A 114,325-nucleotide genomic window follows, 5' to 3' on the forward strand; every position below is an offset into this window, starting at 1 on the left:
GTGCACGGCGCCGACCGGAACTTCTGCACCGCGCTGATCGCCCTCGACGAGATCGCGATCACCGAGTGGGCCAAGGAGAACGGCCTGGAGGGCAAGCCGTACGCCGAGATCGTCGCGGCGCCCGCGACCGTCGAGATGGTCGACGGCTACGTCAAGCAGCTCAACGAGGGTCTCCAGCGCTGGCAGACCATCAAGAAGTTCCGCCTGCTGCCCCGCGACCTCGACGTCGAGCACGGCGAGATCACCCCGAGCCTGAAGCTGAAGCGGCCGGTGGTGGAGCGGGAGTACAAGAACCTGATCGAGGAGATGTACGAGGGCTCGCGCGAGGCGTAGAGGCGAGGGCTCGCGCGAGGCCTGGTTCGGGGGCTCGCCCGTGGCGGTCATCGCCACGACGGCGAGGTGTGGGCCCGTACCGCCCGAGCCGCGGGTGTTCGAGGACGTCCGGTTTCCGACCGGCTTCCGGCCGTCTTCGAACGTTCGCCTAGCACGGTTCTCACCCGTGGCGGCCCACTTCGGTAACTCCGTGCTTATGGACGGGGTCGGTCTGTCACTCTGTCGGCATCGACTGCGAGGAATTCGCACGAACTGCCCGGGGAGACGTCCATGGGGGCCATTCCGACGCAGCGGGAGACCGCCTCCCGCGCCAGCGCGGTGCCCGCACACACCGCCGAGGCATCAGCCGAGGGCTTCGAGGAGTGCGCGCGGGCGCGCGTGACCCTGCTCGGCAGTTCCCTCGCGCCGGGCGCCGCCCGCGCGATGGTGCGGGCCGCGCTCGCCGACTGGTCCGCGCTCGGTCTGCCCGGCACGGAGCAGCTGACCGAGCACCTCACCGCCGACGCCCTGGTCGTCGTCAGCGAGCTGGTCACCAATGCCGTGGTGCACGCCGGCACCGATGTCGAGGTGGGCTTCCAGGTGGAGGGGACCGGCGCGCTCGTCGTCGAGGCCACGGACCAGCACCCGTCCCGCGCGCCCAGGAGCGCCGACCCCGAGACGCCGCACGATTCCGCCGAGTACGGGCGCGGCCTGCGGCTGGTCGCCGCGCTCGCGGAGGCCTGGGGGATCACCTACCGCCCGGGCACCAAGACGGTGTGGGCGCGGTTGTCGCCCGTGGGCACGGACGACGCCGGGCCGACCGAGGCGTACGCCGGAGGGCGCGGGGCGCGACGCACCGACTCGCCGGGTGCGTGGCCGCCGGGGGAGGAGCGGGAGGGCCAGGACGGAGGCTCCGGCAGCCAGTACGACGGTCGGGACGGACACGACGACCGGCGGTTCCGGGGCGGCCCGTCGGCGCTGGACGCCCCGACGCCCGACCCGGACCCCTGTGCGGCGGCCCCCGGCCTCGGAGCGAGCCCCGGCCCCGAAACGGACCCCGGCCCCGAAGCGAAGTCACGCTCCGAAACGGGTCCGGGTGCCGACGTGGACCCGGACGCCGACGTGGCCTCGGGCCCCGGTGCGGTTGCGGACCCGGGCCCCGGCGTGGACGCGAGCCCCGGCCGACGCGAGGCCCCCGGCCGCCGGTCGGAGCCGCCGCGGTGGCCGGACCTGCCGGACGGCGTGACCGGCCCCGCCCGGCGCGGCATCCGCGACCGGGAGTGGCTGGGCCGCGGTGCCCTGTCCTTCCTCGCCGAGGCCTCCGACCTGCTGGCCGGACAGCTCGACGAGGATCTGGTCGCCTCCCTCACCGGCCAGCTGATCGTGCCCCGGCTCGCCGACTGGTGCGGGGTGTGGCTGGAGGACGAGTCCCTGGGCCGCGGCGCCTGGACCGACGACACCGGCGCGGCCGTCGGCGCCCGGCTGGCCCGCGTGTGGCACTCGGGCGAGGGCCACCTCGACGAGCTGCGCGCCGCCCTGGAGAAGGACCCGCCCCGCCCGCGCGACCCGTGGCGCTCCGGCCCCGTCGGCCACCCGTGGCCCGGCGACGCGCTCGGCCCGCAGGGCACGCACGGCACCGCGCTCGCCTACCGTCTGGTGGCCGGCGGCAGGCCGCTGGGCACCCTGGTCATCGGACGGGCCGACACGCCGGGCGTCCCCGGCACCACCGGTTTCCCGGACGAGATCACCGGCCTGGTCGAGGACCTCAGCCGCCGGGTGGCGCTCGCCATCGGCGCCGCCCGCCAGTACGCCCGGCAGGCCACCATCAGCGCCGTACTCCAGCGCGGCCTGCTGCCCGGCGCCGTCGCGGAGATCCCCGGTGTGCGCAGCGCCCTCGTCTACGAACCGCGGGACAAGGGCGGCCCCAGCGGCGACTTCTACGACCTCTTCCCGGCCGGCGACGGCCGCTGGTGCTTCGCCGTGGGCGACGTCCAGGGCAAGGGCCCCGAGGCCGCAGTCGTCATCGGCCTCGCCCGGCCCTGGCTGCGGCTGCTCGCCCGCGAGCAGTACGGCGTCCCCGACGTCCTCGACCGCCTCAACCAGCTCCTCCTCGACGACGCCACCGAGGCCGCCGACGCCGCCGCCCGCGCGCTGGTCGCCGCCGGAGGCCCACCGGTTGCCCCGGGCGACGGACCGCAGACCCGCTTCCTCTCCCTGCTCTACGGCGAGCTGGTCCCCTTCGACGGCGGCGTCCGCTGCACCCTCGCGTCCGCCGGACACCCGCTGCCGCTGCTCCTCGGGCCCGACGGCACGGTGTCCGCCGTCGCGTGCCCGCAGACCCTGCTCGGCGTGGTCGAGGACGCGACGTACGTCAGCGAGACCTTCGAGCTGCGGTCCGGCGACACCCTGCTGTGCGTCACCGACGGGATCACGGAGCGGCGCAGCGGCTCCCGCCAGTTCGACGACGGCGACGGGCTCGCCGCGGCGCTGGCCGGGTGCGCGGGCCTGGACGCCGAGCTGGTCGCCGAGCGCATCAGGCGTCTGGTGCACGAGTTCGGGCCGCGGCCCCCGGAGGACGACCTGGCGCTGCTGGTGCTCCAGGCGGAATGAACGGGACGAACGGGGCGGGCAGGGGTTCCGGCCGGGTGCGGGACAATGGAACGCATGCCCTCCGCACTTCCCGACGGCGAGCCCGTCCCCGCCGACGGCGCCCTGCCCGCGTCCGCGCTCGCCGGGGCCGCCGACCGCCCCCTCGGCTTCTACCTGCACGTGCCGTACTGCGCGACCCGCTGCGGCTACTGCGACTTCAACACCTACACCGCCACCGAGCTGCGCGGCACCGGCGGCGTCCTCGCCTCCCGCGACAACTACGCCGACACCCTCGTCGACGAGGTCCGCCTGGCCCGCAAGGTGCTCGGCGACGACCCCCGCGAGGTCCGCACGGTCTTCGTCGGCGGCGGCACGCCCACCCTGCTGGCCGCCGGTGACCTGGTGCGGATGCTGGGCGCGATCCGCGACGAGTTCGGCCTGGCGCCGGACGCGGAGATCACCACGGAGGCCAACCCGGAGTCCGTCGACCCGGCGTATCTCGCCGCCCTCCGCGAGGGCGGCTTCAACCGGATCTCCTTCGGCATGCAGAGCGCGAAGCAGCACGTCCTGAAGATCCTGGACCGCACCCACACCCCGGGGCGCCCCGAGGCCTGTGTCGCCGAGGCCCGCGCGGCCGGCTTCGACCACGTCAACCTCGACCTGATCTACGGCACCCCCGGCGAGTCCGACGACGACTGGCGGGCCTCGCTGGACGCCGCGCTCGGTGCCGGACCCGACCACGTCTCGGCGTACGCCCTGATCGTCGAGGAGGGCACCCAGCTCGCCCGGCGGATCCGGCGCGGCGAGGTCCCGATGACCGACGACGACGTGCACGCCGACCGGTACCTGATCGCCGAGGAGGCATTGTCCGCGGCCGGTTACGACTGGTACGAGGTGTCCAACTGGGCCACTTCCGACGCGGGGCGCTGCCTGCACAACGAGCTGTACTGGCGGGGCGCCGACTGGTGGGGCGCGGGGCCGGGCGCGCACTCCCACGTGGGGGGCGTGCGGTGGTGGAACGTGAAGCACCCGGGGGCGTACGCGGGGGCGCTGGCGGCGGGCAAGTCGCCGGGCGCGGGGCGCGAGATCCTCACGGACGAGGACCGGCGCGTGGAGCGCATCCTGCTGGAGCTGCGCCTGCGGGAGGGCGTCCCGCTGTCGCTGCTGCGGGAGGCGGGGCTCGCGGCGTCGCGGCGGGCGGTGTCCGAGGGGCTGCTCCAGGAGGGGCCGTATGAGGCCGGGAGCGCGGTGCTGACGCTGCGCGGGCGGCTGCTGGCGGACGCGGTGGTGCGGGACCTGGTGGACTGATCACTCGGGGGAGTGAATCGGTGCGGAACGCGGGTTCGGCCCCTAACCTGATCCATAGGCTGCCGCCGACAGCACGCGGCGAATGTGGAGGGCCACGGAGATGACAGCTGTGGACGAACGTGGAGTCGCGGAGTTCTTCGCGGGGTTCGAGCCACCCGAGGGGCTCAAGGTGGAGCTTCTCCGGGGAGAAATCGTGATGATGGCCAGCCCCGATCTGGTGCACAACCGGATCGTGACTTCGCTGATGGATCAGATTCCGCGCCGGCGGTGGGAACGGCTCCAGACCCAGGACGTCGACGTTGTCGACGAGGCCAGTGAGCCTGTACCCGACCTGGTGGTCATGGAAGTCGGCGTTGGCCCGGACTCAGGGCGTCTTCTGCCATCACAGATGATCACGATGGTCGTGGAAGTGGTCTCGAAGACCAGCGTCGACCGAGACTATGGCGTCAAACGCTTGATCTATGCTGCGGGTGAAGTGCCCACCTATCTGATCATCGACCCCGTCATGGCCCAGTGTGTTCTGTACTCGGAGCCGGTCGGGCGAGGTGAGGGGGCTGACTATCAGGTGCAGCGGATCACTCAGTTCGGGACACCGCTGCCGCTGGAACAGTTGGGCGTGGAGCTGGACACCACCATGTTCGGCACCTACAAGGGCGTCAAGCCTCATCACCGTCCGTAACGAAATCGATCAGCTCCTCCACCCGCCCCAGCAACTCCGGCTCCAGGTCCCTGTACGAGTTCACCCGGGCCAGGATCGCCTGCCACACCGCCCCCGTGTTCTCTGACGGCCACCCCAGCGCCCGGCACACTCCCGTCTTCCAGTCCTGACCGCGAGGCACCCGGGGCCAGGCGTCGATGCCGACCGATGCCGGCTTCACCGCCTCCCAGATGTCGATGTACGGGTGGCCCACGACCAGCGCGTGCTCGCTCGTCACCGCCTCCGCGATGCGCCACTCCTTCGAACCCGGCACCAGGTGGTCCACCAGGACACCCAGCCGTGCGTCGGGGCCGGGAGCGAAGTCGGCGACGATCGACGGAAGGTCGTCCACGCCGCCCAGGTACTCCACCACCACCCCCTCGATGCGCAGGTCGTCGCCCCAGACCTTCTCGACCAGCTCGGCGTCGTGCCGCCCCTCGACGTAGATGCGCCCGGCGCGCGCCACCCGTGCGCGGGCGCCGGGGACGGCGACCGAACCGGACGCCGTACGGGAAGGGGCGGACCGCGCGGGACCGGAGGGGGAGGCCGGGCGGACCAGCGTCACCACGCGGCCCTCCAGGAGGAAGCCGCGCGGTTCCAGCGGGAAGACGCGGTGCTTGCCGAAGCGGTCCTCCAGGGTCACCGTGCCCGCCTCGCAGCGGATCACCGCGCCGCAGAACCCGGTGCCGGGCTCCTCGACCACCAGGCCGGGATCGGCGGGCACCTCGGGAACCGGCTGCGGCTTCTTCCACGGAGGGGTCAGGTCGGCGGAGTACTGGCGCATTCTGCCGACGATACGAGGAACCCCCGCGCGGTGATCAACGCGACACGCCGAACCGGGCGGCCAGCGCGTCCCGTTGGGCCCGGACGAACGCCGCGTCCACCACCGCTCCGTGACCGGGGACGTACAGTGCGTCGTCGCCGCCCAGCTCCAGCAGCCGGTCCAGGGCGGCCGGCCAGCGCGACGGTACGGCGTCGGGGCCCGCCTGCGGCTCGCCGGACTCCTCGACCAGGTCGCCGCAGAACAGGACGTCCGGGGAGCCCGGCACCAGTACCGCCAGGTCGTGCCCGGTGTGCCCCGGGCCCACGTCGGCCAGCAGGACCTGCCGTCCGCCGCCCAGGTCGAGCGGCTGCTCGCCCCGGACCTCGTGCCGGACGGGAGAGAGCGCCTCGGCCGCCTCCAGGGCCGCCCGGGCGTCCAGCCCCTCCGCCACCGCGTCCGCGCGCAGTGCCCGGCGCCCCTGTCCGCCCGGCGCGAACAGCGCGCCCGTGCCCGCCGCGCCGTACGCGCCGTACACCTCCGCGCCCGTGAACGACGCCGCGCCGAAGACGTGGTCGAAATGCGGGTGGGTCAGCGCGAGATGTGTCACACGGTGGCCGGCGAGCCGCCGCGCCCCCTCGCGCAACCGGGCGCCCTCGTCCAGGCTCGACCCCGCGTCCACCATCAGCGCCGCGTCCGAGCCGAGTACCAGCCCCGCCGTGCAGTCCCAGTCCGGCAGCCGGCACCGCCCCACCCCGTCCGCCAGCCGCTCCCAGCCCAGCTCTTCCCAAGTCACCGTCACGGCGACGACGCTAACGGCTTGGTCCCGGCCTTGCCGGGGGCGTACCCCACGGCCGTACACTGGGCCGGGGAAGTCTGGCACTCGCGAGCCATGAGTGCCAGGACAGACAGGCCGGAATCGGACGGACGACAGCTGGAGGTGCGCGCCGATGCTCAGTGAACGCAGGCTGAAGGTGCTGCGCGCCATCGTCCAGGACTACGTCGGCACCGAGGAACCGGTCGGTTCCAAGGCCCTCACCGAGCGGCACAACCTCGGCGTCTCCCCGGCCACCGTGCGCAACGACATGGCGGCCCTGGAGGACGAGGGGTTCATCGCGCAGCCGCACACCAGCGCGGGGCGCATCCCGACCGACAAGGGCTACCGGCTCTTCGTCGACAAGCTGGCGGGCGTCAAGCCGATGACCGCGCCCGAGCGGCGTGCCATCCAGAACTTCCTGGAGGGCGCCGTCGACCTCGACGACGTCGTGGCCCGTACGGTGCGGCTGCTGGCGCAGCTCACCCGGCAGGTCGCCGTCGTGCAGTATCCGTCGCTGACGCGCTCGACCGTGCGGCACGTGGAGCTGCTCTCGCTCGCGCCCGCGCGCCTGATGCTCGTGCTGATCACGGACACCGGGCGGGTCGAGCAGCGGATGGTCGACTGCCCGGCGCCGTTCGGCGAGGCGTCGCTGGCCGATCTGCGGGCGCGGCTCAACAGCCGGGTCGCGGGGCGCCGTTTCGCCGACGTGCCGGCTCTGGTGGAAGATCTGGCGGAGCCCTTCGAGGCCGAGGATCGCGGTACGGTCTCCACCGTGCTCTCCACTCTCCTGGAGACGCTGGTGGAGGAGAACGAGGAGCGGCTGATGATCGGCGGCACCGCCAATCTGACCCGCTTCGGGCACGACTTCCCCTTGGTGATCCGGCCGGTGCTGGAAGCCCTTGAGGAGCAGGTCGTGCTCCTCAAGCTGCTCGGCGAGGCGAAGGATCCGGGCGTGACCGTACGGATCGGTCACGAGAACGCCCACGAGGGACTCAACTCAACGTCCGTCGTGTCGGTCGGCTACGGTTCGGGCGGCGAGGCGGTTGCCAAGCTCGGCGTGGTCGGACCGACCCGCATGGACTACCCGGGAACGATGGGAGCGGTACGCGCAGTGGCACGGTACGTCGGACAGATCCTGGCGGAGTCGTAGGTGGCCACGGACTACTACGCCGTACTCGGCGTGCGCCGCGACGCCTCCCAGGACGAGATCAAGAAGGCGTTCCGGAGGCTCGCGCGCGAGCTGCATCCGGACGTCAACCCCGATCCGAAGACCCAGGAGCGGTTCAAGGAGATCAACGCCGCCTACGAGGTGTTGTCGGACCCGCAGAAGAAGCAGGTCTACGACCTCGGGGGCGACCCCCTCTCGCAGGCCGCCGGCGGTGGCGCGGGCGGCTTCGGCGCGGGTGGCTTCGGGAACTTCTCGGACATCATGGACGCGTTCTTCGGCACGGCGTCGCAGCGCGGGCCGCGCTCGCGCACCCGCCGCGGCCAGGACGCGATGATCCGCATCGAGGTCGAGCTGGACGAGGCCGCCTTCGGTACGACCAAGGACATCCAGGTCGACACCGCGGTCGTCTGCAACACCTGCAACGGCGAGGGCGCGGCCCCGGGCACCAGTGCCCAGACCTGTGACATGTGCCGCGGCCGCGGCGAGGTCTCGCAGGTCACCCGGTCCTTCCTGGGCCAGGTCATGACCTCGCGTCCCTGCCCCCAGTGCCAGGGCTTCGGCACCGTGGTCCCGACCCCGTGCCCCGAGTGCGCGGGCGACGGCCGGGTCCGCTCCCGGCGCACCCTGACGGTGAAGATCCCGGCCGGTGTCGACAACGGCACCCGGATCCAGCTCGCGGGCGAGGGCGAGGTCGGCCCCGGCGGCGGCCCCGCCGGCGACCTGTACGTCGAGATCCACGAGCTGCCGCACTCCACCTTCCAGCGGCGCGGCGACGACCTGCACTGCACGGTCACCATCCCGATGACGGCGGCGGCCCTCGGCACCAAGGTGCCGCTGGAGACCCTCGACGGCATGGAGGAGGTCGACATCCGCCCGGGCACCCAGTCCGGCCAGTCGATCCCGAAGCACGGCCGGGGCGTCACCCACCTGCGCGGCGGCGGCCGCGGCGACCTCATCGTGCACGTCGAGGTCACCACCCCGGGCAAGCTCGACCCCGAACAGGAACGCCTCCTGCGCGAGCTGGCCAAGCTCCGCGGCGAGGAACGCCCGACGGGGCAGTTCCAGCCCGGGCAGCAAGGGCTGTTCTCGCGGTTGAAGGACGCGTTCAACGGGCGCTGACGCGCTGACGTAGGGCTTCGGCGGGCGTCGGGTTGCTGCGCGGGTGTGGTCGGTGGCCGGGGTCTGCCGGGGGTCCGGGGGTTGCCCCGGGCAGGCACAGTCAGCCGGGGCAGCAAGGGCTGTTCTCGCGGCTGAAGGACGCGTTCAACGGGCGCTGACGCGCTGACGTAGGGCTTCGGCGGGCGTCGGGTTGCTGCGCGGGTGTGGTCGGCGGCCGGGGTCTGCCGGGGGTCCGGGGGTTGCCCCCGGGCAGGCACAGTCAGCCCGGGCAGCAAGGGCTGTTCTCGCGGTTGAAGGACGCGTTCAACGGGCGTTGACGTCGTAGCCGCGATGCGGATGCTCCTGGCGTATGCCGACGGAAGCCCGGATTCGGACTTGTGTGGAGGACGTGACAACATGCCGTCATGTCCTCCGCACTGACCGATCTCTTCCCCTACCCGATCGTGCAGGCGCCCATGGCGGGCGGCGTCTCCGTGCCGCGGCTCGCGGCCGCGGTGTCCGAGGCGGGCGGGCTGGGCTTCCTGGCCGCCGGGTACAAGACCGCGGACGGGATGTACCAGGAGATCAAACAGCTGAGGGGGCTCACGAGCCGTCCCTTCGGCGTCAACCTCTTCCTCCCGCAGCCGGAGACGGCCGATCCCGCCGCCGTCGACGTCTACGCCCACCAGCTGGCCGGCGAGGCCGCCTGGTACGAGACCGAGCTGGGCGACCCCGACTGCGGACGGGACGACGGCTACGACACCAAGGTCGCCGTCCTGCTGGACAACCCCGTGCCGGTGGTGTCGTTCCACTTCGGCGTGCCCAGCCGCGAGGTCGTCGACTCCCTGCACCGCGTGGGCACCTTCGCCCTGGTCGGCGCGACCACCGCGGACGAGGCCCGGGCCGTCGAGCAGTCCGGCGCCGACGCGGTGATCGCCCAGGGCATGGAGGCGGGCGGCCACCAGGGCACCCACCGGGACAACCCGGAGACCGGCGGCGCGGGGACCGGACTGCTGTCGCTGGTCGCCCAGGTCCGGGAGGCGGTGAGCCTGCCGATCGTGGCCGCCGGCGGCATCATGCGCGGCGGCCAGATCGCCGCGGTCCTCGCGGCCGGCGCGAGCGCGGCCCAGCTGGGCACCGCCTTCCTCGCCACCCCCGAGTCCGGCGCGCACGACCTGCACAAGCAGGCGCTGACCAACCCGCTCTTCGTCCGCACCGAACTCACCCGCGCCTTCTCCGGCCGCCCGGCCCGCGCCCTGGTCAACCGCTTCCTGCGCGAGCACGGCCGCTACGCCCCCGCCGCCTACCCCGACGTGCACCACCTCACCTCGCCGGTGCGCAGGGCGGCGGCGAAGACGGGCGACGCGCAGGGCATGGCGCTCTGGGCGGGACAGGGCCACCGGATGGCCCGGGAGCTGCCCGCGGGACAGCTGGTGGAGGTGCTGGCGGCCGAACTCGCCGACGCCGGGACAGCGTTGTCGGGGTTTTCGGGCTATGGGACGGGGGGCGGCGCCCGATGACGGCACCGGTGTTCGTGGTCGACTCCCTGCGGCCGCAGGACCTGCCGGCGGGGGAGTACGTCCTCGACGGCCCCGAGGGACGCCACGCCGTCTCCGTGAAGCGGCTGCGGGCGGGTGAGGACGTCGTCCTCACCGACGGGCGCGGCCACTGGGCCGAGGGCTCGGTGAAGGCCGCCGAGGGCAAGGACCGCCTGGTCGTCACCGTCCCGGGCGGCGTGCGCGAGGAGCCCGCCGAGCAGCCCCGCGTCACCGTCGTCCAGGCCCTGCCCAAGGGCGACCGCGGTGAGCTGGCCGTCGAGACGATGACCGAGGTCGGGGTCGACGCGATCGTGCCCTGGGCGGCGTCCCGGTGCATCACGCAGTGGAAGGGCGAGCGCGGTCTGAAGGCGCTCGGCAAGTGGCGGGCGACGGCCCGGGAGGCGGGCAAGCAGTCCCGCCGGGTCCGCTTCCCCGACGTCGCGGACGCCGCGAGCAGCAAGCAGGTTGCCTCACTTCTGGCCGCGGCCGACTTCGCCGCCGTCCTACACGAGAGCGGTGACGTCCCCCTGTCCGACGCCGAACTCCCCTCCTCCGGCGACATCGTGCTGGTGGTCGGCCCCGAAGGCGGGGTGTCCCCGGACGAGTTGGCGCTCTTCGCCGAGGCCGGCGCGTACCCCTACCGCCTGGGCCGCAGCGTCCTGCGCACCTCCACCGCGGGCACCGCCGCGACCGCCGTACTCCTGGCCCGCACCGGCCGCTGGTCCTGACCGCGCCCGGTGCCGGGTCCGGTCCCGTGACGGCCCCGGTCAGCCGTCGGCGGCGGCGACCACGGCGGGGAACAGCTCCCAGCCGTCCAGCTCCACCGGCCGGCCCCCGGGCCCGGGCAGCAGCGCCCGCCGCCCGGCCTCCTCGACCAGCGCCCGTACGACACCGGGTTCGCGCAGGTTGAGCAGGTTGCCGCGGCCGTCGCCCACGCAGCCCTCGTACCAGTAGTCGCCCTCCGAGGTGTACCGGCCGGAGTCGGGCGCGCCCGCGAGAAAGACGAACCGGACCCGGAGCCCGTCCCGGTACAGCGTCAGCGCGTCCCGCCAGACGCCGTCGCGGCCCCGTTTCCGCCGGTGACTCCACAGCCAGGTGGTGCGTTCGTCCACGACGAGCCTGCGCTGCCTGCGGTCGTCCCCCATGGCGCCCACGGTAGTGAGGAGTGGCCGTATGCGCCCTACCGCCGGTCCCCGGGCGGTGGGAGGCTGCCCTTCATGGGGGCAATGAGGCGGATTTGGCGCACGGCTCCGGTGGTCGTCGGTTCGGCCGTCGCCGTCGGTGGTCTCGTCGCGTGCGAGCCGGGCGGACTCAGCTCGGCGACGGTCGCCTACACGACCGACCAGACCGTGACCCGCGAACTGCAGCGGCAGAAGGCGGAGGTGCGCTGGCTCACCTGCACCGCCTCCTACGGCGACAAGGGCACCACGGCCTCGGCGAGCGAGAACGCGGTCGCCTCCGTGCACTGCGAGGGCAGGACCGACGACGACAAGGACATCACCGTCGACGGCGAGGTCACCCGGGTCGTCAACGGCGCCTGCGTGCGCGGCAACCTGACCGCGAAGGTGGACGGCAAGGAGTGGTTCCGGGTGAAGGGGCTGGGCAACTGCGACGCCACCGGCGCCCCGCCCGCCAACCGGCCCTCCCAGAACGGGCCGGGGCCCACCGTGACCGTCACCCGGACCATCTGGTGCCCGGACGACCCGCACTGCCGGCCGGTCGAGGGCAAGTAGCCGGACGGGGTCCTAGGGGGTGTCGTTTGGATCTTGCCGGGGTCGCGAGGTCTGGTCGGCCACAAGGCACCGCAGGCCGCGGCCGGCCTGATCCAAACGACACCCCCTAGGCCGGGAAGTGATCCAAACCTCTGTCGGCGGGCCGCGCCCCTGCATAGGGTATGGGGGTGACTCAGCCCGCAGCGCCTGCCTACCTCCGCTTTCCGCACCCGCACGGCGAGTTGGTCGCCTTCACCGCCGAGGACGACGTGTGGCTCGCCCCGCTCGACGGCGGCCGTGCCTGGCGGGTCAGCGCCGACAACGTGCCGGTGAACCACCCGCGGATCTCGCCCGACGGCACCACGGTCGCCTGGACCTCCACCCGCGACGGCGCCCCCGAGGTGCACGTCGCCCCCGTCGACGGCGGCCCCGCCAAGCGCCTCACCCACTGGGGCAGCATCAGGACCCAGGTACGCGGCTGGACCGCCGACGGCCGCGTCCTCGCCCTGAGCACCTACGGCCAGGCCAGCCTGCGCCGCAGCTGGGCCCGCGCCCTCCCGCTGGACGGCGGCCCGGCGACCACCCTGCCGTACGGACCCGTCGGCGACGTCGCCCAGGGCCCGCACACCGTGCTGCTGTCCGCGCCGATGGGCCGCGAGGCCGCCTGGTGGAAGCGCTACCGGGGCGGCACCGCGGGCAAGCTGTGGATCGACCGCGAGGACGACGGCGAGTTCGTCCGCCTGCACGACGGCCTCGACGGCAACATCGAGTACCCCTTCTGGGTCGGCGACCGGATCGCCTTCCTCTCCGACCACGAGGGCACCGGCGCCCTCTACTCCTCCCTCGCCGACGGCTCCGACCTGCGCCGGCACACACCAGTCGACGGCTTCTACGCCCGGCACGCAGCGACCGACGGCAGCCGCGTCGTCTACTCCTGTGCCGGTGAGCTGTGGACCCTGGACGACCTCGACGGCGCCGAACCGCGCCGCCTGGACGTCCGGCTCGGCGGCGCCCGCGTCGACCTCCAGTCGTACCCGGTCAACGCCGCCCGCTGGTTCGGCTCCGCGTCCCCCGACCACACCGCGCGCGGCAGCGCCGTCGCCGTCCGCGGCGGCGTGCACTGGGTCACCCACCGCTCCGGACCCGCCCGCGCCCTCGCGGCCACCCCGGGCGTGCGCACCCGGCTGCCGCGTACCTTCCGCGTCGACGGCGAGGAGTGGGTGGTGTGGGTGACGGACGCCGAGGGCGACGACGCCCTGGAGTTCGCGCCCGCCACCGGACTCGCCCCCGGTGCCACCGCACGGCGCCTGGCCGCCGGGCAGCTCGGCCGGGTGCTGCACCTCGCCGTGGCCCCCGACGGCAGCCGCGTCGCCGTCGCCTCGCACGACGGGCGGGTCCTGCTCGTCGAGCGCGAGAGCGGCGAGGTCCGCGAGGTCGACCGCAGCGAGGACGGCGACGCCTCCGGCCTGGTCTTCTCGCCCGACTCCTCCTGGCTCGCCTGGTCCCACCCCGGCCCGGAGCCGCTGCGCCAGCTCAAGCTCGCCAACACCACCGACCTGTCGGTGAGCGAGGCGACGCCGCTGCGCTTCAAGGACTACTCGCCGGCCTTCACCCTGGACGGCAAGCACCTCGCCTTCCTCTCCACCCGCTCCTTCGACCCGGTCTACGACGAGCACGTCTTCGACCTGGCCTTCGTCGAGGGCGCCCGGCCCTACCTGATCACCCTCGCCGCGACCACGCCCTCGCCCTTCGGTCCGCAGCGCCACGGCCGCCCCTTCGAGACGCCGGACCGCGAGGAGACCCCCGACAGCGAGGGCACCCCCACCACCCGGATCGACATCGAGGGCCTCGCCGACCGGATCGTGCCCTTCCCGGTCGAGGCCGCCCGCTACTCCCGGCTGCGCGCCGCCAAGGACGGCGTCCTGTGGCTGCGCCACCCGCTCACCGGCGTCCTCGGCGCCTCCCGCGCCAATCCGGAGGACCCCGACCCGAACACCGAACTGGAGCGGTACGACCTCGCCCAGCAGCGCGTCGAGCACCTCGGCGGCGACGCCGACCACTTCGAGGTAAGCGGCGACGGCAAGCGGGTGCTGCTGTGGACCGACGGCCGGCTCAAGGTCGTCCCCAGCGACCGGCGGGCCTCCGGCGACGAGGACAGCGACACCAACATCACCGTCGACCTGGGCCGGGTCCGGCAGACCGTCGAACCGGCCGCCGAGTGGCGGCAGATGTTCGACGAGACCGGCCGCATCATGCGCGACCACTACTGGCGGGCCGACATGAACGGCGTCGACTGGGACGGCGTCCTGGACCGCTACCGGCCCGTCCTGGACCGCGTCGCCACCCACGACGACCTGGTCGACCTGCTGTGGGAGGTGCACGGCGAACTGGGCACCTCGCACGCCTACGTCACCCCGCGCGGCGGCCACGGCTCCGGCGCCCGGCAGGGCCTGCTCGGCGCGGACCTCTCCCGCCACGAGGACGGCGCCTGGCGCATCGACCGTGTCCTGCCGTCCGAGACCTCCGACCCCGACGCCCGCTCCCCGCTCGCCGCACCCGGGGTCGCGGTGCGCGCCGGGGACGCGATCGTCGCGGTGGCGGGACAGGCCGTGGACCCGGTCACCGGTCCCGGACCACTGCTCGTCGGTACGGCGGGCAAGCCCGTCGAGCTGACCATCTCCCCCTCCGGCGGCGGAGAGGTGCGGCACGCCGTCGTCGTCCCGCTCGCCGACGAGGAGCCGCTGCGCTACCACGCCTGGGTCGCCGACCGCCGCGCCTACGTCCACGACAAGTCCGGCGGCCGGCTCGGCTACCTGCACGTCCCGGACATGCAGGCGCCCGGCTGGGCCCAGATCCACCGCGACCTGCGCGTCGAGGTGGCCCGGGAGGGCCTGGTCGTCGACGTCCGCGAGAACCGCGGCGGCCACACCTCCCAGCTGGTGGTGGAGAAGCTGGCCCGGCGCATCGTCGGCTGGGACCTGCCGCGCGGGATGCGGCCGACCAGCTACCCGCAGGACGCGCCCCGCGGGCCGGTCGTCGCGGTCGCCAACGAGTTCTCCGGCTCCGACGGCGACATCGTCAACGCGGCGATCAAGGCGCTGGGCATCGGCCCGGTCGTCGGGGTCCGCACCTGGGGCGGCGTCATCGGCATCGACAGCCGCTACCGGCTGGTCGACGGCACGCTGATCACGCAGCCCAAGTACGCGTTCTGGCTGGAGGGATACGGCTGGGGCGTGGAGAACCACGGCGTCGACCCCGACGTCGAGGTCCCCCAGCGCCCGCAGGACCACGCGGCGGGCCGCGACCCTCAACTGGACGAGGCGATCGCGCTCGCGCTGGCGGCCCTGGAGGAAACCCCGGCGAAGACACCGCCCACGCTGCCGTAGCTGCGGGCAGTCGTGCCTCCCCCAGTGCCTGAACGGCCTGGTAGGTGCGTAGGTGCCCCCAGGGCGGCACGGGTGGGCGCAGGCGGCACCCCGTTCCGCCGGGCTGCGTTCCCGACCCCCACGCCGGCACGGGCGCCGCGCGTCGTGGTGGACGCCGGGTGGGGGCGCTTGCCGGCGCGTGCCGGGTGCCGCTGCGCCCACCCGTGCCGCCCCAGCGGCACGACTGCCCGCAGCTACACGGCGGCGCGGCTGCCCGCAGCTACGGCGGCGGCGGTGGCGGATACGATGCCCATCAGAAGATCACCGGCGTGAGGAGAGCCAAGTGGCTGGCGAACCCCAGGACGACTGTCTGTTCTGCAAGATCGTCGCAGGGCAGATCCCCGCGACCATCGTCCGCGAGACGGACACCACCGTCGCCTTCCGGGACATCAACCCCCAGGCCCCCACCCACGTCCTGGTGATCCCCAAGGCGCACCACAAGGACGCCGCCGCCCTCGCCGCCGAGGCCCCGCAGCTCGCCGCCGACGTGCTGCGCGAGACCCAGGCCGTCGCCGACGACGAGAAGCTGGACAGTTACCGCACCGTCTTCAACACCGGCAGCGGCGCCGGCCAGACCGTCTGGCACGCGCACGCCCACGTGCTCGGCGGCCGCGGCCTCGAATGGCCCCCCGGATAACCCGGACAGAACCGGACCACCACCCGCCATGTCCGTACGTGAACTCGTCGTCCTCGGCACCGCCAGCCAGGTCCCGACCCGGCACCGCAACCACAACGGCTACCTGCTGCGCTGGGACGGCGAGGGCATCCTGTTCGACCCCGGCGAGGGCACCCAGCGCCAGATGCTGCGCGCCGGGGTCGCCGCCCACGACCTGAACCGGATCTGCGTCACGCACTTCCACGGCGACCACAGCCTGGGCCTCGCCGGGGTGATCCAGCGCATCAACCTCGACCGGGTCCCGCACGAGATCAGCGCCCACTACCCGCGCTCCGGGCAGCGTTTCTTCGAGCGCCTGCGGTACGCCACCGCCTACCGCGAGACCGTCGCCCTCACCGAGGCCCCGGTCGCCGCCGACGGCCCCCTCGCGGTCACCCCCGCCTACACCCTGGACGCCCGCAGGCTGTCGCACCCCGTCGAGTCGTACGGCTACCGGCTCACCGAGCCCGACGGCCGCCGCATGCTGCCCGACCGCCTCGCCGCGCACGGCATCAAGGGCCCCGACGTCGGCCGCATCCAGCGCGACGGCTCGCTGCACGGCGTCCCGCTCGACGAGGTCAGCGAGGTCCGCCGCGGCCAGCGGTTCGCGTTCGTCATGGACACCCGGCTCTGCGAGGGCGTGCACGCGCTCGCCGAGGGGTGCGACCTGCTCGTCATCGAGTCGACCTTCCTCGACGAGGACGAGAACCTCGCCACCGACCACGGCCACCTCACCGCCGGGCAGGCCGCGCGGGTGGCCCGGGACGCGGGGGTACGGCACCTGGTGCTCACCCACTTCAGCCAGCGCTACTCGGATCCCGAGGAGTTCGAACGGCAGGCCCGCGCGGCCGGTTACGCGGGCGAGCTGACCGTGGCCCGCGACCTCACCCGCGTACCGGTTCCGAAACGTCGGTGAAACCGCCGTACGATGCTCTGATGCCCCTGCCCAAAGCTGAACTGCACCTCCACATCGAAGGCACCCTGGAGCCCGAGCTGGCCTTCGCGCTGGCCGCCCGCAACGGCGTGTCCCTGCCGTACGCGGACGAGGACGCCCTGCGTGAGGCGTACCGCTTCGCCGACCTCCAGTCCTTCCTGAACCTGTACTACGAGCTGATGGCCGTCCTGCGCACCGAGCGGGACTTCGAGGACCTCGCGAACGCCTACCTCGCCCGCGCCGCCGCCCAGGGCGTCCGGCACGCCGAGATCTTCTTCGACCCGCAGGCCCACCTCGCCCGGGGCGTGGAGATGGGCACGGTCATGGAGGGGCTGTGGCGGGCACTGGGGGCCAGTCGTGAGAACCACGGCGTCTCCACCCGGCTGATCCTCTGCTTCCTGCGCGACGAGTCCGCCGAGTCGGCGATGGCGACGCTGGACGCGGCCAAGCCGTACCTCGACCGCATCACCGGCGTCGGCCTGGACTCCGCCGAGGTCGGCCACCCGCCCGTCAAGTTCCGCGAGGTGTACGAGGCCGCCGCCGCCCTCGGCCTGCGCCGGGTCGCGCACGCGGGCGAGGAGGGGCCGCCCGCGTACGTCGTCGAGGCCCTCGACGTCCTCGGCGTCGAGCGGGTCGACCACGGGCTGCGCTCGGTGGAGGACCCGGCACTGGTCGAGCGGCTGGTGCGCGAGCGCGTCCCGCTCACCCTGTGCCCGCTGTCCAACGTGCGGCTGCGCACGGTCGACACCCTCGCCGACCACCCGCTGCCCGCGATGCTCGACGCGGGCCTGATGTGCACGGTGAACTCCGACGACCCGGCCTACTTCGGCGGCTACGCGGGCGACAACTTCGACGCCGTGCGCCAGGCCCTCGGCCTGACCGGGGAGCGGCTGCGGGAGCTGGCCCGCAACTCGTTCCTCGCCTCCTTCCTCGAGGACGACGAGGAACTGCGCGCGCGGTACCTCGCGGAGGTCGAGGCGTACCAGTTCCCCGCCGCGTAGCGGTTCCTCCGCGCAGGGCTCAGCCCGGCCCGGACCCCGGTGCGGCCGCCGCCTGCCGGGGTCCCGCCGTGTCGTAGGCGGCCCGGACGGCCACCGCCGGGGCCTCCACGTCGATCTCCACGACCGGCTGCTCCACGGCACCGACCTCGGGCACCGCACCGCTCGGCGTTCCGGTGGCGGCGGCGACCAGCGCGGCCGGGGTGCCGCCGCGGCGGCGGATCGCGCCGGGCAGCAGCGGGCGGCCCGCGGTGTGCAGGGCGACGGCGGTCAGCGGTGCGGCGACCAGCAGCAGCCCGGCGGCCAGGACCATCCCCATGCCCGCGTAACCGGCCTGCGCCGACAGGACGCTGCCGGCCAGCGGACCGGCCGCGGTGCCCAGCGAGGACGCCGAGCCGACGAGCACCGCCCACCGGCCGCGCGCGTCGAGCGAGGCGGCGAGGCCGATCAGGTACGACAGCACGACCGGGTAGACGGTGTTCCAGGCGATCTCGCCGGTCGCGAAGGCCGTCGGTGTCGTCGCCGACGCGCTCACCGCGATACAGCCCGCGATGAGCACCGTGCCGGCGCCGACGGGCATCGCCCGCCCCAGCCGCGGCCCGAGCGCACCCGCCACCAGCACGCCCACCAGGCCCGCGCCCAGCGCGACGGCGAACACGGCACCGAGGGCGGCGTTGCCCAGTCCGGCCTGCGTCAGCCCGATCCGGCCGCTGACGCCCCACAGGGAGTTCTGGGCCAGGGACCAGCACAGCACCGTGACGGCCAGGACGAGTCCCGAACGGCGGTGGGGGAGCGGGGCGGTGGCGTCGGTGCCGACTGCGGCCGGGGAGGCGGCCGCCGGGCCCGGCAGCCGGCCGGTCAGCGGCCACACCGCCAGCGCCGTCAGGGCGATCGCGGCCAGCGGCAGCCCGTGTGCCCGGCCGAGCTGCGGCACCGTCAGATACACCGCACCGGCCAGCGCCGACACGCTCAGCAGGCCCACCGTGGAGGCGCGGTGGGGATCCTTCTCGGCGGCGATCCGGGTGGCGGCGACCGTCATGGCCGTGCCCGATCCGAAACCGCCCACGACCGCGCCGACGACGACGGCCGGGACGGCCGTGGTGAGCGCGGCGGCGCCGTAGCCGAGGACGGCCAGCGCGAGGCCGAGCCGGGCCAGTGTCCGGGCGCCGACGCGCTGCACCCGGGAGGCCAGCAGGAAGCCCGCGGTCGCCGAACTCAGCAGCAGCGCACTGCCGACGGCGCCCGCCTGCGTGGTGGACAGCGGAAGGCTGGTGTCGAGCCTGCCGACGGTGGTGGGCAGCAGGTACGGAGGCAGGTACCCGGCCGTGAAAAGGGCGACGAGGGGCCAGGGGGTGGTGCGGGGGGCGAACACGGGCGTTCCCAGGGCATGCGAAAGGACGGTGGGAAGGGAGGGGGCGACGACCGTCGACCGACGAGGACGCGCGGGCAATTTGTATCAAGCGGAAGGAGCCCCGAAACAGGCGGGTCGATGTGATCTAGGTCACATATCCGTTTGGGGGTTTGGAAGCGGGGTAGCAGCGAGCGCTAACGCCAGTGGATCGAGCCGCCTCCGGCCGGAACCGTCGCCTCCAGTTTTGCCCTGATCTCCCGCATCACCGCCACGATCCGTGCCTCGTGATCCGGCGTCAGCCGGGCCACCGGCACCGAGCAGCTGACCGCGTCCAGCGCCGGGGCGTCGTAGCGCAGCGCGAAGCCGAAACCGACGATGCCGGCCACACCCTCCTCGCGGTCGACGGAGTATCCGCGCTCCCTGGTCCGGGCGAGGTCGGCCATCAGGGCCTCCCTGCTGGTGTGCGTGTTCGGGGTGAACACCTCGTACGGCCCCTCGGGCAGGTCCGCGTCCGGCCGCTCCGCCAGCAGCGCCTTGCCGAGCGCGCCCACGTGGGCGGGCAGCCGGCGTCCCACCCGGCTGATCGTGCGCAGGTATTCGTGCGACTCCCGGGTGGCCAGGTACGCCACGTCGTGCCCGTCCAGCCGCCCCAGGTGGATGGTCTCGCCCAGCGCCTCGGACGCCTCGTCGAGGTACGGCCGCACCGCCCGCACCCGGGGGTCGGAGTCCAGGTAGCTGGTGCCGGTGAGCAGGGCGTGGATGCCGATGCCGTAGAGCGAGCCGGTGACGTCGGTGCGGACCCAGCCGCGCGAGATCAGGGTCTGCAGCAGCGCGTACATCGAACTGCGCGGCACCCCCAGTCCGTCCGCCAGTTCCTGGAGGCGGGCCGGACGGTCGCCGCGCGCGGCCAGCACCTCCAGCAGCTCCACCGTGCGCGCCGCGGACTTCACCTCGCGGACGCCGCCCGGCGTCGCGTCCCCAGTCTCCGACATGGGCCGATCGTAAACGGATGCCCCCGACCCATTGACGCCCAACGGCCACCTCTCTAATCTCCATCTCCATACGTAGACGCCATCTACATACGGAGACAGCGAGAAGTGATGCAGACGACGAGTGTGGGCCCCGTCCCCGATCCCGACCCCGACACCGGGCGGGCGGCCGTCGTCCGGCGGCTGCGCGAAGGCATGGCGGCGAGCGTGCTGTCCTTCCCGCTGACCAGCTTCCACGAGGACGGCTCCTTCGACGCCGACGGATACCGGGCCTACGTCGCCGAACGGCTCGCCGCCGGTCCCGGAGCCCTCTTCCCCGCCTGCGGCACCGGCGAGTTCTTCTCCCTGGACGAGGACGAGTACCGGCAGGCGGTCGCCATCGCCGTCGAGGAGACGGCCGGGAGCGTGCCGGTCGTCGCCGGGACCGGCTACGGCTGGGCGCAGGCCCTGCGGTTCGCGCGCATCGCCGAGGAGGCCGGGGCCGACGCCCTCCTCGTCATGCCGCACTACCTCACCGCCGCCCCGCAGGACGGCCTGGTCGCCCAGGTGGAGCGGATCGCCGCGGGCACCCGGCTCCCGCTCATCGCCTACCAGCGCGGCCAGGTCGCCTACACCGCCGAGTCCGTCCGGCGCCTGGCCCGCGTCCCCGGCGTGATCGGCCTCAAGGACGGCCACAGCGACCTCGACCGCCTCCAGCGCACGGTCCTCGCCGCGCCCGACGACTTCCTGTTCTTCAACGGCGCCGCCACCGCCGAGGTCCAGGCCCGTGCCTACGCCGCCGTCGGCGTCCCCGCCTACTCCTCCGCCGTGCACGCCTTCGCGCCCGAGATCGCGAACGCCTTCCTCGCCGCCCTGCGCGGCGGCGACACCGGCACGGTCGACAAGCTGCTGCGCGACTTCTACGTCCCGCTCGTCGAACTGCGCGACCGCGTCCCCGGATACGCCGTGTCCCTGGTGAAGGCGGCGGCCCGGCTGCGCGGCTGCCCCGTCGGCCCCGTCCGCGCCCCCCTCACCGATCCGTCGCCCGCCGACCTCGCCGCCCTCAAGACCCTGCTCACCACCGGACTCGACCTCGTAGGAGCCGCCCTGTGACCCGCGACCTCACCATCACGGCCGTCCACCTGACGCCGATCCTGGTCGCCGACCCGCCCCTGCTGAACACCCAGGGCGTGCACCAGCCCTACACCCCCCGCCTGATCGTCGAGGTGGAGACCGCCGACGGCGTCACCGGCGTCGGCGAGACCTACGGCGACGCCAAGTACCTGGAGCTGGCCCGTCCGTTCGCGGACAAGCTGGTCAGCCGTCAGGTGTCCGACCTGAACGGCCTGTTCACCCTCGCCGACGAGGTCGCCGTCGACTCCTCCCGGGTTTCCGGGCAGGTGGACGTCGGCGGGCTGCGCGGCGTCCAGACCGCCGACAAGCTGCGCCTGTCCGTCGTCTCCGGCTTCGAGGTCGCCTGCCTCGACGCCCTCGGCAAGGCGCTCGGCCTGCCCGTGCACGCCCTGCTCGGCGGCAAGGTCCGCGACGCCGTCGAGTACAGCGCCTACCTCTTCTACAAGTGGGCCGACCACCCCGAGGGCGTGGCCGGAGAGAAGGACGACTGGGGAGCGGCCGTCGACCCGGCCGGCATCGTCGCCCAGGCCCGCGCCTTCACCGAGCGGTACGGCTTCACCTCCTTCAAGCTCAAGGGCGGCGTCTTCCCGCCGGAGGAGGAGATCGCCGCGGTCAAGGCGCTCGCCGAGGCGTTCCCCGGGCACCCCCTGCGCCTGGACCCCAACGGCGCCTGGTCCGTGGAGACCTCCCTCGAGGTCGCGGCGGAACTCGGCGACGTCCTGGAGTACCTGGAGGACCCCGCGCTCGGCACCCCGGCGATGGCCGAGGTCGCCGCGAAGACCGGGGTGCCGCTCGCCACCAACATGTGCGTGACGACGTTCGCCGAGATCCAGGAGGCGTTCACCAAGGGCGCCGTGCAGGTCGTGCTCTCCGACCACCACTACTGGGGCGGACTGCGCAACACCCAGCAACTGGCCGCCGTCTGCCGCACCTTCGGCGTCGGCGTCTCCATGCACTCCAACACCCACCTGGGCATCAGCCTCGCCGCGATGACCCACGTCGCGGCCACCGTGCCCAACCTCCACCACGCCTGCGACTCCCACTACCCCTGGCAGTCCGAGGACGTGCTCACCGAACGGCTGACCTTCGACGGCGGCAAGGTCGCCGTCTCCGACGCTCCCGGCCTCGGCGTCGAACTCGACCGCGAGCGCCTGGCGTTCCTGCACCGGCGCTGGCTCGAGGACGACGGCACGCTGCGCGACCGCGACGACGCGGCGGCGATGCGGGTCGCCGACCCGGAGTGGGTCACCCCGTCCGTCCCGCGTTGGTGAAGCCGTTCCCCTCCCCCCTCCCTGCCACGACCGGAGCCGCTCGTGTCCGCTGAAGCCCCCGAGGTGCATTCCCCCGCCGTACAGTCCGCCGTCCGCAAGATCTTCCGCCGCGTGGTCCCCCTCTTCTTCGTCATGTTCGTGGCGAACTACATGGACCGCGTCAACCTGGGCTTCGCCCAGGACGAACTCCGCGCCGACGTCGGCCTGTCGGCCGCCGCGTTCGGCCTCGGCGCCGGCATTTTCTTCATCGCGTACGCCATCTTCGAAGTCCCCTCCAACATGCTGATGGAGCGGTTCGGGGCCAAGGTGTGGCTCACCCGCATCATGATCAGCTGGGGTGTGGTCGCCACCGCGATGGCCTTCGTCGACAGCGTGGAGATGTTCTACGCCCTGCGCTTCCTGCTCGGCGTCGCCGAGGCGGGCTTCTTCCCGGCCGTCATCTACTACTTCAGCCGCTGGCTCCCCGACTCCCACCGGGGCCGGGCCACGTCGATCTTCCTGATGGGTTCCGGCACCGCCACCGTCATCGTCGGCCCCGTCTCGGGTGCGTTGATGGAGATGCACGGGATCTGGGGCCACGCGGGCTGGCAGTGGATGTTCTTCATCGAGGGTGTCTTCTCCGTCGTCCTCGGCTTCGTCGTCTACCGCTTCCTCGACTCGGGCGTCGAGCAGGCGACGTGGCTGACCGACGAGGAGAAGTCCGGCCTCGTCGCGGCCATCGACGCCGAGCAGGACGAACGCGACGCGCGGCGCGGCGAGAAGGCGGCCAGGGTCTCCCGCTGGAAGCTGCTCGCCGACCCCCAGATGCTGCTCTTCCTCTGGATCTACTTCGCCATCAACGTCGCCCTGTACGCGGTGACCTTCTGGCTGCCGTCGATCGTGGACGACATCGGCGGGGTGAGCGACTTCCAGGTGGGGCTGCTGACCGCCGTGCCGTGGCTGTGCGCGCTGGTCGCCCTGTTCGTCAGCGGCCGGGTCTCCGACCGCATCGGCAAGCGCAGGCCCGTGCTGGTCGTCCTGCTCCTGCTCGGCGGCTGCGGCACCCTGCTGGCCGTGTTCGTCTCGCCCTGGGTCGGGCTCGGCGCGCTGTGCCTGGCCGCGATGGGTTTCAAACCGGCCTCCCCGGTCTTCTGGACCATCCCGCAGAGCTATCTCGACGCCCGCGCCGCGGCCCCCGGCATCGCGCTGATCAACTCCATCGGCAACCTCGGCGGGTTCGTCGCCCCCACCGCCTTCGGCATCATCGAGGACACGACCGGCTCGACCAAGGGCGGCCTGGTCGGGCTGACCGTCGTCGGCTTCCTGGCCGCGCTGAGCGTGCTGCTGGTGCGCGGTGGCGGACGCAACGACCGGGTCCGCACCCGGCCGGACAGGGCGGCGGCGGCCCCCGCGCCGGAGACCACCCCGGGCGCCGCCCGGACCGCGCAGCCGGGTCCTGCCACCGCCTGACGCCACGCGGCCGGCACCGCCGCACTGTCGGTGGCGTGGTGCACACTGGCGGGGTCCGCACCATGCCAGGGAGCGCACCGTGACAGCGTCCACCGTGTCCACCGACGTGCCCGACTCGACCGACGTTCCGGTCATGCCGGCCGACGAGAGAACGCACCGCCACGTCCCGCCCGAGGGATCGCACCGCCACCCCCAGGTCGATCCCCTGGCCGCCCTGCGCACCCCGCAGGACCCGCCCTGGGACGTGTACCTGACGGGCACCGTCTTCCTCGACGTGGTCTTCACCGGCCTCGACTCCGCCCCGGTGCGCGGGACCGAGTCCTGGGCCCGGGGGATGGGGTCGAGCCCGGGCGGCATCGCCAACATGGCGACCGCGCTGGCCCGCCTCGGTCTGCGCACCTCGCTGGCCGCCGCGTTCGGTGACGACCACTACGGCGACTACTGCTGGGACGCCCTGTCCCAGGGCGAGGGCATCGACCTGTCCCCGTCCCGCACCGTGCCCGGCTGGCACTCGCCGGTGACGGTCTCGATGGCGTACGAGGGGGAGCGCACGATGGTCTCCCACGGCCACGAACCGCCGCCGGAGGAGCCGTCCCCCGACTGCCCGCCCCGCGCGCGTGCCGCCGTCGCCTCCCTCACGCCCGGTGTCCGCGCCCCCTGGATCGCCCAGGCCGCCGCGCGCGGCACCCGCGTCTTCGCCGACGTCGGCTGGGACGACACCGGTGCCTGGGACCTGGCGGCCCTGCCCGACCTCGCGCACTGCGAGGCCTTCCTGCCGAACGCGGAGGAGGCCATGCGCTACACCGGCGCCACCTGCCCCCGGGCCGCCGCGCACGCCCTGACCGAGCACGTGCCGCTCGCCGTGGTCACCCTCGGCGCGGACGGCGCCTACGCGGTGGACCGGCGCACGGGGGAGAGCGCCGAGGTCCCGGCCATCGAGGTGGAGGCCCTGGACCCGACCGGCGCCGGGGACGTGTTCGTGGCCGGCTTCGTCACCGGCACCCTGGCCGGCTGGCCGCTCGCCGACCGGCTCGCCTTCGCGGGCCTGACCGCGGCCCTGTCCGTCCAGGAGTTCGGCGGCTCGCTGGCGGCACCCGGGTGGTGCGAGATCGCCACCTGGTGGCGCAAGGTCCAGTCGGTCGAGAGCCAGGACCCGACGGCCCTGCGCCGCTACGCCTTCCTGGCCGGACTGGTCCCCGACGCCCAGCCCGGCTCCTGGCCCCTGCGCCGCGCGGTCCCGACCATCGGCTTCCGCCGCCCGACACCCTGACGGCCCCGCCCCTCGGAGGCTTCAGAACCCGAGGCGCCGCAGCTGCTTCGGGTCGCGTTGCCAGTCCTTGGCGACCTTCACGTGCAGGTCCAGGAAGACCGGGGTCCCGAGGAGGGCCTCGATCTGGGTGCGGGACTTGATACCGACGTCCTTCAGGCGCTTGCCCTTGGGGCCGATGATGATGCCCTTCTGGCTCGGGCGCTCGATGTAGACGTTGGCGTGGATGTCCAGGAGGGGCTTGTCCGCGGGGCGGTCCTCGCGCGGGAGCATCTCCTCGACGACCACCGCGATGGAGTGCGGCAGCTCGTCCCGGACGCCCTCCAGCGCGGCCTCGCGGATCAGCTCCGCGACCATGACCTGCTCGGGCTCGTCCGTCAGGTCGCCCTCGGGGTAGAGCGCCGGGCCCTCGGGCAGCAGCGGGGTGAGCAGGTCGGCGAGCAGGTCCACCTGCTGGTTCGCCGTGGCGGACACCGGGACGATCTCCGCCCAGGTGATCCCCAGCTCCTTGCCCAGCTGGTCGATCGCGATCAGCTGCTCGGCCAGCGTCTTGGAGTCCACCAGGTCGGTCTTGGTGACGATCGCGACCTTCGGGGTCTTCCTGATCCCCGCCAGCTCCTTGGCGATGAAGCGGTCACCGGGGCCCAGCTTCTCGTTCGCCGGCAGGCAGAAGCCGATGACGTCCACCTCGGCCCACGTGGTGCGCACCACGTCGTTGAGCCGCTCGCCCAGCAGGGTGCGCGGCTTGTGCAGCCCCGGGGTGTCCACCAGGATCAGCTGCGCGTCCTCGCGGTGCACGATGCCCCGCACGGTGTGCCGGGTGGTCTGCGGGCGGTTGGAGGTGATCGCCACCTTCTGCCCGACCAGAGCGTTCGTCAGGGTGGACTTGCCCGCGTTGGGACGGCCCACGAAGCAGGCGAAGCCGGCCCGGTGAACAGTCTCGGCCGGTTCTTCGGATGACTGGGTACGAACGCTCATGGCGCCCATTGTCCCTGATCCCCGAAGCCCCGCCGTACCACGGTCGTCCGCCGGGCCCCGAAGCGTCAGCCCGCGCTCACCGTGGCCCGTACCGTGCCGTCGGGCGAAGCCACCAGCACCGGTGTCCCGGCCCCGCCCAGGTCGCGCACCGCCGCCCGGTCCTCCTCCGACGCCGACTCCGCAGCGGTCACCACCGCCGCCGCCTCCAGGGACTTCGCGCCGGACGCCACCGCCATCGCCACCGCCGTGCGCAGCGCGCTGAGCTTCAGGGAGTCCAGGGCGACGGTCCCGGCGACGTACGTGCGGCCGGTCTCGTCGCGAACGGCCGCGCCCTCGGGCACGCCGTTGCGCGCGCGGGCCGAGCGGGCCAGGGTGACGATCTTGCGGTCCTCGGGGTCGAGGCCGGGAGTCTCGGTGGTCATGGGGTGAGCATACGGAGCCCCGCCGGGCGCCGGGCCGCTCACCCCGCCACCGGGTACATCGCCCCGCGCCGGCCCTCCGGCGAGGCCAGCCACTCCAGCTTCGCCGCCGTGTTCGCCTCCTCCAGCGGCGTGTGCAGCACGATCGTCAGGTCGGGGCGGGCGGGGACCTGGAGCGCCGTCGACTCCAGGCTGAGGAGGCCGACCAGCGGGTGGTCCAGCTCCTTGCGGATCTGCCCCGCGTCCTCGATGTCCCGCTCCTCCCACAGCGCGGCGAACTCGGCGCTGGCCTCCTTCAGGTCCGCCAGCACCTGCTGGAAGCCCTCGTCGTCCGGGTTGGCCGCACAGGTGGCGCGGAACTGGGCGACGACCGTGCGCGCGTTGTGCTCCCAGTTGCGGGCCCGGGAGCGGTAGAGGGGGTCGGTGAAGAAGTCGAGGATGCAGTTCCACGTCGTCTCGGGCCGCATGCCCAGCACCATCGCCGCCGCGTCGTTGTACAGCACGCAGTTGTAGTAGCGGTCCATGATGTGCGCCGGATACGGCATCCACGTGTCGATCAGGCGCCGCAGCCCCTCGCACATGTCCCGCTTCGACGGCTCCACCTCGGCCGCGGGCGGGTTCAGCCCCGCCAGCACGTACAGATGGCGGCGCTCGGTGTTGCTGAGCCGCAGCACCCGGCCGACCGCGTCCAGCACCTGCGGGGAGACGGAGATGTCGCGGCCCTGCTCCAGCCACTGGTACCAGGACGCGCCGACCCCGGCGAGCACGGCCACCTCCTCGCGGCGCAGCCCCGGCGTGCGGCGCCGCGCCCCGCCGTCCGGCAGGCCGACCTCGGCCGGGGACACCCGCGCCCGGCGGCTCATCAGGAACTCCCGCAGCTCACTGCGGCGCCGGTCCCGGCCCGCGGTCCCGGTCCTCGTGATCACGTCCGGCACGTACGCACTCCCCCCGTAGCCAACCCGCCGGTGCCTGGTGGTGGCACCACCAGAACAATCGGCGTCTCCCCACAACTATTCCGGGGGCCCGAGGCTCATGTCCATGGCGATCGACACCACCCCGACTTCCACCCCGGCCCCCGTGGCGGCGGAACCGTCCGCTGCACGGCTCTCCGCCCGCGACCGGCTGGTCCTGTTCGTGCTCTGCGCGGCCCAGTTCATGGTCGCGCTCGACTTCTCCGTCCTGAACGTCGCCCTGCCCGTGCTCGGCGCGGACCTCGGCATGAGTACCTCCGCCCTCCAGTGGGCGGTCACCGCGTTCGCGCTGCCGTCCGGCGGGTTCCTGCTGCTCTTCGGGCGCATGGGCGACCTCTACGGCCGGCGGCGGCTCTTCCTGGCCGGGCTCGCGCTCTTCGGTGCCGCCTCCCTGCTGGCCACCCTCGCCTGGGACCCGGCCTCCTTCCTCGCCGGTCGCGCCCTCCAGGGCCTCGGCGCGGCGGCCATCGTCCCGACCGGCATGTCGCTGCTGACCACGACGTTCCCGGAGGGCCCCGCCCGCGACCGCGCCCTCGGCATCTCCGGCACCCTGCTCTCGCTCGGCTTCACCGTCGGCATGGTGGCCGGCGGCGTCCTGACCGACCTGCTGGGCTGGCGCTCCACCATGGGCCTGCTCGCCCTGTTCGCACTCGTCGTGCTGCCCCTCGCGCCCCGCCTGCTGCCCGAGTCCCGAACTCCCGAGCGGCCCCGCCTCGACGTCCCCGGCGCGGTCACCGTCACCGCCGGCCTGCTCTCCCTGATCTACGCCCTCACCACGGCCGCCGAGCACGGCTTCGGCCGCACCGACGTTCTCGTCACCCTCGTCGCGGGCCTGCTGCTCCTGGCCGCCTTCGTGGCCGTCGAGTCGCGCAGCGCGGCGCCGCTGGTCTCGCTGCCGATGCTGCGCCGCCGCACGGTGGCGTGGGGCAACCTGGGCGGTCTCGTCACCTTCTCGATGATGTCGACGGTCGTCTTCGTGCTCACCCTGTACCTCCAGGAGATCCTGCACCTGAGCGCCTTCGAGACCGGTCTCGTCTTCGGGGTGCAGGGCGTGCTGTCGGTGGTGGCCGGTTCGTACGCCCCGCGCGTCATCGGCCGCTTCGGCGCCCGCCGCACCCTGGTGGGCTCGCTCGCCGGGCAGGGCCTGCTGGGGCTGCCGCTGCTGGTGATGGGGGAGGGAAGCTGGTCGGTGGTGCTCGCCACGGCCGCCGTGTCCCTGGCCAGCATGTGCCACCTTGGCGCGATCATCTCCTACGGCCTGACCGTCACCTCCGGCGTCCCCGACGAGGAGCAGGGCCTGGCGACCGGCCTGGTCACCTCCACCCAGCAGGTCGGCATCACCGTCGGCATCCCGCTGCTCGGCGTGCTGGCCACGACCGCCACCGACCTCGGGTCCGGCGTCCACACGGTGCTGGTCCTGGACGCGGTGATCGTGCTGGCGGCGGCCGTACTGGTCGCGGTGGGGCTGCGCGCCGGCCGGACGGCGGGCTCAGGGGCGGTCGAGGCGGAGCCGCTCCGCGCGCGGTAGACCGGCGACGACGAGGTCGTACGAGTCCTCCACGAGCTCCCGGACGACACGGTCCGGGAGTCCGCCGCCAGAGCCGCCGGGTCCGCCGTCGCGTCCGCCGCCCACCGTCACCGTGTTCCAGTGCCGCTTGTTCATGTGCCACCCGGGGACGATCAGCCCCGGGTGGTCGTCGCGCAGCCGGACCGCGTCGTCCGGGTCGCACTTGAGGTTGACCGTGAGCGGCCGCCCGTCCAGGGAGGTGAGCGCGAACATCTTCCCCAGCACCTTGAAGACCGAGATCTCGGGGCTGAAGGGGAAGTCCTCCACCGCGGCGTTGAAGGACAGACAGAAGTCGCGCAGTTCCCCGGGGGTCATTCGGACACGGCCTCCTCGGCCGGCTTCGCCGCGCCCACCGGCTCCACCAGCACCGTCACGATCTTGTTCCGGCGGCCGGCCGCGGCCTCCGCCGTCAGCCGCAGCTCACGGCCGTCGGGCAGCTCCACGATCGAGGACGCCCCGGCGATCGGGACCCGGCCCAGCGCCTTCGCCAGCAGCCCGCCGACCGTCTCCACGTCCTCGTCGTCGTACTCGTCCAGGCCGTACAGCTCGCCCAGGTCGCCGATGTCCAGGCGGGCGGTGACCCGGAAGCGGTCCCCGCCCAGCTCCTCCACCGGCGGCAGCTCCCGGTCGTACTCGTCGGTGATCTCGCCGACGATCTCCTCCAGGATGTCCTCGATGGTGACGATGCCCGCCGTGCCGCCGTACTCGTCGATGACGACGGCGACGTGGTTGCGCTCCTTCTGCATCTCGCGCAGCAGGTCACCGGCGTTCTTGGTGTCCGGCACGAAGGACGCCGGGCGCATCGCGGTGGAGACCAGGTCGCTCTCCGCGTCCCGGCTGATGTGCGTCCTGCGGACCAGGTCCTTCAGGTAGACGATGCCGACGATGTCGTCCTCGCTGTCGCCGGTCACCGGTATCCGGGAGAAACCGGAGCGCAGGGCGAGGGTGAGGGCCTGCCGGATGGTCTTGTAGCGCTCGATGACGACGAGGTCGGTGCGCGGCACCATGACCTCCCGCACGAGGGTGTCGCCCAGCTCGAACACCGAGTGCACCATGCGGCGCTCCTCGGCCTCGATCAGCGACTCCGCCTCCGCGTAGTCCACCAGCGCCCGCAGCTCCGCCTCCGAGGCGAAGGGACCCCGGCGGAAGCCCTTGCCGGGAGTGAGCGCGTTGCCGATGAGGATGAGCAGCGAGGGGATCGGGCCCATGATCCGGGCCAGCGGCAGCAGCACGTACGCCGCCGCGGTCGCCGTGTTCAGCGGGTGCTGGCGCCCGATGGTGCGCGGCGAGACCCCGACGGCGACGTAGGAGAGCAGCACCATCACCGCGATGGCGATGATCAGCGCCTCGCCGGTGCCGTCGAACTCCCTCAGACAGCCGTACGTGACCAGCGCGGCGGCCGCCATCTCGCAGGCGACCCGCACCAGCAGCGCCACGTTCAGGTAGCGCGTCGGGTCCGCGGCGACCTGGGCGAGCTTCTCGCCGCCCCGGCGCCCGGACCGTACCGCCTCCTCGGCGCGGAAGCTGGAGACCCTCGCGAGCCCCGCCTCCGCGCACGCGGCCAGCCAGGCGACCACCACCAGGGCGACGGCACCGGCGACGAGCGGGAGGCTCATGAGACCGTCGGGGCCGGGGACGGGCCGGTCAGGCCCCGCTCCGCACGCCAGCCGTCCACGATCGCGGCCTGCAGACCGAACATCTCGGCCTTCTCGTCGGGCTCCTCGTGGTCGTACCCGAGCAGGTGCAGCACCCCGTGGACGGTCAGGAGCTGGAGCTCCTCGTCCATGGAGTGCTCCGTCGGCGCCTCGGTGCCCTGCTTGGCGGCGACCTCGGGGCAGAGCACGATGTCGCCGAGCAGCCCCTGCGGCGCCTCCTCCTCGTCCTTGGACGGCGGACGCAGCTCGTCCATCGGGAAGGACATCACGTCGGTGGGACCCGGCAGGTCCATCCACTGGATGTGCAGCTGCTCCATGGCACCGGCGTCCACGACGATCACCGAGAGCTCGGAGAGCGGGTGGATGCGCATCCGCGCGAGCGCGTAGCGGGCGATGTCGAGGATCGCCTGCTCGTCGACCTCGGTTCCGGACTCGTTGTTGACGTCGATCGACATGGTCGTGCTGGTCTACTTCCCCTTGGCCTTGGCACCGTGTCTCGGTGTCCGGCCGCCGTTGTGGCCGCCGTTCTCGGTGCCGTTCCTGCTGTCGTACTGCTCGTAGGCGTCGACGATACGGCCCACCAGCTTGTGCCGGACGACGTCGTGGGACGTGAGCCGGGAGAAGTGGACGTCCTCGACGCCCTCCAGGATCTCCTGCACCTGCCGCAGACCCGACTTGGTGCCGCCCGGCAGGTCGACCTGCGTCACGTCACCCGTGATCACGATCTTCGACTCGAAGCCGAGCCGGGTGAGGAACATCTTCATCTGCTCGGGGCTGGTGTTCTGGGCCTCGTCCAGGATGATGAACGCGTCGTTCAGCGTACGGCCGCGCATGTACGCCAGCGGCGCGACCTCGATCGTGCCCGCCGCCATCAGCCGCGGGATCGAGTCCGGGTCGAGCATGTCGTGCAGCGCGTCGTACAGCGGGCGCAGATACGGGTCGATCTTCTCGTACAGCGTGCCCGGCAGGAAGCCGAGCCGCTCACCGGCCTCGACCGCCGGGCGGGTCAGGATGATGCGGTTGACCTGCTTGGACTGCAGGGCCTGCACCGCCTTGGCCATCGCCAGGTAGGTCTTGCCGGTGCCCGCGGGGCCGATGCCGAAGACGATCGTGTGCTTGTCGATCGCGTCGACGTACCGCTTCTGGTTCAGCGTCTTGGGGCGGATCGTGCGGCCGCGCGAGGACAGGATGTTCTGCGTGAGCACCTCGGCCGGGGTCTCCCGGCCGTCGCTCTCCCCGTTCTCGCTCGCCTTGAGCATGGCGATCGAGCGTTCCACTGCGTCCTCCGTCATCGGCTGCCCGGTGCGCAGCACCAGCATCATCTCGTCGAACACGCGCTGTACGAGAGCGACCTCATGGGTGTCGCCGACGGCGCTGATCTCATTGCCCCGGACATGGATGTCGGCCGCCGGGAAGGCCTTCTCGATCACGCGCAGGAGGGAGTCTCCGGAGCCCAGTACGGTCACCATGGGGTGCTGGGCGGGGACGGTGATCCGTGCGCTCGCCTGCCCCTGCGCGGGGGTGTGGGCTGAGGGTGTCTGAGTCATGGGCCGGCGCTCTAGGCCTGCTCGTCCTCCTCTGCGGCGTCCGCCGCGTGACGGGTGTGTCTGCTGACTCCAGCGTACGACTCCCCGCCGACAGCACCGAGGGGTTTATCCGACCGGTACCCGCCGCTGCCCGGCGAGCAGATCCCGGAACCAGCCGTACGACGCCTTGGGCGTGCGCCGGAGCGTCTCGAAGTCCACGTGGACCAGTCCGAAGCGGCGGGCGTACCCCTCGGCCCACTCGAAGTTGTCCAGGAGCGACCACACGAAGTAGCCGCGCACGTCCACACCCGCCTCGACCGCCCGGTGCAGGGCGCGCACGTGCCCGTCGAGGTAGGCGATGCGGTCGTGGTCGTCGAGGCCCTCGTAGGAGCAGCCGTTCTCGGTGATCACGACCGGCGGGAGCCGGTCGCCGTAGCGGTCGCGGAAGCCGGTGAGCAGCTCCGTCAGCCCCTCGGGGACCACGGGCCAGCCGAAGTCCGTCACCGGCCGCCCCTCGATCCGGCGCACCGAGAAGGGCAGTTCGGCCGGGAGGGTCACCCCGCCGAACTCGATCTCCGCGCCCTGCGGGGCGCCCACCCGCGTCGGCGCGTAGTAGTTCACGCCGTACCAGTCCAGCGGCTCGGCGATGACCTCCAGGTCGGCCTCGACTCCTTCGGCGGAACCCGGCATGAGCTCGCCGACGCCCTCCGGGTACCGCCCGGTCAGCAGCGGGTCGGCGAACATCCGGTTCAGCAGGAGGTCGTAGAAGTCCGCCGCCTCCCGGTCCGCCGGGTCGTCGGAGGCGGGCCACGTCGGACCGTGCGAGTTGGCGATCCCGACGTCCGTCGCGCCCGCCGCGCGCAGCGCCCGCACCGCCAGGCCGTGCGCCAGGAGCTGGTGGTGGGCGGCCGGGAGGGCGTCGAAGAGCAGCTCCCGGCCGGGGGCGTGGACGCCCAGGGCGTGGCCGAGCAGGGTGTGCTCGGCGGGTTCGTTGAGGGTGATCCACTTGCCGACCCGGTCGCCGAGGCGCTCCGCGACGACCGACACGTACTCGGCGAACCGGGCCGCCGTGTCCCGCTCCAGCCAGTCGAGGCCGACCGGCAGGTCCCAGTGGAAGAGGGTCGGCACCGGCCGCACCCCCGCCGCGCACAGCTCGTCGACCAGGCGGTCGTAGAAGTCCAGGCCGCCGGGCGAGTCCACCCGTGGCCAGGAGACCGAGAAGCGGTAGGCGTCCACGCCGAGGCCGGCGAGGAGCGCCACGTCCTCGCGGTAGCGGTGGTAGTGGTCGCACGCCACCGCCGCCGTCGAACCGTCCCTCACCCGGCCGGGCTCCGCCGTGAACGCGTCCCACACGGACGGCCCCCGCAGCCCGGCCGCGCCCTCGATCTGGTGCGCGGACGTGGACACGCCCCACAGGAAGCCGTCCGGGAACCGCGGCACGGGGGTCGTCGGCCTCGCGTCAGTCGCCATGCGCGGATCATCCTTACCCCCGGTAAGGGAAGTCAACGCCCGTGCGCCCGCCCGGTGTTACGCACCCTCCTTCAGCACCCGCGAGATCAGCGCGCGCTGCTCGTCCGTCAGCCGGGGATCGGCGGCGTACACCGTGTTCCCGTCCACGGTGAGCTGGTAGCTGAACCCGTCCGGCACCCCGACCGGCGGGGTGCTCCGGCCGTCGGCGACCGCCCGCTCGGCCAGGGCGTGCCACTCGTCCGCGTCGGGGCGTCCCTCGGTCTCGACCTCCGCGTGGCGTTCGATGCCCGCGAAGCCTCCTGTGCGCCTCACCTGAATCCGCATGGACCCGTGTCTAGTACGGAACTACCGCGTCCGCACCCCGACCTGCTCCCAGGCCTTGCCGACCGCCTCCAGCTCGTCCCCGTCGCCGTAGCGCTCCCGGGCGGCCTTCACCGTCAGCGTCGCGAAGTCCGCGAACAGCGCGTCCTCGGCCAGCTCGCCGCCGGTCAGCACGTCGTACCAGAGCTGCCCTGCCCGCTCCCAGGCGTGCCCGCCGAGCTCGGTGGCGAGCAGGTAGAAGGCGTGGTTGGGGATGCCGGAGTTGATGTGCACGCCGCCGTTGTCGCGGCCGGTGCGCACGAAGTCGTCCATCGTCGCGGGCTGCGGGTCCTTGCCGAGCACGTCGTCGTCGTAGGCCGTGCCTGGCGCCTTCATGGAGCGCAGCGCCTCGCCCGTCACCCGTGGGGCGAGCAGCCCGGCGCCGATCAGCCAGTCGGCCTCGGCGGCGGTCTGGCCCTGCGCGTACTGCTTGATGAGGGAGCCGAAGACGTCGGAGACCGACTCGTTGAGGGCGCCGGGCTGGCCGTAGTAGGTCAGGTTGGCGGTGTGCTGGGTGACGCCGTGGGTCAGCTCGTGGCCGATCACGTCCAGGGCGATGGTGAAGTCGAGGAAGATCTCGCCGTCCCCGTCGCCGAACACCATCTGCTCGCCGTTCCAGAAGGCGTTGTTGTACTCGCGGTCGTAGTGCACGGTCGCGTCCAGCGGCAGGCCCGCGCCGTCGATGGAGTCCCGCCGGTAGACCTCGAGGTAGTGCTCGAAGGTGGCGCCCAGGCCCGCGTAGGCGCGGTTCACGGTGGCGTCCTGGCCGGGCTCGTCGCCCTCGCCGCGCACCTGGTCGCCCGGCAGGTCGGTGCCGTGGCGGGCGTCGTAGATCGTGCGCTGCGGCTTCCCGGGCTCGGCGTCCGCGCGCGGGGCCACGGAGGGGGCGCCGACGACCGCGGTCAGGCCGCGGCGGGTGCGTTCGACGGCGTCGCGCTGGATGGTGCGGCGGGCGGGCCCGGCGAGCACGGGGTCCGTGTTGCGGGCGAGCCGGTCGAGGACGTGGGGCGGGACGATCGTGCAGAAGACGGGCTGGAAGCCCCCGTGTGACGTCATGTCCGGCACTCTCGCACTGGGTGACCGTGCTGTCACTACCCGCAACCACGATCGGTGCACGGAGACGGAAAGAGGCCCCCGCGGGCAGGGCGGGAGTGGTATACCGCACTTTTTGTCCCCTTTCTCACCCCGGTCCCGCATACTGATACGGACCCGCGTGACCCGCGTGACTCGGCTAGGGTGCTGGGCATCATGCGATTCGGGCTGCTTCTCCTTAGCTGCCGCGGCGAGGGCCTGTAGAGGCCGACTCCCTCCCCGCGGAGCTTGGTGGTGCCGTCGGCCGTCCTTCCGGACACGCGGACGACGCGGACACCGCCGAGATCCGCGGACATCACGAGGAGCCCACGCCATCATGGCCAACCGCCAGCAGCCCAGCCCCATGCCGACCGCCAAGTACCGCGGCTACGACCAGGTCGACATCGCCGACCGCACCTGGCCGGACCAGCGGATCACCACCGCTCCCCGCTGGCTCTCCACCGACCTGCGCGACGGCAACCAGGCTCTGATCGACCCCATGTCGCCGGTCCGCAAGCGCGCCATGTTCGACCTGCTGGTCAAGATGGGCTACAAGGAGATCGAGGTCGGCTTCCCGGCCTCCGGCCAGACCGACTTCGACTTCGTACGGTCCATCATCGAGGACCCGGACGCCATTCCTGACGACGTCACCATCTCCGTACTGACCCAGGCCCGCGAGGACCTGATCGAGCGCACGGTGGAGTCCCTGAAGGGCGCCCGGCGGGCCACCGTCCACCTGTACAACGCCACCGCCCCGGTCTTCCGCCGGGTCGTCTTCCGCGGCTCGCGCGACGACATCAAGCAGATCGCGGTCGACGGCACCCGCCTGGTCATGGAGTACGCCGAGAAACTGCTGGGCCCGGAGACGGAGTTCGGCTACCAGTACTCGCCGGAGATCTTCACCGACACCGAGCTGGACTTCGCCCTGGAGGTCTGCGAGGCGGTGATGGACACCTACCAGCCCGGTCCCGGCCGCGAGATCATCCTCAACCTGCCCGCCACGGTGGAGCGTTCCACGCCGTCCACGCACGCCGACCGCTTCGAGTGGATGGGCCGCAACCTGTCCCGCCGCGAGCACGTCTGCCTGTCCGTCCACCCGCACAACGACCGCGGTACGGCGGTGGCGGCGGCCGAGCTGGCGCTGATGGCCGGCGCCGACCGCATCGAGGGCTGCCTGTTCGGACAGGGCGAGCGCACCGGCAACGTCGACCTGGTCACCCTGGGCATGAACCTGTTCTCCCAGGGCGTCGACCCGCAGATCGACTTCTCCGACATCGACGAGATCCGTCGCACGTGGGAGTACTGCAACCAGATGGAGGTCCACCCGCGCCACCCGTACGTGGGCGACCTGGTCTACACGTCCTTCTCCGGCTCCCACCAGGACGCCATCAAGAAGGGCTTCGACGCCATGGAGGCCGACGCGGCCGCCAAGGGCGTCACCGTCGACGACATCGAGTGGGCCGTCCCGTACCTGCCCATCGACCCCAAGGACGTCGGCCGCTCCTACGAGGCCGTCATCCGCGTCAACTCGCAGTCCGGCAAGGGCGGCATCGCCTACGTCCTGAAGAACGACCACAGCCTGGACCTGCCGCGCCGGATGCAGATCGAGTTCTCGAAGCTGATCCAGGCCAAGACCGACGCCGAGGGCGGCGAGATCACGCCGACCGCGATCTGGGACGTCTTCCAGGACGAGTACCTGCCCAACCCGGACAACCCCTGGGGCCGCATCCAGGTGGCCAACGGGCAGACCACGACCGACCGCGACGGCGTCGACACCCTCACCGTGGACGCCACGGTCGACGGTGCGGAGACCACCCTGGTCGGCAGCGGCAACGGCCCGATCTCGGCGTTCTTCCACGCACTGCAGGGCGTCGGCATCGACGTACGGCTGCTGGACTACCAGGAGCACACGATGAGCGAGGGCGCCTCCGCGCAGGCCGCCTCCTACATCGAGTGCGCGATCGGCGACAAGGTGCTGTGGGGCATCGGAATCGACGCGAACACCACGCGCGCCTCGCTGAAGGCCGTCGTCTCCGCCGTCAACCGCGCGACCCGCTGACCAGCCGAATCAGCGGTTTGAGGTCCCGCCCGCCGGAAACCGGTGGGCGGGACCCCGTCATATACCGGCCATATATCTGTGATGGTCACGGAAAGGTCTCGTCCTGGGTACTGACTCCACGTCGGTGATGTGGCTAACATCACGCCAGCGCGACGATGCTGTCGCGCCGTTATGGAGGTGCGACGTGCTGCCTGGACGGGGACCGAACGGCCGAGCTGCCCGGCTGCCACGCATCCTGGGCACCCGCACCGCGTGGACGCCCGTCGGCGACGGTGAGTTCTTCTGCCCCGGCTGCGGCGGCGACCGCAACTACACGCGGCTCACCGGCCGCCGCCGCTTCACCCTGCTCGGCGTGCCCGTGCTGCCCCGCGGCGAGTCCGCGCCGACCGTCGAGTGCGCCGCCTGCCGCCGCCACTACGGCACCGACGTCCTCGACCACCCGACCACCACCCGCTTCTCCGCGATGCTCCGCGACGCCGTGCACACCGTCGCCCTCGCGGTCCTCACCGCGGGCGGCACCTGCTCCCGCACCTCGCTGGAGACCGCGACCGTCGCGGTGCGCGCGGCCGGCTTCGAGGACTGCACCGAGGAGCAGCTGAACGCGCTCGTCGAGGCGCTGGAGGCGGACACCGGCCGGGTCCGCGGCGAACCCTGCGTGCCGGGCCTGGCGATAGAACTGCACGAGGCCCTCGACCCGCTGGCACCGCACCTCGCCGCCGTCGGCCGCGAGTCGATCCTGCTGCAAGGTGCCCGCATCGCCCTGGCGGACGGCCCCTACACCCCCGCCGAACGGGACGCCCTGGCCACCGTCGGCGCGGCCCTGACCATCTGCTCCGACGACGTGACCCGCCTCCTGGAGTCGGCGGGCACGCCCTCCTAGGGCAGGCCCCGGTCCGGCGCGAGGTCCAGCCGCATGATCTGGCGGTGCACGCCCGGACCGAAGTAGTCCGGACGCAGGCCGCCGTCGGGCTCCTCGGGGCGGAAGCCCAGCGAACGGTAGAGGAAGATGGCGGCGAGGTTGGCGGGCTCCACCGTGAGGCGGACGACCTGTATGCCGTCCCGGCGCAACCGGCTCAGGACCTCCCGCATCAGCTCCCGGCCCAGCCCGTGGCGGCGCCGGTCCGGGGTCACGCACAGCCCGAGGATCCAGCTGTCCCTGCCGAGCGTCCGGGTGGCGGCCAGCACGTAACCGCGCAGCCTGCCCGTGCCGTCGTCGAGGACCAGGAAGTGCTCCTCGTACATGTCGAAGAGCTGGCGCAGCAGGAACCCGGGATAGGCGAAGTCCTGGAAGACCTCCTCGTCCAGCCGCCGCAGCTCCGGCAGGTCGGACTCCCGTGCCGTGCGCAGGTCCAGTGGCAGGTCGTCCGGTGGCAGTCCGGGCCGGGTGAGCGGGTCGTGGTCGAGGGAACGTTCCAGCGGTTCGGCGGTCATGCAACCCCCTGGTCTGCGTCAACTCTCGGGCATACGTGCCCCACACGGTCGAGTGAAGGACTCATGTGGCGGCCAGTGTCTGCTTCTGGCTAGAGTGAGCGTCCAACTTCCCTCATGCAAGGGCGAGTTCGGGTGTGCGACCATGCGCCCGACGTGCGCCGGGCGGATGAGGATGGCGTATTCCCGTACTGGTCCGTAGTGGCCGTGTCACTTACCGTGAACAGTACTGGGGATTTGTCCAAATTCGAATGGAACGTGGCAGGGTGACTATGGATCGCAACGCCGACGCGCCTTGGTCGAAGTTCGATCCAGAGGTGTACGTGGACAACAACTACCGGACACCGCTCGAAGTCGACCTGCTGATCGTCCGGTTGCTGCGCGACTACTTCACCCGCTGCTTCGAGGGAGCCCCTCCGCGCTCCGCGCGCGGCATCGACGTCGGCGCCGGCGCGAACCTGTATCCCGCCCTGTCCATGCTGCCCTGGTGCGAGAAGCTGCTCCTGCTGGAGTACGCCCGCCCGAACGTCGAATACCTGGAGAAGCAGGTCGCCCCGGCCGGGTACGACATCGCCTGGGACCCCTTCTGGGACGTGCTGCGCGAGGCCCCCGCCTACGCCGCCGTCGAACCGAGACCGCTGGTCGCCGACATCGTCCGGGTCGAGCGCGGCAACCTGTTCGACCTGGAGGGCGGGGACCGGCGCTGGTCGCTGGGGACCATGTTCTTCGTCGCCGACTCCATGTCCGAGGCGCCCGAGGAGTTCCACCGGGGCGTGCGCTGCTTTATGAACGCGCTCGGCGAGGGAGCGCCGTTCGCCGCCGCCTTCATGAAGGAGTCCGTCGGCTACCGCGTCGGCGCCCACGACTACCCGGCCTACCGGGTGAACGAGGAAACGGTCGGCCAGAGCCTGGAGCCGTTCACCGAGGAGCTGGAGATCCACGATCTGCACCACTCGGTGCGGCCGGGGCACGAGGGAATGCTCCTCGCCCTGGGACGGCGCAATAAGGCGATTGCAGCCCCGTAGGAACGGGGACATGCTCAACGGGGACCATCGCAACGGGGACATGCCGAACACAGGGCAACGAGGTCTGTACGAGGGGTGCGGGGATGCAGATCAAGCCACGCCAGCACCTGCTGGACATCTGGCAGGCCATGGCCCGTCATTCGTTCGACGACGGGAAGCTGGTCCGGGGGGACACCGACGGACTGAGCAGCGTCGCGGACGCCGAGCGTCTGCTCTGCCTGCTGTATCCGGCCACCGAGGTCCCCGCCTTCCGGCTCGACCAGCCGGACACCACCGAACGTGACGTCCTGCGCGCCCTCGACCGGGTCGGCAGCCGGCTGGAGATCCCGCCCAACTTGATCGCCGCGCTGACCCAGTTCATGCGCACCCACACCGGCACGGACGACAGCCCCACCTTCTCCGGCGGACACTACTTCCGCCCCTCCGAGCCCGGCGGCACGGTCAGCCACGAACAGCGCCAGCTGGGCGTGGTCGACTCCTACTCCATGTCCGTCACGCTCTGCCTGGCCACCCTCGGCTTCCTCAAGGTCTACGAGGGCACCACCACCCGGCCCGAGGTCCTCAAGGCCATCGCCGAACTGCGGGAGGCCACCAACGCCCGGCTGACCTCCGCGATGGTCAGCCTGCTGCGGTCCTTCTCCGTGAACGTCTTCGACGCCGAGTCGGAGCAGGGCAAACGGCTCATCCAGGTCATCGGCCAGGGCGGGCAGTCCGACCGGATCGTGCTCCAGCAGTTCTCCCGCCGGTTACGCCCGCTGCGCGCCACCATCATCGAGAGCCTCTCCCGAGGCATCCAGGTCGACGAGGGCATCCGCGACGAGAGCCAGCTCTTCGAGTGCGGCTGGGCCTGGGGCATCGTCAAGGACGCACCGCGGATCACCGACCTGAACGTCGACGTACCCGGTCAGCCCGACGGCATCGCCGACCGGCTGCCCTACGTGTACTTCACCGTCGTCGCCCTCGACGGCATCCAGGACCTCTTCTCCGACCGCACCCTCACCCTCGGCCTGCTCGACGAGGACCAGCAGAAACTCGCCGAGATGCTGCGCCTGCGCTGGGAGCTGAGCCAGCAGTACTGGTCCGCGATCGCCCGCTTCGGCGGCGAGCGGTGGCCCCTGGAGGACCTGCCCTGGCAGACCACCGGCCTGCGCCTGGAGTCCGAGTACTTCTCCCTGACCGTCGCGGCCATCCTCGTCCACGACCTGGTCCGCCGGAAGGCGACCGACGACGACCTCACCCGCACCGTCGCCATCATGGAGCGCCTCGCCGACCGCGGCCGGGTCACCAGCCGCATGACCAAGAACGACCCGACCCTCCTGCTGCACACCCCCGGCGTCACCATGCCGCTCGCCGGCTCCGAGCGGGCCGGCGGCCAACTGCTGTGGCGGATGACCGACTTCTCCGCCCAGCTCCTGAAGCGGATCATCCAGCTCGCCGAGCTCTCCCGGAACATCGGCGCCCAGGACCGCCTGCTCCGGCTCGCCGAGCAGTCCTTCGAGCACCTGTGGAAGCGGCGCATCGACGAGGAGGAGGGCGCCGGTCTCTGGGACAACATCCAGGCCGTCTACCCCGACGCCCAGGACGCCGGACTGCGCATGTCCTGGAGCATCACCGAGCGCGTCACCGAATGCCTCGTCGCCGCCCGCATCCTGTACGAGCAGGAGCCCATCCGCAGCCCCGAACTGGCCGAGTTCGCCCGGGAACTGCTCAGCGAGGCCACCCATCTGTTCGGCAGGGAGCAGCTGGAGGCGTCCGCCGCCGCCGACGGGGCGAGAGCCAGGGCCATGCGGAGCATCGAGAGCCGCCTCGACCACGCCCGCAGCCTGGTCGACGAACGGCCCGCGACCGCCTTCGCCCTGGCCCTGCCCGTGCTCCAGGAACTCGACACCCTGGCCCAGGCCAGGGGTGCCGCCGCCCAGGAGGTGTGAGCGTGCTGGTCTTCGCCGCCTCCGACAAGGGGGGCACGGGACGCTCGGTGACCAGCGCCAACCTGGCCTACCAGCGCGCCCTCACCGGTGACCACGTGGCCTACGTCGACTTCGACTTCGGCTCACCCACCGCCGCCGCCGTCTTCGACGTGCCCAGCGCCATGCGCGGCACCCAGGAGCACGGCCTGCACTCCTACCTGGAGGGCGAGACCGCGGAACCGGTCCGCATCGACGTCTGGCGGGAGACCGAGCACCCCCTGCTGCGCGCCCGCCCCAACCAGTCCGGCCGCCTGGTGCTGTTCCCCGGCGACGCGGGCGGCGGCGAGTTCGCCACCGGCGAGGAGGCCCTGGAGCGCTGCGTCGACCTGCTGCTCAAGCTCAACGCCGAGTTCGACGTCACCTTCGTCGACCTCAGCGCCGGCCGCAGCTACGCCGTCGACATGGTCCTCGACGCCACCGCCCACCCCCGGATGCGCAACACGCCCTTCCGCTGGCTGGTCTTCCACCGCTGGACCCGCCAGCACGTGATCGCCGCCTCCGGGCTCGTCCACGCCGAGCACGGCATCATCGGCGGCGGCGTCGAGCGCGGCCACGACGAGGACGACCTGCGCGCCGCGATCCGCTTCGTGCGGGCCGCCGTGCCCGACCCCGAGTCGCCCCTGTGGTCGCAGGGCTCCACCGCCCAGGCCACCTGGATGCAGGCGTGCGACGAGGCGCTGCGCCGGCTCGCCGCCGAGCACCGCATCGGCGACAGCGTCGTCCTCGGCATCGTGCCCCTGGAACCCATCCTCCAGTGGCAGGAGCAGCTCATCACCGAGGAAGACGTCCTCTCCACCCAGATAGCGAACAAGGAGACCCTGGAGGCGCTGGAGGAGATCGCCCGGCGCCTGACGGACGACACCCACTGGGGGCGGCTGTGACGGAGCCCGTGTTCCGCGAGACCGCCGCCGAGCCGCGCACCCAGTCCGTGCCGCTGGCCCACCTCTCCGTGGAGCTGGGCCACCTCTACATGGAGGACTTCGAGGCCGGACCCGAACGGCTGCGCGCGCACTTCGCCGAAGTACGGCCCTGGGTGGAGGCGGCCCGCACCGCCGCCACCGCCCGGGCCGGCGGCAAACGGCCCCGGATCAGCACCTGCTTCCTCATCGACGACTACTTCACCCGCTTCTCCACCCCCGCCGAGGTGGTCCCCATGCTCCTCGCGGAGGCCGAGCGGGCCGGACTGAGCGTCGACTACCTGGCCCGCGAGTCCGGCTGCGCCGTCACCGGCAAGGTGCCCGTCGCCGAGGCGGTCGCCGCCCGCATCGTCGAGTCCCCGCCGCCCGGCAGCTACGGCCTGCGCCCGCCCGCCGCGCAGACCGGCTGGCTCGCCAACGGCGAACGCAGCCCCGTCGCCCGAGCCCCGCAGGCCATGAAGCGCGCCGTGACCTGGCAGCCCCCGCACGAGACCGCCGCCCGCCGCCACTCCGTCTTCCTCGACGTCGAGCTGTGGAGCGACGACGCCGACGGACAGCGCCTGTGGTCCTGCCCCTTCCTCGCCGCCGTGTGGCAGCTCGCCCGCCTCGGACTCCTGCGCAACGAGGGCGAGGCCGTCCTCGCCCCCCAGCCGCACACCGCCACCGGCTTCCCCGACAAGTGGGACGAGCTGCCCACCCTGCTGAAGCTCAACGAGCGTGCGGACCCCTTCGCCGCCTACCGCACCTGCTCCGTCCTGCCCACTCGCTTCCTCCCCGTCGAGCACGCCGTCCGCGTGATCCTCGACCAGATCGAGGTCGACCCGGGCGCACTGGCACAGGTCGCCGACCGCTCCGGGAAGGAACGCATGCCCGTCCCCGACTCGGTCGCCGACCGCCTCTCCTACGTGTACTACTCGGGGCCCTGACATGGCGCCGCGGCAGAGCACCCCGCCCGCCGTCCTCGCCTGCGGCGAGATCCGCACCTGCCTGCTGCCCGCCCGGCAGGCCCTCGACATCCGGTCCGCCGCCCAGCTCCTCGGCCTGCGCGCCGACGAACGCGTGCTGCTCTCCGAACGCCCCGGCCTCTACGCGCGTTCCCCCGAGACCCTCACCGGCGTCGACTGCCCGCTGCCCAGCGCCAACGGCGCCCGCATCCGCGCCGTCGGCACCGTCACCGCGCACGCCGCGCTCACCGAGGGCCGCGTCCTGCAGACCTCCGCCCACTGCCGCCTGCCCGGCACCGGACCCGACCAGCGGCGACCCTGGGGGGAGTACCTGGTGCGGCCCGGCGTCGTCGAACCGCTCGGCAAGCTCCCGCACGAGGCGGTCGCCCAGGGCGTCCTCGGCGGCCCGCGCCACGGCGACCTCGACGTCGGACTCATCGCCGACGGCCTGCTCACCCGGGTGCTGCGCCACCCCCTGCTCGACCAGCGCCCGCCCTTCCGCTCCCGCCCCACCCGGCTGCGCTGGGCGGCGCTGCCTGCGGCACCGGGCGAGGGCCCCTCGCTGGAACGGTTCACCCTCGCCGAGGACGAGCTGCGCACCGTACGCCTGCGGGTGCCCGAGGGCACCAGCGGCGCCGAACTGGCCGCGCTCTGCGACGACCTGGCCCTGCACGACTGGCTGCTCACCACCGTCGTCCGCATGCTCGACGGCCTCCGCCTCGGCGCCGGGGCCGCCCACGACGCCGGAGCCGTCGTACGGACCCTGCGTCCGGCCGTCGACCACCTCCTGCACCTGTGGATGCCGGGCGCCCGGGCCGGCCGCGAACTGGCCGCGCTGTGGGACCCGCTGGAGGAGCGCCCCGGCTTCACCCGCCAGTGGCAGGCCCTGGTGCAGCGCATCCGCGACCAGCTCACCCTGCACGCCATCCCCGCAGCCCACCGGGAGGTGGAACCGGCCCCCTGACCGATCCCGCCGTCCGGCACGCGCAGCCCCGCACGCCCGTCACCGCACACACATCCCCGCACGATCCGACGCGTATCCCAACGGGGGGAGAGAGCGAGATGAGCACGGCACAGTCACCCCGACCCGACGACACGCCCCGCACGACCAACCCGATCGACCCGAGGGGCGAGTCCCCCTGGACCCGCATGCTGCTGGTCGCCCTGGTCGTCGGCGGCCTCTTCTGGAGCGTCGCGGCCCTCCTCGACCCGGACGACGGCACCGTGCGGCAGTTCGTGGCCGCCGTGCTCTGCGCCGCCGCCGCGCTGGCCGTCCAGTACGTCCTCGGCCTGGCCCCGCGCCCGGCACCGGACCGGCCGGAGGAGCACACCCGGCTGGAGGAGCACACCCGGCGGGTGGAGGACGCCCTCGCCGAGAACACCGCCGCCGTACGCGACGGTCTCAGCCGGTACGACACCGAGCTGAAGTCGGGCCTCACCCGGCACACCGAGGACGTCAAGCAACTGGTCGAGACCCACGTCACCCAGGTCGACCACGGGCCGGCCGAGGCCGCCCGCACGCTGGACCCGGTCCGCATCGACAGCGTGCCCGACCTGGCCAAGGGCTTCGCCGACGTCCTGCTGCCCAGCCCCTCCATCCTGCACACCTTCGTGCACCTGGAGATGTCCCGGGTGGTCGGCCACATGGCGGACCTCACCAACCTGAGCGCCGAGTGCCCCGGCGAGAACCACGACTGGATGCTCACCCTCACCAAGGCCGCCGAGCAGTCCATCCTCGCCACCAGCACCTCCGTCGACCGGCAGTTCTGGAACAGCGAGCCCGCCGGACGCTACCTCGACGCCCAGCAGGCGGCCATCGACGAACAGGGCGTCACGGTGCGCCGCCTGTTCCTGCTGGAGAGCGCCCGCGAACTCGACGACCGGCTGCTGCGGCTGTGCGAGGAGCAGGAGCTGCGCCGCATCGACGTCCGTGTGGCGGTCCTGCCGGAACTGCCCCCGCACCTCCAGCGCGGCACCACCAACGACTTCATCCTCTACGACGAGGAGGTGTCGTTCGAGATCGAGCAGGACCTGCGGGACGTCAACGTCCGCACCCGGCTCACCGCGCGCCAGGACTACGTACGGGACCGGCTCAAGCGCTTCAGGGAACTCTGGGACGCGGGCATGGGCCTGCGCGAACTGGAGGTGCGGGTCGACGACGAGGAGGACGGGAAATGGGTGGTCGACCAGGCGTGAGGGCCGCCGTACTCCCCGGGGAGTAATGACGGCCCCGCGTCTCCCCGGGCAGTAGCCGCAGGCTCGCCCTCACGCCCGACGCGTCGGCACCCCGCCGGCGGAAGTCTGGAGACCCACCCAGACATCCACCGGAGGGAGGCCCGTCAGATGGGGGCCACAAAGACAGGCGCGGCGCGGCGGCGGGCCGTGCCCTGGCTGGTGCTCGCACTGTGGATCGCCGTGCTGGCGATCGCCTCGCCGTTCGCGGCGAAACTCGGCGACGTGCAGCGCGACCGGGCCGTCGACTACCTGCCGGCGAGCGCCGACTCGACGCAGGTCGCCAAGATCCAGGAGCGGCTGCCCGGCGGCGAGGCCACCGAGATGGTCCTCGTCTACCACCGCGACGCCGGACTGACCGCCGCCGACCGGGCCACCGCCGCCGAGCAGGTCGCCGAGATCGCCGACGCGCACGAACTCACCGGCCGTCCGGCGGGCATCCCGTCCAAGGACGGCACCACCCTCATGTACCCGGTCGCCTCCACCGAGCCCGGCACGGACGAGAAGGCCCGCGACGCACTCGTCAACGATGTACGGGACATCGCCCGGGGCGGCGACGGGCTCGGCGTCGAGGTCGGCGGCTCCGGCGCGCTCGCCACCGACGCCTCCGAGGTCTACAACTCCCTCGACGGCCCGCTGCTCTACACCACCGCGGCGGTGGTCGCCCTCCTCCTGATCCTCATCTACCGCAGCCCCTTCCTGTGGCTCGTCCCGCTCGCCGTCGCCGGACTCGCCGACTACCTCTCCATGGGTGTCGCCTACGGCCTCAACCAGACCTTCGGCACCGCCGTCTCGGGCCAGAGCAGCGGCATCATGACCATCCTCGTCTTCGGCGTGGGCACCGACTACGCGCTGCTGCTGGTCTCCCGCTACCGCGAGGAACTGCGCCGCATCGAGCGGCCGTACGACGCCATGCTCGCCGCCCTGCGCGGCTGCGGACCCGCCGTACTGGCCTCCTCCGGCACCGTCGCCGCCGGACTCCTGTGCCTGCTGGCCGCCGACCTCAACTCCAGCCGGGGCATGGGCCCGCTCGGCACCGTCGGTGTGCTGTGCGCGCTGGCCGCCATGCTGACCCTGCTGCCCGCGCTCCTCGTCCTGCTCGGCCGCCGCGTCTTCTGGCCGCTGGTGCCCCGCCACGGCAGCACCCCCAAGGCCCGCCGGTCGCTGTTCGCCGCGATGGGCGGCTCCGCCGAACGCCGGCCCCGCACCGTCCTGGTGGGCGGCGCCGTCCTGCTCGGCGCGCTCGCGCTGGGCGCCTTCGCCCTGCCCGGCAACCTCAAGCAGGAGGACTCCTTCACCACCCGCCCCGAGGCGATCGCCGCGATGGAGACCCTCGCCGACGCCTATCCGGAGTCCGGCACCCAGCCGATCAGTGTCATCAGCCCCACCGACCGCGCCGAGGCCGCCCTCGCCGAGATCCGCGACACCGAGGGCGTCAAGAGCGCCGAGGCCGGGCGCAGCGGCGACGGCTGGACGGAGCTGACGGTCCTGGCCTCCACCCCGCCCCAGTCGGCCGCCGAGACCGCCACCATCGAGGAGCTGCGCGACAAGCTCGACGGCTCGTACGTCGGCGGCCCCAGCGCCCAGCAGATCGACCTGGAGGACACCAACGCCCGGGACACCGCCATCGTCGTACCGCTCGTGCTGCTCTCGGTCCTGCTGATCCTCACCGTGCTGCTGCGCTCGCTGGTCGCGCCGCTGATCCTGGTCGCCGCCGTCGTCGCCGTGTGGGGCGCGGCCCTCGGCATCGGCGGCCTCGCCTTCGGTCCCCTCTTCGGCTTCGAGGGCACCGACCCCGGGCTCGGCCTGCTCTCCTTCGTCTTCCTGGTCGCCCTCGGCGTCGACTACGGCATCTTCCTGATGCACCGGATGCGCGAGGAGTCCCTGAACGGCGCCGAACCCACCCGGGCGGCCCTGTCCGCGCTGCGCACCACCGGCGGCGTCATCGCCTCGGCCGGGCTGGTCCTCGCGGCCACCTTCGCCGTGCTCACCAGCATGCCGATGGTGCAACTCGTCGAGCTGGGCTTCGTCATCGCGGTCGGCGTCCTGCTCGACACCTTCCTCGTCCGCACCTACCTGGTCACCAGCGCCAGCGTCGCCCTGCGCCGCCGGGTGTGGTGGCCGGGCCGGCTGTCCCGGGAGCCGGGCCGGCCCGCGCCGGACGACGTACGGAAGCCCGTCGGTGTCTGAGGTGCCCGGCGTCCCGAGCGTGCCCCTCCCCTCCCGGAGGGGCGCGTCCGTCGCGGAGTATGGACGCGTGCACCCCACCACCGAGGCAGCGTCCCGCCCCCGCGTCGGCGAGCGGGTCATCGCCGCCATCAACCGCGACCCGCGCACCGCCCCGCACGGAACCCGCAACGACGCCGTGCTCGCCGCGGTCCTCCTCGTCGGCGCCGTCGGTCTGGCGCTCCTCACCCACGAGGCACAGCGCCCGGACGTCGTCGGCTGGACGCTGCTGGTCGCCGCGCACGTCCCGATCGTGTGGCGGCGGCGCCACCCGCTGCTGGCGCTCGCGGCGCTGGTCGCCGTGGTCGCGCCGTACCACGCGATGGACAACAACCACACCGCCGTGGGCCCCGCCTCCTACGTGGCCCTCTACACGCTGGCCGTCACCGGCCGCCCCCTGCGCACCATCGTGACCGGCGTCGCGGTCCTCACCGTGTCGGTCAGCATCATGCTCACCGTCAACACCCACCAGGCACTCGAACTGCTCCGCATCTCCGGCTGGGTGGTCGCCATCCTTTTCTGCGGCATCGACATCCGCTACTACCGTCAGTACGTGGCCGCCATAGTGGAGCGCGCCGAACGCGCCGAGCGCACCCGCGAGGAGGAGGCCCGGCGGCGCGTGGCCGAGGAACGCCTGCGGGTCGCCCGGGACCTGCACGACCTGCTCGCGCACAGCATCACCCTCATCGGGGTGCAGACCTCGGTCGCCGCCCACGTGCTGACCGCCGACCCCGAGCGCCTGGACCGCGCGGCCGTCGCCAAGGCCCTCGACGACATCGCCGAGACCTGCCGCTCGGCGCGCGGCGAACTGCGCACCACCCTCGAGGTGCTCAGGACGCAGGACGCCGCCGCCGTGCCCGACGCCCGCGGCCCGTTGCCCGGCCTGAGCGGGCTGCCCGACCTGGCGGTCAGCGCCCGGCTCGCCGGAGCGGACGTCGACCTGTCGGTGCGCGCCGACGACGTCCCGCCCGCGGTCGGAGCCGCCGTCTACCGCATCACGCAGGAGGCGCTGACCAACGCCGTGCGCCACGCGGGGCCCAAGCCGTCCGTCCGCGTCGCGGTGCACGCCGAGCGGGGCGCCCTGCGGCTGTCCGTCACCGACGACGGCACCGGACCCGACCCGGCGGGCACCCCGGGCTTCGGCCTCGTCGGCATGCGCGAGCGGGCCCGCAGCGTGGGTGGCACACTCGACGCCGGACCGCGCGAGGACGCCGACGGCTTCGAGGTGACGGCCGTACTGCCGACTCCCGCCCCGACCGGCACCGCCCCCCTGAACCCGGAGAGAACCGCATGACGATACGCGTGCTGCTGGCGGACGACCAGAACCTCGTCCGGGCGGCGTTCGCCCTGCTGGTGGCGTCGGCCCCCGACATGGAGGTGGTCGGCGAGGCGGGCACCGGCCGCGAGGCCGTGGAGCTGGCCCGCGCCCAACGCGCCGACCTGGTCGTCATGGACGTACGCATGCCCGACCTGGACGGCATCGAGGCGACCCGGCTGATCGCCGCCGACGAGGACCTGGCGGGGGTGAAGGTGCTGGTCCTCACCACCTACGACACCGACGAGAACATCGTGGACGCGCTGCGCGCCGGTGCCTCCGGATTCCTGGTCAAGGACACCAGGCCCGCCGAACTCCTGGACGCCATCCGCACGGTGACGGCGGGCGACGCCCTCCTCTCGCCCGGCCCCACGGCCCGCCTGATCGAGCGCTTCCTGCGCAGCCCGTCGGCCCTGCACACGCCCGGATCGGGCCCCGACTGCCTCTCGGACCGGGAACGCCAGGTCCTCACCCTGGTGGCCCGGGGCCTCACCAACACGGAGATCGCCGAAACCCTGGGCCTGAGCCCGCTCACCGCGAAGACCCACGTCAGCCGCATCATGGGCAAGCTGGGAGCACGGGACCGGGCCCAACTCGTGATCGTGGCCTACGAGTCGGGCCTGGTGACGCCGGGCGCGGGGCAGTCGCAGCAGGCGTCTCAGCCGCAGTAGGCGTCCGAGCCCGGCCGCTGTCCGGTCGCCAGGAAGCGGGAGACCGCGGCGTCCCCGCAGGCGTTGCCGTTGGCCAGGTAGGCGTCGTGACCGGTGGAGTCCACGGTCACCATGACGGCGCGCCGGCCGAGGGCCTCGCGCAGCCTGCGCGCGCCGGTGAGCGGGGTCGCGACGTCCCGCTCGTTCTGGACGAGCAGCACGTTGGACGGTCCCCGGTCGGTGATCCGCACCGGCGCCTCGCGGGGCGGGTACGGCCACGCGGCGCACAGCATCGCGTTGCGCGGCATGCCCGCGGTGAGCGGGTACTTGGCCCGGCTGTCGGCGACGTCCTTCTCGTACGAGGCCGCCGAGCCGGGCCAGGCGACGTCGTTGCACAGCACACCGGCCCCGACGGCGGCGACGTTCTGGAGCACGGCCTCGGGCGGCGCCTGCGGGGCGGGCGGCACGGTGCCCCGCTGGGCGGCCAGCATCAGCTTGGCGAGCGTCGGGAACCTGCTGGGGGAGTAGAGGCTGTCCAGCATGGTCTGCCGCAGCACGTTGCCGTTCAGCTCCGCCGGATTGGCGCCGGGCCACGGGATCGGCTCCCGGTCCAGCCGAGCGGCCAGCCGGAGGAACAGCGGCCGTACGTCGGCGGCCCGCTGCGCAACCCGGTCGGGGTTGCCGGGCCGGGAGGCCCAGGCGGCGAACTCCGGGAAGGTGTCCTCGACGCCCTGCTCGTGCCCGGCCAGCCAGCCGCGTGCCACGCGGGTGGGATCGGGGTCGTCGTTGCTGTCCAGCACGATCCGGTCGGTGCGGTGCGGGAACAGCTGGGCGTACACCGCCCCGACGTACGTCCCGTACGACACGCCCCACGCGGAGATCCTCCGCTCGCCCAGCGCGGCCCGGAGACGGTCGATGTCGCGGGCCTCGTTGGCGGTGGTCAGGTGCTTGATCAGCTCGCCGCCGTTGTGCGCGCAGGCGTCGGCCATGCGGCGGGCGGTGTCGAGGTTCGCGTCGATCGAGCCGTCCGGGGCCGGCCAGGGCCGGAGCTTGGAGGTGGCGAGGTCGCCGTACTCCAGCCCGCAGTCGACGGACGTGGACGGAGCGAGTCCGCGCGGCGCGAACCCGATGAGGTCGTGGCGGTCCCGGACGTCCTGGGGAAGCTTCTGCCCTTTCCCCGAGGGGTCGTTGAGGCTGGACCCGCCCGGCCCACCGGGGATCAGGAGCAGAGCCCCGCGCCGGGACCCCGGCTTCTCGGCGGGGATGCGGGAGACGGCCATCTCGATGCGGGGGCCGTCGGGATCGGCGTAGTCCATCGGCACGTCGAGGGTGGCGCACTCCTGCCGGGGGTCGAGACCGGCGCCCTCGCAGGCGGACCAGGTGAGGACTTCGGCTGTGCTCCCGCCCGCGGCGGAGGCGGTCACCGGCGCGGTGACGCCGAGGAGGGCGGTGGACACGCCGACGATGGCGGCGTTGCGGATGCTTCTGCTTCGCTTGCGCTGCGTCATGCGACGAGCCTCGCGGAAGGCCGGGGGCCGCCCCATCCGGGCAACAACCTGAAAGACCCTGGGGTTTACCCCACCAGACCCCTGACGAAGTCCACCCAGGCCGCCGCCCCGACGACGACCACGGGGCCGCCGGTCACCTTGCTGTCCCGGACGGGTATGACACCGGGGACTGCGTCGGTGACTTCGAGGCAGTCCTCGCCGCCGCTTCCTCCGCTGTAGCTGCTCTTGCGCCAGCGGGCGGCGCCGGGGAAGTCTTGCGCGACCTCAAGGCAGTCGCCGCCTTGGCCATTGCTGTAGGTGCTCTTTGTCCAGCGGGCGTCCGTCAGGTCGTACTCGCGCATCGTCTGAAGTCCTCCGCCGCCGAGTCGATCAGGGCCAGGGACGCCTCCGGCGACAGCGCGGCGACCCTGAGCAGATCGTATGTGCGCTGGGCGTGCACCACCACGGCTGGAGCATCGATGAGCGCCCCCGCATACTCCGTCTCTGTATAGGCGACCGGAGGGGCGTCCTCGAAGCTCATGAGCTTCAGCATCCCGCCCATCGCCGCATGAGCCCCCGCCCCGAACGACAGCACCGTCACGACCGCCGTGCGCTCCCGCATCAGCCGCGCCACGTGCTCCAGTTGTGCCGCCATCGCCTGCGGGCCGCCCACCGGGATTCGCAGCACGTTCTCGTGCAACGTCACCCAATACTCGGGCCTTGTAGCGTCGGCCAGGATCAGCGACCGCTCCAAACGCGCGGCGACGATCTCGTCGACGTACGAGTCCGGCTTGAAGGGGTTCGCGGCGATGGTGACCGCGCGGGCGTAGTCCGCTGTCTGGAGCAGGCCCGGCACGACAGTCGGTGCGAACTCGCAGATCTTCGTGGCCAGCCGCTCCAGCTCGACCACCCCCGCGAAATAATCCGCATACCGCGGATCATCAATCAGCTTCCGGCACAGTCGCTCGAAAATACCGTCGGTTTGCAGCGCCTCGTCGATCCGCTGGGCCACGTCCAACTGCGGTTTCCGAATTGCCTGTTCGAACTGGCCGATGTAACCGCCGGAGACGAATACCCGTGCGCCCAGCTCTACTTGGGTGATTCCGGCGTCCTCCCGCCGCCGTTTCAGTTCCGTTCCGAAGAACTCCCACGCGGCCTGCCGTGAACCATTGGCCATAACCAACCCCCAGGTGCTGACCCGCACTTGTAGTGCACGTACTCCTGCCGAGTGTAGACACGTAGCGGCATTCTGGGGACACGAAGAGTGAAACCGTAAAGGGAAGGGAAAGCGGTGGAAGCACGACACTCGGCGCTCTGCGTCGAAGGAGCGGAGGACACGGTGAAAGAATTGCGCGCGGCGCTCGCGGAGGCAGGAATTACTCTGCCCTCACTCGGTCTCGACCCGGTGAGTCTTGCGCGGGAGGCACCCTGCCCGCTCGTCGAATTGGGCCGGTGTTCCGTGGAGACCGCGCAGCGCCTCGCCGCGGTGCTGCGATGACGACGATGCCGCCCGTCGGGGTCTACGCCGTGGACACCCGCAGCGGACGGGTCGGGATCGTCATGGGGCACGAGGGGCCGTACGTGCAGATGCGGCCGTACGGCGGGGGACGGGAGTGGGACGCCGAGCCGGGTGACGTGCGCCACGCCACCGCGTCGGAGCGGCTCAGCGCGGCGACGGCGTACACCAACGCCCGAAGCCGTGGCGAGGTGCCTTGAAGGATGCGCGAGAATGGGCGGCATGAGTCTGTTCCGCGACGACGGCATCGTGCTGCGCACCCAGAAGCTGGGTGAGGCGGACCGGATCATCACCATGCTCACGCGCGGTCACGGGCGGGTACGCGCCGTGGCGCGCGGGGTGCGGCGCACGAAGTCGAAGTTCGGCGCGCGGCTGGAGCCGTTCTCGCACGTGGACGTGCAGTTCTTCTCGAAGGGCAGCGAGCTGGTCGGGCGCGGGCTGCCGCTGTGCACGCAGAGCGAGACGATCGCGCCGTACGGTGGCGGGATCGTCACGGACTACGGGCGGTACACCGCGGGGACCGCCATGCTGGAGACGGCCGAGCGGTTCACCGACCACGAGGGCGAGCCGGCGGTGCAGCAGTACCTGCTGCTGGTCGGCGCGCTCAGGACCCTCGCCCGGGGCGAGCACGCGCCGACGCTGGTGCTGGACGCGTTCCTGCTGCGCTCGCTGGCCGTGAACGGGTATGCCCCGACCTTCGGGGACTGCGCGAAGTGCGGCCTGCCCGGTCCCAACCGGTTCTTCTCGGTCGGCTCGGGCGGCTCCGTCTGCGTCGACTGCCGGGTGCCCGGCAGCGTCGTACCCTCGCCGCAGGCCCTGGAACTGCTCGGGGCGCTGCTTGCGGGAGACTGGGGCACGGCGGACGCGGCCGAGCCGCGGTACGTGCGGGAGGGGAGCGGACTGGTCTCCGCCTACCTGCACTGGCACCTTGAGCGGGGACTGCGCTCCCTGCGGTACGTCGAGAAGTAGGAGAGAACCGATATGGCCGTACGCGGGATTCTGGGGCGGCAGCGCCGGGAGTACAGGACGCCGGAGCCGCACCCCTCCGGCGCGCGGCCGCCGAAGCTCGGCGACCTGGTCCCGGAGCACGTGGCGATCGTCATGGACGGCAACGGGCGCTGGGCCAAGGAGCGCGGGCTGCCGCGCACCGAGGGGCACAAGGTGGGCGCCGAGCAGGTCATGGACGTGCTCCAGGGCGCGATCGAGATGGGCGTCGGGAACATCTCCCTGTACGCCTTCTCCACCGAGAACTGGAAGCGCTCGCCCGAAGAGGTGCGCTTCCTGATGAACTTCAACCGCGACTTCATCCGCAAGTCCCGCGACACCCTCGACGGTCTGGGCGTGCGGGTGCGCTGGGCGGGCCGGATGCCCCGGCTGTGGAAGTCGGTGGCCAAGGAGCTCCAGGTCGCGCAGGAGCAGACCAAGGACAACGACCGGCTGACGCTGTACTTCTGCATGAACTACGGCGGCCGGGCCGAGATCGCCGACGCGGCGCAGGCCCTCGCCGAGGACGTGCGGGCCGGGAAGCTCGACCCGTCGAAGGTGAACGAGAAGACGCTCGCGAAGTACCTGTACTACCCGGACATGCCGGACGTGGACCTGTTCCTGCGGCCGAGCGGTGAGCAGCGGACGTCGAACTACCTGCTCTGGCAGAGCGCGTACGCGGAGATGGTCTTCCAGGACGTCCTGTGGCCCGACTTCGACCGGCGCGACCTGTGGCGGGCCTGCCTGGAGTTCGCCTCCCGCGACCGCCGCTTCGGCGGCGCCATCCCCAACGAGGAGCTCCTGGCCATGGAGGGCAAATTCAGCCCGTCTGGGGGTACCCCTTCTGGGGGAGCTTGAGGACGAGGCCGTTCAGGCCGATACAGGGGCCCGGGGCGCAGCCCCGGCCCCACCCCGCTCAACCGCCGGAGGCCCCCGCACAGTCGGCGCAGGTGCCGAAGATCTCCACCGTGTGCGCCACGTTGACGTAGCCGTGCTCCGCGGCGATGGCCTCGGCCCACTTCTCGACGGCGGGGCCCTCCACCTCGACGGCCTTGCCGCAGGCGCGGCAGACCAGGTGGTGGTGATGGTCGCCGGTGGAGCAGCGCCGGTAGACCGACTCGCCCTCGGCGGTGCGCAGGACGTCGACCTCGCCGGCGTCGGCGAGGGACTGAAGGGTGCGGTAGACCGTGGTGAGCCCGACCGCGTCGCCCTTGTGCTTGAGCATGTCGTGGAGCTCCTGCGCGCTGCGGAACTCCTCGACCTCCTGAAGGGCGGCCGACACGGCAGCCCGCTGCCGGGTGGCGCGGCCCTTCACGGGCGGTCCAGCGGTGGTCACTGGATTCCTCCTCACGTCTTCGCGGCTTGCCGGGCCATTGTGCCAGCCCGGCAGTCCCGCGGTCAGACGCCGACCTCGTCGGCGGCCCCCCTGGTGGCCGGAATCGTGCACTCCGCCGGATCCGCGGCGGGCTGCGCGGCGGCGAGTGCCCGCGCGCGTCGCCTGGCCAGCGGGGCGGCCAGCACGCTCAGCAGGATGAACGCGCCGATGGTGAGCAGCACGATCGTCGCGCCGGGCGGCACGTCCTGGTAGTACGACGTGACCGTGCCGCCGATCGTCACGCTCACGCCGAGCGCGACGGCGATCGCGAAGGTGGCGGCGAAGCTGCGGGTGAGCTGCTGCGCGGCGGCCACCGGGACCACCATCAGCGCGGAGACCAGCAGCAGGCCGACGACGCGCATCGCGACGGTCACCGTGACCGCCGCCGTGACGGCCGTCAGCAGGTTCAGCGCGCGCACCGGCAGGCCGGTGACCCGGGCGAACTCCTCGTCCTGGCTGACGGCGAACAACTGGCGGCGCAGGCCGACGGTGACCAGGACCACGAAGGCGGCGAGCAGGCAGATCGCGGTCACGTCGGACTCGGAGACCGTCGACAGGGAGCCGAAGAGGTACGAGGTGAGGTTGGCGTTGGAGCCGCCCGGCGCGAGGTTGATGAACATCACGCCGCCCGCCATGCCGCCGTAGAAGAGCATGGCGAGGGCGATGTCGCCGCGGGTCTTGCCGTACCAGCGGATCAGCTCCATGAGGACCGCGCCGAGGACGGAGACCACGGTCGCCATCCACACCGGGGACCAGGAGAGCAGGAAGCCGAGGCCGACGCCGGTCATCGCCACGTGGCCGATGCCGTCGCCCATGAGGGCCTGGCGGCGCTGGACCAGGTAGATGCCGATGGCCGGGGCGGTGATGCCGACCAGGACGGCGGCGAGCAGCGCCCGCTGCATGAAGGCGTAGTTCAGGATTTCCATGGTCGTCGCCTTCTCAGCTCAGCAGGCCGGTGCGGATCGGTTCGGCGCCCACCGGTGCGTGCGGGTGGACGTGGTCGTGGCCGGGCAGCGCGTGCTGGCCGACCGCCTCGGGCGGCGGGCCGTCGTGCACGACGCAGCCGTCGCGGAGCACCACGGCCCGGTCGATCAGCGGCTCCAGGGGGCCCAGCTCGTGCAGGACGAGGAGGACGGTCGCCCCGGCCGCGACCTGCTTGCGCAGGGTCGCCGCCAGCACCTCCTGGCTGGCCAGGTCGACGCCCGCCATCGGCTCGTCCATGATCAGCAGTTCGGGTTCGGCGGCGAGCGCGCGGGCGATCAGCACCCGCTGGTGCTGGCCGCCGGAGAGGGCGTTCACCGAGTCCTTGGCGCGGTCGGCCATGCCGACCAGGTCGAGGGCGCGGCGTACGGCCTCGTGGTCGGCCTTGCGCAGGACGCCGAAGCGGGCCCGGGAGAGCCGGCCCGAGGAGACCACCTCGGTCACCGTGGCGGGGACGCCGCCCGCGGCCGTGGTGCGCTGCGGGACGTAGCCCACGCGCGCCCAGTCGCGGAAGCGGCGCCTGGGGGTGCCGAACAGCTCGATCTCGCCGGCCGTCACCGGCACCTGGCCGATGATCGTGCGCACGGCCGTGGACTTGCCCGAGCCGTTGGCGCCGAGCAGCGCGACCACCTGGCCGCGCCGCACGGTGAGGTCGATGCCGCGCAGGACGGGGCGTGAGCCCAGCTCGGCGCGGACGCCACGCAGGGATATGACGGACTCGTCGCTCACGATGTCCTCCGTAACGATCGAACGGGCCGGGCTGCCCGGCCGGGCTGCTTACTTGGCGCCGAGGGCGGTTTCGAGCGCCTTGAGGTTGGCTTCCATGACCCCGACGTAGTCCTCGCCCTTGGACTTGTCGGTGATGCCCTCCAGCGGATCGAGGACGTCCGTCTTCAGGCCCGCGTCCTTGGCGAGGGTCTTCGCGGTCTTGTCGGACACCAGTGTCTCGTAGAAGACGGTGGTGACGCCGTCGGCCTTGGCCTCCTGCTGGAGTTCCTTGATCCGGGCGGGGCTGGGCTCGCTCTCCGGGTCGAGGCCGTTGATGGCCTCCTGGGTGAGGCCGTAGCGCTCGGCGAGGTAGCCGAAGGCGGCGTGGTTGGTGAAGAAGACCTTGCTGTCGGTCTTCGCCAGGCCGTTCTTGAACGCCGTGTCCAGGCCGCTCAGCTTCTTCGCCAGCGCCTCGGCGTTCTTGCGGTAGTCGTCGGCGTGGTCCGGGTCGGCCTTCTCGAAGGACTCGGCGACGCCCTGGGCGATCTCGGCGTACTTCACCGGGTCCAGCCAGACGTGCGGGTCGAGAGCCTGCTCCCCGCCCTCGGCGTGCTCCTCCTCGGCGTGCTCGTCCGCGTGCTCCTCGCCGCCGTGGTCATGGTCGTGCTCGACGTTGCCGTGGTCCTCCAGCTTGGTCAGCGAGGCGGCGTCGATCTTGGTCTTCACGTCGGACTGGGCGATGGCCTCGTCCACGGCGGGCTGGAGGGACTTGAGGTAGAGCACCGCGTCCGCCTCGCCCATCTGGGCGGTCTGCTTGGCGCTCAGCTCCAGGTCGTGCGGCTCCTGGCCGGGCTCGGTGAGCGTGGTGACGTTCACGTGGTCCCCGCCGATCTGCTCGGCGAGGTACTCCATGGGGTAGAACGACGCGACGACGTCGAACTTGTCGGTGTTGCCCGCCGCCGAGCTGTCGCTGGAGCAGGCGGAGAGGGTGCCGAGGCCGAGCGCGGTGGCCGCGGTGACTGCTATGCCGGATATACGGCGTCGTCGTACGTTCATGACACTCATTTTCAACAAATATGGAAACCGTTGTCAACAACCGGGCGATTCCGCAGCTGGGAGGCCCCGATTTGGCCGTGGGGCGACCCACGCCGGTAACCTGAAGCATTCTCCGGAAGCATCCTCGCTTCGTCGCCCGTCGTCGTAATGAAGAGAGCACCGTGGCCGCCGACAAGATCGACACCATCGTCAGCCTGAGCAAGCGCCGTGGCTTCGTATTCCCGTGCAGTGAGATCTACGGCGGTCAGCGCGCCGCCTGGGACTACGGTCCGCTGGGTGTCGAGCTCAAGGAGAACCTCAAGCGCCAGTGGTGGCGCTACATGGTCACCTCGCGCGAGGACGTCGTCGGTCTCGACTCGTCCGTGATCCTGGCCCCCGAGGTCTGGGTCGCCTCCGGTCACGTCGCCACCTTCACGGACCCGCTGACCGAGTGCACCTCCTGCCACAAGCGGTTCCGCGCGGACCACCTGGAGGAGGCGTACGAGGAGAAGAAGGGCCACGCCCCGGAGAACGGCCTGGCCGACCTGAACTGCCCCAACTGCGGCAACAAGGGCACCTTCACCGAGCCCAAGCAGTTCTCCGGTCTGCTCTCCACCCACCTCGGCCCGACCCAGGACAGCGGCTCCGTCGCCTACCTGCGGCCCGAGACCGCCCAGGGCATCTTCACCAACTTCGCCCAGGTGCAGACCACTTCGCGGCGCAAGCCGCCGTTCGGCATCGCCCAGATGGGCAAGTCCTTCCGCAACGAGATCACGCCCGGCAACTTCATCTTCCGCACCCGCGAGTTCGAGCAGATGGAGATGGAGTTCTTCGTCAAGCCGGGCGAGGACGAGAAGTGGCAGGAATACTGGATGGAGCAGCGCTGGAACTGGTACACGGGCCTTGGTCTCCGTGAGGAGAACATGCGCTGGTACGAGCACCCGGCCGAGAAGCTCTCCCACTACTCCAAGCGCACCGCCGACATCGAGTACCGCTTCTCCTTCGGCGGCAGCGAGTGGGGCGAGCTGGAGGGTGTCGCCAACCGGACCGACTACGACCTCTCCTCGCACGCCAAGGCCTCCGGCCAGGACCTCTCCTACTACGACCAGGAGGCCCAGGAGCGCTGGACGCCGTACGTCATCGAGCCGGCGGCCGGTGTCGGGCGGGCGATGCTCGCGTTCCTGCTCGACGCGTACATCGAGGACGAGGCGCCGAACGCCAAGGGCAAGCTGGAGAAGCGCACCGTGCTGCGGCTCGACCCGCGGCTGTCCCCGGTGAAGGTCGCCGTGCTGCCGCTGTCCCGCAACCCGGAGCTGTCGCCGAAGGCGAAGGGGCTGGCGCAGGCGCTGCGGCAGAACTGGAACATCGAGTTCGACGACGCGGGCGCGATCGGGCGGCGGTACCGGCGTCAGGACGAGATCGGGACGCCGTTCTGCGTGACCGTCGACTTCGACACGCTGGACGACAACGCGGTGACCGTGCGGGAGCGGGACACGATGAAGCAGGAGCGTGTGTCTCTCGACCAGATCGAGGGGTACCTCGCTTCTCGGCTGGTTGGCTGCTGAACGTCCGTTCGCGTTGAGGTACCAGGGGGCTCTGCCCCCTGGACCCCCGGGACCTATGCCCACCCATCACCCGACTCGGTCGGGAGGGGGGTGGGCGTTTCGGCGTTTCGGGGGGCCGGATTACAGGTTCTGCCCCCGGCTCAGCGGCCCTGTAGGGACTTCACGTTGTTGCCGAAGGTCCAGTTCTTCGAGCCGTCCCAGTTGAGGGACCAGGTCATCAGGCCCTTGAGGGAGCCGTTGTAGTGGTTCCACGCCTGGGAGACCAGGGACGGCGACATGTGGCCGCCGCCCGCGCCGGGCTGGGCGGGCAGCCCCGGGACCTGCTTGTCGTAGGGCACCCGGATCGTGGTGCCCTGGATGACCAGGCCCTTGTTCAGGCAGTCGGTCTGGGCGGTGAAGCCCTGCACGGTACCGGCCGAGTAGGAGTCGCCGGCGCAGCCGTACATGCTGCCGTTGTAGTACTGCATGTTCAGCCACCACAGGCGGCCGTTGTCCGCGTACTTCTTGATGATCGGCAGGTACGCGCCCCAGATCGAGCCGTAGACGATGCTGCCGCCGGTGACGTACGCCGTCTCCGGGGCCATCGTGAGGCCGAAGTTGGAGGGCATGCGGGCCAGTACGCCGTCGATGATGCGGATCAGGTTGGACTGGGACGCCGAGAGCTGGTTGATGTTGCCGCTGCCGGTCAGGCCGGTCTCGATGTCGATGTCTATGCCGTCGAAGTTGTACGTCTTGAGGATCGGGACGATCGTGTCGACGAAACGGTCCGCGACCGCGGTCGAGTTGAGGTCGATGCCGGCCGTCGCGCCGCCGATGGAGAGCAGGAGCGTCTGCCCAGACGCCTTGGCCGCGCACATCTCGGCGGGCGTCGCCACCTTCACGCCGGAGTCCATGCCGTCCTCCCACAGGGCCGTCCCGTCGGAGAGGATCACCGGGAAGGCCGCGTTGAGGACGTTGTAGCCGTGGGCGGCGATCTGGGGGTTGGTGATCGGGGTCCAGCCGAAGGGCGGGTGGACGCCGTTGGCGGCGCCGTCCCAGTTCTCCCAGTAGCCCTGGAGGACCTTGCCTGCGGGCCTCGACTTCACGGCGCAGGTGTCGGCGGCCGCGCCGGTGGGGGCGGCGCCCTCGGGAGCCGCCGACGCGGTGGCGACTCCCAGGGGGACCAGAACGGTGGCCGCCAGTGCGGCGGCCAGTAGACGGATCTTGCGGCGGATCATGCCGGGCCTCCCGGTGGGGGATCGGTGAGGGAGAGTCGTCTTGTGTCGTAGGCATGACAGTGCTGTGGTCCAGACCTTTCGTCAAGAGGTCTGGACCAAAAAGCGGGTGCGGTTCGGTGGGTCGTCAGACGATCGTCCGGGGCAGGCGCAGGCTCAGCAGGCCGGTCAGCACTACCCCGGCGAACTGGACCAGCAGCGTCGTCACCAGGGCGTCCCGCATGCCCATGCCCGGGGTCAGCGACAGGAACAGGGTGCCCAGGGTGGCCACCCCCAGGGCCAGGGACGACTGCTGGGTGGTGACCATGACGCCACTGCCGACGCCGGCGCGTTCGGCGGGCACCTCCGAGAGGACCAACCGGAGGACGACCGGGAGCTGGAGCGCCTGGCCGGCCCCCGCGACCGCCGCGCCCGGCAGGAGTTCCACCAGGCCGAGATCGGGCCAGGAGCGCCACGCGGCCAGCGTCATCAGGGCCAGGCCCACCCCCTGGAGGGCGGCGCCGGTGGGGACGACGCGGGTGCCGTAGCGGGCGACCAGCCGGGGGCCGGCGAGGGAGAAGAGGAAGAACACCACCGCCAGTGGCGCCAGGGCCAGGCCCGCGGCCACCGGGCCCAGGCCCGCGCCCTGCTGCAAGGCCACCGCGATGACGAACATGAAGCCGCTGAAGCCGATCGAGAACGGCACGATGAGCAGCAGGCCGCGACGCAGCGAGACGATCGCGAACAGGCTCGGCGGGACCAGCGGCGTACGGCCCGCGCGGTCCGCCCGGCGCTCCACCGCGTAGAACGCCGCCGCCGCGAACGGGAACGCCGCCAGCGACAGCCACGTCCACAGCGGCCAGCCCGCCGCCCGGCCCTCGGTCAGCGGCACCAGCAGGGTCAGGATCGAGGCGGCCAGCAGGAAGGTGCCGGGCACGTCCACCGGCTCGGGGCGCGCGGAGCGGGTCTCCGGGACCGCGCGGGCGGCGAGGAAGAGGCCCGCGAGGACGACCGGGACGTTGGCGAGGAAGACGGAACGCCAGCCGGTGCCCGCGATGTCCGCCGCCACCAGGACGCCGCCGAGGATCTGGCCGGCCACCATCGACAGACCGGCCGTGGCCCCGTACAGGCCCATGGCCTTCGCGCGTCGGGGGCCGGACGTGGTCGCCTGGATGGTCGCCAGCACCTGCGGCAGCATCGCGGCGGCCGAGGCGCCCTGCGCCACCCGCGCGGCCACCAGCGACCAGGCGTCAGGCGCCAGGCCGCAGGCCAGCGAGGTCAGCCCGAAGGCCGCCATGCCGCCCAGGAACAGGCGGCGCCGGCCGAAGAGGTCGCCGAGCCGGCCGCCTAGGACCAGCAGCACGGCGTACGCCACCCCGTACCCGGCGACGACCAGTTCCAGGACCGCCTCGCTCGCGGAGAGGTCCGCGCCGATGGTGGGCAGTGCGACGTTGACGATGAAGAAGTCGACGAGCGGGAGCGCCGCGGCCAGCAGCACCGTGAAGAGCCCGAGGCCGCCGAGTGCGGGCGACGCTTCCGGGGTGCCCGTACGGACGGGACGTGAGGTGATTGTTTCGGTCACGTGGTCGAGCCTGCGACCGTTTCCAGAGTGGTACCAGAGTCTTCTTATGCTGGTAGTAGGAGTACCTGGCAACAGGGTTCCGGACGCGGCACCCTGGAGGCATGACGACCACGACGGCTCAGGAGACGGCGGTGCGGGTCCCGGCCCGGGACGCGGGTTCGGAGATCCGGCGGCACGAACTGGCCGCCTTCCTGCGCAGCCGCCGCGAGCGCATCGCGCCGGAGCGGGTCGGGCTGCCCCGCGGACGACGGCGCCGGACCCCGGGGCTGCGGCGCGAGGAGGTCGCCCAGCTCTCGGCCGTCGGCGTCACCTGGTACACCTGGCTGGAGCAGGCCCGGGACATCCAGGTCTCCGTGCAGGTCCTCGACGCCCTCGCCCGCGCCCTGCTGCTCGACCCCACCGAGCGCACCCACCTCTTCCAGCTGGCGGGTTCCGTGGATCCGACGCCCGCGACGGACTGCCCGGCCATCACACCGGCCGTGCGCGCCCTGCTGGAGCAGTTCGAGCCGTACCCCGCCTGCGTGCAGAACAGCCGGTACGACATCCTCGCCCACAACCGGACGTACGGGCTGCTGCTGTGCGACCTGGACGCGGTGCCGCCCGAGGACCGCAACTGCATGGTCCTCTGCTTCACCCACGAGGACTGGGGGTCCTCCATCGTCCATCTGGAGGAGACCCAGCGGCTGATGGCGGCCCGGTTCCGCGCCACGATGGCCGGTCATCTCGCCGAGCCCGCCTGGAAGATGCTGCTCAAGCGGCTGCGCACCCAGTCGCCCGCCTTCCGCGAGGCCTGGGAGCGGCACGAGGTGGTCGCGCACCGGGGCAAGCGCAAGGAGTTCCTCAACCGGCACGTCGGCCGGATCCGCGTCGACCACACCGACCTGTGGCTCGGACCGGAACCGGGCCCCCGGATGGTGACCTACGCACCGGCCGACGAGGACTCCCGGGAGCGGCTGGAGAAGCTGCACGCGATCGCCCTGGAGCGGGAGCCGACCGGGTCGGGATGAGCGCCCGAAGTGCGGGAACCCGGGGAAATGCGGAAGGTGATGTTCCCGGGGTTTCCCAGGGTGTGCGCAGCCGGTGTGCACAGCCAGGGGTCCCCACCGCACGGACAGGGCGAGGACGAACAGTCATGGCTGAGCAGAAGTCGGCGCGGACACTCCCGCGGCCGTTGCACGCGGCCGCTTCGGCGGTGCGGAAGGTGCCGGGTGCCGGGACGGTGGGCAGGGCCGCCGAGGGCGCGCTGGACAGGATCGGGGCGGTGTCGCCGCGCGGGCGGCGCGTGCTCGTCTACACGGGCGCCGGAGTGCTGGGCGTCGCCGGCCTGGTGGAGTGGCCGGTCGCGGTCACCGGGGCGGCGGTGGCCTGGCTGACGCAGCCGCGCGGGCAGAACGGGCAGAACGGGCGGGGTGGCGACGGGAGCGCGGCGAAGGGCGGGGACGCGGAAGCGGCCGGAGCCCGGGGTGCCGCGGGCACCAGGCCTGCCCGGACGTCGGCCAGGAAGACCACCAGCAGGGCGGCTGCGACGAAGGCCGCCACGGCGAAGACGGCTGCGACGAAGGCCGCCACGGGAAAGCCGGCCGAGGCGAAGGCCGCCTCGGGGAGCACGACCGCGGCGAAGACGGCCGGGGCGAGGGGGAGCGGGACGAAGGCCGCCGGGGGCGGGACGGCCACCCCCGCCAAGTCGGCTGCCGCGGCGCGGCGGACCACCGGCGCCAAGAAGGCCGCCGCCAAGTCCACGGCCGCCAAGTCCACGACCACCGGGTCCACGGCGGCGAAGTCGGCCGCCGCGAGGAAGTCGCCCGCGAAGAAGTCGACCGCGAAGAAGTCCTCCGCGAAGAAGACCGCGTCCCCCACCCGGGCCAAGAGCCAGTCGGGGACCAAGGCGTCCTCGAGCCGGCCCTCCTCCTCGGGCGGCGGCCGGAGCGGGAGTCGCAGCCGCAAGACGGCCGCCGCGTCGCGCACCCGCACCTCCGGCTGAGGGAGAGCGATGGCCGGCGGACTGCTCACGCGTTCCCAGGACGCCGTCACGGGATTCGTGCTGGCCGGACCCCGGCTGCTCGCGCGCGGCACCGCGCCCGCCGTGGGCGCCGCGGCCGGGGCGGCGGCGGGCACCGCGCGGGCCGGTGTGCGCGGCGCCGACTTCGCGGCACGGGCGGCACGGGTGGCCCGCGCCGCGCTGCCCGGGGATCGCGGGACTGGCGGGCCGGACCCCGGGCGCACCTCGCGCTGCGGCCGGTCGCGAGGGACGAGGTGCGCCGGGCGGGCGGTACCGAGCGGGTGGGACGGCGGGTGGCGGCGGCCCTGGCCGAGCACCCGGACGTGCTGCTCGCCTACTGGGACACCGGTCTCGCCAGACTGGTGGTGACCGCGACCGAGGACGCGCTCACCGACCGCGTCGTGGACCACGCCACCGAACTCGCCGAACGCCACGGACTCACCCGGGTGGACCAGGCGGACCTGACCGGCCTCACCGGCCCGGACGAACCGGTCGACGTCGATCCGGTCGACGGCGGCCCAATCCACGACGACCTGGTGGACGAGCCGGACCACCCCGGCGACCCCGCCCCGGTGCGCGTCGCGGCGGCCGCGCTCGGCGCCGACGTGCTGGGCATCGCCGCCGCCGTGACCGGCGCGCGGCTGCGGCTGCCGCCCTCGCCCCGCCTGGTCACCGCCGTAGCGACGCTGCTGCGCGAGAACCCGGCATTCCGCGCCTGGCTGCGGGAGCGGCTCGGCGACCACCGCATGGACGTGGCGCTGGCCGCGGCCAACGCCGCCGTCCACGGTGCCGGGCAGAGCCCCACCTCACTGGTGCTCGACGGGGCGCTGCGCGTGTGCCAGCTGACGGAGGCGGTGGCGCGGGGTGCCGCCTTCGAGGTCGTGCACGACCGGTTGTGCGTGCCCGGCCGCGACAGCCTGCCCGCCGTACCCGCCCTGCGTCCGCCGCCGCGCACCTCCCCGGCCCAGGACTACGCCGCCCACGCCTCGGCGGGCAGCGTGGCGGGCGCCGCCGCGACCCTGCTGGTCAAGCACGACCTCGCCGAGGCGGCGGAGGCGGTGCTCGCCGGTTCGCCCAAGGCCGCCCGTTACGGGCCCGCCGCCTTCCACGCCGTACTGAGCGCAGCGCTGTCCCGCACGGGTGTGCTGGTGCGCGATCCCGGGCGGCTGCGGCAGCTGGAGATGGCCCGCACGGTCGTACTGCACCCCAGCGCGCTGCGGGTGCCGGACGCGGGCGCGGACCCGTGGACCGAGGACGTGCTGGACGCGGCGCGGCGCGCGGGACTGCGGGTGGTCATGGTCGAGGATCCGGCGCTGGCCGACTTCACCGGACTCGCCGACCAGGTCGTCGGCGCCCACCGCCCGCTCGCGGACGTCGTGGCCGAACTGCGCGCCGAGGGCGGCGTCGTCACCGTCGTACGGCCGCTGCCCGGCGACGACGGGTCGGTGTCGGCCGGGCTGCTCGCCGGGGACGTGGCCGTCGCGCTGGCCGACGGGGACTGCCCGGTGGCGTGGGGCGCGGACGTGCTCGCGCCGCAGGGGCTCGCCGACGTGTGGCGGGTGCTGCGGGCGGTGCCGGTCGCGCGTGCGGTCGGGCGCCGGTCGCAGACGCTGGCCCGGTCCGGGGCCGCGCTGTCCGGACTGCTGGTCGCGGTCGGCGAGGCGCGCGGCAGGAGCCGGGGCGGCGTGTCGTCGCTCCTCGGGATGCGGCACGCGCCGGTCGACGCGAGCGCGGCGCTGGCCCTGCTGTCCGGCACCCGGGCGGCGATCGGCGTGGCGACGGCCCGCGCTCCGCACCCCCGGGCCCGGGTCGCCTGGCACGCGCTGGACCCGCAGGACGTACGGGAGCGGCTGGAGCGGGAGCGGGAACCCGAGCCGACCGCCGTGGAACAGGCCACGGCCCGGATGCGGGCGGCCGCCGACCGGGCGGGGCGGGTGCCCGTGCTGGCTCCGGTCCGCTGGTCGTGGCAGCTGGCCCGGGCCGTACGCGGCGAACTGGACGACCCGCTCACCCCGGTCCTCGCGGTCGGCTCGGCGGCCTCCGCGATCCTCGGGTCGGTCGTGGACGCGCTGCTCGTGGTCGGCGCCCTCGACCTGAACGCGCTGGTCGGCGGCTTCCAGCGGCTGCGCGCCGAGCGGGCGCTGTCCGGGCTGCTGGCGGAGCAGAAGCAGAAGGCCCGGGTCGCCGAGGAGCAACTCGGCCCGGACGCCGCGGACTTCACGCCGGAGGGCGAGCCGCGGATCGTGGACGCGGCCAAGCTGCACCCGGGCCATGTGATCGAGCTGAAGGCGGACGACGTGGTGCCCGCCGACGCGCGGCTGCTGTGGGAGGACGGCCTGGAGGTGGACGAGTCCGCGCTGACCGGCGAGTCGCTGCCGGTGGACAAGTGCGTGGACCCGGCGCCCCGCGCCCCCGTGGCGGAGCGGTACTGCATGGTCTTCGAGGGCACGACCGTGGTGGCCGGGCGGGCCCGCGCCGTCGTCGTCGACACCGGCGACCACACCGAGGCGGCGCGCGCGGTCGCGCTGGCGGCCCGTACGCCGTCCGCGGCCGGAGTGCAGGCCAGGCTCCAGGAGCTGACCCGCAAGGCGCTGCCGCTCACCCTGGCGGGCGGCGCCGCGGTGACCGGGCTCTCGCTGCTGCGCGGGGCGCCGATCCGGCAGGCCGTCGCCGCGCGGCGTGTCGGTGGCGGTGGCCGCCGTGCCCGAGGGACTGCCGCTGGTGGCGACCGTGGCCCAGCTCGCCGCGGCCCGCCGGCTCGAGCCGCCGGGGCGTCCTGGTGCGCACCCCGCGCACGCTGGAGGCGCTCGGCCGGATGGACACCGTCTGCTTCGACAAGACGGGCACCCTCACCGAGAACAGGCTGCGGCTGTCCCGGGTCGCGGGCGCCGACGGCACGGTACGCCGGGCGGGCGACCCGGAGACCGCCGACACCGTACGGACCGCCGCGCGCGCCTGCCCGCGGCTGGACGGCGACGGCGCCCGGCCCACCCACGCCACCGACGAGGCGGTCCTGGACGCGGCCGGGGACGACCCCGGGTGGACGCAGGAGGAGGGCCTGCCCTTCGAGACCTCCCGCGGCTACGCCGCCGCAGTCGGACGCGAGGACGGAACCGGCCCCGCCGTGCTGGTGGTCAAGGGCGCTCCGGAGACGGTGCTGCCCGCCTGCGCCGGGCTCCCGGACCACGCCCTGGAGGTGGCGCAGCGGCTGGCGGGCGACGGACTGCGCATCATCGCGGTGGCGCGGCGGCCCCTGGCGAGGGGCGAGAAGGCCGCCGACGTCCTCGAACAGTCGCCGTCGAAGCTGGAGTTCACCGGACTGCTCGCGCTCGCCGACGTGCCCCGCGAGACCTCCCCGGCGCTGGTGCGCGGGCTGCGCGAGGCGGGCGTACGGCCCGTGGTGCTGACCGGCGACCATCCGCAGACCGCCCACGCCATCGCCGTCGACCTGGGCTGGCCCGAGGACGCGGTCGTGGTCACCGGCGACGAACTCGCCGCCGCCGACCGCACCGCCCGCTCCCGGATGCTGCGCGACGCGGACGTCGTGGCCCGGGTGGCGCCCGAGCAGAAGCTCCAGGTCGTCGAGTCCCTGCGGGACGCCGGGCGGGTCGTCGGCATGGTCGGCGACGGCGCCAACGACGCCGCCGCGATCCGGGCCGCCGACATCGGCGTCGGCATCAGCGCCCGCGGCTCGGCCGCCGCCCGCAACGCCGCCGACCTGGTGGTCACGGGCGACGACCTGCTCGTGCTGGTGGAGGCGGTGCGGGAGGGGCGTGCCCTGTGGCACAGCGTCGCCGACGCCATCGCCATCCTGATCGGCGGCAACGCGGGCGAGGTCGGCTTCGGCATCCTCGGCACGGTGCTGGGCGGCGCCGCCCCGCTGTCCACCCGGCAGATGCTGCTGGTCAACCTCTTCACCGACCTGTTCCCCGCGATGGCGGTCGCGGTGACGAAGACGGGCGATCCGGAGCAGGAGGCCGCCGACGCGGGCGCGCCGCTCGGCACGGCCGTGCTGGGCGAGCCGCTCATCCGGCAGATCCGGCACCGGGCCCTGACCACGGCGCTCGGGGCGACCGCGGCCTGGCTCTTCGGCCGCTTCACGCCGGGCACGGAGCGCCGCTCGACGACCATGGCCCTGTGCGCGGTCGTCGGCACCCAGCTCGCCCAGACCCTCGCCGACCGCCGCGGCAGTCGCCTGGTCCAGGTCACGTCGCTCGGCTCGGCCGCCGCCCTGGTCGCCCTCGTCCAGACGCCGGGCGCCAGCCGCCTCTTCGGCTGCACCCCGCTGGGCCCGGTCGCGTGGACCGGCGTGGCCGCGGCGATCGCGCTGGCGCTGGCGGGGCAGCGGGCGTTGCCGGGCGTGGAGGACGCGATCGTCAGGTACTGGCCGAAGATGGCGGAACGGCTGCCGCGGGCGGTGCGGTGAGGCGGGGCGCCGGGACCGGCCGCCGCCCGCCGGGGACGGTCACGTCCCCGCCCGCGCCGCCTCCCGCACCTCCGGCGACCGGAGGCGCTCGGCCGTCCGCTCCGCCGTGCGGTGGGCCCAGCGGCCGCTCGTGACGGCGCCGAGGACGAGGACCGCGAGGCCGCAGGCGGCCAGGATCCACCAGCCGGGGCGGGCGGCGGAGACGAAGGTGTCGCGGTACGACGATCCGCTCACGCCCGCCGCCAGCACCGCGCCGACCACCGCCACGCCGAGGGTCTGGCCCAGCTGGCGGCTGGTGGAGGCGACGGCCGCGGCGACCCCGGCCTGGGCCCTGGGCATGCCGGAGACCGCGGTGTTGGTGATGGGCGCGTTGACGAAGCCGAAGCCGATGCCGAACAGGACGTAGCCGAGGAAGAGGGTGAGGTCGGACGTCTCGGCCTCGAAGGCGGCGAAGAGGGTCCCGCTCACGGTCAGTGCCCCGCCCGCGATCAGCAGGGGCAGGCGCGGCCCCCGGCTGCCGACCAGCCGGCCGGACAGCGGGGCACACAGGAAGGTCGGGACGGCCATCGGCAGCATCCACAGGCCGGCCTCCAGGGCGCTCAGTCCGCGCACGTTCTGGAGATACAGCGTGGACAGGAAGAGGAAGCCGCCCAGCGCGGCGAACGCGCTGATCGCTATGACGGTGGCCCCGCTGAACGGCGCCGACCGGAAGAAACGCAGCTCGATGAGGGGGTCGGTGCGGCGGGGCTCGTGCAGGAGCAGGCCGGTCAGCGCGGCGAGCGCCAGTACCGCGAAGGGCAGCACGGTGCGCAACCCGGCGTTCGGCGCCTCGATGATCGCGTACGTCAGGGAACCGAACAGCACGATCACCATCAGCTGGCCCAGCGGGTCGGGGCGCCGGGCCTTCGGCGCGCGGGACTCGGGGACGAAGCGGAGGGTGAGCAGGAGGGCGGCCAGGCCCACCGGAAGGTTGACCCAGAAGATCGAGCGCCAGCCGACCGACTCCACCAGCACCCCGCCCACCAGGGGACCGGCGGCCATGGAGATGCCGACCACCGCACCCCAGACACCGATCGCGCGGGCGCGCTCACGCGGGTCGGTGAAGGTGTTGGTGATGATCGACATCGCGACCGGGTTGAGCATCGAACCGCCCACCGCCTGCATCATCCGGAAGACGATCAGCGAGGACAGGTCGGGGGCCAGCGAGCACAGCAGCGAGCCGAGCGTGAAGATCACCAGGCCGGTCATGAAGACCCGCTTGCGGCCGATCCGGTCGGCGGTGGAGCCGGCCAGCATCAGCAGCGCGGCCAGCACCAGCGTGTACGCGTCGATGGCCCACTGCAGGCCCGACGTGCTCGCGTGCAGGTCGCGCTGCATGGAGGGGAGGGCGACGTTGAGGATCGTGTTGTCGATACTCACGATCAGCAGGCTCATGCAGCAGATGGCGAGCACGAGCATGCGGCGGCGATGGGTCAGCTCGGGCATGAACTCCAGCCTACGCCTACTTCGATAGTGCGTCTAACTAATGACCGATGCACGGTCTTCGTCCACAGGGCGCGACGGGCACCGCCCCGCGTGCGTGACAATGGGGGAATGTCCACGCTCACCACGTCCGCCCCCCACGCCACCGCCGCGCCGCTGAGGATCGGCCCGCACACCGTCGCGCCGCCGGTGGTGCTGGCGCCGATGGCCGGGATCACCAACGCGCCGTTCCGCACGCTGTGCCGTGAGTTCAGCGGGGGCAAGGGCCTGTTCGTGAGCGAGATGATCACCACCCGGGCGCTGGTCGAGCGCAACGAGAAGACCATGCAGCTGATCCACTTCGACGCGACGGAGACCCCGCGCTCGATCCAGTTGTACGGCGTCGACCCGGTGACCGTCGGCAAGGCCGTCCGCATGATCGCGGAGGAGGACCTGGCCGACCACATCGACCTGAACTTCGGCTGCCCGGTGCCCAAGGTGACCCGCAAGGGCGGCGGCTCGGCACTGCCGTACAAGCGGAACCTGCTGCGGGCCATCGTCCGCGAGGCCGTCACCGGCGCCGGTGACCTGCCCGTCACGATGAAGATGCGCAAGGGCCTCGACGACGACCACCTCACCTACCTCGACGCCGGCCGGATCGCCGTCGAGGAGGGCGTCACCGCCATCGCCCTGCACGGCCGCACCACCGCCCAGCACTACGGCGGCACCGCCGACTGGGACGCCATCGCCCGCCTCAAGGAGCACGTCCCGGAGATCCCGGTCCTCGGCAACGGCGACATCTGGTCCGCCGAGGACGCGCTGCGCATGGTGCGGGAGACCGGCTGCGACGGCGTCGTCGTCGGACGCGGCTGCCTCGGACGGCCGTGGCTCTTCGCCGACCTGGTCGCCGCCTTCGAGGGCCGCACCGACTCGTTCGTGCGGCCGACCCTGCGCGAGGTCGCCGACGTGATGGTGCGGCACGCGACCTTGCTCGGGGAGTGGATCGGCGACGAAGCGCGCGGCGTCATCGACTTCCGCAAGCACGTCGCCTGGTACCTCAAGGGTTTCGCCGTCGGCTCCGAGATGCGCAAGCGGCTCGCGATCACCTCCTCCCTGGAGGCCCTGCGCACCGGGCTCGACGAACTCGACCTCGACCAGCCCTGGCCCGCCGGCACCGACGGCCCCCGCGGCCGCACCTCCGGCAACAACCGGGTGGTCCTGCCCGACGGCTGGCTCAAGGACCCGTACGACTGCGCGGGCGTCGGCGCGGACGCCGAGCTGGACACCTCCGGCGGCTGACCACCGGTAGGAGATGTATCCCCCGTCCCGGTCCAGGTTCATGTTCACGTCGAGCTTGTAGTACTTGCCGTAGTAGTTCCAGGCGCGCAGGTAGTCGTCGCCGTTCTCGTCGTTGCGCAGGTACTCCACCACGGCGGAATGCCCGTCGGCGGCGTTGTCCCAGACCAGCAGGTGGTCGCCGACCGGGCCGCCCAAGAGGGCGTACCGGGCGGCGAGTTGGGGACGTGGACGACCCTGGGCCCCGAACCGTGTAATTCGAACTCATTTTCCCCGAGTGGGATGCGGGGTGGAGCCGTACGCGGTCAGGAAGCGGTCGCGGAAGGAACTCATCTTCCACACCGGGGCGTCGTGGGCCGGTTTCAGCCCCTCTGTCCAGTTCCAGCCGTCGACCGCGTCGAGCACCTTCGGGTCCCTGGCGACGATCGACACCGGGACGTCCCGGCTCGCCCGGTTCCCGCTGACGCGGGCGAGCGGCTGGTGGTCGCCGAGGAACACGAGGACGGTGTCGTCGGTGCCGTAGCGCTCCAGCCACTGGGTGAGGCTGGTGACCGAGTACTGGATCGACTTGCCGTACTCCTCCTTCGAGCGGGCGGAGTCGGTGATGATGTCGGGCGCCTTCACGCCCGCCGCCTCGATGCCGTCGTACACCGACCCGTCGCCGACCTCGTCCCAGCCGACCATCCTCGGGATCGGCGCCCAGGGCTGGTGGCTGGAGGTGAGGATGACCTCCGCCAGCAGCGGCCGGTCGCGCTTCCTGCCGTGCTCCAGGCGCTGGAACGCCTCCAGCGCGTACTGGTCCGGCATCGTCGACCAGCTGAACTTCGGCCCCCGGTAGCCCATGTCGAACGCGTCGTAGACCTTGTCGAGCCCGTGCCAGTCCGCCTCCGGCCAGGCCTTCTGCACCCCCGGCATGATCCCGACCGTGTCCCAGTCGCCGGTCTTCCGGAAGGCCTTGGTGAGCGTGAGGTGGTCGCCGGCGGTGACGGTGCGGTAGCGCTGCTGGTTGTCCACCCACAGGCCGGACAGGAAGGTGGAGTGCCCGAGCCAGCTGCTGCCGCCGTACGTCGCCGAGGTCAGCCAGCCGCTGCGGGCGTGGAAGCCCGCCTTCGCCAGCGCCGCGGTGCTCGTGTCCAGGGTCCGGTCGACACCCGGTGCCATCACCGGGTCCTCGATGGCGCTGCGGCCGTAGCTCTCGATGAACGTGAAGACCATGTCCTTGCCGCGCAGGTCCGGCACCAGCTCGGCGCCGGGTGTGGCGCCGAAGCGGTCCGCCTCCGCCTCCTTCGCGAAGGCCGCCTCGTCCCGCAGCGTGTCCACGACCCGGTGCGCCTGCGCCTCCATCGCCCGGGAGGCACTGGTGGTGGCCACCGGCACGCCGAAGGTCTGCAGGCCCAGCGAGGCGCAGGTCATCCACACGGTGGCCGTCATCAGCGCGCCCCGGGCCGCCCGTTCCCGGTGCGCGGCGAGCAGTTCGCCGAGCCGGACCGACGCCAGCGCCATGAGCACCAGCAGCGAGACGGCCAGCACGACGGCGCCCACCGCGGCCCAGGCCGCCGTCGCCCCGCCCATCGAGTCCGCCACGAACGACTGGGCGTCGTCGAGCAGACCCCAGTCCAGGACGAGGTTGAAGTTCCGGCCCAGGTACTCGGTGAAGCCCATGTCGAGCAGGTTCAGCACGGTCAGCGCGCCCAGGACGGTCCCGAACAGCGCGGCCGCCACCAGGCGCGGCACCCGGGGCAGGCAGAGCAGCAGCACCGCCGCGACGACCGCCTCCACCGGGATCCGTGCGAAGCGGTTGGGCTCCAGGGCCGCCGGCGTGTTCGGCAGCAGCAGCGCCCCGCACACCAGAATGGCCGAAAGGGCCGTGGTGACCCGGCGGACCACGACGGCGGCGCGCGGGTGCCGGGAGCGCCACGCGCGCCAGTGGGCGAGGCGGGCCCCGAGGGCCGTGAGGGCCTTCAGCGGGGCGGGTCCGGGTGCGCCAGGGGTGTCGGGATCGTCGTCGGCTGTCTGCGGCGGCCGGCGGAATGGCGTGATGACGGGCACCCGAAGGTCCTTCCGTGCGAAACCCGGTGGACGGCGGGCCCCGGCGAGGGGGCCGGGACCCGCCGCACTCTCGTACGTCCGGCGCGGACGGTCCGTTCACGGGTCCGCATGGTGAAATCCGGCGGCGTGTGGGAGCGTGATTCTCGCCACCTCTGATAGAGGCGGTGCTCAGATGAGCGGATCTTGGGCGACTCCACTTCTCCAAGGTGTGGCACTGAGTGCCATGCGTTGATCGTTCATCGAGCGAACTCAAACGTAGATAATGATGCTCAGGTGAGCGGAGAGTCCGGCGTACGAGAGTTCATGCGTTCAAGAAGTGAAAACACAAGCGGTCGGTCGCTTGCCAAGCCTTGACTTTCGATCCGCTGGCGGACGGGTGGTTACGGGCGCATGACGCACACGTGGACGTACCCACAGGCCTTTGATCTGGGTACATTCCTCGCCGTCAGGGCAGCCACCGCGTCCTCGAGGAGTCGAGACCCGTGTCGGAAAACAAAGATCCCCAGGTAGCGAACGCAGCGAAGTTCGTTTACGACTTCACCGAGGGCAACAAGGACCTCAAGGACCTCCTCGGCGGCAAGGGCGCCAACCTCGCCGAGATGACCAACCTGGGTCTCCCGGTCCCTCCCGGCTTCACCATCACCACCGAGGCCTGCAAGACCTACCTCGACAGCGGCGAGGAACCGGCGGCACTGCGTGACGAGGTGAGTGCGCACCTCGACGCCCTCGAAGCGAAGATGGGCAAGAAGCTCGGCCAGGCCGACGACCCCCTCCTCGTGTCGGTCCGCTCCGGGGCCAAGTTCTCCATGCCCGGCATGATGGACACCGTCCTCAACATCGGCCTCTCCGACAAGTCCGTGCAGGGCCTGGCCAAGCAGGCCGGCGACGACCGCTTCGCGTGGGACTCCTACCGCCGCCTGATCCAGATGTTCGGCAAGACCGTCCTCGGCGTCGACGGCGACCTCTTCGAGGAGGCGCTGGAGGCGGCGAAGACGGCCAAGAAGGTCGCGGTCGACACCGAGCTGGAGGCCGCCGACCTCAAGAAGCTCGTCACCAAGTTCAAGAAGATCGTCAAGACCGAGGCCGGCCGGGACTTCCCGCAGGACCCGCGCGAGCAGATGGACCTCGCCATCAAGGCGGTCTTCGACTCCTGGAACGGCGAACGCGCCAAGCTCTACCGCCGCCAGGAGCGCATCCCGCACGACCTCGGCACCGCCGTCAACGTCTGCTCCATGGTCTTCGGCAACCTCGGCCCCGACTCCGGTACCGGCGTCGCCTTCACCCGCGACCCCGCCTCCGGGCACCAGGGCGTCTACGGCGACTACCTGCAGAACGCCCAGGGCGAGGACGTCGTCGCGGGCATCCGCAACACCGTCGCGCTGGCGGAGCTGGAGCAGATCGACAAGAAGTCGTACGACCAGCTGATGCAGATCATGGAGACGCTGGAGAACCACTACCTGGACCTGTGCGACATCGAGTTCACCATCGAGCGCGGCCAGCTGTGGATGCTCCAGACCCGCGTCGGCAAGCGCACCGCGGGCGCCGCCTTCCGGATCGCCACCCAGCTCGTCGACCAGGGCCTGATCGACGAGGCCGAGGCCCTCCAGCGGGTCAACGGCGCCCAGCTCGCCCAGCTGATGTTCCCCCGCTTCGACGACGAGGCGAAGGTCGAGAAGGTCGGCCGGGGCATCGCCGCCTCGCCGGGCGCGGCGGTCGGCAAGGCCGTCTTCGACTCGTACACGGCCGTCAAGTGGTCCCGGTCCGGCGAGAAGGTCATCCTGGTCCGCCGCGAGACCAACCCGGACGACCTGGACGGCATGATCGCCGCCGAGGGCATCCTGACCTCGCGCGGCGGCAAGACCTCCCACGCGGCCGTGGTGGCGCGCGGCATGGGCAAGACCTGTGTCTGCGGCGCCGAGGAGCTGGAGGTCGACACCAAGCGCCGCCGGATGACCGTGCCCGGCGGGCACGTCGTCGAGGAGGGCGACGTGATCTCCATCGACGGCTCCTCCGGCAAGGTCTACCTCGGCGAGGTGCCGGTCGTGCCCTCCCCGGTGGTCGAGTACTTCGAGGGCCGCATGCACGCGGGTGCCGAGGACGCCGACGAGCTGGTCGAGGCCGTGCACCGGATCATGGCCTTCGCCGACCGCAAGCGCCGGCTGCGGGTGCGCGCCAACGCCGACAACGCCGAGGACGCGCTGCGCGCCCGCCGGTTCGGCGCCCAGGGCATCGGCCTGTGCCGCACCGAGCACATGTTCCTCGGCGACCGCCGCGAGCTGGTGGAGCGGCTGATCCTCGCCGACACCGAGGCGGTGCGCGAGGAGTCCCTCAAGGAGCTGCTGCCGCTCCAGAAGCAGGACTTCGTCCAGCTCTTCGAGTCGATGGACGGCCTCCCGGTCACCGTCCGCCTCCTCGACCCGCCACTGCACGAGTTCCTGCCCGACATCACCGAACTGTCGGTGCGCGTCGCGCTCGCCGAGTCCCGCCAGGAGCCGCACGAGAACGAGCTGCGCCTGCTCCAGGCCGTGCACCGCCTCCATGAGCAGAACCCGATGCTGGGCCTGCGCGGCGTCCGCCTCGGCCTGGTCATCCCCGGCCTGTTCACCATGCAGGTCCGCGCCATCGCCGAGGCCGCGGCCGAGCGCAAGGCGGCCAAGGGCGACCCGCGCGCCGAGATCATGATCCCGCTGGTCGGCACCGTCCAGGAGCTGGAGATCGTCCGCGAGGAGGCCGACCAGGTCATCGCCGAGGTCGAGGCCGCCACCGGCGCCAAGCTCAAGCTGTCGATCGGCACCATGATCGAGCTGCCCCGCGCCGCGCTGACCGCCGGGCAGATCGCCGAGGCCGCGGAGTTCTTCTCCTTCGGCACCAACGACCTGACCCAGACCGTGTGGGGCTTCAGCCGCGACGACGTCGAGGCCAGCTTCTTCACGGCCTACCTGGAGAAGGGCATCTTCGGCGTCTCCCCGTTCGAGACCATCGACAAGGACGGTGTCGGCTCCCTGGTCGCCGCCGCCGCGAAGGCCGGCCGCGCCACGCGTCCCGACCTGAAGCTCGGCGTCTGCGGCGAGCACGGCGGCGACCCGGAGTCCGTCCACTTCTTCCACGAGGTGGGTCTGGACTACGTCTCCTGCTCCCCGTTCCGGATCCCGGTGGCCCGACTGGAGGCCGGCCGGGCGGCGTCGCGGTCGAAGGGCAGCGACCACCGGTAACCCCCGAACGGGGTCGAAGGCCCCGGAGCCGCCGTCTGTCACCCGACCACCCTCACCGATCGGCGGCGGCTCCGGACCACGAGAAAAGGCGGCACCCGTGCGGGGGTGCCGCCTTTTGTGACACGTGCAACGGTGTGAATTCCTCTCTGCTGAGCAGCAGCAAGCTGTCAGCAGACTCGGAGGGCCCTGGCAGCGGACAGCGGCCGACACCCGGAACGGTGGTTGGATGACCCAGACGGATCACAGGGAACCGGCCGGTACGGCCCACCGGGACGGGAACGGGGACAGAGCGGCGGGGAAGGTGCCCAGCCCCCGGACCGGCGCGGAGGAGAGAGTCCCCGAGGCCGGGCCCCCCGTGACCCGGAACCGGCTCGCCGCCCTGGACGGACTGCGGTTCCTGGCGGCCCTGTCCGTGGTCTTCTTCCACTTCGTCGGTCAGGTGCCCTCCACGATGCGGACCATGTGGGGCCGCCCCGTCGACAGCGTCTTCCCCGAGGCCCAGAGCTACTTCGCCTACGGCCGGCTCGGCGTCGAACTCTTCTTCCTGATCAGCGGGTTCGTCATCTGCATGAGCGCGTGGGGCCGCACCCCGCGCGACTTCTTCATCTCCCGCGTCACCCGGCTGTACCCCATGTACTGGGTGGCCATCGCGATCACGGCCTGCGTGATCTACTTCGCCGGTGACCCGTTCGGGCAGCCGCACCCGCGCGTGATCTTCGCCAACCTGACGATGCTCCAGACTCCGCTGGGCGTGGAGAACCTGGACTCCGTCTACTGGACGCTCTGGCCCGAGCTGTGCTTCTACCTCACCTTCGCGGTCGTGGTGTGGAAGGGCCTGACGTACCAGCGGGTGGTGATCTACTGCGGCCTGTGGACGGTCGCCGCCGTGCTCGCCCCCGGCGCCGACATCCACCTGCTCACCCTGCTGGTGAACCCGCCGTCCGCGCCCTACTTCATCGCGGGCCTGGCCTTCTACCTCATGTACCGCTACCGCCCCACCCCGCTGCTGTGGGGCATCGTCGCCATGTCGTGGCTGCTGGCGCTGCACTACCTGCTGACGCCCGGCGGCGGCCGTCTGGACTGGGACGTGTGGCAGCCCGGGCGCGGCTGGCTGGTCCTGGTCATCACGGTGTTCTTCCTGCTGGTCGCCGCCGTCGCGCTCGGCTGGACCAGCCGCATCCGCTGGCGCGGACTGACCGTCGCGGGCACGCTGACCTTCCCGCTGTACCTGCTGCACGACGCCATCGGCGTCAACGTCATGCACCACTTCGGCGACCGGGCCCACCCGTGGGTCGTGGTCTGCGTCACCGTCGCCGCCCTGGTCGCGCTGTCCTACGTGGTGCAGCGGTTCGTCGAGCGCCCGGTGGCCCGGGCCGCACGGCGCTGGCTGAGCAGCGCCGCGTTCAGCCTCAGGGCGCCGGAGCCCCGCCGCTGAACGACGGGGCTCCGGGGACGCGCGACCCGGGCCCGGCGCGGGGCGGTTCAGGCCGCGCCGCGGTTCAGGCCGCGCCGTCGCTCCGGCGGCGGCGCGCGGCCAGCATCAGTCCGCCGCCCGCGAGCACGACGACCGCGCCGCCCGCCGCCAGGTACGGGGTGCTGTCGTCGCCGCCGGTCTCGGCCAGGTCGGTGTCCTGCTGCCCGGCGGCCTCGGCGCCGCCGCCCTCCTCGCTCCCGGAGTCCTTCCCGCTCCCGGCGCCCGCCGCGTCGTCCGTGTCCTTGGCGCCGGTGTCCTCGTCGTCGGCGGGCACGAAGCCGGCCGGCGGCTTGTCGCAGCCGACGCCGTCCTTGTCGCGGTCCAGGTGCTCGCCGTAGTGCTCGTCGCCCTTCTTGATGTTGGAGTAGCCGGCGTCGTACGCCTCGGAGCAGTTCTTGAACGGGTGGGTGCCGTCGTGGGCCTGGGCGGCGGCGGCCGGCAGGGCGGCCAGGGCGAGTGCGGCGACGGTGACGGCGGCGGGCTTGCGGAGCAGCTTCATCGAGAGTCCCGGGAACGGTGTGGATGGGCGGATACGAGGTGACGAAGCTATTGAGGTGACCAAGATGTGGTGGGGATATGAAGGACTCGTGATGAGAACGTGACGTGACCGGACGGTAGCTCTCCGCTCAGGGCTGCCGGGCGCGTACGGTGAGACGGGGCAGGACCGGGGAAGGAGCCGCGGATGACCGGCTGGAGCACGGGCGACATCCCCGACCTGGACGGGCGCGTCGCCGTCGTCACCGGGGCCAACGGCGGCCTCGGCTACGTGATCGCCCGGGAGCTGGCCCGCAAGGGCGCGACCGTCGTGCTCGCCTGCCGCAGCGAGGAGCGGGGGAGCGCGGCCGTGCGGCGCCTGACGGGCGAGGTGCCCGGCGCCGCCGTGGAACCGGCGCGGCTGGACCTCGGGGACCTGGCCTCGGTCCGGGAGTTCGCCTACGGGCTGCCGTACGAGCGGGTCGATCTCCTCGTCAACAACGCCGGGGTGATGGCGCTGCCGCACGGCACGACGGCGGACGGCTTCGAGACCCAGTTCGGCGTCAACCACCTGGGGCACTTCGCGCTCACCGGGCTGCTGCTGCCCTCCCTGCTGGCCGCGCCCGGCGCCCGGATCGTGACCGTCTCCAGCTTCCTGCACGTGCTGGCCAGGGTCGATCCGCGCGACCTCAACAGCGTGCGGCGGTACGGGCGCTGGACCGCTTACGCCCGCTCGAAGTCCGCCAACCTGCTCTTCACCCACGAGCTGGCGCGCCGGCTCGCGGCACGGGAGGGCGCCTCGGACGTCCGCGCGGTCGCCGCCCACCCCGGGTACGCGGAGACCGGACTCCACGCCGCCGGGCCCCGGTCCGAGGGGCGCCGGCTCGCCGAGCGGCTGGCGCGGCTCGGGAGCCGGGTCGTCGCCCAGTCCCCGGAGGCCGGTGCGCTGCCCGTGCTGTACGCGGCGACCGCGCCCGGCGTGCCCTCCGACTCCTTCACCGGCCCGTCCTTCGCGATGTGGCGCGGGGCGCCCGCGCCGTCCTGGCGGGCGTCCTGGACCACCGACGACGCGATGGGGGAGCGGCTGTGGGCGGCCTCCGAGCGGTTGACGGGCGTGATCTACGACGCGCTGCTGCCCTGAGGGCCCGGCCGGGGCGCCCTGAGGGGCGTCGGGGCGGCGCCCCCGGCGCTCAGGCCGTCTGGCCGCCGTCCACCACCAGGTCGGTCCCCACCACCGACGCCGCGTCGTCGGACGCCAGGTACAGCACGGCCGCCGCGACCTCCGCCACCGCCGAGACCCGGCCGAGCGGCGTCTCCTCCCGCATCCGCTCGGCCCGTCCGGCCTCCGTCTCGCCCGGCCGCAGGGACATCGAGGTCGCCGTGGCGCCGGGGCTGACGGCGTTGATGCGGACCCCGTCCCCGATGTGGTCCAGGGCGGCGCCCCGGGTGAGGGCCGAGACGGCCGCCTTGGTCGCCGCGTAGGCCGTGGCGCCGGGGCTGCGCTTGTGCGCTCCGAAGGTGGAGGCGATGTTCACGATCGTGCCGCCGCCCGGCTGGGCGCGCATGTGCCCGACCTCCGCCCGCAGGGCGAGGAACACGCCGGTGACGTTGATGTCGAGCTGCGCGTGCCAGTCCTCCTCGGCCAGGTCGGCGACGGGCACCCCGCCGCGGAAGACGCCCGCGTTGTTCACGGCCACGTCGAGGGAGCCGAAGTGGTCCACTGCCGCGGCCACCAGGGCGTCCACGTCCTCGCGCCGGGTGACGTCCGCGGTGACGGCCAGCGCCTTGCCGCCCGCCTGCTCGACCAGGGCCGCCGTCTCGTCGAGCGGTCCCCGCGCGCGCCCGGCGACGACGACGTGCGCGCCCTCGGCGGCCAGGGCGAGGGCGACGGCCCGTCCGATGCCGGAGCCCGCGCCGGTGACGAGGGCGGTCCTGCCGGTGAAACGCTGGGTGGTCATGAATCTCCCCTTTTCTCGACCGAATTTCTTGACCAATCGGTTCAGTATGTGGCCGTGAAGACACCCCTCCCAAGAGGGGTGCGTCCGTTTCCTCAGTCGAGCAGCGCGAGGGCCTGTTCCGCCGCGTCCCGCATCCTGGCCGGGTCCGGCGAGGCCTTGCCGACCACCCGCATGCCCTGGAGCAGGACCAGCAGCATCCGGGCGAGCGCCAGTGGATCGCGTTCCGCGGGCAGGTCGCCCTCGGCGCGGGCCCGGGCCAGCGCCGTGTGCAGCACGGTCTCCAACTGGTCCCAGTTCCGCTCGACCCGCCGGGCGGCGACCGCGTCGTGCGGGGCCAGCTCGGCGGCGGTGTTGGTGACGAAACAGCCGTGCAGCCGCGAGTCGTCGGCGCTCGCCTCGGCGGCGTAGCGCCGCACCAGGGCCCGCACGCCCGGCAGGGCCGGGCCCGGCCGGGACAGGTCCTCCAACAGGTCCGGGAGCAGCCCCTGCTCGTAGCGCGCCAGCGCCTTCAGGTACAGCTCGCGCTTGTTGCCGAAGGTCGCGTAGATGCTGGCGCGCCCGACGCCGAGGTGCTCCACGAGGTCGGACATCGACGTCGCCTCGTAGCCGCGCCGCCAGAACAGCTCCAGGGCTGCCCGCAGCGCGGCGTCCGGATCGAACTCCTTGGTCCTGGCCACGATCCGCAGCCTAGGGCCATCTGAAACGATCGGTCAAGTAAGCCCGGCTCAGGAGGGGTTCACGGCGTTCGCGGCCCGCACCGTCGGCACGGCCTGCACCGCCTGCACCGCCTTCACCTGGTACGTCTCCACCCGCATCGCCGCGTCGTCCAGGCACTCCCCGGTCGTGAGGTCGAAGCGCTGCTTGAGCAGCGGGGAGGCGACGAACGGGCGGCCCTGGTGGGTGCCGGTCAGGCCGCGGGAGAGGACCGCCGCGCCGGTGAACGGGTCCCGGTTGTCGATGGCGTACAGCCCGCCGTCCCGGTCGCGGAACAGGGCCACCTGGCCGCCGTCCGGGAGCAGGGCCGCCACGCCACGGCCCGGGAGCAGGGCGCCGAGGTCGCAGGCCGTGAACCAGTCGTCCGTCAGCCGCAGCCGGACCTTCAGGCCGGTCGTGTCGGGGGCGAGGGTCTCGGGTGCCAGGGTCATCGCCGGGTGCTTCCTTCCAGGAGGTCGTCCGCGGAGGCGGGCCGCCGGCCGATGTCCAGCAGCGGCAGGTCGGGCTTCATCTGGTCGCGTTCGGGCACGAAGCCCACGACCGGGTCGGGGGTGTCGGGGGCGTTCACGAAGGACACGAACCGGGCCAGTTTCTCCGGGTCGTTGATGGTCTCGGCCCACTCGTCGCGGTAGTGCGAGACATGGGCCCGCATCAGGGACTCCAGCTCGTCGCAGATGCCGAGCGAGTCGTGCACGACGACGTCCCGTACGTGGTCCAGGCCGCCGGGGATGCGCTCCAGCCAGGTGGAGGTGCGCTCCAGCTTGTCGGCGGTGCGGATGTAGAACATCAGGAACCGGTCGATCAGGCGGACCAGTTCGGCGTCCGAGAGGTCCTGCGCGAGCAGGTCCGCGTGGCGCGGGGTGGCCCCGCCGTTGCCGCCGACGTACAGGTTCCAGCCGTTGGAGGTGGCGATCACCCCGAAGTCCTTCGACTGGGCCTCGGCGCACTCGCGGGCGCACCCGGAGACCGCCGACTTCAGCTTGTGCGGGGAGCGCAGGCCCCGGTAGCGCAGCTCCAGGTCGATCGCCATCCGCACCGAGTCCTGGACGCCGTAGCGGCACCAGGTCTGGCCCACGCAGGACTTCACCGTGCGCAGCGACTTCCCGTACGCGTGCCCCGACTCGAATCCGGCGTCCACCAGCCGCGCCCAGATCAGCGGCAGCTGCTCCACGCGGGCGCCGAACATGTCGATCCGCTGACCGCCGGTGATCTTCGTGTAGAGCCCGAAGTCCCGGGCGATCTCGCCGATGACGATCAGCTTCTCCGGCGCGATCTCGCCGCCCGGGATGCGCGGTACGACGGAGTACGAGCCGTTGCGCTGGAGGTTGGCCAGGAAGTGGTCGTTGGTGTCCTGGAGCGCGGCCTGCTCGCCGTCCAGGACATAGCCGCTCGCGCCGATCGCCGGGGCCAGCGAGGCGATGATCGAACCGACCGCCGGCTTGCACACCTCGCAGCCCTCACCGCCCCGCGCGCCCTCCCGGCCGTGCCGGTCCAGCAGCTCCCGGTAGGAGGTGATCCGCAGGGCGCCGACGATCTCGTACAGCTCCTCGCGGGTCTGCGCGAAGCAGCCGCACAGCCCCTTGTCGACCTCGACGCCGCTCGCCTCCAGCTCGGCGGTGACCAGCTGGCCGAGCACCTTCACGCAGGAACCGCAGCCGGTGCCGGCCCGGGTGCACTTCTTCACCTCGGGCACGGTCGTGCAGGAGTGCTCGGTCACCGCGCCCCGGATGGTGCCCTTGGTGACGTTGTGGCAGGAGCAGATCACCGCGTCGTCGGGCAGCGCGGCCGGGCCGAGCTGGGCCGGGGTCCCGGCACCGGCGGGAAGCACCAGCGACTCGGGGGAGACCGGCGGGACCGAACCGGTGAAGGCGCGCAGGGTGCCGTACGCCTCCGCGTCGCCGATCAGGATGCCGCCGAGCAGCGTGCCGTCGCGGCCCACGACCAGCTTCTTGTACAGGCCAGCGCGGGAGTCGGAGTAGACGACGTCCAGGCAGTCCTCGGCGGTGCCGTGCGCGTCGCCGAAGGAGGCCACGTCCACGCCGAGCAGCTTCAGCTTGGTGGACAGGTCGGCGCCGGTGAAGGACGCCTCGTCGTCGGCGATCGTCGCGGCGGCCGTCTCGGCCTGCTCGTAACCGGGTGCCACCAGTCCGTACACCCGGCCGTCGGACGCCAGCGCGCACTCGCCGATCGCGAACACGCGCTCGTCGGTGACCGTGCGGCACCGCTCGTCGACGCTGATCCCGCCGCGCTCGCCGACCGCGAGGCCGCAGTCCCGGGCCAGCTGGTCGCGGGGGCGGACACCGGCGCTGAACACCACGAGGTCGGCGGCGAGTTCGGAGCCGTCGGACAGCTTCATGCCGGTGACGGCGCCGTCCGCGCCGGTCACGATCTCCTGGGTGCCGACGCCCGTGTGGACGGACAGGCCCATCTCCTCGATGGTGCGCAGCAGCGCCGCGCCGCCGCCCTCGTCGACCTGCACCGGCATCAGGCGGGGCGCGAACTCCACGATGTGCGAGGTGAGTCCGAGCCCCTTGAGCGCACCGGCGGCCTCCAGGCCGAGCAGCCCGCCGCCGACCACGGCACCGGTCGTCGCGTTCTTCGCGTACTCCTCGATCGCGAGCAGGTCCTCGATCGTGCGGTAGACGAAGCAGCCCTCGGCGTCCTTGCCGGGCACCGGGGGGACGAACGGGTAGGAGCCGGTGGCCAGGACGAGGACGTCGTACTCGACGACCAGCCCGGAGCGGGCGGTCACCTTGCGCGCCTCCCGGTCGATCGTCTCCGCCGGGTCCCCGACGCGCAGCTCGATGCCGTGCTCCTCGATGAAGGCCATGTCGGTCAGCGACAGGTCCTCGGGGGTCTTCCCCGAGAAGTACGAGGTGAGCTGGACGCGGTCGTAGGCGGGGCGCGGCTCCTCGCACAGGACGACCACGCGGTGGGTGCCGGTCAGGCCGCGCTCGGCGAGGGCCTCCAGGAAGCGCTGGCCGACCATGCCGTGGCCGACCAGCACGATCGTCGGGGGGTTCCCCGGGGTGGCGGTCATCAGGAGCCTCCGTCTTGGGTGAGCAGGTGGAGCAGGGGGCCGCCGTCGGAGGGGAGCGGCTCTGCTCCCTCCCAGGCGCGCGCCAGCGCGCCGACGGTGCCGAGTTCGCCGACCAGGACCCCGCCCACCAGCCGGTCGTCGCGGACGACGACCTTGCGGTAGGTGCCCCGGGTGGCGTCGGCGAGCTGCACGACGTCGTCGCCGGGGCGGGGGTCGGTCTCGCCGAACGCGGCGAGGTCGAGGGGGTCGAAGGAGCCGCCGGACCCGGTGAGGGTGAGCCGGGTCAGCGAGCGGGTGCCGGTGTAGCGGGCGGTGCCGTCCCCGGCGAGCAGCTCGGCGAGGGCGCCGGCCTGTTCGAGGGCGGGCGCGGCCAGGCCGTAGACGCGGTCCGCGTGCTGGGCGCAGTCGCCGATCGCGCGGATGTGCGGGTCGGAGGTGCGCAGCTCGTCGTCGACGAGGACGCCCTTGCCGACCGCCAGTCCCGCCTCCCGCGCCAGCCCGGCCCGCGGCCGGACCCCGCAGGCGAGCACCACCAGGTCGGCGCCGAGGGCGTACCCGTCGCCCATCTCCACCGACCGCACCGCCCCGCCGACGCTGCGCACGTCCCGTACCCGGCACTCGGTGTGCACCTCCACGCCGAGGCCCTCCAGGTGCCGCCGGACCAGCGCGGAGGCCGCCGGGTCGAGCTGCCGCTCCATCAGCCGCTCGGACTGCTGGGCGAGGACGACCTGGGCGCCGCGCACGGCCAGCGCACGGGCGGCGGACACCCCGAGCAGCCCGCCGCCGATCACGACGGCCCGCACCCCCGGCCGTACCGCCTTCGACAACCCGAGGCAGTCGTCCATCGTCCGGAACGCGTGCACGCCCTCGGGCAGCTCGTGGTCCGGGGTGAACAGGCCGCGCAGGGGCGGTAGCACCGCGTTGGAGCCGGTGGCCAGGACCAGCGTGTCGTACGCGATCACCGACCCGTCGGCGCAGCGCACGGTCCGCCCGGCCCGGTCGATGCCGGTGACCCGGCCGCGCAGCAGCCCGGCGGGCGCGGGCAGGGCGATCACCTCGGGGCCGTACCGTCCGGCCAGCACCTCGGCGAGCAGCACCCGGTTGTACGGGCGGTGCTCCTCGTCGCCGAGCGTCAGCGCGGGCGTGCCCAGCTCACCGAGCCGCCGGGCGAGCGTCACGCCCGCGAGTCCGGCGCCGATCACCACCACACGCGATTTCGAGGTCATGGCACCGAGCGTGCGGTGCGGGTGTTACCCGGCCGCATCCCTTCTGTTTCCCACGGGGAACGCTGCCCTCAGCGGGCGCGGGCGGTGCGTGTGAGGGCCCCGGCCGGGTGCGCGGGAACCTCAGAAGTCCCTCATCTCGATGGACGGCACATCCATCCCGTCCATAAGGTCGCGATCATGCCCGACATATCGCTGACCACGGTCGTCCTGCTCTGCCTCGCCGCACTCGCGGCCGGCTGGATCGACGCCGTGGTCGGCGGCGGCGGCCTCCTGCTGCTGCCCGTGCTCCTGCTCGGCCTGCCCTCCGGCACCCCGGCCGCGCACGCGCTCGGCACCAACAAGGCGGTCGCCATCGTCGGCACCACCGGCGCGGCGGTGACGTACGCCCGCAAGGCACCGGTGGACGTGCGCACCGCCGTACGCATCGGCCTGGCGGCGCTGGCCGGGTCCTCGGGCGGCGCCTTCTTCGCCGCCGGGATGAGCACCGAGGTCCTGAAACCGGTGATCATGGTGGTGCTGCTCGCGGTCGCCGCCTTCGTGATCTTCCGCCCCGCCTTCGGCACCGCGCCCGCCACCGGCCCGGCCACCCGCCGCCAGATCCTCGCCGCGATCGGTCTCGCGGGCCTCGGCATCGGCTTCTACGACGGCCTCGTCGGCCCCGGCACCGGAACCTTCCTGGTCCTGGCCCTCACCGCCCTGCTCCACCTGGACCTGGTGACCGCCTCGGCCACCGCCAAGATCGTCAACTGCTGCACCAACGCGGGCGCCCTCGCCACCTTCGCCTGGCAGGGCGCGGTGCTGTGGCAGCTGGCCGTCCTGATGGCCGCCTTCAACCTGGCCGGCGGCATGTTCGGCGCCCACACCGCCCTCAAGAGGGGCAGCGGCTTCGTCCGCGTCGTCCTGCTGACGGTGGTCTTCGCGCTGGTGGCGAACCTGGCGTACGAACAGTGGGTGGCCTAGGGACGGTCCGCCGCGGCCCGGCGCAGGTTCAGGAGTTCCATCGCTCCCGTCGTGTCCTCGGTCCCGTGCCCCTCGGCGAGCCACCGCTCCGTCAGCGCCGTGTACGGCGTCAGCAGCTCCGGGCTCACGCCCTGCTCCTCGGCCGTGCGCAGCAGCGTCGCGTTGCCCGCCACCTGCATCGCGAGGTTGGAGACGACGCCCTTGCCGTAGTCGCCGCTCTCGATCTGGTCGGCCGCCTGACGGGCGGAGCCGGTCATCGCGCCGAGCCAGGACACCAGCAGCGGTGCGAAGTCCTTCGGGGCGATGTCCTCCGGGGCGATCAGCGCGAAGGCGTGCATGATGCCCGCGAACATGCCGCTCATCGCGCTCAGCAGCGCCACGTCGTGCAGCGCCGCGAAGCCCGCGTCCTCGCCCACGTAACGGGTGCCGGCCGGGACGGCGAGGGTGTCCCGGTGCTCCTCGAACAGCTCGGGGGAGCCGCTGTAGAAGACGTACCCGCCGGAGTCCGGGGAGCCGATCATCGGCGGTACGGCCATGATCCCGCCGTCCAGGAAGCGGGCTCCGCGCGCCGTCGCCCACGCGGCGCGGGCGCGGCCCTCGGCGGGCGTCCCGGTGGTGAGGTTCACCAGGTCCCGGCCGGTCAGGTCGGCCCCGTCCAGGGCCGCGCCGACCGAGGCGTCGTCGAGCAGGCAGACGATCACCAGGCGGCTCGCGGCCACCGCCTCGGCGGCGCTCGCGGCTACGGCCGCCCCCTCGGCGGCGAGGGTCCCGGTGCGGGCGGCGGTGCGGTTCCAGACGGTCACGGGGTGGCCCGCGGCGAGCCAGGCGCGGGCCAGGGCGGTGCCCATGGCGCCGGTGCCGAGGACGGTGAGCGGAATACGGGCGGCGGGTGTCTTGTCAGTCATGGTGATCAGGTTCCGACGGGGCCGGTGACCGCTCAAGTACCTACTTCGGAGTGGGTGGTTACCCCGGCGGAAGCGTGCAGGCAGCGGGCAGGGAAGGGGTGACGCGTATGGGGACGGCACGGCGGCCGGGGGCGTACCACTGCGGGGTCGACGCGGCGATGGACGTGATCGGCGGGAAGTGGAAGGTACTGATCCTGTGGGCCCTCGGCGAGGGCATGTACCGCTTCGGCGCACTGCGCCGCGCGCTGCCGGGCGTCACCGAGAAGGTGCTCGCCGCGCAGCTGCGGGAGCTGGAGGCCGCCGGCATCGTGCACCGCGAGGAGTACGGCGAGGTGCCGCCCCGCGTGGAGTACTCGCTGACCGCCCGGGGCGTCGCCCTCAACGAGGCGCTGGTGCCGCTCGGCGCGTGGGGGAAGGCGCACGTGCTGAACGTGTCACCGGCTCCCGGTCAGGTGGGCGAAGACGACCACGTTGCCCTGGTACCCGGTACTGCGTGAGTAGGGGCCGCCGCAGGTGATGACCCGCAGTTCGGGGCGGTCGGCGGCGCCGTAGACCTTCTCGTCGGGGAAGGCGTCGGCGGCGTAGACCTCCACCGCGTCCACCGTGAACACGGCGACGCCGCCGTCGCGCCGGTCGATCTCGATCGCCGAGCCCTTCTCCAGGGCACCGAGGCGGTAGAAGACGGCGGGGCCCTCCGCGTTGTCGACGTGCCCGGCGACGATCGCGGTGCCCGTCTCGCCGGGGGTGGTGCCGGCCTCGTACCAGCCGGCGAGGTTCTTCTTCTCGGCGGGCGGCACGTCCAGGCTGCCCGTCCCGGTCAGGCCCAGGCCGGTCAGCGGCGCGTCCACGCCGATCGCCGGGATGCGGACCCGGTCCGGCGGGGAGGGCGGCAGCGCCGGAGCGGCGGCGCCCCGGTCGGCGTGCCCGGCCCGGCCGGTGGTGCCGGACTGCGCGGCCGACGGTTGCGGCGGGGCGTCGGGACGGGAGCCGCCCAGCAGTAGCCATCCGCCCGAGCAGAGGGCGACCGCGGTGACGGCCGCTATCGCGGTGTCCTTGACCCTGCGCATGACGTCCCCTCTCCCTCGGATCCCTGGGACCCCCGGCCCCCTCCGGGCCGCGAGGGGCGTCGGACCCGGAGGGGGTGGGGAAGTGCGGTACCGGCGGACGGGCAGCGGAGGGTGCCCGTCAGATCCCGTCGCCTCTCGCCCGGCGATGCAGGAGCCAGGTACCGCCCGCGGCGGCGACGGCGAGAGCCGCCACGCCGGCCGCGGTCTGCACGGGGTCGGTGCCAAGAGCGCCGCCGACCCCCGTCTTCACGCTTCCCCTGGGGTACACCTGCTCGGCGGCCGAGGACAGCGTGACCACCAGGTCACCCGTCACCCGCCGCTCGTCGTCCCCACAGGTCGCGACGATCTCGTACGTCCCCGGCTGCGCGCTCGGCGGCACCTCGAAGTGGCCGGTCGCCTCGCCCTCGCCGCTGCCCGGCGCCAGCGGGAACGCGCCCGCCCCGACCGCGCTGGCGTCACCCGCCGCCGAGCCGCCCGCTCCGCACACCGCGGTCGTCACCGCGGCCCGGTCGCCCGGCACGACCGAGGCCGGATACACCGTCAGGCCGCCGGTGGAGGCGGCATCCCCGGCGTACACCGGGGCCGCGGTGGCCGCGGTGGTCAGACCGACGGCCGCGGCGGCGAGCGCGGTACCGGTCAGCAGGCGGGCGGTACGTCGCATCGGTGCTCCTTTGAGCTCTTCGGTGGCCCCTGCCCTACCGAGGAAAGGCGCACCGGCCCCGGCCCGCTCCCCGGGCGGTGTGAACGGGTGACCGGTGCCTCCGAACGGGCCCGGGAGCGACGCGGCTTGACCTCAAGCAAACTTGAGGTACCAGGCTCTCCCGCATGAACACCATGAACACCATGAACCCCATGAGCGCCACGAACCCCATGAGCGCCACGAACCCCATGAGCGCCACGACCGCCGTGAGCACGACGACCGCGCCGCTCCGCGTCACCCTGCTCGTCGGCAGCAACCGCCACGGCCGCTTCGGCCCCGTCGTCGCCGACTGGCTCCTGGACCACCTCCGGGCCCACGACGACCTGGTCCCCGAGGTGGTGGACGTCGCCGGGACCGACCTGCCCACCACCCTCGCCCCGACCCCGGAAGCGACCGCCGCGCTGGCGGAGATCACCCCGAAACTGGCGGACGCCGACGCGTTCGTCGTGCTGACCCCCGAGTACAACCACTCGTTCCCGGCGGGTCTGAAGAACGTCATCGACTGGCACTTCACCGAGTGGCGGGCCAAGCCCGTCGGCCTGGTCTCCTACGGCGGCCTGGCCGGCGGCCTGCGGGCCGCGGAGCACCTGCGTCAGGTCTTCGCCGAACTGCACGCCGTCACCGTCCGGGACACCGTCTCCTTCCACAACGCGGGCGCGTCCTTCGACGGCGAGGGCAGGCTCAGGGACCCGTCCGGTCCGGACGCGGCGGCCAAGACGATGCTCGACCAACTGGTGTGGTGGGGACACGCCCTGCGGGAGGCGAAGGAGAAGCGGCCCTACGACGGCGCGTGAGGCGCCGCGTAAACGTCGCCCGGCTGCCATAGGAGCTTCCTATGGCAGCCGCTGCAATTTCGTCTTTGCCTCCCTTCAATTCCCGGACCTACCGTGTGGGGGTAATCATGCGAAGGTGAAAGGGAAAACGCCATGGCCGTGACGGAAAACGTGTCGGAGAACAGGGAACTCGCGGGAAAGCGGGCCCTGGTCACCGGCGGCACGCGCGGAATCGGAGCGGCGATCGTCCGCCGGCTCCTGGAGGCCGGCGCCGAGGTGATCACGACCGCCAGGTCGGCGACGGGTCCGGCGCCGGAGGGTGCGCGCTTCGTGCAGGCGGACGTGCGGACCCTGGCCGAGGCCGAGGCGCTCGCCGGGGCCGCGCGCGAGGCGCTCGGCGGGGTGGACATCCTGGTCCACAACGCGGGCGGGGCGCGGCCCCACAAGGACGGTCTGGTCATCCCCGACGAGGAGTGGCTGGACACGCTGAACCTGAACCTCCTCGCGTCGGTCCGGCTGAACTCCCTGCTGGTACCGGGCATGCGGGAGCGGCGCTCGGGGGCGATCGTGCACATCTCCTCCGCCGCGGTCGCGCCCCCGGCACCCCCGTTCCTGCACTACCAGGCGGCGAAGGCGGCGCTGGACAACTACAGCGCCGGACTGGCCGCGACGCTGGCCCCCTCCGGCGTCCGGGTCAACACCGTCAGCCCCGGCCGGACCTCCACCCCCGGCGGGGAGGAGACCCGGGAGCACTGGGCGAGCCTCGACGCCGGTCCGGCCCCGAGCGGCACCGCCCCGCTGGGGCGCGACGGGCTGCCCGACGACATCGCCCACGCGGTGCTGTTCCTCGTGTCCGACCGGGCGGGCTGGGTGACCGGGACCAGCCTCGCCGTGGACGGCGGGGAATATCCCAGGGGCTGACATTCCCGGGGCGACCCCCGAAAAAAAAGAAGCTGGAAAAGTCTGCGAAAAGGGACTCGGAAATGGGAATGTACAGCAACAGGAATGCCGTGATCACGGGTGGCGGCAGTGGAATGGGTTTCGCGATGGCGGAGCTGCTGGTGGCCGGCGGGGCCCGGGTGGTGATCACCGGCCGTTCGCAGGCCACGCTCGACGCCGCCCGGGAGCGGCTCGGCGAGAACGCGGTGGCCGTCCGGGGCGACGTGGCCTCACTGCCGGACCTGGACGCCCTCACCGACCGGGTGAAGGCCGAGCTGGGCACGGTCGACGCCCTGTTCGTCAACGCGGGCATCGCGACCCTCACGCCGCTCGACTCGACGACCGAGGAGGCGTACGACGAGCTGTTCGACATCAACGTCAAGGGCGCCTGGTTCACCGTGCAGAAGCTCGCCCCGCTGCTGAACACGGGCGCCGGCGTCGTCCTCACCACCTCGGTCGCCAATGTCATCGGCATGGCGGACACCAGCGTCTACGCGGCCGGGAAGGCGGCGCTGCGCTCGATGGCCCGCAGCTTCTCCCGCGAGCTGCTGCCCCGCGGCATCCGGGTCAACGCGGTCAGCCCGGGGCCCGTCGACACGGGAGCCCTGGACGCGGCGATGACCGCCGAGGAGGCCGAGCGGTTCAAGGCGGAACGGGTCGCGGACAACCCCATGCGGCGCTTCGGCACTCCCGAGGAGATCGCCCGGGCCGCCGCCTTCCTCGCCTTCGACGCCACCTACACGACCGGCGCCGAGCTGGCCGTGGACGGCGGCGCCACCCAGCTCTGAGCGAACCGGTACCAGGTCTCCTGGCGCAGGAACTCCAGCAGCGCCGTCTCCGCCGGGCCCGCGCCGGGCCGGACCGCGGCGACCACGGGCTGGGACACGGCCGGGGACACCGGGCGCACCAGGTGCTCGTGGCCGGGGGGCACCGCGGAGGCCGGGACGAAGGTCACCCCGAGGCCGTGGGCCGCCCAGCGCACGGCCGTCGCCGTCTGGGAGACCCGGGCGACGGTGGTCGGGGCCAGCCCGTTCTCCCTGAGCACCTCCACCAGGACGCCGTCGAGCGCGCTGGCCGGGTCGAACCGCACCCACGGCTCCTGCTCCAGGTCCCGCAGCGCGACCCGGTCCGCGGCGAGCTGCGGGTGCCCGGCCGCCAGCACCACGACGAACTCCTCGTCACCGAGGTGGTGGCCGTCGTACAGGCCCTCCTCGCACGGTCCGGCCATGATGGCGAGGTCCAGCACGCCGCCGCGGGCCAGCCGCTCCAGCTCGGTCGGGTTCGGCTCCTCGAAGACGGTGACCTCAAGGCGCGGGAAGCGGCGGCGCAGCGCGCTCAGGGCGCCCGGCAGCTGCCGCGTGCCCAGGCCCATCTGCACCGCGACCACCAGCTCTCCGGCCAGCTCCTCGGAGCCGGCCCGCGCCGTCGCCCGCGCCCGGCGCGCCGCGTTCACCGCGATCTCCGCGTCCCGCAGGAAGGCGCGGCCGGCCACGGTGGGCACCAGACCGGTCGGGGTGCGGGAGAACAGCTCCACGCCGAGGTCCCGCTCCAGGCCGCGGATCTGCTGGGACACCGAGGGCTGGGCGACGCGCAGCGCCTCGGCCGCGGCCGTCACCGAGCCCTCCTCGGCGACGGCCAGGGCGTACTCGAACTGCCTCAGGCTCATCGGCTCCCGTCCCGTCGTCGTTCGTGCTCCCGTCGCAAGCGTATGCGAGCGCGGGAGGGACGGGCGCCGGACGACCGAAGGTCAGCCCACGTTCACCGCGCTCCACGCCGCGCCCACCGCGGCGTACTCGGCGCTGTCGGTGCCGTACAGGTCACCGGCCGCGCTCAGGGTGGCGGCGCGGGCCCCCGCGTAGTCGGTGGACGAGGTCATGTAGACGGTCAGCGCCCGGTACCAGATGTCGCCGAGCTTGTCCCGGCCGATCCCCGAGACCGTGGAGCCGTCGCAGGTCGGGGAGTCGTACGCCACACCGCCCACGGTCCGCGCGCCGCTGCCCTCGGCCAGCAGGTAGGCGAAGTGGTTGGCGACGCCGGAGGAGTAGTGGACGTCCATGTCGCCCACCGCGGTGCTCCAGCAGTCGGCCGAGCTGCCGTCCCGGCTCGGCCGGTCCAGGTACCGCAGGGCGTCCCGGCCGAAGCCGTCCCGGACGACCTTCTCGCCGATTCTGTAGTCCCCGGGGTCGGCGGAATTGTCCGCGTGCCATTCCACGAGCGTGCCGAAGACGTCCGAGGTCGCCTCGTTCAGGCCGCCGGACTCGCCCGAGTACGCCAGCGCCGCCGTCTTCGACGTCACCCCGTGCGACATCTCGTGCGCGGCGACGTCCAGCGAGACCAGCGGCCCGAAGGTCGTCCCGTCACCGTCGCCGTACGTCATGCAGAAGCAGCCGTCGTCCCAGAAGGCGTTGTTGTACCGGGTGCCGTAGTGCACGCGGTTGTACGAGCCCTTGCCGTCACCCGCGATGCCGCGGCGCCCGTGGACGTCCTCGTAGTAGTCCCAGGTGGCGTCCGTGCCGTACTGCGCGTCCACCGCGGCCGAGGCGCGGTCGTCCGCGGCCCCCGTGCCCCAGTGGTTGTCGGCGTCGGTGAACGGCGTCGCGGGCGCCCGCACCAGGCAGATGGTGAGGAAGCACAGGTCGGTCCGGTTCTCCGCGTCGCCCGTGTACGTGCCGCCACGGGTCGGGTCCTCGAGCCGGTACGACGCCCCGGACGACGTCGTCTCCAGCGGCACCGTGCCCCCGTACAGCGACTTCCCGTCGCCGGACGCCGACTCGACGGTGTCCCAGGCGTCGATGCGGGCGCCCGTGCCCGCGTCGGTCAGCACGGTGCGCGCGACCGGGTTGCCGAGGTGGTCCAGCGCCGCCGCGTCGGTGCGCCAGGCCAGCCTCGGGGTGCCGTGCAGGGCGTCGACGACCAGCTCGGGCCGGGCGGTGAGCTTCTTCAGCAGCTCGCCCGGATTGGCCGCGCGCAACGCGTTCGAGGCCAGGTCGGCGGCCTTCGGTGCCGACAGCTTCGGCGTGACGGTGGACAGGGAGAGCGGGGTGTCCGTCGCGCGGTCGGCGCCGCGGAAGTCGCCGTCGGGGGCGAGGTGGACGACGAAGTCACCGCCCAGGACGGGGAGTTCGCGGTAGGTCCGGTCGTAGCGGACGTGCTGGGTACCGTCCTCGTCGACGATGACGTCGCGGACCTCGGTGTCCTGGTCGTCCGTCAGGCCCAGGGCGGTGGCGTGCTCCGACAGGGCGGCCGCGGCGTGGTCGAGGGCCGTGGCCGGGGTCGGGCGGCCGGTGGCCGCGGCGCCGGGGGCGAGGGCGGCGATCAGCAGGGTCGCGGTGGTGGCGGCGGTACCGGCCAGGGCGAGACGGGAACCTCTGACGTGCCGTATTCGGCTCATCGATCTCCTCGGGACGGGCGCGCTTGCGGCACGCCTGCGGGCGCTGGTGCTGACTCGGATTCAAGAATCCGGGACATGACATGTCCATAGCGCTCACGTGGAGATCATGGGAGGAGAGGATGACGCCGCTAGGACGTCACCGTTTCCACCCGTACCGCGCACACCTTGAACTCCGGCATCCGCGAGGTCGGGTCCAGGGCCGGGTTGGTCAGGGTGTTGGCGCGGCCCTCGCCGGGCCAGTGGAAGGGCATGAACACGGTGTCGGGCCGGATGCCGGTGGTGATGCGGGCCGGTGCCACCGCCCGCCCCCGCCGGGACACGACCGCCAGCGGGTCGCCCTCGGCCGCCCCCAGCCGTGCCGCGAGCCGCGGGTGCAACTCCACGAACGGGCCCGGCGCGGCGGCGTTCAGCTCGGCCACCCGCCGGGTCTGCGCCCCGGACTGGTACTGCGACACGACCCGCCCGGTGGTCAGCAGCACGGGGTACTCGTCGTCCGGTTCCTCGGCGCTCGGCCGGTGCGTCACGGGCACGAAGCGGGCCCGGCCGTCGTCGGTGGCGAAGCGGTCGAGGAAGAGGCGCGGGGTGCCGGGGTGGGGCGCGGCGCGGAGACCGGTGCCGACGTCCGCGTCGCTGTCGCTGTCGCTGTCGGTGCCCGTGCTGCCGCTGCCCGTGGCGGTGCCGGTGCCGGTGCGGGTGTCCCTGCCGGGTCCGGGGCCGGTGCCGGTGGCGGCAGTGTGCGTGTCGTCGGCCGCCGGTTGCGCCGGGCAGGGCCAGAAGACGCCGTTCTCCTCCGCCAGCCGCCGGTAGTCGATCCCGGAGTAGTCCGCCGGGCCGCCCGCGCTCGCCCGCCGCAGCTCCTCGAAGACCTCCTCGGGATCGGTCGGGAACCCCTTCTCCACGCCGAGCCGCCCGGCCAGCCCGTGCAGCACCTCCAGATCGCCGCGCACCCCGTCCGGCGGTGTGATCGCGCGCCGCCGCAGCAGCACCCGGCCCTCCAGGCTCGTCGTGGTCCCCGTCTCCTCCGCCCACTGGGTCACCGGCAGGACGACGTCCGCGAGTTCCGCCGTCTCGGAGAGCACCACGTCGCACACCGCCAGGAAGTCCAGCGACCGCAACCGCCCCTCGACGTGCGCGGCCCGGGGCGCGGACACCACCGGGTTGGACCCCATCACCAGCAGCGACCTGACGTCCGTCCCCAGCGCGTCCAGCAGCTCGTACGCGCTGCGCCCCGGCCCCGGCAGCGCGTCGGGGTCCACGCCCCACACCTCGGCGACGTGCCGTCGCGCCGCCGGGTCGGTCAGCTTGCGGTAGCCCGGCAACTGGTCGGCCTTCTGGCCGTGTTCGCGCCCGCCCTGCCCGTTGCCCTGCCCGGTCAGACAGCCGTACCCGGACAGCGGGCGCCCGGCCCGCCCGGTCGCGAGGCACAGGTTGATCCACGCGCCCACCGTGTCCGTGCCCTTGGCCTGCTGCTCGGGTCCGCGCGCGGTGAGCACCATCGCCGCCTCGGGTGCGCAGAACAGCCGTACCGCCTCCCGCAGTTCGGGGACGGAGACCCCCGTGATCCGCTCCACGTACTCCGGCCAGTGCGCCATCGCCGCCGCCCGCGCCTCCTCCCAGCCGGACGTGCGCTCCTCGACGTACTCCTCGTCGACCCGGCCCTCGGCGACCACCAGATGCAGCATGCCGAGCGCGAGGGCGAGGTCGGTGCCGGGCCGGGGCGCGAGGTGCAGGTCGGCCTGTTCGGCGGTCCTCGTCCGGCGCGGGTCGACGACGATCAGGGTGCCGCCGTTCTCCCGCAGTTCGGTGAAGTAGCGCAGCGAGGGCGGCATAGTCTCCGCCGGATTCGACCCCACGAGGATCACGCACCCGGTCCTCGGGACGTCCTCCAGGGGGAACGGCAGCCCCCGGTCGAGCCCGAAGGCCCGCGTCCCGGCCGCCGCAGCCGACGACATGCAGAACCGCCCGTTGTAGTCGATCTGCGAGGTGCCGAGCACCACCCGGGCGAACTTGCCCAGCGCGTACGCCTTCTCGTTGGTCAGCCCGCCCCCGCCGAACACCCCGAGCGCGTCCGCGCCGTACCGCGCCCGCGTGCGCTCCAGGTTCCCGGCGATCCGGTCCAGCGCCTCGTCCCAGCCGGCCGGCACCAGCGCACCGTCGCCCGACCGCACCAGCGGCGAGGTCAGCCGCGCCCCCGGCGCCAGCACCGCCGCCGCCGTACGCCCCTTGCCGCACAGCGCGCCCCGGTTCACCGGGAAGTCCGTCCGCTCGGACACCTCGACGGTCCCGCCCTCGACGGGCGTCAGGTTCATCCCGCACTGCAGGGCGCAGTACGGGCAGTGCGTGGAGGTGGTGGCGGGATTGCGCGTGCCGGTGTTCTGCATGCCGCCCAGCCTGCGGCTGCCGTGTTACGCGACCGGGCGGCGCCCTGTTACACGGCGGGGACGGCGACCTCCCCGCCCCCGCCGGGCCGCGGTGAGGGACGCGTCATCCGGCGCCGGCCAGGGCCCGCGCCACCCCCGGTTCCGTCGGTCCGAGGAAGTGCGGGTCCGGCTCGAAGACCGCGTCCAGTGCCGCCTTGCCCGCCGCGAGGATCTCCCGGGCGCCCCCGTAGTACCAGGTCACGTCGTGCTCGTCGTCGACCCCGACGCCGTACGACGCCACCCCCGCCTCCTGGCACAGCGCGACCGCCCGGCGGATGTGGAAGCCCTGGCTGATCAGCACCGCCCGGTCGACGCCGAAGATCTTCTTCGCCCGGACGCAGGAGTCCCAGGTGTCGAACCCCGCGTAGTCGCTGACGATCCGCCCGTCGGGCACCCCGTGCCGGACCAGGTAGGCGCGCATGGCGTCCGGCTCGTCGTACTCCTCGCGGCTGTTGTCCCCGGTCACCAGCACCACCGCGATCCGCCCCGCCCGGTACAGCTGCGCCGCCGCGTCCAGCCGGTGCGCGAGGTACGGCGACGGCTCCCCGTCCCACAGCCCGGCCCCGAAGACGACGGCGACCTCGGTGCGCGGCACGTCGGCGACGGTACGCAGCCGGTCGTCCGTCACCACGCGCAGCCACGCGCTCGGCAGCAGCGCCAGCACACACCCGGCCACCACCACCCGCACCAGCCGCCGCTGTCCCTTCCGGGTGCGCGACAGGCGCGGTCTGCGAAGTCTCGGGCGGCGCATGCGGGCGGTCCCCTCCCCGGTCGGTTCCTGCCACCAGGGACGCCCGGGGAGTCCGTCCGGTTCGCCGCCCGCTCACACGGACGGCCCGGCGCCGTGTGAACCGACGGAAAATCCCCGTGACATCCACGCAACGGGGAGGCAATCTCCGGCCGTCACCCTCGTCCCATGACGGCGACGACAGTGACGAGCAGCAGGACCACGGCGGCCACCGGCGGCACCCCCGCCCTGGTCGTCGTCGCCCACGGCAGCCGCGACCCGCGCGCGCTCGGCACCGTACGGGCCCTCCTCGACCGGGTCCGCGCCCTGCGCCCCGCCCTGCCGGTGCGCCTCGGCCACGTCGAGCTGAACGAGCCCCTGCTGCCGGACACGCTCACCGCCCTCGGTGACGGGTCGGCGGTCCTCGTCCCCCTCCTGCTCAGCCGCGGCTACCACGTCAAACGGGACATCCCGGAGATGGCCGCGGCCTCCCCGGCCCGCACCCGCCAGGCCGCGCCGCTCGGCCCGCACCCCCTCCTGGTGGACGCCCTGCACGCCCGCCTCCTGGAGGCCGGCTGGCCCACCCACCCGGGCCCGGACCACGCCGTCGTCCTCGCCTCGGCGGGCTCCCGGGACCCGGAGTCCCGCGCGGACACGGCCCGCACGGCAGCGCTCCTCGCCGCCCGCCTCGGCGTCCCGGTCGCCCCCGCGTACGCCTCGGCGGCGGCCCCGACGGTCGGGGAGGCGATCCGCGCCCTGCGGGCCCGCGGCCACCGCCACGTCGCCGTGGCCTCCTGCTTCACGGCCCCGGGCCGCTTCGCGACCCAGTGCGCGGCCCAGGCCCCATGGATCACGTCGGCGCCACTGGGCACCCACCCGTCGATGGCCCACCTGCTGCTCCACCGCTACGACGAGGCGGTGAAAACCGGCAGCGACTTGAAATTCAGGGCGATGGCCACCCCCTAAGGGGCGCGGGGAACTGCGCGAAAAGCCACGGACGGCCCGCGGCCGCGCGACTACTGAACCCGGCAGACGAGTAGGCCCCCAACTGTCACACCTTCCCCTTACTGTTCATGACATGGAAGGCACCCGCACCGCACCCCCCTACGACCCGGCGTCAGCCGCCCGCTACGCCCCCGAACCAGACAAGCGCCCCGGCCGCACCGCCTTCCAGCGCGACCGCGCCCGCATCCTGCACTCCGGTGCCCTGCGCCGCCTCGCCGGGAAGACGCAGGTCGTCGCGCCGGGGGAGGGCAGCCCCGTCTGGGACGCCAGCCCCCGGACCCGCCTCACGCACTCCCTGGAGTGCGCCCAGGTCGGCCGGGAGCTGGGCGCCGCCCTCGGGTGCGACCCGGACCTCGTCGAGGCGGCCTGCCTCGCGCACGACCTGGGCCACCCGCCCTTCGGGCACAACGGGGAACAGGCGCTCAACGCCTTCGCCGAGGACTGCGGCGGCTTCGAGGGCAACGCCCAGTCGCTCAGGCTCCTCACCCGCATCGAGCCCAAACGGTTCACCGAGGACGGCTCCGTCGGGCTCAACCTCACCCGGGCCACGCTCGACGCCGCCACCAAGTACCCGTGGCCGCGCGGTGCCCACCCCGCCGTGCCCGCCTCGCCCAAGTTCGGGGTGTACGACGACGACCGGCCCGTCTTCGAGTGGCTCCGCGAGGGCGCCCCCGGCGGCCGCACCTGCTTCGAGGCCCAGGTGATGGACTGGGCCGACGACGTGGCGTACTCCGTGCACGACGTCGAGGACGGCCTGCACGCCGGTCACATCGACCCGAACTGCCTGCTCGCCGACCCCGAGCGCGAGGCGGTGTTCGACGCCGCCGTCGGACGGTACGTGCCCGCCGGCACCGACCACGCCGAACTCGCCGCCGCCCTGGACCGCCTCCTCGCCCAGGACTGGTGGCCGCACGGATACGACGGCTCGGCGCCCGCCCAGGCCCGGCTGAAGGACGCCACCAGTCAGCTCATCGGCCGCTTCTGCCTGGCCGCCGAGGCCGCCACCCGGGCCGCGTACGGGGACGGCCGGCTCACCCGCTACACCGCCGAGCTGGTCGTGCCCCGCGAGACCCGGATGGAGTGCGCCGTCCTCAAGGCGGTCGCCGTCCGCTACGTCATGCAGCGCACCGAGCAGGAGCGGCTCCGCGCCGACCAGCGGATCGTCGTCGCCGAGCTGGCCGAGGCGCTCACCGCCCGCGCGCCGGACGGGCTCGACCCCCAGTTCCGCGCCCTGTTCGACGCGGCCGCCGACGACCGCGCCCGCAAACGGGTGGTCGTCGACCAGATCGCCTCCCTCACCGACGCCTCGGCCCGCTCGCTTCACGCCCGCCTGACGGGGCATCCATGAGACTGGCGGCGGGACAGGCATGCCCCGGATCGCGGCTCTCGGTGGCCTGATCGGGTCACTGCCCCTTCCCGCACCACGCCACGTGCGGGACGCTCGCATGTGGCGGCACCCTGACGAGGAGGCAAACAAGTGGTCGACGCGGATCAGACATTCGTCATCGTCGGAGGCGGCCTGGCGGGCGCGAAAGCGGCCGAGACGCTCCGCACGGAGGGCTTCACCGGCCGGGTGATCCTCGTCTGTGACGAACGCGACCACCCCTACGAGCGCCCGCCGCTGTCCAAGGGCTACCTGCTGGGCAAGGAGGAGCGGGACAGCGTCTTCGTGCACGAGCCCGCCTGGTACGCGCGGCACGACATCGAGCTGCACCTCGGCCAGACCGTCGTCGCGATCGACCGCGCCGCCAAGACCGTCCACTACGGCGACGACGGCACCCACGTCAGGTACGACAAGCTGCTCATCGCGACCGGCTCCGAGCCCCGCCGGCTGGACGTCCCCGGCACCGGCCTCGCGGGCGTCCACCACCTGCGCCGCCTGGCCCACGCCGAGCGCCTCAAGGGCGTCCTCGCCTCCCTCGGCCGGGACAACGGACACCTGGTGATCGCCGGTGCGGGCTGGATCGGTCTGGAGGTCGCGGCCGCGGCCCGCGAGTACGGTGCGGAGGTCACCGTCATCGAGCCCGCCCCGACCCCGCTGCACGGCGTCCTCGGTCCCGAGCTGGGCGCCGTCTTCGCCGAGCTGCACGAGTCGCGCGGCGTCCGCTTCCGGTTCGGCGTGCGGCTGACCGAGATCGTCGGCCAGGACGGTGTGGTGCTGGCCGCCCGCACCGACGACGGCGAGGAGCACCCCGCGCACGACGTGCTCGCCGCGATCGGCGCCGCCCCGCGCACCGCGCTGGCCCAGGCCGCCGGACTGGAGATCGCCGACCGCGCGCACGGCGGCGGCATCGTCGTCGACGACCACCTGCGCACAGGTGACCCCGACGTCTTCGCGGCGGGCGACGTGGCCTCCTTCCACCACGCCCTCTTCGACACCAGCCTGCGCGTGGAGCACTGGGCCAACGCCCTGAACGGCGGCCCGGCCGCCGCCCGCGCGATGCTCGGCAAGGGCCTCGCCCACGACCGCGTGCCCTACTTCTTCACCGACCAGTACGACCTGGGCATGGAGTACTCCGGCTGGGCGCCGGCCGGCTCGTACGACCAGGTGGTGATCCGCGGGGACGCGGCGAAGCGCGAGTTCATCGCCTTCTGGCTGAAGGAGGGCCGGGTGCTGGCCGGGATGAACGTCAACGTGTGGGACGTCACGGAGCCGATCCAGCAGCTGATCCGCTCGAAGACCCGGGTGGACACGGAGGCGCTGGCGAACCCGCACGTATCCCTCGAAAGCCTCGTCGCATAGCTGTCGTACCGTCCCCGTAGACTTCACGCGTGGCAGGACGGATCAACGACGAGGACGTGAAGGCGGTACGGGACGCGGTCCCGATCGACGCCGTCGTCTCGGAGTACCTCCAGCTGCGCAACGCCGGGGGCGGCAACCTGAAGGGGCTGTGCCCCTTCCACGACGAGAAGTCGCCGTCCTTCCAGGTCAGTCCGAGCAAGGGGTTCTTCCACTGCTTCGGCTGCCAGGAGGGCGGCGACACCATCACGTTCGTGATGAAGATCGACCACCTCACCTTCTCCGAGGCGGTCGAGCGCCTGGCCGGCCAGGCCGGCATCACCCTGCGCTACGAGGAGGGCGGATACAACCCCTCCCACCAGCGCGGCGAGCGCATCCGCCTGGTCGAGGCCCACAAGATCGCCGCCCAGTGGTACGCGGAACAGCTCGCGACCGGCCCCGAGGCGGACACCGGCCGCGCCTTCCTCGCCGACCGCGGCTTCGACCAGGCCGCCGCCGAGCACTTCGGCGTCGGCTACAGCCCCCAGGGCTGGGACCACCTCACCCGCTTCCTGCGCGGCAAGGGCTTCAGCGACAAGGAGCTGCTGCTCTCCGGCCTCTCCCAGGAGGGCCGCCGCGGCCCCATCGACCGCTTCCGCGGCCGGCTGATGTGGCCCATCCGCGACATCGGCGGCGACGTCGTCGGCTTCGGCGCCCGCAAGCTCTACGAGGCGGACAACGGCCCGAAGTACCTGAACACCCCCGAGACCGCGATCTACAAGAAGTCCCAGGTCCTCTACGGCATCGACCTCGCCAAGAAGGACATCGCGAAGGCGTCCCGCGCCGTCGTCGTCGAGGGCTACACCGACGTCATGGCCTGCCACCTCGCGGGCGTCACCACCGCCATCGCCACCTGCGGCACCGCCTTCGGCGGCGACCACATCAAGATCCTGCGCCGTCTCCTCATGGACAACGGCTCGGCCCGCGTGATCTTCACCTTCGACGGCGACGCGGCCGGACAGAAGGCGGCCCTGCGCGCCTTCGAGGACGACCAGAAGTTCGCCGCCGAGACCTACATCGCCATCGCCCCCGACGGCATGGACCCCTGCGACCTGCGCCTGGCCAAGGGCGACGACGCCGTCGCCGACCTGGTCGAGCCGCGCACCCCGCTCTTCGAGTTCGCGCTGCGCCAGATCGTGGCCCGCTACGACCTGGACACCCCCGCAGGTCGCGCCGCCGCCCTGGACGAGGCCGCGCCGGTCGTCGCCCGGATCAAGAACAGCGGCGCCCAGCACGAGGTCGCCGTGCAGCTCGCCGGCATGCTCGGCATCCTCGACACCCAGTTCGTGGTCAAGCGGATCGCCCAGCTCGCCCGCTGGGCCCGCGACCGCGGCGGCAAGGGCCCCGCCCCCGACCAGCGGCAGCGCGGCGGCGGCCCGCAGCAGCAGGCCGGACCCGTGACGGCCACGCCCCGGGGCCCGGCCCTCAACCTCCGCAACCCGGTCTTCGCCACCGAACGCGAGCTGCTCAAGCTCGCCCTCCAGCGCCCCGAGCTGGTCTCCCCGGCCTTCGACGCGTACGGCGTCGACGAGTTCACCGCCCCGCCCTACGCCGCCGTACGCGAGGCGATCATGGAAGCGGGCGGCGCCGAGTTCGGCGTCCAGGACCCGCAGGACTACCTGGTCCGGGTCCGCGAGGCCGCCCCCGACGACACCGTCCGGGCCATGGTCACCGAACTCGCGGTCGAGGCGATCATGCTGCACCGCGGCGTGAAGGGCGTCGACGAGGTCTACGCCGGTGCCCAGCTGGTCACGGTCCGCCGCCGCGCCGTCGAGCGCCGCATCCGCGACATCACCGGCCGCCTCACCCGCCTCTCCGGCCACGGCGACCCCGCCGAACTGGCCGCCGTCCAGAACGAGCTGTGGATCCTCCAGCAGTACGACCAGAACCTGCGCGAACACGGCGCCGCCGCGCTCTAGGCCCCCGGTAACACCCGCGGGTAACCGTGCGGTCACGCCCCGGACGCAAAAAGTCACCGCACGCCCCTCGTGGCGGTGATGTGTCGTACCCCACACTGGGGGCGGTACCTGAGTGCACGCGTGCGAGGCGGACAGCGGCGAGCGAGCCGGCTCCGCCCCCCGACGTACCGCCGCCGGCCCCCGCCGGCCGCGTCCATCCTGGAGGTCGCCCCCGTGCAGACCCAGACGCTCACCCAGACCGACACCGGTGCCGGCGGCGCCGAGCCGGACGCGGAGCGCGGTGTGCTCCTCGCGATGCCCGCGCAGCCCGGTGCCGGAGCGGCCCTGCCCCAGCCCGGCGCCCCCCTGGACGTGCCCGAGCACCCGGAACCGCCGCCGCCCACCCGTACCGAGTCCGGCGGCCCCTCCTCCGACCTGTTCCGGCAGTACCTGCGCGAGATCGGCCGCATCCCGCTGCTGTCCGCGGCCGAGGAGGTCGACCTCGCCCGGCGGGTGGAGGCCGGACTGTTCGCCGAGGAGAAGCTGCGGCGCACCCCCGACCTGGACAGCCGCCTAGCCCTCGACCTCGACCGGCTCGTCGTCATGGGCCGCCTCGCCAAGCGCCGCCTGATCGAGGCCAACCTGCGGCTCGTGGTGTCGGTGGCCAAGCGGTACGTGGGACGCGGGCTGACCATGCTGGACCTGGTCCAGGAGGGGAACCTGGGCCTGATCCGGGCCGTCGAGAAGTTCGACTACGCCCGCGGCTACAAGTTCTCCACCTACGCCACCTGGTGGATCCGCCAGGCCATGTCCCGCGCCCTGGCCGACCAGGCCCGCACCATCCGCGTCCCCGTCCACGTCGTGGAGCTGATCAACCGGGTCGTCCGCGTCCAGCGCCGGATGCTCCAGGAACGCGGCTACGAACCGACCCCGCAGGAGGTCGCCGCCCACCTGGACCTGGCGCCCGAGCGGGTCGGCGAGGTGCTGCGCCTGGCGCAGGAGCCGGTCTCGCTGCACGCCCCGGTCGGCGAGGAGGACGACGTCGCCCTCGGCGACCTCATCGAGGACGGCGACGCCGCCAGCCCCGTCGAGTCGGCCGCGTTCCTGCTGCTGCGCCAGCACCTGGAGGCGGTGCTCTCCACGCTCGGCGAACGCGAACGCAAGGTCGTCCAGCTCCGCTACGGCCTGGTCGACGGCCGCCCCCGCACCCTGGAGGAGATAGGCCGCCTCTTCGGCGTCACCCGCGAACGCATCCGCCAGATCGAGTCCAAGACCCTCAACAAACTCCGCGACCACGCGTACGCGGACCAGCTGAGGGGCTACCTGGACTGACCCCCGCCTCAGCCCACCTCGGCCACGGCCTCCGCGAACTGCGCCTTGTACAGCCGCGCGTACGCGCCGTCCGCGGCCAGCAGCTCCGTATGCGCCCCCTGCTCCACGATCGCCCCGTCCTCCATCACCAGAATCGTGTCCGCGTCCCGGATCGTCGACAGCCGGTGCGCGATCACGAACGACGTCCGCCCGTGCGCGAGCTTCGCCATCGCCTTCTGGATCAGCACCTCCGTCCGGGTGTCCACGGACGACGTCGCCTCGTCGAGCACCAGGATCACCGGGTCGGACAGGAACGCCCGCGCGATGGTGATCAGCTGCTTCTCACCCGCGCTCACCCCCGTGCCCTCGTCGTCGATCACCGTGTCGTAGCCGTCGGGCAGCGTCCGTACGAACCGGTCGGCGTGCGCGGCCCGCGCGGCCTCCTCGATCTCCCCGCGGGTGACCTCCCGCGAGGCGCCGTACGCGATGTTCTCCGCGATGGTGCCGCCGAACAGCCAGGTGTCCTGGAGCACCATGCCGATGCCGGCCCGCAGCTCGTCCCGGGACATCTTCGCTATGTCGACGCCGTCCAGGGTGATCCGCCCGCCGGACACCTCGTAGAACCGCATCAGCAGGTTGACCAGCGTGGTCTTGCCCGCGCCCGTCGGGCCGACGATGGCGACCGTGTGGCCGGGCTCCACCTTCAGCGACAGGTCCTCGATCAGCGGCTTCTCGGGGTCGTAGCGGAAGGACACGTGGTCCAGTTCCACCCGCCCGCGCAGGTCCTCGGGCCGGGTGCCCGGGATCGGGTCGGCCGACTGCTCCTCGGCGTCGAGCAGCTCGAAGACCCGCTCCGCCGACGCCACGCCCGACTGCACCAGGTTCGCCATCGACGCGACCTGCGTCAGCGGCATCGAGAACTGCCGGGAGTACTGGATGAAGGCCTGCACGTCGCCGATGGACAGCTGGCCCGAGGCCACCCGCAGCCCGCCGACCACCGCGACCAGCACGTAGTTCAGGTTGGACACGCACATCATCAGCGGCTGCATGATCCCGCTGTTGAACTGCGCCTTGAACCCGGCCTCGTACAGCGCGTCGTTCTGCTCGGCGAACTGCTTCGCCGACTCCTCCTGGCGTCCGAACACCTTCACCAGCGCGTGCCCGGTGTACATCTCCTCGATGTGCGCGTTCAGCTGCCCCGTGGAGCGCCACTGCTGCACGAACTGCGGCTGCGACCGCTTGCCGACCCGCGTGGCCACCACGAAGGACAGCGGCACGGTCACCAGGGCGACCAGCGCCAGGATCCAGGAGACGTAGAACATCATCGCGAGCACGCCGATGATGGTGAGCAGTGAGTTGATCAGCTGGCCCATCGACTGCTGGAGCGTCTGCCCGATGTTGTCGATGTCGTTGGTGGCGCGGCTGAGCACCTCGCCGCGCTGGCGCTTGTCGAAGTAGGACAGCGGCAGCCGGGACAGCTTGGTCTGGACGTCCTCGCGCAGCCGGAACATCGTCCGGTTCACCGCCCGGTTCACCAGGCGGGTGGCCACCGCCATCAGCAGACCGGCCACCGCGAACGTCGCCAGCGCGAGCAGCAGCACCTCGCCCACCGCGCCGAAGTCGATGCCCTGCCCCGGGGTGAAGTCCGTGCTGCGGAGCATGTCGGCGACGTTGCCGTCACCGTGCTCGCGCATGTTGTCCAGAACCTGCTCCTTGGTGGCCCCGGACGGCATGTCCCGCCCGACGATGCCCGCGAAGACCAGGTCGGTGGCCCGGCCGAGGATCTTCGGCCCGACCACGTTGAGACCGACGCTGACGACGACGCACGCCAGCAGCGTGAACAGCGTCGCCTGCTCCGGCCGGAACTGGGAGACGAGCCGTTTGCTCGACCCCTTGAAGTCCATCGATCGCTGGTCGGGGCCGCCCCCGGCCATCATGCGACCCGCAGGCCCGGCCATCAGGCAGCCTCCGCTTCCGTCAGCTGGGAGAGCACGATCTCCCGGTAGGTCTCGTTGTCCGCCATCAGCTCGTGGTGCCGGCCCACGCCGACCACCCGCCCCTCGTCCAGCACGACGATCCGGTCCGCGTCCCGGATGGTCGCCACCCGCTGCGCCACGATGACCACGGTCGCCTCGGCGGTCTCCTGGGCCAGCTCGGCCCGCAGCGCCGCGTCGGTGGCGTAGTCGAGGGCGGAGAAGGAGTCGTCGAAGAGGTAGATCTCCGGGCGCTGGACCAGCGTCCGGGCGATCGCGAGCCGCTGGCGCTGACCGCCCGACACATTGGTGCCGCCCTGCGCGATCGGCGCGTCGAGCCCGCCCTCCAGCTCGGAGACGAACTCCTTGGCCTGCGCCACCGCCAGCGCGTGCCAGAGCTCCTCGTCCGTCGCGTCCGGATTGCCGTAGCGCAGATTGGTCGCGACGGTGCCGGCGAAGAGGTACGGCTTCTGCGGCACCAGGCTCACCACCTTGGCCAGCGTCTTCGGGTCGACGGTGCGCACGTCCACGCCGTTGACCAGGACCTCCCCGTCGGTGGCGTCGAAGAGCCGGGGGACCAGGCCCAGCAGCGTCGACTTGCCGCTGCCGGTCGAGCCGATGACGGCGGTCGTCTCGCCCGGCTTGGCCACCAGGTCGATGTGCCTGAGCACCGGCTCCTCGGCACCCGGGTAGCGGAAGCCCGCCTCCCGGATCTCCAGGTGCCCGTGCCGGCGCAGCTCGGTGACCGGGGCCACCGGCGGCACCACACTGCTCTCGGTCTCCAGGACCTCCTGGATGCGCTCGGCGCACACCTCCGCGCGCGGCACCATCATGAACATGAAGGTGGCCATCATCACGGACATGACGATCTGCATCAGATAGGCGAGGAACGCCGTCAGGTCGCCGATCTGCATCCCGCCGCTGTCGATCCGGTGGGCGCCGAACCACACCACCGCGATCGACGACAGGTTCACCACCGTCATGACCACCGGGAACATCAGCGCCAGCAGGTTGCCGGTGCCGAGGGCCACCTCGGTCAGCTCGGTGTTGGCCTTCCGGAAGCGCTGCTGCTCGTACTCGTCGCGCACGAAGGCGCGGATGACCCGGTTGCCGGTGATCTGCTCGCGCAGCACCCGGTTCACCGTGTCCAGGCGCACCTGCATCTTCCGGAACAGCGGGCGCAGCTTGCGCACGATCAGCGTGACGCAGATCGCCAGCACCGGCACGACCCCGAGCAGCACCCCGGACAGCGGCACGTCCAGACCGAGCGCCATCACGATGCCGCCCACGCACATGATCGGCGCCGACACCATCAGCGTGAACGTCATCAGGGCCAGCATCTGGACCTGCTGCACGTCGTTGGTGGTCCGGGTGATCAGCGAGGGCGCGCCGAAGTGGCCCACCTCGCGGGCCGAGAAGGACTGCACCCGGTCGAAGACGGCACCGCGCACGTCCCGGCCGAGGGCGGCCGCGGTGCGCGCCCCGTAGAAGACCGCGCCGATGTTGCAGACCACCTGGGCCAGCGAGATGCCGATCATCAGGGCGCCGTAGCTCAGGATGTAGCCCGAGTCACCCTTCACGACGCCCTCGTCGATGATGTCCGCGTTCAGGGTCGGCAGGTAGAGGGAGGCACAGGTCTGCAGGAACTGCAGCGCCACCAGCAGGGCGATGGGTTTCTTGTACGGCCTGAGATAGGTCCGCAGTAGTCGTATGAGCACACTGAGTCTCTCGGAGTCGGCGACAGGGGCCGCGGTTGGTTGCCCCTGGCCCCTATCGTCGGACACTCCACCCGCGTTACCTCAACCGATTAACCCAAGAGCGCGGCAAATTCCGGCCTACGAGCGGTAAGCCCGGCGTCAGAGCGCGCCCGGGTGCGTCTGCTCGCGCACCGACACGTACTGCTGGCGCACCGCCTGTCCCACCGCCAGCTCCTCGCCCGGCTCCAGGACCTGCGCCACCGCGCCCTGCCAGACCGGGGGAGTGCGCGGGTCCAGCGTGCCCTGGGAGACGCCCAGCGCCCAGGCCGCCTGCCGGGCCGATCCGATCGCCGCGTAGTCCGCGGGCTGCGGCACGACGACCTGCGTGCCGAACAGCGCGGGCGCCGCCGCCTGCACGGCCGGCAGCTCGGCCGCCGCACCCAGCAGGAACACCCGCCGTACGTCCACGCCCCGGCCGCGCAGCACGTCCAGGGCGTCGGCGAGACCGCACAGCATGCCCTCGAACGCGGCCCGCGCCAGGTGCTCCGGCCGCATCGACTCGCGCCTGAGGCCGGCCAGGGTCCCGGCGGTGTGCGGCAGGTTCGGCGTCCGCTCGCCCTCCAGATAGGGGAGCAGCACCAGCCCGTGCGATCCGGGCGTCGACTTCATCGCCAGCTCCGACAGGCTCTCCAGGTCCGGCACCCCGAGCAGTTCGGCGGTGCCGCGCAGCGCCCGTACGGCGTTCAGGGTGGTGACGACCGGCAGGTGCATGCCGGTGGCGTCGGCGAGGGAGGTGATCATGCCGTACTGGTCGACGAGCGCTTCCGGGTGCACGGCCATCACGGACCCGGAGGCGCCCAGCGACACCACCGCGTCGCCCAGCCCGATCCCGAGCCCGAAGGCGGCCGCCTGGGTCTCACCGGTTCCGGCGGAGATCAGCAGCCCCTCCGGCGTCGTACCGGCCGCGTCGGCCGGGCCGATCACCTCCGGCAGGATCGCCTGGTGCCCGAGCGCCAGCTCGACCAGATCGGGCCGGTAACCGCCGGTCGCAGCCGACCAGTACCCGGTGCCCGACGCCCCGCCCCGGTCGGTGGTCCGCCGGACCGGCCGCCCGAGCAGCTGCCACACCAGCCAGTCGTGCGCCTGGAGCAGTACGGCGGTCCGCGCGGCGGCCTCCGGCTCGGTCCGCGCCAGCCAGCGCAGCTTCGTCACCGGCTGCCCGGTCTGCGGCACCGAGCCCACCGCCTGCGCCCACGCCTCACGCCCGCCGAGCGCGTCGATCAGGTCGGCCGCCGCGACCTGGGAGCGCTTGTCGCCACCGACCATGGCCGGGCGCACGGTGTTGCCCTGGGCGTCCAGCGGCACGACCGAGTTGGCCTGCGCCGACACGCCGATGGCCTGCACGCCCTCGAGGAGCCCGCCGCCGGCCGCCTCCCCGAGGGACAGCAGCCAGGCCTGCGGATCGACGTCCGCGGGCCGGCCCCCGCCCTCGGGGCTCTCCAGCGGGTGCGGCGCGTAGCCCTGGCGCAGCACGGCACCCGTGTCCGAATCGCAGACGACGATACGAGTGAAATCGGGCGAACTGTCCAACCCGGCGACTATCCCCATACCCGAAATTCTGCCGCACCGGCCGGGGTCCCCGTACCGGGACCTCAGGTGTTGCTGGTGCCCCAGTCGTCGGGACCGCTGCCGTTGCTGCCGCGTTCCCGCAGCGAGCGGACCCGGTGGGCCACCGAGTCGGGCATCCGGTCGCCGACCTTGTCGCTCACCACGTGGTACGCCTTGTCGGCGAAGTGCCTGCCCTGCTGGGCGGCGGACTCCGCGGTGTTGCGCACGGCCGGGTTCTGCGCGACCTGCTGCGCGGACTTCCGCAACTGCTCGTAACGCTCCCGCCCGGCCTTCGTGCCGAGCACGTAACCCACCGCTAGTCCGACGACGAACGTGAGCCGGTATCGCATGGCGGCCACCCTTCCCTTCACTGGCTCCGGGGGTGCTGGCGAGTACCGATTGGCGGAGCACCCCCCTGCTTGCGCTAATGTATGTGTCGCAGCGAGCGCGCGCCCCCTGGCGAATACCCAGGCAGACGCGTTCGATGCGACACCGACATTCCTCGGTAGCTCAATTGGCAGAGCAGCCGGCTGTTAACCGGCAGGTTACTGGTTCGAGTCCAGTCCGGGGAGCTCGGTCCTCCGTAGCTCAATTGGCAGAGCAGCCGGCTGTTAACCGGCAGGTTACTGGTTCGAGTCCAGTCGGGGGAGCACCGTGAACGAGGACCCTCCGGGGTCCTTTTTCATGTGCCTCGAGACTGCCCTCGAGACCCGGGAACCACGCGGCACGCTGCGGAGTCCTCAAGGTCATGAAGGCAGCCGTGGAAGCCGACCATCCGAGGCAGGAGATCGTATGAGCGGCTATGCTGCGGCAGACGGCGCGCACACATGTACGCGACACGCCGCTATGGGGCGGTAGCTCAGCCGGTTAGAGCAGCGGACTCATAATCCGTCGGCCGTGGGTTCGAGTCCCACCCGCCCCACTCGTGCGCCTTGCCGCAGGAACGTTCTCACCTGTGCCGGGGTCTGAAACCCGGTCGGGGGCGAGCGCCCCCGGCGTCCCGGCGCCGTGAATCCGCCCCGTCCCTCGCGTGACACACGCCACACCGTGCCGCCTCGTAACGGGGCCGGGGCCAGGGAAGGAACCCACTGCCCGCGTGGCCCGGAGCCGCAGGGGTTCGGCGCGGGCCCGCCGTATCGTCGCTCGGGCGTCCACCGCCGCCGACACCGTCGGCGCCTGCCGTGCGGGGGTATCCGAAAGCCGCGTGCGGACCATCCGTACGGACAACGCGCACGGACAATGGGGGACTCGTATGAGAACGGTCGTGCTGGCGGTCGACGTGGTCCGCGAGAGCAGCGGCGCCCTCGCGGTGTCCTGGGAGCTGGACGGCGCGGGCCCGGTGGAACTGGCGGTCGGGCCGTCGCCCGAGGCCGTCGACCACGACCACCCGGTCGCCCGGGTCGACGGCGCCGTCCGGGCACTGCTGCCCGAGCCGGGGCCCGGACGGTGCTACGTGTCGGTCGCCCCCGTCGACGGCGGCGCCGCGGTGCTGGCCGCCGAACGCGTGGTGCCGCTGGAGGGCGCGAGCAACTTCCGGGACCTGGGCGGTTATCGCATCAGGGACGGCGGTCGCACCCGGTGGGGCATGGTCTTCCGGGCCGACGCGCCCGACCGGCTCACCGGAGCCGACCTCGCGGCGATCGGCGGGCTGGGCCTACGCACGGCGTACGACCTGCGCACCGACGGCGAGCGCGCGAAGGCGCCCTCCGTGCTCCCCCCCGTCGTCCGGCGCGTACCGTTCGCCATCGGCGGCGAGGCCTCGCGCCCCACACCGCTCGGCGAGTTGTTCCGCGGCGACCGGACGCGCGCCATCCCCGACGACTTCCTGTACCGGGTCTACCTGGACATGGTCGAACAGGACGCGGCCGTCTTCGGCCGGGTACTCACCGGGCTCGCCGAACCGGACGGCCTGCCCGCGGTGATCCACTGCACGGCGGGCAAGGACCGCACCGGCCTGGCGGCCGCGCTGCTGCTGTCGGTGCTCGGGGTGGACGACGCGACACTGCTGGACGACTACACGCTGAGCAGGCTCTACTTCAACGAACGCCGGATGGCCGGGCTGACGCCACGGCTCGCCGCGCTCGGCCTGGACGAGGAGCGCTATCACGCGGTGTTCGGCGCGCCGCGGGCCGCGATGGCGGCCACACTCGACCAACTGCGCCAACGGTACGCGTCGGTGGAGGAGTACCTCACCGGGCGGGCCGGCGTGACGCCCGGGACGATCGCCGCGCTGCGGGCACGACTGGTCGCGCCCGCAGCGGACACGCCGGGCCGGACCGCGCCGCCCGAGCTCCGAGGCGCCGGTCCGGCGGAGCCGGGTCAGACGGGGGCCGCCCAGTCGATCCGGTAGTCGTGGACCCAGTCGAGCGAGCCGTCGGGCAGCCTGCCGTGCAGCTTGGCGGCCGACGCGCGGGCACCGAGCGCGACGATGCCCTCGACGCGTTCCCTGCGCAGCTGTTCGTAACGGGCCAGTGCCCGGGGCACCGGAAGCTCCCGCAGGCACTTTGCAAGCACCACCGCGTCCTCCAGAGCCATCGACGAGCCCTGACCCGAGGTCGGCGTGGTCGCGTGCGCGGCGTCGCCGAGAAGGACCATCCGGTCCCGCCACCAGCGCGGCACCTCGGGCAGATCGTGGGTGGCCAGCGCGTACAGGTCGCTGTGGGTCGCGCGGACCAGGTCCCGCACGAATGAGGGCGCTTCGGCGAAGGCGTCCAGCAGCCGCTCGGTGAGCACGGCGCGGTCCATCGCCGCCAGCTCGGCCCGGCTCGGCTCCGCGCCCCAGGGCAGATTGGCGAACCACCACACCGCGTGCCGCGGCGAGGCCGCGTAGCCGAAGAAGCCCTTGCGGGCGCGGACGAAGTGAAGCTGTGCCGGTTCACCCGGGGTCGGCACCCCGGAGGCGAAGCCGCCGAGGTTGAGCAGCGGGACGTAGCGTGCGGACGGCGCCGCGGGATCGATGAGCGACCTGGTGCGGGAGCGGATGCCGTCGCAGCCGACGAGGAGGTCGCCCACGGCGGAGGTGCCGTCGGCGAAGTGTGCGGTCACACCGTCGGCGGTGGTGTCGGCGTCGACCAGCCTGCGGTCGTGCTCGACGCGCGCGCCGCGCGCCACCGCCGCCTCGCGCAGCAGCCGGTAGAGCGCGACGCGGCGGATCGGCACGAATCCGGAGGGTCCGGCCGCCCCCGTGAGCGAACGACGCAGCGCCGTCTCCTTGAGCCCCAGGGCGTCGAGCGCCGAGAGGCCGTTCGGGGCGATCATCACCCACAGCCCGACGTCCTTGTCCTCGCGCGGGCGGGCCTCGTGGACGGTGACGTCCACACCGATCTTGCGCAGCGCGACGGCGGTGGCCGGGCCGGCCACCCCGCCGCCGGCGATCAGGACGTGCATGTCGGCTGGTTCCTCTCTCGTCCGCCGGCGCGGGCATGGGCGATCCGGCCGCCGAACAGATCGGGCAGCGAAGGGTCGAGCGCGTAGCGTGCCAGGCAGTCCCGCCATCCGATGTCGGCGACGCGGTCGAACCCGGCGCCGGTCAGGTCGGCGGCGATCTCGGCCGGGGTGAAGAACGACCGCCACGGCTCGCCCGTCCGGGCCATGGCCTCGGCCTGCGCCACCAGCGCCGGCCTGCGGTCCGGCGGCAGCGCGTCGGGCGGCTGGTTGTAGTCGAGGACCAGCTCCGCCGCGGCGGGGAGCCCCGCCACGAAACGGGCGGTGGTCAGCAATGCATCCCTGGTCAGGTAGGGGGCCACCCCCAGCAGCAGGAAGAACGCCGGCGCGTCCCGGTCGAAACCGGCCGCGGCGAGAGCGGCCTCCGCGGTCTGCTCGGCCAGGTCGACCGGGCAGAACACCGCCGTGTCCGGCACCTCGATGCCGGCCGCGGCCAGGCGTTCGCGCTTCCACGCCTGGGTGGCCGGGTGATCGACCTCGAACACCCGCAGCCCGGGGTCGCGGTTGCGGCAGGCGAAGGTGTCCAGGCCCGCCCCGAGGACGACCACCTGCCGGGTGCGCGGGGCGGCCCGCAGCGCGTCCTCGGCCACCCGCTGGCGCAGCGCCATGAACAGCCGGACCTCGGCGGGCATGCCGGCGGCGGCGCCCGGCGCGGGAGGGCCGCCGGACCCCTCGACGATGCGCGTCGCCAAGGGGTCGGCGAACACGCGGGGCGAGTCCTCCGTCTGGTGCACGGCACGCG

97 protein-coding genes, 3 tRNA genes and 1 pseudogene (2 of these 101 cut by a window edge) are annotated in these 114,325 nt (G+C 72.8%); 54 read left to right on the forward strand and 47 right to left on the reverse strand.

The genetic code is table 11. The annotated features are described in order from the left end of the window. The 4 genes from Sru02f_RS05965 to Sru02f_RS05980 all read left to right on the forward strand — a co-directional run. Positions 1–333 carry the final stretch of an AMP-dependent synthetase/ligase gene (locus Sru02f_RS05965; RefSeq protein WP_167469640.1) on the forward strand. It extends 1,545 nt beyond the left edge of the window, so the window shows 333 of its 1,878 coding nt (coding positions 1,546–1,878); its start codon lies off the left edge, out of view; its stop codon occupies positions 331–333. 270 nt (positions 334–603) lie between these two features. Continuing rightward, the gene (locus Sru02f_RS05970; protein ID WP_109032970.1) at positions 604–2,922 is read left to right on the forward strand and encodes a SpoIIE family protein phosphatase; all 2,319 of its coding nucleotides are present in this window, start codon (positions 604–606) and stop codon (positions 2,920–2,922) included. A 54-nt stretch (positions 2,923–2,976) separates the two neighbouring features. Beyond that, the gene (gene hemW / locus Sru02f_RS05975) at positions 2,977–4,209 is read left to right on the forward strand and encodes a radical SAM family heme chaperone HemW (RefSeq protein ID WP_109032971.1); all 1,233 of its coding nucleotides are present in this window, start codon (positions 2,977–2,979) and stop codon (positions 4,207–4,209) included. Positions 4,210–4,309: 100 nt separating this feature from the next. Next, a complete protein-coding gene (locus Sru02f_RS05980; RefSeq protein ID WP_164277141.1) occupies positions 4,310–4,888 on the forward strand; it encodes a Uma2 family endonuclease in 579 nt (192 codons plus the stop codon). On the opposite strand, the gene Sru02f_RS05985 is transcribed toward Sru02f_RS05980, so the two are convergent. Both Sru02f_RS05985 and Sru02f_RS05990 read right to left on the reverse strand, forming a co-directional pair. Then, the gene (locus tag Sru02f_RS05985) at positions 4,866–5,690 is read right to left on the reverse strand and encodes a DUF3097 domain-containing protein (protein ID WP_109032973.1); all 825 of its coding nucleotides are present in this window, start codon (positions 5,688–5,690) and stop codon (positions 4,866–4,868) included. The two genes, Sru02f_RS05980 and Sru02f_RS05985, sit on opposite strands and share 23 nt — an antisense overlap. Before the next feature lie 34 nt (positions 5,691–5,724). Then, positions 5,725–6,468: an MBL fold metallo-hydrolase gene (locus Sru02f_RS05990; protein ID WP_109032974.1), complete on the reverse strand. Its 744-nt coding sequence runs from the start codon at positions 6,466–6,468 to the stop codon at positions 5,725–5,727. Positions 6,469–6,616: 148 nt separating this feature from the next. On the opposite strand from Sru02f_RS05990, the gene hrcA reads away from it, so the two are divergent. The 4 genes from hrcA (at position 6,617) to Sru02f_RS06010 (ending at position 11,015) form a co-directional block, all read left to right on the forward strand. Beyond that, on the forward strand, positions 6,617–7,633 hold the full coding sequence (hrcA, locus tag Sru02f_RS05995; RefSeq protein WP_003976249.1) for a heat-inducible transcriptional repressor HrcA: 1,017 nt from the start codon (positions 6,617–6,619) through the stop codon (positions 7,631–7,633). After that, positions 7,634–8,770, forward strand: coding sequence for a molecular chaperone DnaJ (dnaJ, locus tag Sru02f_RS06000; protein WP_003976250.1), 1,137 nt, complete (start codon positions 7,634–7,636; stop codon positions 8,768–8,770). 404 nt (positions 8,771–9,174) lie between these two features. Then, the gene (locus tag Sru02f_RS06005; RefSeq protein WP_109032975.1) at positions 9,175–10,269 is read left to right on the forward strand and encodes a nitronate monooxygenase; all 1,095 of its coding nucleotides are present in this window, start codon (positions 9,175–9,177) and stop codon (positions 10,267–10,269) included. Next, positions 10,266–11,015, forward strand: coding sequence for a 16S rRNA (uracil(1498)-N(3))-methyltransferase (locus tag Sru02f_RS06010; protein ID WP_109032976.1), 750 nt, complete (start codon positions 10,266–10,268; stop codon positions 11,013–11,015). Before Sru02f_RS06005 ends, Sru02f_RS06010 begins: the two co-directional genes overlap by 4 nt. A gap of 39 nt (positions 11,016–11,054) precedes the next feature. On the opposite strand, the gene Sru02f_RS06015 is transcribed toward Sru02f_RS06010, so the two are convergent. Then, entirely contained in the window at positions 11,055–11,432 is a 378-nt protein-coding gene (locus Sru02f_RS06015) for a hypothetical protein (RefSeq protein ID WP_174855130.1), read from the reverse strand. A gap of 72 nt (positions 11,433–11,504) precedes the next feature. Between Sru02f_RS06015 and Sru02f_RS06020 the strand changes: the two genes are divergently transcribed. From Sru02f_RS06020 to Sru02f_RS06040, 5 genes are all read left to right on the forward strand, one after another. Further along, complete coding sequence (locus Sru02f_RS06020) at positions 11,505–12,020, forward strand: hypothetical protein (RefSeq protein WP_109032977.1); 516 nt, start codon at positions 11,505–11,507, stop codon at positions 12,018–12,020. Positions 12,021–12,181: 161 nt separating this feature from the next. Next, entirely contained in the window at positions 12,182–15,385 is a 3,204-nt protein-coding gene (locus Sru02f_RS06025) for a S41 family peptidase (protein ID WP_109032978.1), read from the forward strand. Positions 15,386–15,707: 322 nt separating this feature from the next. Beyond that, complete coding sequence (locus Sru02f_RS06030; RefSeq protein WP_003976256.1) at positions 15,708–16,061, forward strand: histidine triad nucleotide-binding protein; 354 nt, start codon at positions 15,708–15,710, stop codon at positions 16,059–16,061. 28 nt (positions 16,062–16,089) lie between these two features. Next, positions 16,090–16,995 (forward strand): ribonuclease Z, encoded by a 906-nt coding sequence (locus Sru02f_RS06035; protein ID WP_109032979.1) that lies wholly within the window; start codon positions 16,090–16,092, stop codon positions 16,993–16,995. Positions 16,996–17,015: 20 nt separating this feature from the next. Continuing rightward, a complete protein-coding gene (locus tag Sru02f_RS06040; RefSeq protein WP_164271037.1) occupies positions 17,016–18,014 on the forward strand; it encodes an adenosine deaminase in 999 nt (332 codons plus the stop codon). 19 nt (positions 18,015–18,033) lie between these two features. On the opposite strand, the gene Sru02f_RS06045 is transcribed toward Sru02f_RS06040, so the two are convergent. Further along, positions 18,034–19,383, reverse strand: coding sequence for an MFS transporter (locus Sru02f_RS06045; RefSeq protein WP_109032981.1), 1,350 nt, complete (start codon positions 19,381–19,383; stop codon positions 18,034–18,036). Between the two features lie 173 nt (positions 19,384–19,556). Continuing rightward, the gene (locus Sru02f_RS06050) at positions 19,557–20,354 is read right to left on the reverse strand and encodes an IclR family transcriptional regulator (protein ID WP_109032982.1); all 798 of its coding nucleotides are present in this window, start codon (positions 20,352–20,354) and stop codon (positions 19,557–19,559) included. Positions 20,355–20,462: 108 nt separating this feature from the next. On the opposite strand from Sru02f_RS06050, the gene Sru02f_RS06055 reads away from it, so the two are divergent. The 4 genes from Sru02f_RS06055 to Sru02f_RS06070 all read left to right on the forward strand — a co-directional run bounded on the left by Sru02f_RS06055 (position 20,463) and on the right by Sru02f_RS06070 (position 25,454). Then, positions 20,463–21,443: a 5-dehydro-4-deoxyglucarate dehydratase gene (locus tag Sru02f_RS06055; protein ID WP_109033104.1), complete on the forward strand. Its 981-nt coding sequence runs from the start codon at positions 20,463–20,465 to the stop codon at positions 21,441–21,443. Then, entirely contained in the window at positions 21,440–22,735 is a 1,296-nt protein-coding gene (locus tag Sru02f_RS06060; protein WP_109032983.1) for a glucarate dehydratase family protein, read from the forward strand. The genes Sru02f_RS06055 and Sru02f_RS06060 overlap by 4 nt, the downstream gene beginning before the upstream one ends. 63 nt (positions 22,736–22,798) lie before the next feature. Continuing rightward, positions 22,799–24,184, forward strand: coding sequence for an MFS transporter (locus Sru02f_RS06065; protein WP_109033105.1), 1,386 nt, complete (start codon positions 22,799–22,801; stop codon positions 24,182–24,184). Positions 24,185–24,317: 133 nt separating this feature from the next. Then, positions 24,318–25,454, forward strand: coding sequence for a carbohydrate kinase family protein (locus Sru02f_RS06070; protein ID WP_203697316.1), 1,137 nt, complete (start codon positions 24,318–24,320; stop codon positions 25,452–25,454). A 21-nt stretch (positions 25,455–25,475) separates the two neighbouring features. Here Sru02f_RS06070 and era read toward each other — a convergent pair whose 3' ends face one another. From era to Sru02f_RS06085, 3 genes are all read right to left on the reverse strand, one after another. After that, positions 25,476–26,429, reverse strand: a complete 954-nt coding sequence (gene era, locus Sru02f_RS06075; RefSeq protein ID WP_109033106.1) for a GTPase Era — start codon at positions 26,427–26,429, stop codon at positions 25,476–25,478. Positions 26,430–26,494: 65 nt separating this feature from the next. Continuing rightward, on the reverse strand, positions 26,495–26,851 hold the full coding sequence (locus tag Sru02f_RS06080; RefSeq protein WP_109032985.1) for a cytidine deaminase: 357 nt from the start codon (positions 26,849–26,851) through the stop codon (positions 26,495–26,497). A gap of 38 nt (positions 26,852–26,889) precedes the next feature. Beyond that, entirely contained in the window at positions 26,890–27,783 is an 894-nt protein-coding gene (locus Sru02f_RS06085; RefSeq protein ID WP_164278540.1) for a helix-turn-helix transcriptional regulator, read from the reverse strand. Positions 27,784–27,886: 103 nt separating this feature from the next. On the opposite strand from Sru02f_RS06085, the gene Sru02f_RS06090 reads away from it, so the two are divergent. Beyond that, positions 27,887–29,347, forward strand: a complete 1,461-nt coding sequence (locus Sru02f_RS06090; RefSeq protein WP_164278539.1) for an MFS transporter — start codon at positions 27,887–27,889, stop codon at positions 29,345–29,347. On the opposite strand, the gene Sru02f_RS06095 is transcribed toward Sru02f_RS06090, so the two are convergent. The 7 genes from Sru02f_RS06095 to Sru02f_RS06125 form a co-directional block, all read right to left on the reverse strand. After that, positions 29,309–29,701, reverse strand: coding sequence for an MmcQ/YjbR family DNA-binding protein (locus tag Sru02f_RS06095; protein ID WP_109032987.1), 393 nt, complete (start codon positions 29,699–29,701; stop codon positions 29,309–29,311). The two genes, Sru02f_RS06090 and Sru02f_RS06095, sit on opposite strands and share 39 nt — an antisense overlap. Then, positions 29,698–31,002, reverse strand: a complete 1,305-nt coding sequence (locus Sru02f_RS06100) for a hemolysin family protein (protein ID WP_109032988.1) — start codon at positions 31,000–31,002, stop codon at positions 29,698–29,700. The genes Sru02f_RS06095 and Sru02f_RS06100 overlap by 4 nt, the downstream gene beginning before the upstream one ends. Further along, a complete protein-coding gene (ybeY, locus tag Sru02f_RS06105) occupies positions 30,999–31,496 on the reverse strand; it encodes an rRNA maturation RNase YbeY (RefSeq protein WP_109032989.1) in 498 nt (165 codons plus the stop codon). Before ybeY ends, Sru02f_RS06100 begins: the two co-directional genes overlap by 4 nt. Positions 31,497–31,508: 12 nt before the next feature. Beyond that, the gene (locus tag Sru02f_RS06110) at positions 31,509–32,588 is read right to left on the reverse strand and encodes a PhoH family protein (protein ID WP_109032990.1); all 1,080 of its coding nucleotides are present in this window, start codon (positions 32,586–32,588) and stop codon (positions 31,509–31,511) included. Positions 32,589–32,693: 105 nt separating this feature from the next. After that, a complete protein-coding gene (locus Sru02f_RS06115) occupies positions 32,694–34,037 on the reverse strand; it encodes a GH1 family beta-glucosidase (protein ID WP_109032991.1) in 1,344 nt (447 codons plus the stop codon). A gap of 57 nt (positions 34,038–34,094) precedes the next feature. Beyond that, complete coding sequence (locus tag Sru02f_RS06120) at positions 34,095–34,361, reverse strand: protealysin inhibitor emfourin (protein ID WP_109032992.1); 267 nt, start codon at positions 34,359–34,361, stop codon at positions 34,095–34,097. Between the two features lie 21 nt (positions 34,362–34,382). Then, entirely contained in the window at positions 34,383–35,453 is a 1,071-nt protein-coding gene (locus Sru02f_RS06125; protein ID WP_109033108.1) for a M4 family metallopeptidase, read from the reverse strand. Between the two features lie 352 nt (positions 35,454–35,805). On the opposite strand from Sru02f_RS06125, the gene leuA reads away from it, so the two are divergent. Both leuA and Sru02f_RS06135 read left to right on the forward strand, forming a co-directional pair. Next, positions 35,806–37,527 (forward strand): 2-isopropylmalate synthase, encoded by a 1,722-nt coding sequence (gene leuA, locus Sru02f_RS06130; protein ID WP_109032993.1) that lies wholly within the window; start codon positions 35,806–35,808, stop codon positions 37,525–37,527. 184 nt (positions 37,528–37,711) lie between these two features. Continuing rightward, positions 37,712–38,407 (forward strand): TerB family tellurite resistance protein, encoded by a 696-nt coding sequence (locus tag Sru02f_RS06135; protein ID WP_011028407.1) that lies wholly within the window; start codon positions 37,712–37,714, stop codon positions 38,405–38,407. On the opposite strand, the gene Sru02f_RS06140 is transcribed toward Sru02f_RS06135, so the two are convergent. Then, complete coding sequence (locus tag Sru02f_RS06140) at positions 38,404–38,958, reverse strand: GNAT family N-acetyltransferase (protein ID WP_003976277.1); 555 nt, start codon at positions 38,956–38,958, stop codon at positions 38,404–38,406. The two genes, Sru02f_RS06135 and Sru02f_RS06140, sit on opposite strands and share 4 nt — an antisense overlap. A gap of 248 nt (positions 38,959–39,206) precedes the next feature. On the opposite strand from Sru02f_RS06140, the gene Sru02f_RS06145 reads away from it, so the two are divergent. From Sru02f_RS06145 to Sru02f_RS06185, 9 genes are all read left to right on the forward strand, one after another. Beyond that, positions 39,207–39,980 (forward strand): SCO2525 family SAM-dependent methyltransferase, encoded by a 774-nt coding sequence (locus Sru02f_RS06145; protein WP_109032994.1) that lies wholly within the window; start codon positions 39,207–39,209, stop codon positions 39,978–39,980. An 83-nt stretch (positions 39,981–40,063) separates the two neighbouring features. Then, the gene (locus Sru02f_RS06150) at positions 40,064–41,908 is read left to right on the forward strand and encodes an SCO2524 family protein (RefSeq protein ID WP_109032995.1); all 1,845 of its coding nucleotides are present in this window, start codon (positions 40,064–40,066) and stop codon (positions 41,906–41,908) included. Positions 41,909–41,910: 2 nt separating this feature from the next. Beyond that, a complete protein-coding gene (locus Sru02f_RS06155; RefSeq protein ID WP_109032996.1) occupies positions 41,911–42,828 on the forward strand; it encodes an SCO2523 family variant P-loop protein in 918 nt (305 codons plus the stop codon). After that, the gene (locus tag Sru02f_RS06160; RefSeq protein ID WP_164278538.1) at positions 42,825–43,790 is read left to right on the forward strand and encodes an SCO2522 family protein; all 966 of its coding nucleotides are present in this window, start codon (positions 42,825–42,827) and stop codon (positions 43,788–43,790) included. Before Sru02f_RS06155 ends, Sru02f_RS06160 begins: the two co-directional genes overlap by 4 nt. Position 43,791: 1 nt before the next feature. Then, positions 43,792–44,772, forward strand: a complete 981-nt coding sequence (locus tag Sru02f_RS06165; RefSeq protein WP_109032997.1) for an SCO2521 family protein — start codon at positions 43,792–43,794, stop codon at positions 44,770–44,772. Between the two features lie 98 nt (positions 44,773–44,870). Beyond that, complete coding sequence (locus Sru02f_RS06170) at positions 44,871–46,004, forward strand: hypothetical protein (RefSeq protein WP_109032998.1); 1,134 nt, start codon at positions 44,871–44,873, stop codon at positions 46,002–46,004. Between the two features lie 147 nt (positions 46,005–46,151). After that, positions 46,152–48,230: an MMPL family transporter gene (locus Sru02f_RS06175; RefSeq protein WP_109032999.1), complete on the forward strand. Its 2,079-nt coding sequence runs from the start codon at positions 46,152–46,154 to the stop codon at positions 48,228–48,230. Between the two features lie 67 nt (positions 48,231–48,297). Next, the gene (locus tag Sru02f_RS06180) at positions 48,298–49,560 is read left to right on the forward strand and encodes a sensor histidine kinase (protein WP_167469643.1); all 1,263 of its coding nucleotides are present in this window, start codon (positions 48,298–48,300) and stop codon (positions 49,558–49,560) included. Further along, positions 49,557–50,252, forward strand: coding sequence for a response regulator transcription factor (locus Sru02f_RS06185; protein WP_164274768.1), 696 nt, complete (start codon positions 49,557–49,559; stop codon positions 50,250–50,252). Before Sru02f_RS06180 ends, Sru02f_RS06185 begins: the two co-directional genes overlap by 4 nt. Here Sru02f_RS06185 and Sru02f_RS06190 read toward each other — a convergent pair. The 3 genes from Sru02f_RS06190 to Sru02f_RS06200 form a co-directional block, all read right to left on the reverse strand. After that, positions 50,240–51,739 carry an alpha/beta hydrolase gene (locus tag Sru02f_RS06190; protein ID WP_109033001.1) on the reverse strand — a complete coding sequence of 500 codons (1,500 nt, stop codon included), beginning with the start codon at positions 51,737–51,739 and terminating at the stop codon, positions 50,240–50,242. The two genes, Sru02f_RS06185 and Sru02f_RS06190, sit on opposite strands and share 13 nt — an antisense overlap. A gap of 65 nt (positions 51,740–51,804) precedes the next feature. Continuing rightward, positions 51,805–52,080 (reverse strand): DUF397 domain-containing protein, encoded by a 276-nt coding sequence (locus tag Sru02f_RS06195; RefSeq protein WP_109033002.1) that lies wholly within the window; start codon positions 52,078–52,080, stop codon positions 51,805–51,807. Further along, positions 52,062–52,895, reverse strand: coding sequence for a helix-turn-helix domain-containing protein (locus Sru02f_RS06200; RefSeq protein WP_109033111.1), 834 nt, complete (start codon positions 52,893–52,895; stop codon positions 52,062–52,064). Before Sru02f_RS06200 ends, Sru02f_RS06195 begins: the two co-directional genes overlap by 19 nt. 114 nt (positions 52,896–53,009) lie before the next feature. On the opposite strand from Sru02f_RS06200, the gene Sru02f_RS06205 reads away from it, so the two are divergent. Genes Sru02f_RS06205 through Sru02f_RS06220 form a run of 4 tightly spaced genes read left to right on the forward strand, consistent with a single transcriptional unit; the run spans position 53,010 to position 55,076 of the window. Then, positions 53,010–53,216 carry a hypothetical protein gene (locus Sru02f_RS06205; RefSeq protein WP_109033003.1) on the forward strand — a complete coding sequence of 69 codons (207 nt, stop codon included), beginning with the start codon at positions 53,010–53,012 and terminating at the stop codon, positions 53,214–53,216. Then, entirely contained in the window at positions 53,213–53,434 is a 222-nt protein-coding gene (locus tag Sru02f_RS06210) for a hypothetical protein (RefSeq protein WP_011028395.1), read from the forward strand. Before Sru02f_RS06205 ends, Sru02f_RS06210 begins: the two co-directional genes overlap by 4 nt. A gap of 22 nt (positions 53,435–53,456) precedes the next feature. After that, complete coding sequence (recO, locus tag Sru02f_RS06215; RefSeq protein WP_164274771.1) at positions 53,457–54,203, forward strand: DNA repair protein RecO; 747 nt, start codon at positions 53,457–53,459, stop codon at positions 54,201–54,203. A 12-nt stretch (positions 54,204–54,215) separates the two neighbouring features. After that, positions 54,216–55,076 carry an isoprenyl transferase gene (locus Sru02f_RS06220; protein WP_109033005.1) on the forward strand — a complete coding sequence of 287 codons (861 nt, stop codon included), beginning with the start codon at positions 54,216–54,218 and terminating at the stop codon, positions 55,074–55,076. Between the two features lie 58 nt (positions 55,077–55,134). Here Sru02f_RS06220 and Sru02f_RS06225 read toward each other — a convergent pair whose 3' ends face one another. The 4 genes from Sru02f_RS06225 to Sru02f_RS06240 form a co-directional block, all read right to left on the reverse strand. Continuing rightward, positions 55,135–55,554, reverse strand: a complete 420-nt coding sequence (locus tag Sru02f_RS06225) for a Fur family transcriptional regulator (protein WP_007449657.1) — start codon at positions 55,552–55,554, stop codon at positions 55,135–55,137. Between the two features lie 62 nt (positions 55,555–55,616). After that, positions 55,617–56,519, reverse strand: a complete 903-nt coding sequence (locus tag Sru02f_RS06230; RefSeq protein ID WP_109033006.1) for a metal ABC transporter permease — start codon at positions 56,517–56,519, stop codon at positions 55,617–55,619. Positions 56,520–56,532: 13 nt separating this feature from the next. Further along, entirely contained in the window at positions 56,533–57,303 is a 771-nt protein-coding gene (locus Sru02f_RS06235; RefSeq protein ID WP_109033007.1) for a metal ABC transporter ATP-binding protein, read from the reverse strand. Positions 57,304–57,351: 48 nt separating this feature from the next. Further along, positions 57,352–58,338 (reverse strand): zinc ABC transporter substrate-binding protein, encoded by a 987-nt coding sequence (locus tag Sru02f_RS06240; protein ID WP_109033008.1) that lies wholly within the window; start codon positions 58,336–58,338, stop codon positions 57,352–57,354. 161 nt (positions 58,339–58,499) lie between these two features. Between Sru02f_RS06240 and Sru02f_RS06245 the strand changes: the two genes are divergently transcribed. Then, complete coding sequence (locus Sru02f_RS06245; RefSeq protein WP_003976298.1) at positions 58,500–59,882, forward strand: glycine--tRNA ligase; 1,383 nt, start codon at positions 58,500–58,502, stop codon at positions 59,880–59,882. A gap of 140 nt (positions 59,883–60,022) precedes the next feature. Here the strand turns inward: Sru02f_RS06245 and Sru02f_RS06250 are convergent, their stop codons facing one another. Continuing rightward, entirely contained in the window at positions 60,023–61,099 is a 1,077-nt protein-coding gene (locus Sru02f_RS06250; RefSeq protein ID WP_109033009.1) for a chitinase, read from the reverse strand. A gap of 124 nt (positions 61,100–61,223) precedes the next feature. Next, positions 61,224–62,657, reverse strand: a complete 1,434-nt coding sequence (locus Sru02f_RS06255; protein WP_109033010.1) for an MFS transporter — start codon at positions 62,655–62,657, stop codon at positions 61,224–61,226. A 101-nt stretch (positions 62,658–62,758) separates the two neighbouring features. On the opposite strand from Sru02f_RS06255, the gene Sru02f_RS06260 reads away from it, so the two are divergent. Beyond that, a complete protein-coding gene (locus Sru02f_RS06260; RefSeq protein ID WP_109033011.1) occupies positions 62,759–63,664 on the forward strand; it encodes an MmyB family transcriptional regulator in 906 nt (301 codons plus the stop codon). Between the two features lie 283 nt (positions 63,665–63,947). Here the strand turns inward: Sru02f_RS06260 and Sru02f_RS06265 are convergent, their stop codons facing one another. After that, a complete protein-coding gene (locus Sru02f_RS06265; protein ID WP_244941891.1) occupies positions 63,948–64,667 on the reverse strand; it encodes a hypothetical protein in 720 nt (239 codons plus the stop codon). Between Sru02f_RS06265 and Sru02f_RS06270 the strand changes: the two are divergent. Further along, positions 64,648–69,082 (forward strand): annotated as a pseudogene (locus tag Sru02f_RS06270) (HAD-IC family P-type ATPase). The gene Sru02f_RS06265 and the pseudogene Sru02f_RS06270 sit on opposite strands and share 20 nt — an antisense overlap. Before the next feature lie 39 nt (positions 69,083–69,121). On the opposite strand, the gene Sru02f_RS06275 reads toward Sru02f_RS06270, so the two are convergent. Next, the gene (locus tag Sru02f_RS06275; protein WP_109033014.1) at positions 69,122–70,567 is read right to left on the reverse strand and encodes an MFS transporter; all 1,446 of its coding nucleotides are present in this window, start codon (positions 70,565–70,567) and stop codon (positions 69,122–69,124) included. A gap of 108 nt (positions 70,568–70,675) precedes the next feature. Here Sru02f_RS06275 and dusB point away from each other — a divergent pair, with 108 nt between their 5' ends. Next, a complete protein-coding gene (gene dusB / locus Sru02f_RS06280; protein ID WP_109033015.1) occupies positions 70,676–71,842 on the forward strand; it encodes a tRNA dihydrouridine synthase DusB in 1,167 nt (388 codons plus the stop codon). 261 nt (positions 71,843–72,103) lie between these two features. On the opposite strand, the gene Sru02f_RS06285 is transcribed toward dusB, so the two are convergent. Further along, entirely contained in the window at positions 72,104–73,888 is a 1,785-nt protein-coding gene (locus Sru02f_RS06285) for an alkaline phosphatase family protein (protein ID WP_109033016.1), read from the reverse strand. A gap of 482 nt (positions 73,889–74,370) precedes the next feature. Between Sru02f_RS06285 and ppdK the strand changes: the two genes are divergently transcribed. Further along, on the forward strand, positions 74,371–77,100 hold the full coding sequence (gene ppdK / locus Sru02f_RS06290) for a pyruvate, phosphate dikinase (protein ID WP_109033017.1): 2,730 nt from the start codon (positions 74,371–74,373) through the stop codon (positions 77,098–77,100). Positions 77,101–77,326: 226 nt separating this feature from the next. Next, positions 77,327–78,535, forward strand: coding sequence for an acyltransferase family protein (locus Sru02f_RS06295; protein ID WP_109033018.1), 1,209 nt, complete (start codon positions 77,327–77,329; stop codon positions 78,533–78,535). 64 nt (positions 78,536–78,599) lie between these two features. Here the strand turns inward: Sru02f_RS06295 and Sru02f_RS06300 are convergent, their stop codons facing one another. Then, entirely contained in the window at positions 78,600–79,073 is a 474-nt protein-coding gene (locus tag Sru02f_RS06300; protein ID WP_109033019.1) for an excalibur calcium-binding domain-containing protein, read from the reverse strand. Positions 79,074–79,256: 183 nt separating this feature from the next. On the opposite strand from Sru02f_RS06300, the gene Sru02f_RS06305 reads away from it, so the two are divergent. Next, the gene (locus Sru02f_RS06305) at positions 79,257–80,189 is read left to right on the forward strand and encodes an oxidoreductase (RefSeq protein WP_109033020.1); all 933 of its coding nucleotides are present in this window, start codon (positions 79,257–79,259) and stop codon (positions 80,187–80,189) included. A 49-nt stretch (positions 80,190–80,238) separates the two neighbouring features. On the opposite strand, the gene Sru02f_RS06310 is transcribed toward Sru02f_RS06305, so the two are convergent. From Sru02f_RS06310 to Sru02f_RS06330, 5 genes are all read right to left on the reverse strand, one after another. After that, positions 80,239–81,006, reverse strand: a complete 768-nt coding sequence (locus Sru02f_RS06310) for an SDR family NAD(P)-dependent oxidoreductase (protein WP_109033021.1) — start codon at positions 81,004–81,006, stop codon at positions 80,239–80,241. Between the two features lie 92 nt (positions 81,007–81,098). Continuing rightward, positions 81,099–81,683 (reverse strand): TetR/AcrR family transcriptional regulator, encoded by a 585-nt coding sequence (locus tag Sru02f_RS06315; RefSeq protein ID WP_109033022.1) that lies wholly within the window; start codon positions 81,681–81,683, stop codon positions 81,099–81,101. A 48-nt stretch (positions 81,684–81,731) separates the two neighbouring features. After that, positions 81,732–82,151 (reverse strand): nitrite reductase small subunit NirD, encoded by a 420-nt coding sequence (gene nirD / locus Sru02f_RS06320; protein WP_167469644.1) that lies wholly within the window; start codon positions 82,149–82,151, stop codon positions 81,732–81,734. Further along, the gene (gene nirB, locus Sru02f_RS06325; protein ID WP_109033023.1) at positions 82,148–84,760 is read right to left on the reverse strand and encodes a nitrite reductase large subunit NirB; all 2,613 of its coding nucleotides are present in this window, start codon (positions 84,758–84,760) and stop codon (positions 82,148–82,150) included. Before nirB ends, nirD begins: the two co-directional genes overlap by 4 nt. Then, positions 84,760–85,986, reverse strand: a complete 1,227-nt coding sequence (locus tag Sru02f_RS06330; RefSeq protein WP_109033024.1) for an NAD(P)/FAD-dependent oxidoreductase — start codon at positions 85,984–85,986, stop codon at positions 84,760–84,762. Before Sru02f_RS06330 ends, nirB begins: the two co-directional genes overlap by 1 nt. Positions 85,987–86,163: 177 nt before the next feature. On the opposite strand from Sru02f_RS06330, the gene Sru02f_RS06335 reads away from it, so the two are divergent. Next, a complete protein-coding gene (locus Sru02f_RS06335) occupies positions 86,164–86,946 on the forward strand; it encodes a sulfite exporter TauE/SafE family protein (RefSeq protein WP_109033025.1) in 783 nt (260 codons plus the stop codon). Here Sru02f_RS06335 and Sru02f_RS06340 read toward each other — a convergent pair. Continuing rightward, entirely contained in the window at positions 86,943–87,851 is a 909-nt protein-coding gene (locus tag Sru02f_RS06340; protein ID WP_109033026.1) for an NAD(P)-dependent oxidoreductase, read from the reverse strand. The genes Sru02f_RS06335 and Sru02f_RS06340 overlap by 4 nt on opposite strands. 107 nt (positions 87,852–87,958) lie before the next feature. Between Sru02f_RS06340 and Sru02f_RS06345 the strand changes: the two genes are divergently transcribed. Beyond that, complete coding sequence (locus Sru02f_RS06345; RefSeq protein WP_109033027.1) at positions 87,959–88,348, forward strand: winged helix-turn-helix transcriptional regulator; 390 nt, start codon at positions 87,959–87,961, stop codon at positions 88,346–88,348. Here the strand turns inward: Sru02f_RS06345 and Sru02f_RS06350 are convergent. Next, the gene (locus tag Sru02f_RS06350; protein ID WP_109033028.1) at positions 88,286–88,918 is read right to left on the reverse strand and encodes a class F sortase; all 633 of its coding nucleotides are present in this window, start codon (positions 88,916–88,918) and stop codon (positions 88,286–88,288) included. The genes Sru02f_RS06345 and Sru02f_RS06350 overlap by 63 nt on opposite strands. Before the next feature lie 118 nt (positions 88,919–89,036). After that, complete coding sequence (locus Sru02f_RS06355; RefSeq protein ID WP_109033029.1) at positions 89,037–89,579, reverse strand: hypothetical protein; 543 nt, start codon at positions 89,577–89,579, stop codon at positions 89,037–89,039. Positions 89,580–89,788: 209 nt separating this feature from the next. On the opposite strand from Sru02f_RS06355, the gene Sru02f_RS06360 reads away from it, so the two are divergent. The 3 genes from Sru02f_RS06360 (at position 89,789) to Sru02f_RS06370 (ending at position 92,118) form a co-directional block, all read left to right on the forward strand. Further along, complete coding sequence (locus Sru02f_RS06360) at positions 89,789–90,412, forward strand: NADPH-dependent FMN reductase (RefSeq protein ID WP_239106873.1); 624 nt, start codon at positions 89,789–89,791, stop codon at positions 90,410–90,412. A gap of 132 nt (positions 90,413–90,544) precedes the next feature. Beyond that, positions 90,545–91,312, forward strand: coding sequence for an SDR family oxidoreductase (locus Sru02f_RS06365; protein WP_109033031.1), 768 nt, complete (start codon positions 90,545–90,547; stop codon positions 91,310–91,312). 62 nt (positions 91,313–91,374) lie between these two features. Further along, positions 91,375–92,118, forward strand: coding sequence for an SDR family oxidoreductase (locus tag Sru02f_RS06370; RefSeq protein ID WP_109033032.1), 744 nt, complete (start codon positions 91,375–91,377; stop codon positions 92,116–92,118). Here Sru02f_RS06370 and Sru02f_RS06375 read toward each other — a convergent pair. The 4 genes from Sru02f_RS06375 to Sru02f_RS06390 form a co-directional block, all read right to left on the reverse strand. Continuing rightward, on the reverse strand, positions 92,067–92,996 hold the full coding sequence (locus tag Sru02f_RS06375) for a LysR family transcriptional regulator (RefSeq protein WP_109033033.1): 930 nt from the start codon (positions 92,994–92,996) through the stop codon (positions 92,067–92,069). The two genes, Sru02f_RS06370 and Sru02f_RS06375, sit on opposite strands and share 52 nt — an antisense overlap. An 81-nt stretch (positions 92,997–93,077) precedes the next feature. Beyond that, the gene (locus tag Sru02f_RS06380) at positions 93,078–94,721 is read right to left on the reverse strand and encodes a M4 family metallopeptidase (RefSeq protein WP_109033034.1); all 1,644 of its coding nucleotides are present in this window, start codon (positions 94,719–94,721) and stop codon (positions 93,078–93,080) included. 128 nt (positions 94,722–94,849) lie between these two features. After that, positions 94,850–97,102 carry a molybdopterin oxidoreductase family protein gene (locus Sru02f_RS06385; RefSeq protein WP_109033035.1) on the reverse strand — a complete coding sequence of 751 codons (2,253 nt, stop codon included), beginning with the start codon at positions 97,100–97,102 and terminating at the stop codon, positions 94,850–94,852. A gap of 103 nt (positions 97,103–97,205) precedes the next feature. Further along, a complete protein-coding gene (locus tag Sru02f_RS06390; protein WP_109033036.1) occupies positions 97,206–97,892 on the reverse strand; it encodes a SanA/YdcF family protein in 687 nt (228 codons plus the stop codon). 165 nt (positions 97,893–98,057) lie between these two features. Here Sru02f_RS06390 and Sru02f_RS06395 point away from each other — a divergent pair, with 165 nt between their 5' ends. The 5 genes from Sru02f_RS06395 (at position 98,058) to Sru02f_RS06415 (ending at position 104,882) form a co-directional block, all read left to right on the forward strand. After that, positions 98,058–98,834 (forward strand): sirohydrochlorin chelatase, encoded by a 777-nt coding sequence (locus tag Sru02f_RS06395; protein ID WP_174855131.1) that lies wholly within the window; start codon positions 98,058–98,060, stop codon positions 98,832–98,834. Between the two features lie 112 nt (positions 98,835–98,946). After that, on the forward strand, positions 98,947–100,221 hold the full coding sequence (locus Sru02f_RS06400) for a deoxyguanosinetriphosphate triphosphohydrolase (protein WP_109033038.1): 1,275 nt from the start codon (positions 98,947–98,949) through the stop codon (positions 100,219–100,221). 129 nt (positions 100,222–100,350) lie between these two features. After that, positions 100,351–101,616, forward strand: coding sequence for an NAD(P)/FAD-dependent oxidoreductase (locus Sru02f_RS06405; RefSeq protein WP_109033039.1), 1,266 nt, complete (start codon positions 100,351–100,353; stop codon positions 101,614–101,616). A 29-nt stretch (positions 101,617–101,645) separates the two neighbouring features. Next, positions 101,646–103,571 carry a DNA primase gene (gene dnaG / locus Sru02f_RS06410; protein WP_109033040.1) on the forward strand — a complete coding sequence of 642 codons (1,926 nt, stop codon included), beginning with the start codon at positions 101,646–101,648 and terminating at the stop codon, positions 103,569–103,571. Between the two features lie 120 nt (positions 103,572–103,691). Next, positions 103,692–104,882 (forward strand): RNA polymerase sigma factor, encoded by a 1,191-nt coding sequence (locus tag Sru02f_RS06415; protein WP_109033041.1) that lies wholly within the window; start codon positions 103,692–103,694, stop codon positions 104,880–104,882. Between the two features lie 8 nt (positions 104,883–104,890). Here Sru02f_RS06415 and Sru02f_RS06420 read toward each other — a convergent pair whose 3' ends face one another. The 4 genes from Sru02f_RS06420 to Sru02f_RS06435 all read right to left on the reverse strand — a co-directional run bounded on the left by Sru02f_RS06420 (position 104,891) and on the right by Sru02f_RS06435 (position 110,489). Next, positions 104,891–106,819, reverse strand: coding sequence for an ABC transporter ATP-binding protein (locus Sru02f_RS06420; RefSeq protein ID WP_109033042.1), 1,929 nt, complete (start codon positions 106,817–106,819; stop codon positions 104,891–104,893). Beyond that, positions 106,819–108,552: an ABC transporter ATP-binding protein gene (locus Sru02f_RS06425; protein ID WP_109033043.1), complete on the reverse strand. Its 1,734-nt coding sequence runs from the start codon at positions 108,550–108,552 to the stop codon at positions 106,819–106,821. Before Sru02f_RS06425 ends, Sru02f_RS06420 begins: the two co-directional genes overlap by 1 nt. A gap of 138 nt (positions 108,553–108,690) precedes the next feature. Beyond that, positions 108,691–110,139 carry a xylulokinase gene (locus Sru02f_RS06430; protein ID WP_109033044.1) on the reverse strand — a complete coding sequence of 483 codons (1,449 nt, stop codon included), beginning with the start codon at positions 110,137–110,139 and terminating at the stop codon, positions 108,691–108,693. Positions 110,140–110,183: 44 nt separating this feature from the next. Next, on the reverse strand, positions 110,184–110,489 hold the full coding sequence (locus Sru02f_RS06435) for a YtxH domain-containing protein (protein WP_016326153.1): 306 nt from the start codon (positions 110,487–110,489) through the stop codon (positions 110,184–110,186). 149 nt (positions 110,490–110,638) lie between these two features. Here Sru02f_RS06435 and Sru02f_RS06440 point away from each other — a divergent pair. From Sru02f_RS06440 to Sru02f_RS06455, 4 genes are all read left to right on the forward strand, one after another. Then, positions 110,639–110,711, forward strand: a tRNA-Asn gene (locus tag Sru02f_RS06440). A 5-nt stretch (positions 110,712–110,716) separates the two neighbouring features. Next, positions 110,717–110,789, forward strand: a tRNA-Asn gene (locus Sru02f_RS06445). A gap of 198 nt (positions 110,790–110,987) precedes the next feature. After that, a tRNA-Ile gene (locus Sru02f_RS06450) sits at positions 110,988–111,061 on the forward strand. Between the two features lie 330 nt (positions 111,062–111,391). Beyond that, positions 111,392–112,489, forward strand: coding sequence for a tyrosine-protein phosphatase (locus Sru02f_RS06455; RefSeq protein WP_109033045.1), 1,098 nt, complete (start codon positions 111,392–111,394; stop codon positions 112,487–112,489). Here Sru02f_RS06455 and Sru02f_RS06460 read toward each other — a convergent pair. Further along, on the reverse strand, positions 112,459–113,526 hold the full coding sequence (locus Sru02f_RS06460; protein WP_159107552.1) for an FAD-dependent oxidoreductase: 1,068 nt from the start codon (positions 113,524–113,526) through the stop codon (positions 112,459–112,461). The two genes, Sru02f_RS06455 and Sru02f_RS06460, sit on opposite strands and share 31 nt — an antisense overlap. Beyond that, positions 113,514–114,325: the 3' portion of a class I SAM-dependent methyltransferase gene (locus tag Sru02f_RS06465; RefSeq protein ID WP_109033047.1), read on the reverse strand. Its footprint extends 46 nt past the window's final position; only the last 812 of its 858 coding nucleotides appear in the window; the start codon falls outside the window, past its right edge — the gene reads right to left on this strand; the stop codon is at positions 113,514–113,516. Before Sru02f_RS06465 ends, Sru02f_RS06460 begins: the two co-directional genes overlap by 13 nt.

Source organism: Streptomyces rubrogriseus (assembly GCF_027947575.1).
Taxonomy (GTDB): domain Bacteria; phylum Actinomycetota; class Actinomycetes; order Streptomycetales; family Streptomycetaceae; genus Streptomyces; species Streptomyces rubrogriseus.

Coding starts and splice junctions, on each gene's coding strand:
- Sru02f_RS05980 (WP_164277141.1), top strand. CDS start 4,310: ATGACAGCTGTGGACGAACGTGGAGTCGCGGAGTTCTTCGCGGGGTTC.
- Sru02f_RS06200 (WP_109033111.1), bottom strand. CDS start 52,895: ATGGCCAATGGTTCACGGCAGGCCGCGTGGGAGTTCTTCGGAACGGAA.
- era (WP_109033106.1), bottom strand. CDS start 26,429: ATGAGCGTTCGTACCCAGTCATCCGAAGAACCGGCCGAGACTGTTCAC.
- hemW (WP_109032971.1), top strand. CDS start 2,977: ATGCCCTCCGCACTTCCCGACGGCGAGCCCGTCCCCGCCGACGGCGCC.
- Sru02f_RS06335 (WP_109033025.1), top strand. CDS start 86,164: ATGCCCGACATATCGCTGACCACGGTCGTCCTGCTCTGCCTCGCCGCA.
- leuA (WP_109032993.1), top strand. CDS start 35,806: ATGGCCAACCGCCAGCAGCCCAGCCCCATGCCGACCGCCAAGTACCGC.
- recO (WP_164274771.1), top strand. CDS start 53,457: ATGAGTCTGTTCCGCGACGACGGCATCGTGCTGCGCACCCAGAAGCTG.
- Sru02f_RS06190 (WP_109033001.1), bottom strand. CDS start 51,739: ATGACGCAGCGCAAGCGAAGCAGAAGCATCCGCAACGCCGCCATCGTC.
- Sru02f_RS06010 (WP_109032976.1), top strand. CDS start 10,266: ATGACGGCACCGGTGTTCGTGGTCGACTCCCTGCGGCCGCAGGACCTG.
- Sru02f_RS06115 (WP_109032991.1), bottom strand. CDS start 34,037: ATGGCGACTGACGCGAGGCCGACGACCCCCGTGCCGCGGTTCCCGGAC.
- Sru02f_RS06210 (WP_011028395.1), top strand. CDS start 53,213: ATGACGACGATGCCGCCCGTCGGGGTCTACGCCGTGGACACCCGCAGC.
- Sru02f_RS06095 (WP_109032987.1), bottom strand. CDS start 29,701: ATGACCCCCGGGGAACTGCGCGACTTCTGTCTGTCCTTCAACGCCGCG.
- Sru02f_RS06120 (WP_109032992.1), bottom strand. CDS start 34,361: ATGCGGATTCAGGTGAGGCGCACAGGAGGCTTCGCGGGCATCGAACGC.
- Sru02f_RS06435 (WP_016326153.1), bottom strand. CDS start 110,489: ATGCGATACCGGCTCACGTTCGTCGTCGGACTAGCGGTGGGTTACGTG.
- Sru02f_RS06380 (WP_109033034.1), bottom strand. CDS start 94,721: ATGAGCCGAATACGGCACGTCAGAGGTTCCCGTCTCGCCCTGGCCGGT.
- Sru02f_RS06430 (WP_109033044.1), bottom strand. CDS start 110,139: ATGGGGATAGTCGCCGGGTTGGACAGTTCGCCCGATTTCACTCGTATC.
- Sru02f_RS06260 (WP_109033011.1), top strand. CDS start 62,759: ATGACGACCACGACGGCTCAGGAGACGGCGGTGCGGGTCCCGGCCCGG.
- Sru02f_RS06340 (WP_109033026.1), bottom strand. CDS start 87,851: ATGACTGACAAGACACCCGCCGCCCGTATTCCGCTCACCGTCCTCGGC.
- Sru02f_RS06310 (WP_109033021.1), bottom strand. CDS start 81,006: ATGACCACCCAGCGTTTCACCGGCAGGACCGCCCTCGTCACCGGCGCG.
- Sru02f_RS06295 (WP_109033018.1), top strand. CDS start 77,327: ATGACCCAGACGGATCACAGGGAACCGGCCGGTACGGCCCACCGGGAC.
- dusB (WP_109033015.1), top strand. CDS start 70,676: ATGTCCACGCTCACCACGTCCGCCCCCCACGCCACCGCCGCGCCGCTG.
- Sru02f_RS06230 (WP_109033006.1), bottom strand. CDS start 56,519: ATGGAAATCCTGAACTACGCCTTCATGCAGCGGGCGCTGCTCGCCGCC.
- Sru02f_RS06400 (WP_109033038.1), top strand. CDS start 98,947: ATGGAAGGCACCCGCACCGCACCCCCCTACGACCCGGCGTCAGCCGCC.
- Sru02f_RS06195 (WP_109033002.1), bottom strand. CDS start 52,080: ATGCGCGAGTACGACCTGACGGACGCCCGCTGGACAAAGAGCACCTAC.
- Sru02f_RS06390 (WP_109033036.1), bottom strand. CDS start 97,892: ATGCGCCGCCCGAGACTTCGCAGACCGCGCCTGTCGCGCACCCGGAAG.
- Sru02f_RS06170 (WP_109032998.1), top strand. CDS start 44,871: ATGAGCACGGCACAGTCACCCCGACCCGACGACACGCCCCGCACGACC.
- Sru02f_RS06140 (WP_003976277.1), bottom strand. CDS start 38,958: ATGACCGCCGAACCGCTGGAACGTTCCCTCGACCACGACCCGCTCACC.
- Sru02f_RS06395 (WP_174855131.1), top strand. CDS start 98,058: ATGACGGCGACGACAGTGACGAGCAGCAGGACCACGGCGGCCACCGGC.
- Sru02f_RS06145 (WP_109032994.1), top strand. CDS start 39,207: ATGGAACGTGGCAGGGTGACTATGGATCGCAACGCCGACGCGCCTTGG.
- Sru02f_RS06150 (WP_109032995.1), top strand. CDS start 40,064: ATGCAGATCAAGCCACGCCAGCACCTGCTGGACATCTGGCAGGCCATG.
- Sru02f_RS06385 (WP_109033035.1), bottom strand. CDS start 97,102: ATGCAGAACACCGGCACGCGCAATCCCGCCACCACCTCCACGCACTGC.
- Sru02f_RS06355 (WP_109033029.1), bottom strand. CDS start 89,579: ATGCGACGTACCGCCCGCCTGCTGACCGGTACCGCGCTCGCCGCCGCG.
- Sru02f_RS06125 (WP_109033108.1), bottom strand. CDS start 35,453: ATGACGTCACACGGGGGCTTCCAGCCCGTCTTCTGCACGATCGTCCCG.
- Sru02f_RS06090 (WP_164278539.1), top strand. CDS start 27,887: ATGGCGATCGACACCACCCCGACTTCCACCCCGGCCCCCGTGGCGGCG.
- Sru02f_RS06035 (WP_109032979.1), top strand. CDS start 16,090: ATGTCCGTACGTGAACTCGTCGTCCTCGGCACCGCCAGCCAGGTCCCG.
- Sru02f_RS06420 (WP_109033042.1), bottom strand. CDS start 106,819: ATGGCCGGGCCTGCGGGTCGCATGATGGCCGGGGGCGGCCCCGACCAG.
- nirD (WP_167469644.1), bottom strand. CDS start 82,151: ATGACCCTGGCACCCGAGACCCTCGCCCCCGACACGACCGGCCTGAAG.
- Sru02f_RS06250 (WP_109033009.1), bottom strand. CDS start 61,099: ATGATCCGCCGCAAGATCCGTCTACTGGCCGCCGCACTGGCGGCCACC.
- nirB (WP_109033023.1), bottom strand. CDS start 84,760: ATGACCGCCACCCCGGGGAACCCCCCGACGATCGTGCTGGTCGGCCAC.
- Sru02f_RS06040 (WP_164271037.1), top strand. CDS start 17,016: ATGCCCCTGCCCAAAGCTGAACTGCACCTCCACATCGAAGGCACCCTG.
- Sru02f_RS06175 (WP_109032999.1), top strand. CDS start 46,152: ATGGGGGCCACAAAGACAGGCGCGGCGCGGCGGCGGGCCGTGCCCTGG.
- Sru02f_RS06080 (WP_109032985.1), bottom strand. CDS start 26,851: ATGACCACCGAGACTCCCGGCCTCGACCCCGAGGACCGCAAGATCGTC.
- Sru02f_RS05970 (WP_109032970.1), top strand. CDS start 604: ATGGGGGCCATTCCGACGCAGCGGGAGACCGCCTCCCGCGCCAGCGCG.
- Sru02f_RS06100 (WP_109032988.1), bottom strand. CDS start 31,002: ATGAGCCTCCCGCTCGTCGCCGGTGCCGTCGCCCTGGTGGTGGTCGCC.
- ybeY (WP_109032989.1), bottom strand. CDS start 31,496: ATGTCGATCGACGTCAACAACGAGTCCGGAACCGAGGTCGACGAGCAG.
- Sru02f_RS06360 (WP_239106873.1), top strand. CDS start 89,789: ATGAGCGCCACGAACCCCATGAGCGCCACGACCGCCGTGAGCACGACG.
- Sru02f_RS06050 (WP_109032982.1), bottom strand. CDS start 20,354: ATGTCGGAGACTGGGGACGCGACGCCGGGCGGCGTCCGCGAGGTGAAG.
- Sru02f_RS06375 (WP_109033033.1), bottom strand. CDS start 92,996: ATGAGCCTGAGGCAGTTCGAGTACGCCCTGGCCGTCGCCGAGGAGGGC.
- Sru02f_RS06055 (WP_109033104.1), top strand. CDS start 20,463: ATGCAGACGACGAGTGTGGGCCCCGTCCCCGATCCCGACCCCGACACC.
- Sru02f_RS06165 (WP_109032997.1), top strand. CDS start 43,792: ATGGCGCCGCGGCAGAGCACCCCGCCCGCCGTCCTCGCCTGCGGCGAG.
- hrcA (WP_003976249.1), top strand. CDS start 6,617: ATGCTCAGTGAACGCAGGCTGAAGGTGCTGCGCGCCATCGTCCAGGAC.
- Sru02f_RS06300 (WP_109033019.1), bottom strand. CDS start 79,073: ATGAAGCTGCTCCGCAAGCCCGCCGCCGTCACCGTCGCCGCACTCGCC.
- Sru02f_RS06025 (WP_109032978.1), top strand. CDS start 12,182: ATGGGGGTGACTCAGCCCGCAGCGCCTGCCTACCTCCGCTTTCCGCAC.
- Sru02f_RS05985 (WP_109032973.1), bottom strand. CDS start 5,690: ATGCGCCAGTACTCCGCCGACCTGACCCCTCCGTGGAAGAAGCCGCAG.
- Sru02f_RS06370 (WP_109033032.1), top strand. CDS start 91,375: ATGGGAATGTACAGCAACAGGAATGCCGTGATCACGGGTGGCGGCAGT.
- Sru02f_RS06345 (WP_109033027.1), top strand. CDS start 87,959: ATGGGGACGGCACGGCGGCCGGGGGCGTACCACTGCGGGGTCGACGCG.
- Sru02f_RS06350 (WP_109033028.1), bottom strand. CDS start 88,918: ATGCGCAGGGTCAAGGACACCGCGATAGCGGCCGTCACCGCGGTCGCC.
- Sru02f_RS06365 (WP_109033031.1), top strand. CDS start 90,545: ATGGCCGTGACGGAAAACGTGTCGGAGAACAGGGAACTCGCGGGAAAG.
- Sru02f_RS06015 (WP_174855130.1), bottom strand. CDS start 11,432: ATGGGGGACGACCGCAGGCAGCGCAGGCTCGTCGTGGACGAACGCACC.
- Sru02f_RS06110 (WP_109032990.1), bottom strand. CDS start 32,588: ATGACTCAGACACCCTCAGCCCACACCCCCGCGCAGGGGCAGGCGAGC.
- Sru02f_RS06020 (WP_109032977.1), top strand. CDS start 11,505: ATGGGGGCAATGAGGCGGATTTGGCGCACGGCTCCGGTGGTCGTCGGT.
- Sru02f_RS06305 (WP_109033020.1), top strand. CDS start 79,257: ATGACCGGCTGGAGCACGGGCGACATCCCCGACCTGGACGGGCGCGTC.
- Sru02f_RS06070 (WP_203697316.1), top strand. CDS start 24,318: ATGCCGGCCGACGAGAGAACGCACCGCCACGTCCCGCCCGAGGGATCG.
- Sru02f_RS06460 (WP_159107552.1), bottom strand. CDS start 113,526: ATGCACGTCCTGATCGCCGGCGGCGGGGTGGCCGGCCCGGCCACCGCC.
- Sru02f_RS06275 (WP_109033014.1), bottom strand. CDS start 70,567: ATGCCCGAGCTGACCCATCGCCGCCGCATGCTCGTGCTCGCCATCTGC.
- Sru02f_RS06005 (WP_109032975.1), top strand. CDS start 9,175: ATGTCCTCCGCACTGACCGATCTCTTCCCCTACCCGATCGTGCAGGCG.
- Sru02f_RS06455 (WP_109033045.1), top strand. CDS start 111,392: ATGAGAACGGTCGTGCTGGCGGTCGACGTGGTCCGCGAGAGCAGCGGC.
- Sru02f_RS06330 (WP_109033024.1), bottom strand. CDS start 85,986: ATGACCTCGAAATCGCGTGTGGTGGTGATCGGCGCCGGACTCGCGGGC.
- Sru02f_RS06220 (WP_109033005.1), top strand. CDS start 54,216: ATGGCCGTACGCGGGATTCTGGGGCGGCAGCGCCGGGAGTACAGGACG.
- Sru02f_RS06240 (WP_109033008.1), bottom strand. CDS start 58,338: ATGAACGTACGACGACGCCGTATATCCGGCATAGCAGTCACCGCGGCC.
- Sru02f_RS06185 (WP_164274768.1), top strand. CDS start 49,557: ATGACGATACGCGTGCTGCTGGCGGACGACCAGAACCTCGTCCGGGCG.